Below are 115,343 nucleotides of genomic sequence, written 5' to 3'. Positions count from 1 at the left end.
TTGTGCTGGCAGCCAAGGCCGATGCCGCCTCGTTTGTCGCAAGCGAAGGTGCAATACGCGGTGCCCAACTAGAGTCAGCCTTGCGGCATATTCGCCAGACGAGAGTGGACCTGCGATACACGGACGAACAACTCGCCCGTGCGATCCTGGCTCTGTAAGCGACAACAATCACGGGATGTTTGTGATCAGGCCAACGTCTGCCTGCCTGAAGCTCAATGCCGTGCGGGTAGATTCGCCACACGCGATGGCGGCGGTGAAGCAGCGGCTCGAGCGGCCGCTGCGGTGTCGCTGACTCAGCTCTGCTTGTAGCCGCGCACTTCATCCACGCCACGGTTAGCCAACTGGTCGGCGCGCTCGTTGCCAGGGTGGCCAATGTGCCCGCGCACCCATTTCCAGGTGATGTCGTGACGGTTGCACTGTTCATCGAGCAATTGCCACAGGTCGGCGTTCTTGACCGGCTCCTTGGCCGCTGTCTTCCAGCCACGTTTTTTCCAGTTGACCATCCACTCGTTGATGCCCTTCATCACGTACTGCGAGTCGGTCACCAGCAGTACGTTGCAGCGTCGCTTGAGTTCTTCGAGGCCGCGAATCGCGCCCATCAGTTCCATGCGGTTATTGGTGGTATTGGCTTCGCCGCCCCACAGTTCCTTCTCCACGCCCTTGCACACCAGCAAGGCGCCCCAGCCGCCCGGGCCGGGGTTGCCCTTGCAGGCGCCATCGGTGAAGAGTTCTACGCTATCGGTCATCGGTTATTCGGCCTGAAATCAAAAAGAGGTTTTACGGTTCGCGTTGTTCGCGGTTGACCTTGGCCAACGGCATTGGCACGAGCTTGCCGATCGGCTCGCGGCGCACTTGTTGCACCGGTCGCAGCCCGACCACGATCTTGCGTGCAACCAGCAAATAAAAGCCGCCACCCGACAGCTGCCAGGCCCCTGCGCGGCGTTCCCAACCGGCCAGGCGGCCCTGCCACTTGGCCGTCGCAAGCGGCGGACGATAGCACCCGAAGCGGCGTTTCTCCAGCGCGAAGCCCAGCAGGTTGAGCCAGTCGCCCACCCGTGATGGCGCGATGCAACGCGCCTGACGCAGTCCGTCATGGGCGAACACACGGCGCAGGCCCCAACTGCTCCAGGGGTTGATGCCGACAATCAGTAAATGGCCACCAGGGCGCACGCTGCTCGCCGCTTCGCGCAACAAACCGTGGGGCGACAGGCAGAAATCCAGGCCATGCTGCAACACCACCACATCGGCGGCGTGTTCGCTCAACGGCCAGGCCTGTTCCTCGCAGACGATTTCCACACCTGGCAATGGCGCGCCCAGGCGTACATTGCGTTGCACCTGCGGTGCCGAGGGCGGCGTGTCGGCCGACGGCCCGTAATGCACCAGGTAGCCCCCAAAGAACCGGCCCAGCTCGTCTTCGAGCATGCGCCGCTCTTCTTCCAGCAAAAACTGCCCAATCGGCCCGGACAACCATTCGCGGGCGGCGCTGATCAGGGCCAGCCACTCAGGATCGGCCTGGGCGAACGCTTTATCAGTCATTGCATTCTCCAACTCGCCTAGACGTTCTAAGATGCACCAATGTGTTCAGCTTGGCGAATCGAAGAATGATACAGATCAGTGCCCTACCCGCCTTCACCGACAACTACATCTGGTTGTTACAAGACCCCACGACCCGGCGCTGCGCCGTGGTCGACCCCGGCGATGCCGCGCCAGTACTGGCCTGGCTCAAGCAGAATGCCGAGTGGCGCCTCAGCGACATTCTGGTCACCCATCATCACCATGATCATGTGGGCGGTGTGGAGCAACTGAAAACTGTCACCGGCGCCACGGTCTACGGCCCGGCCAACGAAAAGATCCCGGCGCGGGATGTCGCCTTGCAGGATAACGACCGTATCAGCGTGCTGGGCTGGGACTTCGACGTGTACGCCGTGCCCGGCCACACCCTCGGTCACATCGCCTTTTACCACCAGGGCGTATTGCTGTGTGGCGATACCTTGTTCGCCGCGGGTTGCGGTCGCCTGTTCGAAGGCACACCCGAACAGATGTACAACTCTCTGGAACGCCTGGCCGCCCTGCCCGCCGATACGCAGGTGTACTGCACCCATGAATACACGCAAAGTAACTTGAAATTTGCCCAAGCCGTGGAACCGCACAACGCCGACATCGCCGAACGGGTGGAAAATGTCGCCCAACTTCGCGCCCGTGGCCAGATGACGCTGCCATCCAACCTGGCCCTGGAAAAACGTACTAACCCTTTTCTGCGCACCGCTGAAACATCCGTTAAACAAAAAGCGGACGAACGGAACGGCCGCGACAACCGCTCTGGGGCCGAGGTGTTTGCTAGCTTGAGGGCTTGGAAAGATAAGTTCTAACCAGATGCAATCTGATACGTAATTTCTGAATGGTTGACCGGAACCAAAGCGCTTTCTAGAATCGCCCGACATTTTTGCCCGGAACTTACTTCCAGCCAATGTCGTCATCTATTCGTAAATCCATTTCTTCAGACGCATTGACCCGCCTGGCTCAAGCCGTGGCGGTGGCCGTTTCCGCGACTCTGGCGGGCTGCCAATCGACCAATTACGCTGCACAATCCACCGTGCAACCCAAACCGAATCTTGCTGCCAAGATCAAGCAAAAACCTATTTGGCTATCAGAGAAGCCCAGCCCCGAAGTACCCCAGGACGTCTGGGAACGCATGCGTCGGGGCTTTCAATTGCAGGACGGTGTCGGCGTCAACCCGCGCATCGAGCAACAGCGCCTGTGGTTCGCCAGTAACCCCTCCTTTCTGGAGAATGCCGGCGAACGCGGCAGCCTCTACATTCATTACATCGTCGAGCGCCTTGAAGAACGCAACATGCCCCTGGAGCTGGCGCTGCTGCCAGTGATTGAAAGTGCCTACAACCCAATGGCCTATTCGCGCAGCGATGCGGTGGGCTTGTGGCAGTTCATTCCCTCCACCGGGCGCTACTTCAACCTGCGCCAGACCCGCGCCTACGATGGCCGCCGCGACATCACCGCCTCCACCACCGCCGCCCTGGACTATCTGACGCGTCTGCATGACATGTTCAACGGCGACTGGCTGCTGGCCCTGGCGGCCTATAACGCCGGCGAAGGCACGGTCAGCCGGGCAATCGAGCGCAACGAAAAGCTCGGCCTGCCCACTGACTACTGGAACCTGCCCCTGCCTCAGGAAACCAAGGACTATGTGCCCAAATTCCTGGCCTTGTCCCAGGTGGTACTGGCGCCCGAGGCCTATGGCGTCAACCTGAACCCGATTGCCAACACACCGTACTTCGAAGTAGTTGAAGTCAAGCAAAGCATGGACCTGTCACGGGTTGCCGCGCTGGCCGAGATCGACGAAGACGAACTGTTCCAGCTCAACCCGGCCTTGAAACAACGCACCACTCTGGATGGCCCCCAGCATCTGCTGGTACCAACCTCCAAGGCCCAACTGCTGACCAGCACCCTTTCGACGATGAAGCCGGAAGAATTGCTGAGCATGCGCCCCAAGAAGCCGGTGTTCGACGAAGTCGAGACCAAGGCGGTTGCCGGGCGTACCCGCAGCTACAAGGTACGCAGTGGCGATAACCTCACGCTGATCGCCAAGGCCAACAAGGTTGACGTGCATGACCTGCAGCGCTGGAACAAGCTCAACGGCCAGGCGCTCAAGGTCGGCCAGACCCTGGTGATGCAGGACACGCGTAAAGTCGCGGCGAAAAAACCGGTGCAGTACAAGGTCAAGAAAGGTGACTCGCTGTACATGGTGGCCAAGCGTTTCAATGTCGAGATGCAACATCTCAAGCGTTGGAACCCGCGCACCGGCCAGGCATTGAAGCCAGGGCAGATGCTGGTGGTTTCCGGGCCGCGCTAAGGCCTCAGGCATTCTGGGGAACCCCTGTGGGAGCGGGCTTGCTCGCGAATGCAGTGTGTCAGTCAACAGAGATGTTGATGTGCCACCCTATTCGCGAGCAAGCCCGCTCCCACATGGGCCTATAGCCGATTTCAAGATGCTTTTTCCAACCGGAACAAGCTGTTACTGTACCGATCATAAAGCCCAAGCCGCCTGGATCGGATCTCTGACTTGAAGCGTCCCCTCCTTCTACTAATAAGCCTGGCCTTGAGCTTTGCGGCGAACGCGACGATCACCGAGAGCCACGGTTATGCGCAGTTCGGCACACTCAAGTACCCGGCCAAATTCACCCATTACGATTGGGTAAACACTGCAGCGCCCAAAGGCGGGACGCTGCGGGTGATGGCATTTGGCACCTTCGATACGCTCAACCCCTACACCTTCAAGGGTTCAAGCCCGGTTTCCACCGCCAACTTCCTGCAGTACGGCGTCAACGAGCTCAATGAACCCTTGATGGTGGGCACCGGGCAATACGCGCCGTCGGGCGATGAACCCACCTCCAGTTATGGCCTGATTGCCCAGTCGGTGGAATACAGCGAGGACCGCAGTTGGGTGGTGTTCAACCTGCGCCCCGAAGCACGCTTTCACGACGGCAAGCCGATCACCGCCGATGACGTGGCGTTCTCCTATCGCACCCTACTGACCGAAGGCCATCCGCAGTACCGCACCAATCTGCAAGAAGTGGCACGGGTCGATATCCTCAACCCTCACCGTATCCGCTTTGTGTTCAAGCGCGCCGGCAACCCCTTGCTGATCCTGCGCCTGGGCGAGTTGCCGGTGCTGCCCCAGCACTATTGGAAAAACCGTGATTTCAAGGCCACCACCTTCGAGCCGCCCCTGGGCAGTGGGCCTTATCGCATCACCAAGGTTGCGCCTGGGCGGCAACTGGTGTTTGAACGGGTCAAGGATTACTGGGGCAAAGACCTGCCGGTCAACCAGGGTTTCTATAACTACGACAAGGTTGAAGTGGAATTCTATCGCGACAGCGACGTGGCCTTTGAAGCCTTCAAGGCCGGTGAATTCGATATTTATATCGAGCATCAGGCCAAGAACTGGGCTACCGGTTACAACTTCCCGGCGGTCAACCGCGGCGATGTGATCAAGGCGCAGATCGCCCATCAGATCCCCACCCAGAGCCAGGGCCTGTTCATGAATACCCGGCGACCGGCGTTCAGCCAGGCCAAGGTGCGTGAAGCCCTGGGGTTGATGTTCGATTTTGAATGGACCAACCGCACGCTGTTCAGCAGCGCCTACAAGCGTTCGGTGAGCTATTACCCCAACAGTGAATTCTCGGCCACCGGTCTGCCCGTGGGCCATGAGTGGTTGATGCTCTCGCCCTACCGCGACCAACTGCCGGCCGCGCTGTTTACCCAACCGTTCAGCCTGCCGCACACCGATGGCCGCGGCATCCCCCGCGAAACCCTGCGCCAGGCCCTGGCCCTGCTCAGCGAGGCCGGCTGGAAACTGTCGGGGCAGCGCCTGCTGGACAAGGGCGGGCAACCGCTGCGCCTGGAAATCCTGTTGGTCAACCCGAACCTTGAGCGCATCCTGCAACCTTATGTCGAAAATCTGACCCGCATCGGCATCGACGCCCGCTTGCGCACCGTTGACCGCGCACAGTACAAACAGCGCCTCGATCAATTCGATTTCGACATGATTCTGATGACTCTCAACCAGACCTTGAGCCCCGGTCTTGAGCAGTGGCAGTACTTCCACTCCAGCCAGGCCGCAATCAAGGGCAGCAAGAATTACGCCGGTATCGCCAACCCGGTGGTCGACCACCTGCTGGACCAACTGCTGGCGGCGCAGACCCGCGACGAACAACTGGCTGCCGGCCGCGCCCTGGACCGGGTGCTGCTGTGGCAGCACTACAGCATTCCCAACTGGTACCTCAACTATCATCGCCTGGCGTACCGCAACCGGTTCGCCTTCGTCACCACGCCGCCCTACAGCCTGGGCCTGAGCGCGTGGTGGCTGAAAGCTTCGGAGAAAGCCCAATGATGTCCTTGCGTACTACCCTGCTCGCCAGCCTGTTGCTGTGCACCGCGGCGCACGCCGCGCCGCAACATGCGCTGACCCTCTACAACGAGCCCCCCAAGTACCCCGCCGACTTCAAGCATTTTGACTACGTAAACCCAGACGCACCCAAGGGCGGGACCTTCCGCGAATCGGCCATGGGCGGCTTCGACAGCCTCAACCCCTATATCAGCAAGGGCGTGCCGGCAGACAACCTGCCGCTGATCTACGACACCTTGGCCATGCAAAGCCTGGACGAACCCATCACCGAATACGGCCTGGTGGCTGGCAAAATCGAAAAAGCCCCGGACAACAGCTGGGTGCGCTTCTATCTGCGCCCCGAAGCGCGCTTCCATGATGGCCACCCGATCCGCGCTGAAGACGTGGTGTTCACCTTCCAGACCCTGATCAAGGAAGGCAACCCGCTGTACCGCAACTACTACGCCGACGTCGATGAAGTCGTGGCTGAAGACCCGTTGCGCGTGCTGTTCAAGTTCAAGCGCACCAACAACCGCGAATTGCCGCTGATCCTGGGGCAGTTGCCAGTGCTGCCTAAACACTGGTGGGCGACCCGGGATTTTTCCAAGGGCAATCTGGAAGTCCCCTTGGGCAGCGGGCCTTACCAAGTGGCGGAGGTCAAGCCAGGCCGTATGATTCGCTACGAGCGGGTCAAGGATTATTGGGCCAAGGACCTGCCGGTCAATAAGGGCTTCTACAACTTCGATACCCGCATCACCGATTACTACCGCGACAGCACCGTCTCCCTGGAAGCCTTGAAGGCCGGGCAGTTCGACTACTGGTTGGAGTTCAGCGCCAAGAACTGGGCCAATGCCTACAATATTCCAGCGGTGAAAGAAGGCCGTTTGATCAAGGAAGAAATCCCCAACGGCAACCCCACCGGCATGCAGGGCTTCGTGTTCAACATGCGCAAGCCGATGTTCCAGGACGTGCGGGTGCGCAAGGCCATCAGCCTGTTGCTGGATTTCGAATGGAGCAACAAACAGCTGTTCAACGGTGCCTACACCCGTACCCGCAGCTATTTCGAAAACTCGGAAATGGCCGCCACCGGCCTACCCGGTCCGGACGAGCTGGCGATTCTCGAGCCGCTGCGCGACAAGATCCCTGGCGAAGTCTTCACCCAGGCATTCGAACCGTCCCACACCGACGGCAGCGGCATGATTCGCACCCAACAGCGCGAGGCCTACCAACTGCTGCAAGAAGCGGGCTGGAAGATCGTTGACGACAAAATGGTCGACAATACCGGCAAACCGGTGACCATCGAGTTCCTGCTGGCCCAGACCGAGTTCGAGCGCATCCTGCTGCCGTTCAAGCGCAACCTGGCGGACCTGGGCATCGACCTGGTGATTCGTCGGGTGGACGTCTCGCAGTTCGTCAACCGCCTGCGCTCCCGCGACTTCGACATGCTGGTGGGCAGCTTCCCGCAATCCACCTCGCCGGGTAACGAGCAGCGCGAGTTCTGGAAATCCTCCAGCGCCGACAAGCCCGGCAGCCGCAACTACATGGGCCTCAAGGACCCCGCCGTCGACCAGTTGGTGGAAGAGTTGATCGACGCCGGTTCGCGGCAAAGCCTGATCGCCCACGCCAGGGCGCTGGATCGCGTGCTGCAGTTCGGCTACTACGTGATTCCCAACTGGCACATCAAGACCTTCCGCGTGGCGTACTGGGACCACCTGGGCCACCCCAAGATCTCGCCACGCTACGACGTCGGCACCGCGACCTGGTGGAGCAAACCAGACGTCACCCCTGCCGTCCCCCTGGACACACGCGCCGATGCGGCGAGCGGAGGCGATTGAATGCTGGCCTATATTGTTCGCCGCCTGTTGCTGATCATCCCCACGCTGTTCGGGATCTTGCTGATCAACTTTGTCATCATCCAGGCCGCTCCCGGCGGCCCGGTGGAGCAAATGATCGCCAAACTCGAAGGCTTCGACGGCGCCACCAGCCGCATTGCTGGCGGCGGCGCCGAAGTTGCGGTGGCCGGTTCCAGCTACCGTGGCGCCCAGGGCCTGGACCCGGCGCTGATCAAGGAAATCGAAAAGATGTACGGCTTCGACAAGTCGACGCCGGAACGCTTGTGGATCATGGTCAAGAACTATGCCCAGCTGGACTTCGGTGACAGCTTTTTCCGGGACGCCAAGGTCATCGACCTGATCAAGGAAAAGATGCCGGTGTCCATTTCCCTGGGGTTATGGAGCACCCTGATCATGTACCTGGTGTCCATCCCCCTGGGGATCGCCAAGGCCACGCGCCACGGCAGCCATTTCGATGTGTGGACCAGCTCGGCGATCATCGTCGGCTACGCGATACCGGCGTTCCTGTTTGCGATTCTGCTGATCGTGGTGTTTGCCGGTGGCAGTTATTTCGACTGGTTCCCCTTGCGCGGGCTCACCTCCAACAACTTCGAGGAGTTGAGCTGGGGCGCCAAGATCCTCGATTACTTCTGGCACCTGGCGCTGCCCGTCACTGCCCTGGTGATCGGCAACTTCGCGACCATGACCCTGCTGACCAAGAACAGCTTTCTCGACGAAATCAACAAGCAGTACGTGGTCACCGCCAAAGCCAAGGGCCTGACCAATCGCCGGGTGCTGTATGGCCACGTGTTCCGCAACGCCATGCTGCTGGTGATCGCCGGTTTCCCTTCGGCCTTCATTGGCATCTTCTTTACCGGCTCGTTGTTGGTGGAGGTGATCTTCTCCCTCGACGGCCTGGGCCTGATGAGCTTTGAAGCGGCGATCAACCGTGACTACCCAGTGGTGTTCGGCACGCTGTTTATCTTCACCCTGCTGGGGCTGATCGTGAAACTGATCGGCGACCTCACCTACACCCTGGTCGATCCGCGAATCGACTTTGCCAGCCGGGAGCATTGAGATGAACCTGTCCCCCCTCAATCGCCGCCGGTTCGAGCGGTTCAAGGCCAACAAGCGTGGCTGGTGGTCGCTGTGGCTGTTTCTGGTGCTGTTCGTGCTGAGCCTGGGCGCCGAGTTGATCGCCAACGACAAGCCCCTGGCGGTGCACTTCGACGGCGGCTGGTACTTCCCGGCGCTCAAGCGCTACCCGGAGACTACCTTCGGCGGTGAATTCCCGCTGGAAGCCAACTACAAGAGCCCGTATATCCAGGAACTGCTCAAGGCCAAGGACGCCTGGACCTTGTGGGCGCCGATTCCGTTCAGCTACCAGAGCATCAATTACGACCTGAAAGTCCCGGCCCCGGCGCCGCCGTCCTCGGTCAACCTGCTGGGCACCGATGACCAGGGGCGCGATGTGCTCGCGCGGGTGATCTACGGCTTTCGCGTGTCGGTGCTCTTCGCCCTGACCCTGACCATACTCAGCTCGATCATCGGCGTGATTGCCGGCGCCTTGCAGGGCTTTTATGGCGGCTGGGTCGACCTGGCCGGGCAACGTTTCCTGGAGATCTGGTCCGGCTTGCCGGTGCTCTACCTGCTGATCATCCTGGCCAGCTTCGTGCAATCCAACTTCTGGTGGCTGCTGGGGATCATGCTGCTGTTTTCCTGGATGAGCCTGGTGGATGTGGTGCGCGCCGAGTTCCTGCGCGGGCGCAACCTGGAGTACGTGCGCGCGGCGCGGGCGCTGGGCATGCAGAACGGCGCGATCATGTTTCGTCACATCCTGCCCAATGCGATGGTCTCGACCATGACCTTCCTGCCCTTCATCCTCACCGGCGCCATTGGCACCCTCACCGCCCTGGACTTTCTCGGCTTCGGGCTGCCGGCAGGTTCGCCGTCGCTGGGTGAGCTGGTGGCCCAGGGCAAGTCCAACCTGCAAGCGCCGTGGCTGGGCATGAGTGCCTTTGCGGTGCTGGCGATCATGTTGAGCCTGCTGGTGTTTATCGGCGAGTCCGCTCGCGATGCGTTCGACCCGAGGAAATGAGATGAATCCGGACAATCTGATCGAAATCCGCGACCTCAGTGTCGAATTCGTCACCGGCGAGCACCACCACCGGGTGGTCAACCACGTCAGCTTCGACATCAAGCGCGGCGAAACCCTGGCGCTGGTGGGTGAAAGCGGTTCGGGCAAATCGGTCACCGCCCATTCGATCCTGCGCCTGCTGCCCTACCCGTTGGCCAGGCATCCGTCGGGCACTATCGAGTATTCAGGGCAAGACCTGCTGACGCTTAAAGAGAAGACCCTGCGGCATATACGCGGCAATCGGATTGCGATGATCTTCCAGGAGCCGATGACCTCGTTGAACCCGCTGCACTCCATCGAAAAACAGATCAACGAAGTGCTCGGCCTGCACAAGGGCCTGACCGGCAAGGTCGCCACCCAGCGCACGTTGGAATTGCTGGAGCTGGTGGGTATCCCCGAACCGCACAAACGCCTCAAGGCCCTGCCCCATGAGCTGTCCGGCGGCCAGCGCCAGCGGGTGATGATCGCCATGGCTCTGGCCAACGAGCCGGAGTTGTTGATTGCCGACGAGCCGACCACGGCGCTGGATGTCACCGTGCAGTTGAAGATCCTGGAATTGCTCAAGGAGCTGCAGGCGCGGCTGGGCATGGCGCTGCTGCTGATCAGCCACGACCTCAACCTGGTACGGCGCATCGCCCATCGTGTGTGTGTGATGCAGCAAGGTTGCATCGTTGAACAGGCCGATTGCGAGACACTGTTCCAGTCGCCCCAGCATCCCTACACCCAGGAATTGCTCGCGGCGGAGCCCAGTGGTGGGCCAGCCAACAATGATGTCGGCCCTCCGCTGCTGGAAGTGGACGACCTGAAAGTCTGGTTTCCGATCAAGAAAGGCTTTTTGCGCAATACCGTCGATTACGTCAAGGCTGTGGACGGCATCAACTTCAGCCTGCCCCAGGGCCAAACCCTGGGCATCGTTGGCGAAAGTGGCTCGGGCAAGTCCACCTTGGGCCTGGCAATTTTGCGCCTGATCGGCAGCCAGGGCGGGATTCGCTTCGAAGGCCAGCAACTGGACCGCCTCAGCCAACAGCAGGTGCGCCCGTTGCGCCGGGAAATGCAGGTGGTGTTCCAGGACCCGTTCGGCAGCCTGAGCCCGCGCATGTGCGTCAGCGAGATCGTTGGCGAAGGCCTGCGTATCCACAAGATGGGCACGCCCGCCGAACAGGAAGCGGCGATTATCGCGGCGCTCAAGGAAGTGGGCCTGGACCCCGAATCCCGGCATCGCTACCCCCATGAATTTTCCGGCGGCCAGCGCCAACGCATCGCTATCGCCCGAGCGCTGGTGCTCAAGCCGCGCCTGATCCTGCTGGACGAACCCACCTCGGCCCTGGACCGCACGGTACAGCGCCAGGTGGTAGAGTTGCTGCGCGGTTTGCAGGCCAAGTACAACCTGACCTACCTGTTTATCAGCCATGACCTGGCAGTGGTGAAGGCGCTGAGTCACCAGTTGATGGTGGTCAAGCAAGGCCAGGTGGTGGAGCAAGGCGATGCCCAGGCTATTTTTGCTGACCCGCAACATGCCTATACCCGGCAGTTGCTCAAGGCGGCTTTTTTGGTGCCGGCCTGACGGCACGCGGGTGCAAATGCAGGAGAAATAACGCCATGTCGCTCAGCCCAATCGCCCGTCCCGCAGACACGCCGCGCTTCTGGCGCGACGAACGCCTGCCGTTCATCGAAGCGCGCACCATCGCCGACGGGCGCAAGGTCACCTACACCCGGCACGCCCATGAGCATTTTTCCATCGGTGCGATCACCACCGGCTGCAGCTATTACCACTACGGCGCGCGCACCTTCGAAATCAGCGCCGGCACCGTGGTGCTGATGAACCCAGGCGATGTGCATGCGTGCAACCCCATCCATGACCAGCCCTGGTCCTACCACATGCTGTACCTGGACACGCCCTGGCTGACCGACCTGCAATACCAGCTGGGGTTCAGTACCGACCAGGGCTACCGGCCATTCGACACGCCCCATACCCGCGACACCACGCTGTACCACGGCTTGCTCGACCTGTACCGCACGCTAGTGGATGAACAGGCCGAACTGCTGCAAAAACAGAGCACGCTGGTGAGTTACTTCACCGAGGTGCAACAGCGTCTGAACCCTTCGTTGGCACCGGTACGCGAGGTCAACCACAAACTCGAACGCGCCGCCGACTACATCCGCGCTTACTGCACTCAGGCCTTGAAACTCGAAGACATCTGCCAGGCGGCCGATCTGTCGCCGTCTTACCTGATCCGCGCGTTCAAGCAGTATTACGGCTTGACGCCCCACGCCTTCATGGTCAACCGACGCATCCAGTTTGCCCGCAGCCAACTGCGCAATGGCGCACTGATTGCCGACGTCGCCCTGGCCGCGGGCTTTGCCGACCAGGCGCACTTCCAGCGCACCTTCAAACAACACTTCGCGGCCACGCCGGGGCAATACCGCGAGAACCTCAAGCCATCAGCAAATAACCCACACTGGCCACCAGCAACGCGGCCATTGAGCGGTTGAACAGCCGTACACCTTTGGGGTTGTTCAAGTAGCGGCGTAAAAACGTCCCCGCATACACCCAGCACGCCACCGACAGGTAGCAGATCACCAGGTAAAGCGCGGCAAACAACCACACCTGCGCCGCATCGCCATCAGCCACAAACAACCCCATGCCTGCCACACACGCCAGCCAGGCTTTCGGGTTGAGCCACTGCATGATCGCGCCATACAGCATCGACGGCGCGGTGTCGGTACCGTCAGCGTCCAGCCGACCATCGTCCACGGCGAGTTTCCACGCCATGTACAACAGGAACGCAACTGCGCCCCAGCGGATCAATTGGATCAGTATCGCCCAGCGCACCAGCACTTCATGCAGCCCCAGGCCGATCAGTATCAACAACAAGGTGAAACCTACGGCGGCGCCCAACACATGTTTCTGGCTGGCGACAAAACCGAAACGCGCGCCGGCACTTAAAGCAACCACATTGACGGGGCCGGGCGTGATGGACGTGGCCAGGGCGAAAGCGGCCATGGAGAGGATCAAGCTCATTACAGTTCCTTGTGTGATGCCAACGATGTTGAGATCACGGTAACGCGCCGGGCGATGAGCGTATTGAACAAAATGCCCCTGGGCGCTTCAGAAACGAACGCTGATCTGATGGATGCCCCCACGATCAAACTATGGGAGCTGGCTTCCACATTGGTCATGCATCGCCCAAAGGATCTACGCCTGGCACCGGTCCCCAGTGGGAGCGGGCTTGCCCGCGAAGGCGGCGTGTCAGCCACTGCATCTTTAACTGAACCACCGCTTTCGCAGGCAAGCCAGCTCCCACATTTGGACCGTGGGGCGTCACGGGAGCAAGCGCCCTCGCCACAGGTACAGCGCGTGGCCACTTGGAGGGGATGACACCGCCTCACCCTTGGTATCCTGCCACTCCAACCCACAGGGACCCGTGCGCATGCAAATCAACCCAGCCTTTATCCTTCACCAGACCGAGCACTGGCAGCTCAACCACCACCTGACCTCAAAGCTGCCCGGTTACCTGATGCTGGGCGCCAGGGCGCCGATTGACGCCCTCCCCGACATGCCTGAAGCCGCACTGGCCGAACTGGGCGGCCTGCTCGCCAATATCCAGCGGGTGATGCAAACCCAGCTCCAGCCAAAATGGCTGTATATCAGCCGTTACGGCCATATGCCGGGCTTACCGCTGCATTTTCATTGCATTCCCGTCTATGACTGGGTAGAGCAAGCGTTCTGGCGGGACGAACGCTATCGCTCGCTGAACGCTTTCGGGACGCCCCCCCTCGAACCCATGACCGATGGCGCTGAACTGACCCTGTTCGTATGGCGCGAGTTTGGCGAGAGCCTCACCCCGCCGCCGATTCAAGGGCCAGGGATAGAGCCTGTGATCGAGCAATTGCGCGCTGCATTCAAACGGGACTCATAACCCGCAACCGCTTCACCATCGGTACACACGCCAGCACCAACCCGGACGGCGAGCGGTACACCGCCTGCTCATCGCCCACATACCCGCACGCTCTATAAAAACTCACCGCGTTCAGTGTCGCATCCAGCACAACCTGTTCAATCGCCCGCTGCTGCGCCATACGCTCCAAGTGAGCAAGCATCACTTTGCCAAACCCTCGCCCGCTGAATAGGGGCAATACAAACAAGGCTCCGATTTCATGGCTGGCAAGATCCAGCATGCCAGTGACGACTGGTTTGCCATTGAACCATCCCATGTAGAACTGTTTTTCCATCAGCGCGCCGTAGCCATCACTGGCGCGACCTCGGGTCCAGAGCGCCATTTGTTCAGCGCTATAGGCGCCAATGCATTGGCCGCGAATGGCCTCGCGACGAATCTCAAACGCACGCTCGGCGTCGTCCGGCGTGGCACGTTTTATCTCCAGCATCGCAAGCTCCTTCCGTGACCTCAAACTGCCATTAGCCCATTTGTGCTAATCGACCCTACCTCACGGCAGCGCTATATTCCGCGGCACTTCCAACGTTCTCACCCACACCGCGCATTCCGTGCGCGCGGGTTCGTTGCGCGTTGGAAAAACCAAAACAACCCCAAGGAAGAAGCACCATGAAACTCTACTCCCCTGTCACTCGCTTTGCCCTGCTGGGCGCCTTGATCATCGGCGTCGCCGGTTGCAGCAATATCAAGCCCACCGAAGATCATCTCAAGAAGCTGTCGGAAACCAATCTGGGCGAGCCGGTAAAACGTATCTCCAATGTGCGCAGCGACTCCATGACCACCTACTACGTCGCTAACACAGCCTCCGGCGAGTACAACTGCTCCGTACCCAGTGGTGCCAGCGGCGGCGCGTTCGCGATTGCCAGCTTCGGCCTGATGAAGCCCGCGGCCTACTGCATGCCCAAGGGCGCCAAAGGCAATGGGTTGACGCCGTTCATGCAGTAATATTTTCCTGGCTGAGCGCTCGCAGAGTGCCGCGCAGTTCCGCAGGGCGTACCGGTTTGGACAAAATAGCGATCTGACGATCGTGCAACGCGGCCTGGATTTTCTCCACGTCGTGCCCGGTAAGGATCAGCGCTGGCACCGCCCAGCCGCGTTGCTGGCGTAACTGGTCGATGCATTCGATGCCGGTGGCGTGGTTGCCCAGGTCATAGTCGGCAACGATGATGTCGCAGTCACTGACCAAACCCTGCCCCGTGGACTCGGCCTGCACTTGGCACCCCCAGCGCTCCAGCAGGGCCTGGGTGGCGAGCAGCACGTTGTAGTCATCTTCCACCAGGCACACCTTAAGGCCGGTGAGCAGCCCGGCTTGGCGTGCATCGTCGCGCAAGGCCGGTTGACGCGGCGCGGTGGCCAAGGCTAGGCCATGCAGGCTTACTGAGGTGCCATGGCCGACCCGCGAACGCAGGCTCACCTGCAACCCCATCAATTGCCCCAGGCGCTTGACGATGGACAGCCCAAGGCCCACACCTTCGACGTCCTTGTCACGCAGTTGGCGCACGCGATAAAACTCTTCGAAGACCTTTGACAGATGCTCCTTGGCAATCCCCCGCCCCTGGTCGTGCACCTGCACCACCACGCCGTCATCACGCATGCGCACGCCAATCAGCACCGGTCGTTGCGCCCCGTACTTGAAGCAATTGGAGAGCAGGTTCTGCACCATGGTCGCCAGCATGGCCGGATCAACCAGCACCCAGTGGGCACAGGGGCGCAGGCGCAGCTCCACGCCCGCCCAGCGAGCAGCCTCGGCGTTCTGGCGCACGAGGTCGGCAAGGAAGTCGCCCAGGTGGATCACTTGGTATTTGGGCAACAGGCGCCCGTTGTCGAGGGTGTAGAGGTCGAGAATCGAGCGGAACAATTGCGAGACGTTAAGCAGCGAGCGGTCGATATTGTCCACCAAGCGCTGTTCGTCCTCGCCCAAACGGGCTTCGCGCAGGCAGGCGGTAAACAGGCCAATGGAGTGGATCGGCTGGCGCAGGTCATGGCTGGCCTGGGCGAGAAAACGGGATTTTTCCAGGTTGGCGGCGATCGCCTGCTCGGAGGCCTTGCGCGTGCGCTCCAACAGGATATGGGCATACACCGGGATCACCGTGCTGGTGATCATCAGCATCAGCACCATGAATGGTTGTGCCTGCCACAGCGGCGTGAGTTGGTACACGATCAACAGCGCCAGCAACGCCAGCCCCGTCGCAATTGCCAGGTAGCGCGAACCGTAGCGCATGCCGTTGCCCAGGTTCACCCAGACCATCACCGCATACAGCGGCAATGCCGCCTCACCGCCTACCACCAGGCCGAACGAAGTGCCCGTGTAGTCGTGGATCATGCCAAAGATCCGCCGCGCCGGATAATGCCCGGGCCAGCGTGCGATCACTTGGCGAAGCACGATGGACGCCAGCAGGAACAGCAAGATATACAGGATCACCGGCAGATAGGTGTCCAGCGACTGCCCAGGCAAAAAGCCCAGCACGCCGATGTAAACGATAGCGATGCTGGCCACCACGATGCGCAGGTTAGCCTGATCGAGTTCGGAGTTAGTCTCGGGGCTCATCGTCATATCCTTGACCTATCATCTGAAGGAGCGAGCTTGCTCGCGAAAAACGTCAACGATAACGCGTTTGACCTGGGAGTACGCGGTGCCTGTGCGTGCTTCACGAGCAAGCTCGCTCCTATACCGGCGGTAAATAAATTAGCATGCCTCGACACAACCTTGCCCCAGGAAGGAGCTCGCCATGACCGGCCGAATCATCATCGCCGACGACCACCCCATGTTTCGCGAAGGCATGACGCGCACCGTGCAGCGCCTGCTGCCGGGCGCGGTGGTGCAGGAGGCCGGCGACCTGGCCACGGTGAATGCGTTGCTGTGCGAAGCGGGCGAGGTCGATACCTTGATCCTCGATTTGCGCTTTCCCGGCCTGACCTGCATCAGCCAACTGGCCGAACTGCGCCAGCAACTGAAACGCACCACCTTGGTCCTGGTGTCGATGGTCGATGACCCCGCGCTGATCGAACAGGTCATGGCCTTGGGCGCCGACGGTTTTATCGGCAAGAACATCGCCCCGGACGAGATCGGCCAGGCCCTGCTGGCGATCCGCGAAGGCGAAGTGCTGGTCAAATTCGCCCCTTCAGGCCTGCTGCCCCTCGACACCCACACCCTCACCACCCGCCAGCAGGAAGTGCTGCGCCTGATTGCCCAGGGCAAGACCAACAAGGAAATTGCCAAGGCCCTGAATATCTCGCCGTTTACCGTACGTATCCATGTGTCGTCATTGTTGCGCAGCCTGAATGTCCCCTCGCGCGCTGCAGCTGCGGTGAAGTATTCCGGCGAGTTCTAGGCGATTGCACGGCTCAACGCTGCGCGGGAATACGAATACCGCCCCCACGGCATTGGCTTTTCACACTGCGCGGGCAACCGGCAAAGGCCAGGTCCTTGGTCAGGCACACCCGTACCTCCGACAACACCTTTCCCTTGCAGATCACCGCCATCCCGTGGTTACCCATACGCGGGTTGCTCGCGCGAAACAGCGCCTCGATCTCACTGGCCGGCAATGACGGCGGCGTATTAAACGGTTGCAACTGCTGCGGGATGGCGACCGCACCGAGCGCTACATCGGTCTTCTCCAGATATTCCAACGGTTCGAGCCCACTGCAGGTGCCATGCGTGGCCCACTCATGCTTGAGCAGCGCGCGGGTGGGAAACAGCGCAGCGCCCTTGTCCATTTCTACCTCGCTCAAGCGCGTCTGCGGCGTACAGGACGCCGGCCACCCTCCCCGTGCGTATTGCGGCCACAAACCGTGCAGCACAAAGCCGTAGCCCTTACCCGAGCATTGCTCGTTGCCTGGGTGCGTCAGGCAAAACGTGGGTGACCACGATAACGACAGCACATAGAAATCAAACTCGCCCGACTGCCCTTGGCTGCGTGGCGCCGCCGTTGTCGCGGTGGCGATCAGCAGCCACACCACCATCCAGTATTTCATCCCGGTATTCCTTTAAAAGAGTGAAGCCTTACGCTATTGCCACGACTAGGGATGCTGGGAATAACGGTGTAACACCTTGTCCAGGATGATATCGGTCTTCAGCGCTTCGATGGCCAGCGACGGATGCTCGGCCTCGCCACGAATATGCGCGTTCATGTTCAGGACATGGTGCCATTGAATATGGGTGTGACACGGCACCTCTAACACCTCGGTGGTCTCGCCTTCAAGACGCAGCGGCTGGTCGTCGAACACCGAAAATTGAATACGGCCGCGACTGCCGATCAGTTCGACCCGGTCTTCGCGGCGGTCCGCCACAAAATTCCAGCAGCCCATGCCCAATGCACCGCTGGCAAATGTCCAGCAGGCCGTCACTGCGTCTTCTGCCGCGTAGCGTCCTGCCTGTCGTGCGGAAAAGCCTGAGACCTCGACGATGTCCCCGGCCAGGTACTGGAACAGGTCGAACCCATGGCTGGCCAGGTCGGCAAAGTAGCCGCCACCGGCAATGGCCGGGTCGGTGCGCCAATTGCTGGCGTCGGTGTCTGTAACGGCAGCGGGTTTGCACAAGGTCCAGGTCAGGTGACGCAACTCACCGATACGGCCTTCCTGCAGCCAGGTGCGCACTTGCTGAAAGCGTGGCAATGAACGCCGGTAGTAGGAGACAAACAGATGCAGCCCGGCGCGCTCGAATGTGCGCTGCATCAACGCGCTCTGTTCAGCATTCAGCGACATCGGCTTTTCGACGCAGCAATGCTTGCCCGCCGCCGCCACCCTCAAGGCGTATTCAAGATGGCTGTCGGGTGGCGTGGCGATGTAGACCGCATCCACCTCGGGGTCGTCGATCAAGGCCTGGGCATCGGTATAACAACGGGCAATACCATGGCGCGCCGCGTAATCGCGCACCGCCTCGGCACGCCGCCCCATCACGGCGACCAAGGCCGAACCTGGCGCTTTATAGAAAGCCGGTCCACTCTTCAATTCAGTGACACTGCCACAGCCGATCATGCCCCAGCGTATGGTCTTCATCTAATGTCCTCGGTCGTATTCGTCAATCGGGCAGTATCCACATACCGGCCCTGGCGCGCCATAACCACTTAGCATGACAATTGCATTACACTTTTATGACACTCATTCGGCGCGGGGGCACATTCGATGAAAATTAGGGCAACCGTCATTTGCGAACATGAGGGGCATATCCTCTTCGTGCGCAAGGCCAGATCAAAATGGGCATTGCCCGGCGGGAAAGTCGAAGCGCACGAGCGCCCTGTCGGCGCGGCGGAACGCGAACTGGAAGAAGAAACCGGGTTAAACGTGGACGGCTTGCTGTACCTGCAAGAGCTCAAGGCCCGCGACACCGTCCACCATGTGTTTGAGGCCTCGGTGGTCAATATCGACGAGGCACGGCCGTGCAATGAGATTGTCGATTGCCAGTGGTATGCCTACAGCGCCCTGGACGAGCTGGACACCACAGACGCCACCCGCCACATCGTCAAATCCTTCCTGCGGCGCCTCTGACGCCCTGGACAGCCGCTAACCCACCGCCGCGAACCCGCGGCGCCCGGCCTTTATCTCGGCACGCAACTCACCAATCAGGTTGGCGATGGCACGGATGCTGTCCAGGCCCTCGGGCGATACGCGGGTCAGCAGCAAGTCGACACGACCGGACGCAGGCTCGAACACGCTGATGCGCAGTGAGCCGTCGCTGTTGAGGCAGCACTCACACGCAAGCGGCAGGAAGCCTGAAGCCATGATGCGGTTGAATTCGGTGATGGAAATCATGATCAGCCCCCCGTCCCTGGGTTCTACCCGATTGAGGCGATGCAAGCAGCATAGATAAGGTTTTGCCGGCCACCGGACATTTAATGCAACAGTGTTAACCAGCCCTCATTTCGTCGGGCATAAAAAGTCATGTACTGGGGGCCGAGATTAAATCGCGGGCAAAAAAAATCCCAAGTAGCTGATGGAAACTTGGGATTTAAAAATGCATAAACCGTGGGAGGTGAACGCCCGGCTATAGTAGCGATTGTAAAAACATGTAACAAGAATATTTTAATCCTTTCGTCGGATTGAAAGCATCGTAAGTCATTCAATAACCACATATTTTTTAAGGTGGAAGGCGGCAGTCGTGCTACTTTTTGGTGCAAGTAACGGGCATAAACCCACGTATAAAAAAGGGTTATTAATCCGGTGCCGTACTTTTAAGTAATTGTTCACTTAATTGCTTGCACGTTTCTTGAAGGGCCTCACGACTCGAAGCGGTGGCGCCCACCACAGCCTCCAAGTGACGACACAGCGCCAAACGTTCAGCGGCTTCTTCACGTTGGCGGTCGACCTTGGCGTTGAGCTGAACAAAATAGAACCCCAGTAACACGGCGACAACCAGCACGCCCGCCGCGAAGTAGCGCAAGCTGTTGGACGATGAAGGCGCTGGGGCATTCATGGCCTTATGGCGCCCTGCTCTTTTCATAACGCACATCATCGCCATCGACCGGGCCCACGACAGACCAGCCCAGGCGCTGATAGAACCCATTGGCCCGGATCTCATCACGCCCATCAGTCACCAGGTACGCCGTGTCGTGGCGCTCAAACAGGGCCGCCTCGGCCACCGCCATCAGTTGACGGCCCAGGCCAAGCTTCTCGTGCGATGGCAGCACGAACATCGCGAACACTTCACCTTCATCCAGGTCGACCATGGAAAACCCCGCCGCCTGGCCGTCCACTTCCGCGATCCAGCCACAAGGTGCTGCGCGCAACGTGTCGCTCAATACCAGCGGGGTAATCCCCAGGCCAGCCATCTGTTCAAGGCTCAGGTGGTTTTGCACCACCGAGGTGCGAATCGCGCACAGCGTGTCGACGTCATCAGGTGTTGCCGTTCGAATCAGCACTTGCATACCGGCCTCCATAGAAGAAGTGCGCAATTGTATGCAAATACTCACACGGGGTTTGTCGTGGATTTGTAAAGGCCCTACGGCTGGTGCGGGGCTACGAATTACTTGCGCGCCACCTTGTAGCGCAGGCAATCCTGGTAAAAGCTTTGACGAATTGCCTCGGGCTTGAGCCGTGAGCGACTGTCATAGGTCTGCTCGGTGATGCCCATGGCCATCATGCGCATCCACGATTTGCTGAACTTGAGGGTCTGGATCTTCTGCCGGGCCGCGTACAGCGAAACGCCGGATAACTTGAGTTCCTGGGCCCTGGCGGCCGTGCCTGCGCCCCAACTGCACATGTACTTGTCACCCTCGCGCAATTCCCTGGCCTGCGCGACAGTCGCGCCGCCGGCCAGGGAGCAGGCAATCAGCATCATTCCCACAGAGCGCATTTGCATCCTCACCTAACCACCTGAAAATAAAAGTGATTTTGGCGAGGATTTTGTTACAAAGGGGCCATTAAATTGCCTTACTGCGCAAAGCGACTCGCGGATGCTTTCTATCAAGGCTTGAGTTCGAACAGCGCCGGCATCGGTGGCCACTGCGAAGGCACTTTACGAAAGCGGCTGAACCCGGCTGCTTCAGCCATCTGGCGGGCACGCTTCTCGCCCATGAACGCGCCCAGCCCGGCGCCGCCATGGGACAGCGAACAGGTCATGCAATAGAGGGTGCTCTGCGGGTACATGACGCGTCCGAACAGGTTCATGTTCTCGTGCAGTTCTTCGGACAGGTTGAGCTCCACCATCAGGTAGGTGCCGTCCTCGGCCGTGGCGGCGCGCAAATCCTTGAGCATCTGCTGGGGGTCGGTAGCATCGTGGATCACCACAAAGGTGGTCACGAAGTCGAATTGCTGGCCGCGCAACGCATCGGAGTCGTTCACCTCGAATTGCACCCGGTCACCCACGCCGGCCGCCTCGGCGTTGGCCCGCGCCAACTCGATGGAAGGCAGGTGGAAATCGCAGCCGACAATGCGCGCCTCAGGATAGGCCTTGGCCATGGTGATCGCCGCCAGGCCCGCCCCGCAGCCAAAATCCAGGACACTGCCGCCGGTCTTGAGCTTCTCTTCGACGCCATCCAGGGATGGAATCCAGTGCTGGACCAAGTAATGCTTGTACCAGGGCATGGTCATGCGCTCCATGCCTTTCCAGGTTTCCAGCGGGAACGCCTCTTCAGCGCAGCCACCACCATGGCGGAAGGCTTCGATGACCTTGGGCGCCATGCTCACGAACGGCACGCTCAGCTGAATGATGCCGCCGGCGAAATACGGCGAGTCTTCATCGGCCAGCACCGGCACAAATTCAGCCGGCATCTGGTAGCGGCGGGTTTGCGCGTCGTAGGTCACATAATTGCCGGTGGCCATGCTGCCCAGCCATTCGCGCAAGTAACGCGCGTTGTAGCCAGTCTTGTGCGCCAACTCTTCCAGGGTCACCGCCTGGCCGTCGGCCAATGCCTTGAACAAGCCGAGTTGGTCGCCGATGTAGAGCATGGCACCGCGCAGCGTGTTGCCGTAATCCTCCATGATCCGCGCCGAGAACTGTTGGACCTTGGCTTTATCAACTTCCATAACGTTGGACATCTGTCGCTCCTTGATGAATTTGCAAGTCTGTTAAGGGATCAATGGCCGGCGAGTTTGGCCAGCACGTTGTCAACGATGCGCTCGGACATGCCCAGGTGGGTCCTGGGCTCGAACAGCCGTGCCAGGGCGCCGTCACTCATGACAGCAAGCACCCGCGCATCGGCCTCGATTGCCTCGCGGATCGACACGTGATTGCGCTGGCTGGCCTGGGATACTTCGAAGATGATCTGGTAGGCGCTGCTCTTGCCCAGCTTGCGCGCCATTTCGAACACCACCGCTTCGGTGCAGATGGCATCGCCATACGCCTGGGCGGTGCCTTCCATCTTCTGCACATTCACGGTGAGCCCGTCGATGGTCTCGGTCAGAATCGAGAGCGCCATCAATGCATAGTGGGAAACGTCCGCGACCGCGCACCACTCCAGCCGCGTACCGCGGTAATCGCGCTCATGCTCAAGAATCATCGCGTCCAGCGCGAGCATGACCTGGGCCTTGGCCAGCCGCGCCAACACCACCACCTGCTCGCAGCCTTCGGGGTTGCGTTTGTGCGGCATGGTGCTGCTGCCGATCTGCTGGTCGCTCCAGCCCACTTCCACTTCAGCGATTTCCCAGCGATTGAGCGTACGGATTTCATCGGCTACGCGGGCCAACGAGGCGGTAACCATGGCCAGGGTGCTGACGAACTCCGCAACGCGGTCACGGGACACATGCCAGCCCGTCAGGGGCACTTGCAGCGACAAGCGCTGGGCAAAACGCTCCAGCATCGGCATGGCGTCCGGGCCGAACGCCGCCATGGTGCCGACCCCGCCGAACAGTTGCACCACCAGTACACGCTGGCGGGCTTCGGCCAAGCGCTGCTGGTGGCGCAACAGCTCATCGATCCAGCCAGCGACCTTCAGCCCGAAGGTGGTCGGCAAGGCGGGAATCGAGTGGGTCCTGGCGACCATCAGCGAGTCACGGTGCGCATCGGCCAGGGTCGACAACTTACCCAGCAAAGTCTCCAGGGCCTGGTCCATCGCATCAAGCACATCGCGCATCTCCAGGGACTGGGCGGTGTCCTGTATGTCTTGGGTGGTAGCGCCGTAATGCACGTATTCACGGGCACTGGGGCTGCAATTTTTTTGCAGGGCGCTCAGCAATGGCATCAGCGAATGCCCAGTGGCAACCACACCCTCGGCCAGTTGGCGCACATTGATGCCCGATAGCAACGCGGCCTTTTCGATCTCCAGGGCCGCCTCGCGCGGGATGATGTTGACATCGGCCTGCGCCATGGCCAGCGCGGCTTCCACGTCCAGCCAGCGTTGCAGGCGACAATGACTGCAAAAAATCTTGCGGCTCTGCGGGCCGGCATAACCCGAACCGTGGGTTTTCGAATCGAGGATGTGGCTGTGTTCGTGGCGGCATTGCTCGCCGTCATGATCAAAACCTGGGTGGTCCGAACGTGCGGTGCAAGACGCACGAGCTGTCGTTTCCAAAGTTTGCGCATCCATCACATACCCTCCGTAGCGTACAGGGACTGATTGGTATTGCCTTGGGTTGCCATCAGTGCTTCAGCGCCATCGCCTGAAGCGCGAGGTCGTGCTTTAGTTGCCACCAGATCGACCATTTCGGCCGCCAGCCCTGTGTAGGCCGTCGGGTCAAGCAAGTCATCGAGCATTTGTGGGCTGAAACAACCGCGCAGTCGAGGGTCGCCAAGCAGCGCGTCGCGAAAGCAAACGCCCGCGTCTTGGGCCTGCTGGGCGATGTCGTGCACCAGGTGATGGGCCGTCTGCTTGCCACACCGAGGCGCCAGCGCAAGCATCACGCGCTCCGACAGGATCAGCCCGCCCAACAAGTCCAGGTTGCTGCGCATGCGCGCTTCACGCACCTCCAACCCCGCCAGCAGCAAGCCTTCCATACGAGCGAGCAACGCACCGGCGTAAATGAACAGCTCGGGTAAGGCCGCCCATTCGATGCGCCAGGTGGTGCCGTCACGCTCGTGCATCTGGAAAGCCGCATCGGTCAGCGCAACCATCTGCGCACGCACCAGCCGTGACAGCGCGCTGATCAGGTCCACCGTCGACGGGTTTTGCTTGTGGGGCATGGTGCTACTCCCCACTTGCCCGGCTCGCCGCCCCTCGCGCACTTCGTCGATCTCGGTGCGCTGCAGGTGGTAGATCTCATTGGCGACACGCCCCAACGTCGCCGACGCCTGCACCAGCAGCCACGCCGCTTCCAGGATGCGGTCGCGGGCGCTGTGCCAACTGGTCAACGGCGCCGCCAGGCCGAGGCTTTCCAGGGTGCGGCGCTGCACGTCCAAACCCTGCGGGCCAAGCCCGGCCAGGGTGCCCACGGCGCCGGTCAGGTTGCCGACCATCACCCGGGCGTAGGCTTCGTCAAAGCGTTCAAGGTGTCGATCAATCTCATCGACCCACACCGCCACCTTGTAGCCGAACGTGGTGGGCAATGCGTGTTGGCCATGGGTTCTGGCGACCATCGCCGTGTGCTTATGGCGCAGGGCGAGCGTGAGCAGATGCCCGCGGATCCCGCGCAAACGCTGCACTACCAGGCCCCAGGCATCGCGGATTTGCAGGATGAGGCCGGTGTCGAGGATGTCCTGGGTGGTCACGCCGTAATGCACGTATTCGCCCAGCCCATCGGCGCATAACCCCTGCAAGGCGCGCAGGGTCGGCACCAGGATGTGCCCGGTTTCCAGGCCCTCGCGCCCCAACGCATCGAGGTCCAGCAGTTCCACGCTGGCTACCCGGGCAATCTCCCGGGCGGCCTCGTGGGGGATGAGGCCCATCTGCGCCTGGGTCGCCGCCAGCGCTGTTTCAACATCGAGCCACTTCTGCACCTGATTGGCATCAGAGAAGATTGCAGCAAATTCCGGGGACGAGTAAGCGCCCCCGTGGATACGGGATTCAGTGATATGACTTGGCATGTCGGGTTACTCGGGTTGTCCAGGGAGGGCTACTTCACGCGTTGTACTTCTTCCCAGACTGCATCGTAATAAGCCCGCTCCAGCCGGAAGTGCTCGGCCAGAGACGTCAGGAACGCATTCTGGAACCCCAGGTCCGGAATACGCCGTGAGATCAGTGCCCATTCACGCTTGGCCCGCGGCGGCACCAGGCTGATGTGCACTTCGTAGTACTCCGCGTCATCCTGGCTCAATCCCGCGTTGCGCAGGGCGTTGTACAGCTTGCCGTGGTTACCGGGCACCACCAGTTCGGTGATGTAGAACACCGCCAGGCCCCAGCCGACATCGGGGTTGCGGAAACAGCGTGCGCGGTTGTTGAGGTAGGCGATTTCCTCGGGCATCGTCGAGAGGGCCTCGAAATCGGCATTCAGGCCCACGGCGGCGAGCAGCTTGGCCAACAGCTTCGGGTGGGAACGCTGCTCATCCTCTTCGCCCAACTCGCCGTAGAGATAACGCGCCAGGGCAGCCGCCTCGTCCACGTCAGTCAGGTTGACCAGCAGGTCGGCGGCGTCCCGGTAAAGGCGATAAGTACGGAACCATTGGTGGCGCAAAAACACCTGCAGTTGCTCGTGAGAGGCTTTGCCTTCAAACACATACTGCGACATCGGATGGTTTTCCCGCGACTGCGCGGCAATCTGCTCTTCCAGGCGCTGCTGGAAGCCGGCCTCGGACAAGGGCGATGCCAAGTCGGCTGACGGCATGAAACGCTCTTGCACGCTATAGACGGCATTGGCCAGCCAGCGCCGGGTCGAGGCGGTGGCCACGTCGTCGCTCAACGAGAGGATGTACAGCAATTGCTGGCACTGCGCTGCATTCGCGGCGTCGCCACGTTGGCCGGTCTCGCACAGGGCGCGCAGCATATTGGCGGCAATTTCGATGCGATTGAACGTCGCGTCCGGTTTCAAGGCTTCCGCCAGCAGACGGGCTTCGGCCGTGTGAATATTCTGCAATTGCGCCAGGGAAAAATTACGTGGGCTCATCATGTGCTCCATTATTTTTGTTTTTGGGTCGCAGGTCGTTCAGGCAGACAGGCGTTGGGCCTGCATCTGCTGCCACAGGCTGTCGAAGTAGGCCTTGTTGATTTCGAAGTGGTGCTTGAGTGCGCGCATGAACGTGCGTTGAAAGCCTTCCTCGCTGGCGAACTTGGCAATCAGTGCCCACATTTCTTCGGTGTCGATCTCATCCTGGGTGCCATGCAAGCGGTGGAATTCGCTGGGCTGCGCCGGTACATCCAGGCGCTGCAACAACTCGTAGATGCGCCGATGGTTGACGCAGCTGACAGACTCCACCGCATAGAGCAGCGCAAGGCCCCAGGCGACATCGGTGTGGCGCACACAGCGAATGCGATTATTCAGGTAGGCCTTTTCCAGCGGATGCAGCGCGGGGAAATCGATGGCCAGCGGAATATCGAAATACTCCATCAGATGGGCGAGCATCGCAGGGTGCGAACGCTCCGGTGTCTCAGCGCCTGCTTCGCCGTACAAGTTGCGGTAAAACACCGAGGCGTCTTCGATGGCTTCGAAACGGAAGGCCAACTCGGCCAGCAGGCTGTAGAAGTTGTAGGAACGGGTCCAGTGATGCTCCAGGAAAAAGCGCACATCCTGCACCGGCGGCGTACCTTGGAACAGGTGCACCGACATCGGGTGGTTGACCCGGCTGCGTGCGGCGATTTCAGCGTCGACCTGTTGACGGAACTCGTCCGCCGGCAACGCTTTAAAGCCCGGCACGTCGGCGGCGAACTCATCTTCGACGCGGTAGACCTCGCTGGCCATCCAGCGCCGGGTCGGCTCGGTGCGCGGGTCACCGGGGAGGTGCAGTTGCAGCAGGGCTGACTGATAGTGCGCATAAGCTTGGGCGTCTCCCGCCAGGCCTTGCCGGGTCAGTGCGAGCAGCGCTTCCAGCGCGCGGGTGACTTGGGCGTAGTTGGCGCTGGGTTCCAAGGCATTCACCATCAGCCGCGAGGCGTTGGTGAAGAGATCGGAATCCGAGCGTTGTTGCAGGGCAGCAGTATCCATTGATAACCCCTGAATCTTGTTTTTGTGGTTGGGCGTACTCGGAAAAAAGCCTAAAGGTTCCCGTAGTGGCAAGGTCAACACCTGTAGGAAAATTCTTTCAAAGGCTTGGAGATGGGGGGTTGGCGCCACCAAACAATAGGTATTACACAACTCCGTAGCAGCCAGCGGTAACCACGATGCGAAGCGAGTCGCTCTTGATCTTGCTCTTGATCTGAAGCGCCCCCCCCAAATCACTGGCGGATTACGGGCACACCGAGCCCAAGCGAGGTGCCGAGTGGTGGGGCAAGAGCCCTTTGGTTACTTTGGGCTGGGCCGGCATTCCGGCTCTTTTCCAAAGTGCCCCGCTGTCAGAGCGGAACCCTAAGTGGTCGTGACCGCAGGAATGGATATGTACACGGTATAACAGCGTCGGCTGTCAGGGCGTCATCGCAGGCAAGCCAGCTCCCACAGTTGGACTGCGGGGTGTCAGGTAGATAGGCGTCGACTGGCAGGCCGTCATCGCAGGCAAGCCAGCTCCCACAGTGGGACCGCAGGGCGTCAGTTAGATAAGCGTCGGCCATCAGACCAACGCCCTGCGCTCACGCACAAAGCGCGGCAACTGATCCCCAGGCAGTGCCTTGCTGAAATACCAGCCCTGGATAAACAACTCAGGCCCGTTACTCAAAAAGGCCAATTGCTCAGCCGTCTCAACCCCTTCCACTACCACGCCCAGGTCCAAGGCCTCGCAGAACCGCAACATACCTGTGAGCACCTGGGCGCCTTTAGGGTCATGCTGGGCAACCACAAAACTGCGGTCGATCTTGATGAAATCCACAGGAAACTGGTGCAGATAGCTCAACGCAGAAAACCCAGTGCCAAAATCATCCAGATAGACCTTGGCGCCCATGGCCTGCAACTTCTGGATGGTCTGGCGGGTGGCCGGGATGTCGCTGACCAGCGCGTCTTCGGTAATTTCCACTGAAACTTGCCCACGGGCCTGGCGAAGAATTTCCACCAGGCGGTCGCCATAGGCGGCGTCCTTGAGCGTGGTGCTGGAAATATTGATGGTCATCGGCAGTTCAAAACCCACCTTCTGCCATTTCTGATACTGGCGCACAGCCTGGGATGCCACCCACACGTCTACGTCCGGCATCAGCCTGGCGTGCGCCAGCCATTGCAGGAACTCCCAGGGCGAATGCACCGTGCCCTGGCTGTCCCGGGCGCGCATCAGCGCCTCGCACCCGGTGCACAAACCGGTGCGGGTGGAGATTTGGGGTTGAAACTCAAGGTAGAACTCGTAATCGCTGATCTGTTGAATACGGTTCAACTCAGCGGCCTGACGGGCCAATGTCTGGTGAGTGGCCAGCACCGGATCGAACTCCAGCAGACGGCCTTTCTCCTCGAGACCGCGAAAGGTCATGTCAAGGGATTTGAGGTACACCGTGCCGCCATCGCTGGACTGGCGATGAATCGCCCTGACGTAGGGCGCATACACCAGGGTACCGGCGCCCAACAGAACGATCTGCAACACCACCGCCGCCACATCGCCATGGGTGCTGAGGTACGCGTTGAGCAGCACCGGGGCGGTAAAGGGCACGCTGGCCACCGCCGGTGAGACCCAGCCCAGTTGCACCACCATCAACGCCACCATCGCGTTGAACGCCGGCACCAATAGAAATGGTATGAACAGGCGCGGGTTGAGGATGATCGGCAAACCGAACAACAGCACTTCGCTGACATTGAATAATGACAGCGGCAAACTGGCCACCGCCAGCAAGCGCATGGACTGGCTCTTGGAAAATAGCAGGATCGCCAATAACAGGCATAAGGTTGCGCCCGAGCCACCGATAAACGCAAAACTGCCCAGCAAGCCGTTGTTGAGCAGGTACAGCACCGGCTCCCCCGCCGCCAACGCTGCGCCATTGAGCGCCACCGCCTGATCCAATGCATCGAATAACGGCTGCATGGCATACACGCCGTGAATCCCGAAGAACCACAGCAGCGAATTCATCAGGGTGACAAACAACCCGCTGCCGTAAGGCGTCTGCAACGCATCAAGCACCTGAGGCCCCTGGATTTGCGCCACATGGGGGATCAACAGCAGCAACGACAACACCGCCACCAACGACAAGGCCGTGAGTGCGCCGGGTATCACCATGTTGATGGTGCCCTTGAGGTTATGGCCGACCAGGTCCTGGTTGACCAGGCGTGTCCAGCGAAAGCGATGCAGCCAGGCAATGGCCGGCACGTTGATCAAGGGCGAAGCAATGGCAATAAACAGCAGGAACGTGGCCGAAGCACGCGGGTACTCACGCAGCACGAAGGTTGCGACCACTACATGGGCCAGGCACAGGAAGGCGACCGGCAGTTGTGGCAGACGGTGTTGAATCGCCAACATGTAACCGATGGAGGCCGCCACCAGCAACGGGATCACCGAGCTGATCTGTTTATGCAACCCGGCCAGGAAACTCACCACCTGCGCATCGAACCCCAGCGCCAGGGCGCATTCGGACAGGATCAGGAAACCAGCGGACACCAACAGGCACGGCAGTATCCACAGCAGCCCCTCCCGAATCGCACGCAGCGACTCCGTGCTGGCCAGGACCGCCAGGCGCTGTGTCAGGAAAAGTTTGAACAGGGTGTGCGCCATGGGCCGTCCTCTGCCTGTCACCGACTGCCGCTGAAGATCAGGGCCGGAAACACCCGCTAACGCTACACGGCCTGATAGCCGAAGCGAAAGCCTTTATCCCCGTCCCTGCCCGGCTTTTTTACCAGTGAATGCCGGATTGCTAGACTAAATCCCTACAGATTTATCGAACTTTCTGACTTGAATCATCCCCTAAGGCTGTCTGAGTCGGTATCATCCGCACGGTTTGTGCGTGTTAAAGGATGTTACAACCTGTCTGATAATGGGTACGCACTCAGGGAATCTTGCCTGGAACGACAACAGGCCAAAGGAGAGAACCTCACTATGCAAGACAAACGCTCAAGTCACATGCGTCCTCTGTTTGTCACCATCCTGCTGTGGTTGTGCAGCGTGGTGTTGCTGTTTGTAATCAAGAACCTCATTGAGTTGTTCACTGGGCCTGTGGCTGAAACCTGGGTAGACCTGACCCTGGTGCTGGTCGCTTACCTGATGTTTTTCTTGCTGGCGCCGTTGCAAAACTGGATGCAGCGCAGGTCGCGCAAGCGTGCCCGCCATCACCTCAACGCACGCGCGTCCGATAGCAACTCTCACCCTTCTCATTAAGGTGTCTACCTGTGTCGGCACCCAACGATACGCACCAACTTGCGCTGGACAGATTCCTGCGCGAACAACCGCAGGTCGCTGCCGAGCTGGACAGCCTAAACCCGCTGGTAGCCCAGGCCAGGGGCGAAACCCTGGCGCAGTATCGCGCCGAACGCCTGCATGAGGCTTTCGAAGCACACGCTGAACAGCAAAAATTATTCGCCTGGGAATTGACCCTCAAGCTGACGGCCGATTCGACCGAAGCCTTCGAGGCCCAGCGGCGCGAAGTGCATAAAGAAGTCGCACAGATGGCAGGCATGGACTGGGCGCAGTACTGCCAGTTGCACGGCTTGGCCGTTTGACCTTTGCCCTACAAGCACCAGCGTGCTCGGTTGCGCCCCATGACGTGACGCAACTCGGCGACCGTTATGCTTCGGTGCTGCGGGTCTATCGCCAACGCTGCCTGTAACGCCACCCAGCAATGCCTGGGTAACTGCGCGGGCCGGGGCAGACAGACCGTGGAGGCGCGCTCCCCAACGCGCTTGCCGTGGGCCAGTTCGTACAGGACGCAGGCCACGCCGTACAGGTCGGCAGCGGCGGTCAGCGCACCGCCGGCCAACAGTTCCGGGGCGGCGTAGGCAGGTGTCCAGGCATTGAAACGACTGCGGCTGACACTCGGCAAACCCATTGCGGCGCCTGCTTGAGCCTGGCCCAGGCCGAAATCGAACAAGCGCACGCCCTCCTCGCCCACCATGACATTGGCTGGTTTGACATCACCGTGCAGAACGTCTTGCTGGTGGGTGTAGACCAGCGCATCCAGCAACTGCACGGCGATGGGTCGCAACTCCCGCCAAGGCAAGCCATAGGGGCACTCCAGCAGCAGGCGGTCCAGCGTCACTCCTTGCAGCAACTCCATGGTGAAAAACGCGACTTGACTGTGTGTATCGACCTCAAACGAAAACGCCCGTACCACATGCGCGTGCCTCAGGCTGCGGGTCAACGCAAACTCGCTGTACAACAACACATGCGCGTCGGGGCACTGGGAAATGGGTTCGTCGAGTAGCTTGATCGCGACCTTGGAACAGGGTTCGCCCAATTGCTCGTGCAACAGGTCGCGCGCGCGGTACACCCTGCCCATGCCACCTCTGCCCAAGACACGTTCAAGGTGATAGCGCCCAGACAGTAAACGGCAGGCTTGAGCTGCCGAGTTCATGGCTGCACCACAACCGCAGTCAGGTCATCGCGTATCGGCCGGCGCAACGCCGCTGCAAATAGCCGTTCCACTGCCCGTTGAGGCGTGCCCATGCTCAACGCCCGCCCCAGGTCAACGTGGCTGAGGGCCTGATACAAGCCATCACTGCACAACAAAAATACATCCCCAGGGCGGGTACGCAGTTCCAGTACCTCCAGATGCAACCGCGAACGCGCGCCAACGGCCCGGGTCAAGGCCCTGGCACCCGGGTAAGCCTGGGCTTGCGCCACACTCAACTGACGCTCGTCCATGAGGCGCTGCAGCAGCGAGTGGTCCTTCGACAATTGGTAGAGGCTCTGGTCGCGCCATAAATAGCAGCGACTGTCTCCCGCCCATAGGCAGGCCGCCCGGCCCTTCTCCAACAACAGGGCGACCACGGTACTGCCCATCGTCACTTCACTGGTTGCGCCAGGTTCTGTCCATGCGCGTCGTACTCCTTGGTTGACGTCCTGCAATTTGTTGCGAACCGCCTGAATACGCTGGTCAAGGTTGCCGTCAGCCGACACTGAAGCCAAGTGGCTGACTATCCACTGGCTGGCGACATCCCCGTGCCGATACCCGCCCATGCCGTCCGCCACCGCCCAGCAACCCGTGCTCGGGTTGTCCAGGAATGCATCCTCATTGCGCAACCGCGCCAGGCCTCGCTGCGTGCGCCCGGCGCTGCGCCACGGGGCTTCCATCGGGGTCACAGCTGCTCCGGCAGGCGAAAGGTGCGCCATGTGTCCATGTCAAACGGACCGGGCGTACGCTGGCTGGTGAGCCGGTAATTGGCGCGCAGGCCGGCGAGGTCTGCCTTGAGGATCTGTATATTACGGCCGCTGGCGGGCTCTTTCTGCAGCAGGTCCAGAAACCGGAACAACGACCACGCTCCAGTGTCTTTTTCGATGCCCAAGGGGCGCTGCTCCGCGCCTCTCTCCAAGACGAGGCTGCTGCGCCCATTGTCTGCGTCGGTGGGCCAATGGAACGTCATGGGTACGATCGGACCGTGGCGATACTCCAATTGCTGGTCGCCAAACCGCAGGATCGCTCGGCTGACCGATGGGTCCAGGCTGTAGGGTGCCAAGGTGAATCGCACGGACAACTCCCCCGCGTCTTCGGTAAAAAAGCCGCGGCGGATGACCTGGGTCTTCATCAATTGCTCCAGCAGCGCACGGGAAACCGGCAAACTCTGGCCATCCAGCCCACGCAATCGGTAGCGGCTGCCGTCGGCACTGATAAAAGGCCGCAGGTAGCCCTCATAAAAGCGCGCCATCACCCCGCGTGGCTTGAAGAACTCCTGAAAATCGTGAAGGGCGACCTCACTGCTGGCGTGCGCATTGAATGGGTAACGTCGGCCAATGGCCTTGGCATAAAGGCTATGCACCTCGCTCTGATAACGTTGGTTGACGTGCACATAGGCCTGTTCCAGCAAATGCCGCCAACTGTCATCCGCCATACTTTCGAGCCAGCCGGCAACGGGCAGCGGCAGGCGAGCGGCGGCGTCTCGCAGATGGCCCAATGCATCCTGCTGGCCCTCCATGCGCTGCCTGGCACGCAGGAAGGCGGCCTGCTCGGGTGCGCTGTCCCGGTTCAAGGCCGTCAAATGCAGGTGCACTTCATCCAGCAGACGCAAGGCCTGAGTCAGCTCTACGCCGGGGTTCTGCTGCTCATCCAGCAATTGATGCAAAGGCTCAAAGCGGCGCTGCAAGGCGCGCCGCGGAGCCTCGACAATACCCGCCTGCCCCGCCGTCAACCTCGACTTGGCCATCTCGCCCAGGTCTGCCGACTGCTGGGCCACTTTGTCCAGCAGTCCATGGCTTGGCAACAAACGCGTATTTTCACGCACCTGTTGCAAGAGACGAATCAAAGGCGATTGCGCCGACGTCAGGTTCATCAGTTGCTCGGCATCCTGGCGCAGGTTGTCAGTCTCTTGCAGCCTGACTCGGCCAAGCGCATCGCTCCAGGCATCGGCATACTCGCTGAAATAACGTTGCTGCAGTTCAGCCATCAGGCGCCGCAAGTCCTCGGTCCCCAGGTCGGTACCCTCGCCGAGCACCCAGTTGTCCTGGGTGATGGCGTTTACCAACCGCGGGCCCTGCGCCTCAAAGTACTGCACATAGCGTTTGGTATAGAACCCCGGCACAGGCGGATCGATAGCGGCGAACACCTTACCCTCGGCCAGCCGCAACGGCTCCAGGCTGCGCGCTTGTTCGCGCAATACCCGATAGACCCCATCGGCCAACGATTCGCCCCTCAGCGCTTCACGGGCCTGGGCCACCCGCTCCGCGTTGAGTGACACCACAAAAGGTTGCTCCAGCAGCCGCGCAAGGTGCACATTGAGGCGCTTCTGTGTTGGCATATCCCCGGCAAACCGCACCGACCAAAGGCTTGCAATATGTTCTGCCAGCCAGGTCGTGTCACGGCGTTCGCGCAGATTGAGCATCAGGTAGGCACGCAGGTCGTCGAGCAGCCGCTCCCGGTCCCCGAGGCTGGCAATTACCTGTTCTTCCAACTGGGCGGCTGTCCAGGCCAGAAATGGCTTTTGCAGCGCGTGATCATAGGCTTGATCGACGCTGGGACGGCTCAGTTCGCCCTGATACAGCCCGGTGCGCTCCACCAGGCGTACATCTGCCGGCCCAGGAAAAACCTGCGTCGCCGCCAGTCGCGCGTCCAACAGCGCCAACAGCGCCGTACTTTCATCGTCGGCCGCAAGGGCGAGCGGCGGGTGTGAGGTCAGCGCCGACAATTGCGCCAAGCGTTGGTGGTTGACTGAGTAACTGTGCCCCCATAGCCCGCCGACACCGCCAATAACCAGCGCTGCAGCCACCGCCTGCGCGCCCTGGCGCCAACGCAGACGTTGTTGTTCCTGAGCCTGCAAACCCGCAAGGTCGGCCTCGGCGAAGATCACCTGGCTGAACAGGCCCTGCACAAAGCGCGGGTGCCTGCCATCGGCGCAGGTCAAGAAGAACCCTCGCAAACCGTTGATGGGTTGGTAGCGATGTGCGCAAAACGCCATGTCAACGAACAGGCTGACGCGCTCCCCCATTCGTGCTGCCTGCTGGGGAAACTCCAGCATCTGCCCACGTCGCTCGACATTGCGCTCCTGATGCAGTCGCCCAATCAGCTCACTGTTCAAGCGCTGCAATAATTGCTCGACCGCCTGACGGACCTGTGTTGTGTCAGTACCGTCGGCGCAACCTTGCAGGTGCTGACCCAACACGCTGTCGGCACTCTCTCCAATGGGTGAGTCGAAGAATTCAGCGAATCCCGGCAATCGGTCGGCGTGGGTCAACACCAGGTAAATCGGCACATCCACATGCAACGTCTGTTGGATCTCTTGCAGGCGCGAGTGTACATGGCGTGCGTGATGATCCAGGTCGTATTCGTTGGTGCTCGACAGCATGTCGACCGATAGCGTCACCACCACACCGCTGAGCGGCCGCACTCGACGGCGCCACCGGAGCAGATGCAGCAAGGTGATCCAGCCTGCGGCGTCCACTGAAGAGTCGGGCTGGGTAAGGTAGCGTCCCGGGGTGTCGATCAGCACGCCTTCGTCGCCGAAATACCAGTCACAATGGGCACTGCTACCGATCGGCCGCGTTTGCGCGTGGTCCAGCGCCAGCGGCAAGCCCGCTGCCGCCAGCAGCTGTGTCTTGCCACTGCCCGGCTCACCGATCAACAGGTACCAGGGCAACTCATGACGCCAACGCGCGTTACGCTCTCCATAATGGCGGGATATCTTGAGCAGGTGCACGGCTTTCTTGAACCGACTGCGCAGGTGCCGGCGTTCGTCCTCCACCCCCGTCATCGGCTGTCGGCGCACCTCGCGTTCTGGTCTTTGGCGCCAGGCGGCAAAACCTGGGCCCACAAACGCCATCGCCAGTCCCCATAGCAAGAACACACCGCTGATGGTGACCAACCGAGCAGTCGCCCCGGCCCAGATACGGTGATCATCCACTGCCAGCAGCGGCCCCAAGAACCACACCATTGCCGCGCAGGAAAGCACCAGCAACAGGCTCCACACCCAAACCCTGCCCAGCACGGTGCCCACCCCCTTGAAGAATGCGATCATTCATTGCTCCCAGCGTTTACAAGGGCGTGCGGACCAGATCCGACGCCGAAAGTTGAAGGGGGTGCAGCGCGTTTGTACGCTCGTTGCTCAGCACCCAGGCAAACCCTGTGTACATCGCCAACACACACAACAAGGTGAGGCCGACCCACCAAGTGGCAGGGATGACCCGCACCTGCTTGCGCCGGTCGGTCCGCTGCTGGGCAGGCAGTAGCGCTTGCGCCGCCGGCTCCCCACGTACGTGCCTGATCTGGCGATACAAGGCATCGCGGACAGCCTCAAGTTGCGTCACGCCCCGCTCCATCACCCGGTATTTGCCTTCGAACCCCAGGGACAGGCACAGATACAGCAACTCCAGCATCGCCAGGTGCTTCACCGGGTCGCGCGTGAGGCGCTCCAGCAACTGGAATACTTTTTCGCCGCCAAAGGTTTCGTTATGGAAGCGGCTCAACAGGCTCATCTTCGACCATTCGCTTTGCGCCCCCCACGGTGTCGTCACCACCGCCTCGTCGATCACGCTGCACAACACATAGCGCGCCGACATGACCTGGCTGTTCTCCACGCCGCCCTGCAAGGCGCGGGTTTCGAACTGAGTCACCGCCAACACTAATCGGTCGTTGAGCGTGCCCAGGTTTTCACGGCCGGAGCAGACCCTGATCCCAATAACCTCGAACAATACCGCCAAGGCTGCGGCTACCAGCGGGTTGAACCCTGTCTGAAAGCTATGCGTATCGAGCCTGTGGCCGGCGTAGATCATGCGGTCTTCCAACTGTTCGTAGCGCGGCGGCGATGGGAAATCCGTCAACGGCCCCTGGGCAGGCTCATGAGTCTCCCGGTCGAGCAGGACGGTTTTTTCATCCTGGGTGTATTCACTGTCCATGGCATTCAGTTCCTGATGGCCCAGAAGTCGAGTTCAAGCCCGGTGAATTCACCCCCGACGTGGAAAGCGAAACCACCCGACTGTTCCAGCTGTGCGATATCACGGGGGCTCATATCGAGCACGAAATAGGTCTTGCTGGCATGGAAAGGAATCTGTCGCGGCGCCACTGGCAAAGGCTTGACCTTGATACCGGCCAAGTGCAGGTTGACCAACTCGCGTATGCGCTCAACCGGCGCGACTTTCAGGTGGGCTGGCAGGCGCTGGCGCAATTCCTGCGCCTCACACTGCGCGGTGGCCGCCAGGATGAAGGTGGCGGTGCCAAGCAGTTTCAACTCGCTGACCGGGCATACCAGCACCCCGTACTGGCGAGGCTGCAATGCCAACTTGATCGCCTGTTGCTCCAGCACCACCGACAGTGCCGTACGTACCTGCGCCATCAGCCCGCGAAAACTGGCGCCCTGATCGCCGTGTTGATAGTGAACATCCAACTGCGCGCGTTTACTTTCAGTGGTGAAGGTTGATAGCTCCCCGAGCAGCGACACCAGCGCACGAAACACCGCTTCAGGCCGCACCCGCGTCTGGCTCAGGCAGTGGCGCAGCTCCAGCTCACTACGATTGATCACTTGCAGCATCAGGAAATCGGCGATTTGTGTGCCTTGGGTCGTGCTCTCGCCACGAATGCGCGCCGCGATGGCATCGCCCCGACTGGCAAGCAGGCCAATCACCTCCTTGAGACACGACGCCACGTACCCATGCTCCTGCACGAAGATAAACGTCGGGATGAACGCCGTATCCAGGTTCACACCGCCTTCACCGCTGGCGTCGAGTACCTGGGCCACCTTGAGCTTGATGAAGAGCTGGTCACCCGGCTGTTCACCCAACAGAAGACGTAAGTCCGGGCGCGCGCAGTGGATTCGGCAACGCGTATCCGCCCCCACGTTGGAATCCCCCACTTCCACTTCACAGCTGAGGTAGCGCGCCAACACGTCACTTTGCTCAGGCCGGCGGGCTTCAAGGTGACTGCCGCTGACCAGCGGCAGCGCCAGGTAAACCCCTTGCGCGCCCGAACCCTCTGGCACCTGCACCACCAGCGGCTCCATGGCAGCATTCAAGTCAAACAGGCTGCCGTCCGGCAACACGCCGCTGGCCTGGTTGACCACCAGCTTGCCCAACTTGAGGTACTGCGTATTGAGTTCGAACGTGAGCAAACCCCAGGTGTCACTGCCCAGCAGGCGGGTCTGATTGAGCTGCTGGTGGTAATAACGGTCGTTGTGTTGCAAGTGCTGTGGCCGCAACAGCATGCCTTCCTGCCAGATAACTTTATGAACCTGCATGTTATTGCGCCTCCACACCGGCGAGAGGGTCAGCAACACGTATACCGCCCTGGTCCAGCACCAGCTCGACACGGTTGCGTTGCTGTACCGTCAAGGGCACCAGCAGCCGCCACTGGACATGGGGCAAGTCTCGAAAAGCGGCCAGTACTCCCACAAAACGACTGTCGGGAGCGATGCGCAGTTTGAGCGCCAGCCGGTCACCCGGGCGCAGCTCAACCTCCTCGCTGCCGACCCAGTCCTTTGGCAGCGTGTGCTGCGCATTGCCATACAGGCTGAAGAAGTCGGCATGTTCAAAGGCAACGCCATGGCGCAGTTCGATCAACTGCACCACCACGGGAGAAGGACGACCGTGCAAGTCCGGGTTGACGTGCTCGCTGGCAGTCAGCACCACGTCCAGCTTGGTCAGCGTGGAAAATGGCGAGACGGCGCTGCAACCCGCCAACAGCCCGCACAAGAGCAACAACGAAACAAGGGTGGCTCGATACATGATTATCATCCTGGAAAATCAATGTGCAGGCTGGAGATCAGGCGCACCTGCTCCTCATAAGCCTTGGCGAAGTCGCCGGCCAACGGGCGATCATTCAACTGTTCTTGCGCCACCACACGCTGGTAGTAACGCTGGTAGGCACGCCACCGCCCGCCATCGGAGAAAAACCCGGCAGGCTTGCCCTGGGACGCAAAACACCCCAACAGATGGCTGGGTTCAAAGACAGCACGGGCATTACGCATGGCGCTTCGACAAGCGGCCAGCAACGCAACCTGATGCACCTGCAGTTCCAGGTGCACCTGGGCAATGGCGCGCACCGCGGGCAGTTGACCCAACTCCCGGGTATCGAGCATCGCGGATAAAGCAGCATCGGTGTCGCTATACACTTTCAAGGGATTCTGGCCGGAGCCCTGACTGGCGAACGGCGCCATACCCAGTTCGTTATTCAGTTCTTCACGGGTGCGCAAACCTTGTTGCAGCCCTTCGATCGTCACCCGAAACAAGCGTGCCACCTTGATCGCCAATGCCTCCCGGGCCGGTGTGTCGAGGGCCGTCAGGTCCATACCCAGGACCGCTGCAAATTGCGACCAGAACACCTCGTCGGTCGACAGCGTCGACGCGACAGCGGGTACCGCGGTAACCTCCATCGAAGGGTCTTGCCGCCGCGGCAATACCACGTGCTCGCAATCGGCCCCATAGTGATCTGCCCATACCGCTTGCTCATCGGCGCTCTTGTTCAAGGCCTCCAGATCATCCGACGTGGCCCGCATCTGCCGATCAAGATCCAAACCATGCAACGGGTCCAGCGACAGGAAAGCGTCATCGGGGATCGGCACCGCCGCTGGCGCCAGCAGCTCGTCGGAAGGTCGCGGCGATTCCAGCAATCGCGCACGTATCGTCAACACCCCCAACTCGAATACGTCGCCGTCACTGATCAATCGTGCCTGCCCCTTGCGCAGGCGCTCAGGACTCTTGGCCATCCCGATACCGTTGCGGCTGATATCCGTGAGGAAATAACGTCCTTCACGGTAACCGATCAATCCATGATGGCTGGAGAGTACGCGGCTGGCGTCAGGGATCACCCAGTCACATCCAGGACCACGCCCGATCACGCCGCCTGCACCGTCAAATACTTTGCGGGCCAAAAGTAGGCTCTGGTCGCTTTCGCACGCGCAGACCTCAAACACAAGCTGCAGCTTCATGCCCCCTCCTTTCAGCGGCCACGAATGATCGCCTGCGGGTCACCCAAGGGGTGGTACTCGGCATCATCGAACACATAGTTAGCGTTACAGCCTCCCAGCAAACACATCACCAGCACGACGACGTGCCATGGACGATCAGGCATCAGGTTTCTCCCACAGTAAAAATCAAGTGCACCATTCAGCGTTCCTCCCGGGCATCGCCAAAGGGAATGTTCAAACGGGCAAGACGGTAAAGCAGGGTGCGCCGGGCGACCCCCAGCTCCCGCGCGGTGCGCGTGCGATTGCCATGGTTCTTGTGCAGGCAGTCGAGCAGGAACGTACGCTCCACTCGCTCCATCCGCTGGCGCAGCGTCACGTCATCGGGAGTGGCCGGCTCTGGTGCCGGCGGCAGTGCCAGGTGCTCGGGCCGAATCACGCTGTCGTCACACAACAACACGGCGCGTTCCACCAGGCATTTGAGCTCGCGTACGTTGCCGGGAAAACCATGGCTGGAGAGTTGATCGAGGGCGGTATTCGCCCATTCGACAGGTGGCCTCCCCAGCGCCGCGCACACCTTGCCTGTGAAATGGCGCGCCAGTTGCAGCACATCGCCGTCCCGCTCGCGCAGGGCCGGTAAGGTGATGGGGAACTGAGCCAGTCGGTAATAGAGGTCTTCGCGAAAGCGCCCTTCGGCGACCATCGCCGCGAGGTCGCGGTGGGTCGCGGCAATGATGCGTACGTCGACCTTATGTGCCGCACTGGCACCCAGCGGGCGAACCTCACCCTCCTGTAATACCCGCAGCAACTTGGCTTGCAAGGGCAGCGGCATATCGCCGATCTCATCCAACAGCAACGTACCGCCATGTGCGGCGTCGAACAGCCCCCCGTGATTGCGATCGGCGCCAGTGAACGCACCTTTGCGGTAGCCGAACAGCTCACTTTCAAGCAATCCTTCCGGGAACGCCGCGCAGTTCTGCACGACAAAGGCCTTGGCCTTGCGCGGCCCGGCCGTGTGTATGGCCCGGGCCACCACTTCCTTGCCTGTGCCGGTCTCACCCTGCAACAGCACGGTGTAAGGGGTGTGCAGGACTTTACTGATCAAACGACAGGCCTGCTCCATTGCCGCGCTGGTGCCAATCAGGCCGTATGCGCCAACCAAGGGGTTGTGGCCTGCGGGCTTTGGGCCGACGTTGGGCTGCCTACCGCGCAGTACGCGTAACCGGTTCACGGCGTAGCTGCCCAAATGCCCCAACGAGGGGGCGTAGCCTTGCAGCTGGGCCGGCTGTTGGCGGGCGCACACCAGCACCCCAGTTATCCGCTCACATTGATTGAACAGCGGCACGATTAATAGCGCACGCCATGGTGTCGCCAATGCGGGCAGAAAACCTGTGTCATGGCCGCTGCCTTGCACATCCTCCAGGCTCAACCCAGTGCCTTGGGTCAAGGCGTCGTGCAGCAACTGTTGGGAATGCTGACCAGGCCGTGGAGGCATGACGATGAGCGACGACACTTGGGCTAGATGTTGGGCGATCAGTTCAAGCCGGCCGGTCACTTCATCGAGCAGATACAATTGGCTGACGTCAGATTGGCTCAGCCGGGCCGCCGTGCTGACACATCCGTCAGGTAAAGCGTGTTCATCACGCTCGAACCCCAAGCGTGCGAAACAGGCAGCCAACGCGTCGGCATACCTCAGCGCGTCGGCCCCGCCACCGGGCAGGTTATCGGTCATTGGTTGCACCCGCAGAAATCCACCAGGGCCGATGCTGTTTCCAGCCGTGCTGACAGTGCGCCGATCATGCGTTGCAAATCCCTGTTCATCATGTCCATTCATCCCTAATGAAAATTACGGGTTAGCGTGACTACGCCATCGGCCCGCTCGTGCCCCAGCCAGGTGGTCCAACCCAGGCGGCAAACCGTGTTTTCGCCAATGTGCAGAGCCCTGATCTGACCCTGCGCCAGTACCAGACGCAGGTCGTATTCCAATGGGTCGCGCAGGGTCAGGCGCACCAGCGAACGCAGCGGCTGATAGGCCTTTCCCGTGGGCAGGAAGTCGTGAAAACGCTGCCACCCCAACGCGCGGACATGCACCCTGAACTTGCCACTGCGGTCAGCGACGCGGCGCCCCAGCACCAGGTCCTCGCCAAGCACACTGTTGGCCCGCCCCAGGTCATTGCGCTGGACCGGGCTGATCTCGACCTGGCGTTCAACCCACTGCTCGATAAACAACGCGTCGTGCTTGAAGTAGTAGCGCAGGACCGACTCGATCAACGCCGCCGAGTGCACACGCACACTCAGCAGGCCCAGGTAGGGCAGCAGGCGTTTGCAATCGAGCTGGGAAGCGCCACGGATTGCGGTGCCGCCCAGACCCGTCAAGGCAAACATCTGCTCGGAAAAACCATCATTGGCGCCTGCCCGGAAACACGCCCGATAGCGGTACTTGCGCCAGATCGGGAGCATCAGCCGGTGCAAGCGATGATGGAACATATCCAGGAAATCTCGAGTCGGGTTGCCGCCTGGCTGCTCGGCAAATGCCTGCTCACCATAAAACGCAGGCAGTGGGGACCCGGCGCCAAATAACCCCAGTACATTGAGGCGCAGGCGTGCGCGCAAATGTCCATGCTCCATAAAGAACTCCACTCGGTCGATATCGTGCGCGGCAAAGCCCAAGCCAGGGTTGGCCTGGAACTCCAACTGGTCGTACAACGCGTCCTCATCCAGCAGCGGATGAGCCTCACGCAATCGCTCGATCACCTGCAAAACCGCCTGGAACAACGTGTATTCACGGATACCACGGCAAAGTTGATTCAGAGCAGGGGCTGCTGTCCCATCAGGGATGGCCATAAATACACGTCTCCTTGTGTGCTGATGACACGCAACTCGTGATGGGAATTGAGGCTGGCATAAAGCGCAAAGAACTGATTGAGGACCGAAGCGAATACAAATAAGTCGCCCTGGCCGACAAAGCCTTGGGAATCGACCGTCAGATCGACCCGCACCCCTCGCACGGGCAACCCACGATGCAGGCGATCCGTCGCCTCATGATGGATGGCGCGCAAAGCCGCCAGTCTTTTCTGGCTGACCTTCAGCGCCTGGCGGTCGTAATAACGCGGCAGGTCGTAGGTTGCGAGAATCGCCTTCAAGGCGTTGATGTCGGTCAACGACAAGTAGTTGAGCGACATATTGCTGATGAGATTCCACAGGAAATCCTGGTCCAGGGGCGGTGCGTAGCTCGCCGTTGGCGCGGTGATATTGCGAAACGTCAACGACTCCGGTGTGTGTTCGCCGGGCTGGTTGATATCGCCTGCACGTAATTGCCGTGGCAGGTTGCAATTGGTACAGGTCAGTTCGACCGACAGGGTTTCCTGGCCCTGTTTGCGGCGATTGCCGAACCCCATCCAGGTGTCGAGTCCACCATGTTGAACCGACGAACGTTGGCGAATGCTGTAGCTGGGCGGTGCCGCCACAGGCTCGCTGTGGCAGTCATGTTCAAACGACTCGAACCGCACGTAGGTTTGATAGCCCAAGCCACCGGGGCGCCAGCCGGTGACCCGGTCCACTGAATACACGCTGGCATTGCCCGGCGTGTATTCCCCAGGTACCAAAAGGTACTCGTCCTGTTTACCGTCCAGGCGAATGGGAATTGCATCCTGAGTAAACAGGTTGACGATGGGCGTGCAATACAGCTTTACGTTATCCAAGGTAGGACGCAGGGGCTCGCGGCCCTGACTGCGGAGCTCGAAACGCATCACCAGGCCGTGCGCCTGCCGGAGCAACTCGTGAGACAACGTGTGCAACACCTCCAAGCCTTCGACATCGACAAACAGGTACTTCTCGGGAAACGCGAAGTACTCCTGCAGGTGCCGATAGCCCTCCAGCGTGTTCTGCGGATAAGGAATCAGCGCCTGTTCCTGGGAAAACCCCACTGGCCGGACCTGGTTGGCATTGAGCCGCAGCGTCAGGGGTTGGTCATCGCCGGCGCTGATCGGCAGGCCATCGTGATCCACGAGCTGCAGGCTGATTCCCGCCAGATGGCGCAATAGGCCTAGGTACAGGCCCTGACTGATGTAGTGGTCGCCGGCCAGGTGCAGTCGCAGCGAATCGAATTCCAACTCACTGAAGCTGCCGTCGACACTCATGCACAGGCGCAAATCCAACCAGGCCCCTTCACCCTGGCATTTGTATTCCAGGTCAGTGAGTTGCAATGGCATGACATCGGTGGGATAGCATGTACGGAACTGGCAACGCTCACCGTGGATGGGAGCGCTTTGCACGGCGGTATCCCGAGCCACCCGAACGCTTGGGCCGGCGCGTTTCAACGGGTCGAATTGCAAGATGCTGAAGGCCGGTATCGGGCGCATGTAATGGGGCCAGAGCAAGTGCATCAACGAGTGCGTCAACTCCGGCAGTTCGTCATCCAGCTTCTGACGCAAGCGCCCGGTCAGGAATGCAAAGCCCTCCAGCAAGCGCTCGACATCCGGGTCCTGGCCCGCTTCGCCGAGAAACGGCGCCAGGGCGGGATTACGTTCGGAAAAACGTCGCCCCAGTTGGCGCAACGCACTGAGTTCGCTTTGAAAATAACGGTTAAGCGTCATTGGCACAGACCTCAACCCGCCCGGTATCCGTGAGGCGCGCGTGGAACACTACAGGATGCAGTACGCCCTCAATCATCCGCTCAGCCTCAATGGCGAATGCCAGGGACAAGGAGTCACGCACAACCGGCAACAGCCTGACACGTACGTTCGTCAGCCGCGGCTCATAGGCCTGGATAAAACGTTCGATATGCAGCCGCGACTGGCTCAAGGACTCATGCAAGCTGAGCCGCATGTCATTGAGGTCAGGCAAGCCATAATCAGGCAGCGTCTGGACACTGCCCGCACGAGTGCTGAGCATTTTCCCCAAATGTGCGGCGATGGACGCCACGGTGGCACCCGGGTTAGACGCCCCCTGCTCGAGGCGTTCGAAAAGGCTGTTGTGCTCAAGCATGCCCTGGCTTCTGCTCATTCTTTATCGAGCTTCCCGACCAGGGACAACGTGAAGTCTGCCCCCATGTATTTGAAATGCGGGCGTACCGTAACGTTGACCCGGTACCAGCCAGGCTCGCCCTCGACATCGCTGACGACAATGCGCGCAGCGCGCAAGGGGCGCCGCCCGCGCACCTCGGCACTGGGATTTTCCTGGTCCGCCACGTATTGGCGAACCCATTTGTTGAGCTCCAACTCCAGGTCCGTCCGCTCTTTCCACGCGCCCAACTGCTCCCGTTGCAGCACTTTGAGGTAATGAGCCAGGCGGTTGACCACCATCATGTAGGGCAATTGGGTGCCCAAGCGGTAATTCAGCTCTGCCGCCTTGCCCTCCTCACTGATGCCGAACGATTTGGGCTTCTGCACGGAGCTGGCGGAAAAAAACGCTGCGTTATCGCTGCCCTTGCGCATGGTCAAGGCGATGAAACCTTCTTGTGCCAGCTCGTACTCACGTCGGTCCGAAATCAGCACCTCCGTAGGAATCTTGGTTTCAATCTCGCCCATGCTCTGGAAGTGATGTAGCGGCAGGTCTTCGACCGCCCCGCCGCTTTGCGGGCCAATAATGTTGGGGCACCAGCGAAAGCGCGCGAAGCTGTCGGTCAGGCGAGTGGCAAAGGCATAGGCGGTATTGCCCCACAAGTAATGCTCGTGGCTGTTAACCACGTTCTCCTGGTAGGCGAAGGTCTTGACCGGGCACTCAAGGGGGTCATACGGGGTGCGCAGCAAAAAGCGCGGCACGGTGAGGCCAATATATCGTGCGTCTTCGCTCTGCCGGAAACTTTGCCATTTGGCAAACTGCGGGCCTTCGAAATGGTCCCGCAGATCCTTCAGGTCGGGCAACCCGGTGAAGCTTTCCAAGCCGAAGAAACTTGGCCCCGCTGCAGCGATAAAGGGCGCGTGGGCCATGCCGGCGACGCTGGATGCGTATTGCATCAGTTTCACATCGGGCGCACTGGGCGAAAGAAAGTAATTGGCAATGATCGCGCCCACCGGCTGACCGCCGAACTGACCGTATTCGGCGCTATAGACGTGCTTGTATAACCCGGACTGGGTAATTTCCGAGGAATCTTCGAAATCATCCAACAGGTCCTCGCGCGAAACATTCAACAGTTCGATCTTGATGTTCTCGCGAAAATTGGTGCGATCGACCAGCAACTGCAAGCCTCGCCACGAAGCCTCCAACGCCTGGAAGCCCGGATGGTGAAGGATCTCATCCATTTGTTCGCTGAGCTTGGTGTCGATCTCGGCGATCATCCGGTCGACCAGGCGTTTCTTTACGGGTTCGTCACAATTATGTGGCTTGACCAGCTCTGCGATAAACGCCGACACGCCGCGCTTGGCGATGCCATAAGCCTCGTCGTCGGCGCTGAGCAATGTCTGGGAAATGATGTTATCGAGGATGCTACCGCTTTCGATAACCTGTACGGGTTGCGTGCCGTGTTGAATGGTGGTCATGGTGTCAGTGTCCTTTTACTGAAAACGTCAGGCTTGAGGCCTATCCAGGCCCAGTTCGGCGAGCACTCGTGCGCGAGAGTCACCATTGGCCAACGCCCGCTCGATAGCGTTGCGAAAGCTGGGCGTATTGCCCAGCGGTCCCTTGAGCGCCACTAATGCCTCACGCAATGCCATCAACTTTTGCAATTGCGGGATCTGCTCCACCAGGTTCGCGGGGTTGAAGTCCTTCATGGTGTTGATTCGCACCTGAACCGGCAGTTCTTCCACGTCGGCTGCATCCTGGAGGCGGTTGGGAACGCTCAGCGTCAGGCTCAATGCTTGCTTGGCCAACACCTCGTCAAAGGTGTGCTTGTCGATACCGATGGGCTTGCGATCTTCGAGTTTGCGTGGGTCCGCGCGCTGGGAAAAATCCCCCAGCACCAGCAGCTTCAACGGCAGTTCGACATCTTCCTGAGCGCTACCGACCGCGGGTTTGAAGGTAATATTGATACGTTCCTTGGGGGCTACCGAACCGTCTTTGGCCATGGTGCTTCTCCTTTTGATGAGGCGCTATTCAAGTACTGCTTCCAGGTCGAAATGGCATAACCGGCGATGCAGGGTGTCTTTTCCGTCTTGTACGGCTTGGTTTTGTGGCAACAGGTCGTAGCAGCGATACAGCAGTTGACCCACTTGCATGGCCAGCTCCGGCTCCCAACTTTCCAGGCCCGTGCGCTGTAATTGCAGGTCGAGTTGTTCCAGCTGGATCCTGGCCAGGTCATGCTTGCCGGCCGCCACACACAACCTGGCCAGCGCCAGGTGCCAGTGAAAACGCGCTCGATCACCGCTCGCCGCCCGCAGCCCTTGCTTGAGCACACTCACCGCGGCCTTGAGCCCGTCTTTGCGCAGGCAGGGCATCACCGCCTGCAACGCGGCTTCCCAGGGCTGAGCAGCGCTGTCGACGACGACATTGGAGGGCTCAGGCTTGTGCAGGTGACGCATGACGTGAAATGCGATCCACTCACCTGTCGCGGAGTCGGCAAAGGGCGTGCCGTCCTCGAACCGATACTCAGGCAGGTTCGGCAGGCGATGCAGCAGCAGAGCAAATTGCATTTCCAGTTCGGTCATGGCGAGGTCTGCGTGCAAGGCCTCCAGGCACTCCCAGACCATGCGCAAACCATCGAACCAGAACATTGCACCGGCCAGGCTGACCTCGAGTTCAAGCAACAGATCGGCGTAATGGCCTTGGCTGAAGCGGTCTTGATAGCGCTTGCGCTTGTCGGTAGCCAATGGGCGCAGCGCCGTGACGCGCTCATTATTGGCGTCGGGATAATTGACGAGCATCAGCCAGGCCAAGGTTCGGCCCAGGCGCAAGGCGCGCGGGTCGGCCGCATCCTGACGCAACCACCAGGTACATAAAGGCCGAGCCTGCTCCTGCAATGCGCGCAGCCGTTTGTGCGCGTCTTTTTCGTTATTGAGCGGTTGCTCGGGGGCCGGCAGCGGGCTTGGCGCAGGTTTGACCCGGGCAATGACGCCCGCGACGTCGCCAGGTTCGGCAGCAGCCTGGGCCAAGCGCGCCGACAGCTGCCGGCGAACCGGCAACAGCAGCGGCGCCTCGCTGCCAAGCTGTTCACCCCATATCTGATCGAGACATTCGAGGTGTTCCAACAGCGCCTGGAATAAAGGCCGTTGATCACTGAGCGGCAGGTTGTGCGCGCACGCTTGCTCAAGGCGCAACACCAACCAGCCAAACGCCGCAACGCGGGTACGCAGCTTAACTGGATAGACCTGCGTCCAATGGTGCTCGCAGAGTTCGCGCAGCACACCGAGACCAGCCAGCAACCCAGCGAATGAATCACGCTGATACAGGGCCCAGGTCAACCAGGCGGCAACGCGCAGATCCTTGGAATGCTCACGCAAAATGCACTCGCTGATCTCGCTGATCTTCTGCCAATCCGGCAGCCCCGCACCATGAATGGAATGAGCCTTGCCCAACTCGGTTTCCAGCACCTCAAACTCGCTTGAAAAACGCATGTCGCTACCAACAAAACTGCTTGGCGAACACGCTGTCCGGGCAAGTTCCTGGCAATAGGCATATAGCTGTTCTGAATAAACTATTTTGGGCTGCACACAACCATCCAAGGCAAAATAGGCAAAATTAACGTCGCTGTTAAAAACCTTTTAACTTCCGTTCAAACCACATCGAAGTGAACGAACCTTAGCCACGAAAAAAACAATCAGCAAGTAACGGAACGGAACTTAAGAAACATCCTACGCAGCTTGAAAATAAAGACATGCGCATTTATTTGCGCAGTCTATCCAACTAGAAAACACTCTCAAGCGCCCACAGCCTTGCATTTACAAAAACACATGACATGAGCAACTAAGTGCGCATAGGCGTGCAACTAATAGCGCTAAAAACTCACCCACAGCCCTACAACAAATTCTCAATAACGGCCACTGAGTCTTCTTCGCCCTTATTTCATTGAGCCTCACAATTTCAGGCACGCTTCTTGTTAAAGGCACTTGACCGCTCAGCGCTCTCGCTGCCCGGCAATACCTACTCAATCAGGCAAGGAAACCCGTCATGCCCACACCCGCGTACCTCTCCATCACTGGTGTCAAACAAGGTTTGATTACGGCAGGCACATTTACCCAGGACTCGGTAGGCAACATTTATCAGGAAGGCCATGAGGACCAGATTCTGGTGCAGGCGTTTGCTCATCAGGTGATCATTCCCCGCGACCCGCAATCGGGCCAGCCGACCGGTCAGCGCGTGCATAAACCCCTGATGATCAGCAAGGTTTTCGATAAATCCTCACCCTTGCTGTTCAGCGCCCTGACCACCGGCGAAGAAGTGTCCTGCCGCCTGGAGTGGCTGCGCACCTCCTCGGCCGGAACCCAGGAGCACTACTTCACGATTGAACTGGAAGGCGCCACCATCGTTGACATCCAATCTCGCATGCCCAACTGCCAAGACCCAGACAACGCCCACTTTACCCACCTGGAGGATGTGCACTTCACCTATCGCAAGATTATCTGGACTCACGAAGTGGCCGGGACGTCCGGCTCGGATGACTGGCGCAGCCCAGTGACGGGTTAACGCGAGCAGTAAAGACGGTAACCACGATGCGAAGCGAGCCGCTGTTGATCTTGATCTGCTTTTGATCTTGATCTCAGGCGCCCCGTTAAACCACGCTGGCCGAACGCAGGCTTGAATTCGTGGCTAACCCGGCAGGACGCCGGGTTAGCCGCCCCGCGCCATGGATGGCGCGTGGCGGCGGCCCACGGACTCAAGCCTGCGTTCGGGCACACCGAGCCCAAGCGAGGTGCCGAGTGGTGGGGCAAGAGCGCTTTGCTTACTTTCGCGCTTTTCGAAAGTGAGCCGCCGTTGGGCGGAACCCTAGGTGGCCGTTACCGCAGAAATGGATATGTACACAATCCAACTGTGTTGACTGCCAGGCCGCCTTCGCTAGCAAGCCCGCTCCCACAGTTGGATTGTGGGGTGTCAGGTAGATAGGTATTGCTTGTCAGGGCGTTATCGCAGGCAAGCCAGCTCCCACAGTTGGATCCTGGGGTGTCAGGTAGATAGGTATTGCTTGTCAGGGCGTTATCGCAGGCAAGCCAGCTCCCACAGGTTCAGCGTCGCGACACACAGGCCCCATCACAACCGGACAAACCAGCTCAATCGCAGTATGGTTGCCCTCTAACCACTCCCCAGGAAACCCCGGTAATGCTGTTTGTCGTCATGCTCGGGGGAAAGCACCCGCGAGCCAGGATCGAAGTACACGATGTGGTATTCGCAGTGGCCGATACCCTGCAAGCCACCTACCCACAATTACGCGACGCCTGGTTTGGCAGCCCCAAAGGCGTACACATCGATTCATGGATGGCCGTCGATGGCGTCGACGGCTGGAAGGTTGAACTGAGCCACCTGGCGCCCCACGGCGATGCGCCGCGCCTGTACTTCATCAACCTCGGCGGCTACGAGGCCAATAGCTTTGGCGAAGCCCACCACTACCTGCTGGTGGTCGCCCGTAACAAACAGGAGGCCATGCGCAAAGGTAAGCAGCAGATGCTCAGCCACTGGTCCCAGGCCCACACCGACACGGTGCTGGATATCGACGATTGCCTGCCCATCGACCTGGTGGACGGCCGCTATATCCACCTGGTGCAAGCAGCGCACCGAGCGATCGTGCAGCGCAACGACTATCTCGTACTGCCTTGAACCGGCATGACCTAAACAGCGGCGACTGAAAACCCAGTGGAACTTTGCCGAGAAATAACCGCCTGAATCCGGTACGCTCACCGTTTTTTACTCTAGGAGTTACTCACCATGGCCAAAGCCACCGCCCGTCACATCCTCGTTGCCTCTGAAGACAAGTGCAACGAACTCAAGGCCCAAATCGAAGGCGGCGCTGATTTCGCAGAAGTCGCTAAAGCCAACTCCAGCTGCCCATCCAGCCGTCAGGGCGGTGACCTCGGTTCGTTCGGCCCAGGCCAGATGGTCAAGGAATTCGACACCGTGGTCTTCAGTGCCCCGGTCAACACCGTGCAAGGCCCGGTGAAGACCCAGTTCGGCTATCACCTGCTGGAAGTCACCAGCCGCCAGGATTGATTCAATCTGCGCTGATGCTATAAACAACGGCCCGCCCTTTGGTGGGCCGTTGTGCATCTGATGACTGGCGATGCCCAGGCCGTTAGCGTACAAATCCTTATTATTCTTTACCCGGCGCTCAAGGCTGATAATGCGATTGGCTTTTTCATCTCTGCTCTGCTCCACCCTGGCCTTTCTAATGGCCAGCACTGCGGTGATCGCAGCCCCGCAAACCTACCTGACGGTGTACGGCGAGCCCGCCAAGTACGCCGAAGGTTTCAGCCATTTCGACTATGCCAACCCCAACGCCCCCAAGGGCGGCAGCCTGCGGCGCTCAGCGCTGGAGGTGGGGCGGTTTGACCATGTGCTGCCCTATATCGACAAAGGGATCGGCGTGTCCCAGGTCGACGGCTGGGTGTATGCACCCTTGGCGTTGCGCTCGCTGGATGAGCCTTACACCGTCTATGGCCTGGTGGCGCAAAAGATGGAACGGGCCGACGACGGCCTGTCGCTGCGCTTCTACCTGAACCCTAAGGCGCGCTTTGCCGATGGCACGCCCATTACCGCGCAAGACGTGCGCTACAGCTTTGACGTGTTGATGACCCAAGGCAGCCTGCGCTATCGCACTTTATTTGCAGACGTCAAACACGTCGAAATCGAAGGCGAACGACAGGTGCGCTTTGATTTTTCCAGCAACGAAAACCGCACCCTCCCTCTGGATCTTGCCACTTTGCCGGTGTTCCCCGAGCACTGGTGGAAGACCCGCGACTTTGCCAACGGCGGCGGCTACGAAGCGCCACTGGGCAGCGGCCCTTACAAGGTCAGCAAGATCGACTCCGGCAGTACCATCACCTTCACCCGCGACCCCGACTGGTGGGGCAAGGACTTGCCGGTCAGCCGCGGCTTGTACAACTTCGATCACCTGAGCCTGGAGTACTTCGGCGACACCGAAGTAGCGCGCCAAGTGCTACGCGGCGGCGCCTATGATTTCAACCGTGAATTCTCCGCCACCGGTTACTCCATCGGCTACAACGGCCCGGCCCTGGACGATGGCCGTCTGCAGCGCGCGCACCTGGCCAAGGAGATGCCGCAGCCGGCCCAGGGCTATGTGTTCAATGTGCAAAAACCGATGTTCAAGGATCGCCGCGTGCGCCAGGCCCTGGCGATGCTGTGGGACTTTGAATGGGCCAACCGCCAGATGATGCGCAACCTGTACATCCGCCAGCAGAGCTATTTCTCCAATAGCCCGCTGGCCGCCAGCCAGTTACCGACCCCGGAAGAACTGGCGATCCTCGAACCCCTGCGCGGTCAGGTTCCCGACGAGGTGTTTACCCAGGTGTTCAAGGCCCCGGTCACCGATGGCAGTGGCATGATCCGCGACAAACAGCTGCAAGCCTTGGCCCTGCTGGAAGACGCCGGCTGGAAACCTGTGGGCGACAAACTCGTCAATGCCCAGGGCGAGCCACTGGAATTCACCTTCCTCAACGTCCAGAACGGCCTTGAGCGCCTGTTGCTGCCCTACAAACGTAACCTGGCGCAGATCGGCATCACCCTGAATATCCGCCGCATCGACTCCTCGCAATACGTCAACCGACTGATGGCCCGCGACTACGACATGATCGTCACGGGTTTCCCGGTCACCACCTCGCCCGGCATGGAGCTGTACAACTATTTCGGCTCTGCCGCCGCGTTCGATTCGGGCGCCAACAACTACATCGTGCTCAAGGACCCGGCCGTCGATACCCTGATCCATGGCCTGGTCAAGGCTGACACCCAGGCGAAGATGCTCACCTATGCCCACGCCCTGGACCGTGTGCTGCAATGGAATTACCTGTGGATCCCCAACTATTACCCACCGGGCACCTCCGCCGCATGGTGGAACCGTTTCGGGCGCCCGGCCATCGAGGCGAAGAACGACGAAGCCCTGGAAACCTGGTGGGAAGTCAGCCCCACCCCGCTGACGAACGAACAAATGCAGGCTGAGTTGAAAAAACGCGGAGAGGCCCACTGATGTTTGCCTATATCGTACGGCGCCTGCTGCTGATCATCCCGACGCTGGTGATCATCCTGTTGGTGAACTTCGTGATCGTGCAGGCCGCGCCCGGCGGGCCGGTGGAGCAAGCTATCGCCCACTTGCAAGGCATTGGCGGCGGTGGTGTAGCCGGCGCATCCGGCGAAGGCATCAGCGGCTCGCGAGCCAGCCGCGGTCTGGACCCAAAGCTGATCAAGGACATCGAGAAACAATACGGCTTCGACAAATCCGCGCCGGAACGCCTGTGGTTGATGCTCAAGAATTACGCCCAACTGGACTTCGGCAACAGCTTCTTTCGCGGCGCGACGGTAACTGACCTGATCCTGGAAAAGATGCCCGTCACCATTTCCCTCGGCCTGTGGGCCACGCTGATCACCTACCTGGTGTCGATCCCGCTGGGCATACGCAAGGCCGTGCGCCATGGCAGCAGCTTTGATATGTGGAGCAGCACGGCCATCGTCATCGGTTACGCGATGCCGGCATTCCTGTTCGCGATGTTCCTGATCGTGGTGTTCGCTGGCGGTACCTCGCTGAACTGGTTCCCGGTACGCGGGCTGGTCTCGGAAAATTTCGCCGAACTGAGCGCCGTGGGCAAAATCGCCGACTACTTCTGGCACCTGGTATTGCCGGTAACCGCGTTGGTGATCGGCGGGTTCGCCACCTTGACCATCCTCACCAAGAACTCGTTCCTCAATGAAATTACCCGCCAGTACGTGGTCACCGCCCGCGCCAAGGGTTTGAGCGAACGCCGGGTGTTGTACGGTCACGTGTTCCGCAATGCGATGTTGCTGGTGATCTCGGGGATTCCCCAAGCGTTTATCAGCGTGTTCTTTGCCGGTTCGCTGCTGATCGAGGTGATCTTCTCCCTCGATGGCCTGGGCCGCATGAGCTACGAGGCGGCCGTGTCCCGCGACTACCCGGTGGTGTTCGGCTCGCTGTTTATCTTCACCCTGTTCGGCCTCTTGATAAAACTCATCGGTGACCTCTGCTACACCCTGGTGGACCCGCGTATCGACTTCGCCGCGAGGAACGCCTGATGCTCAACCTCTCCCCGGTGGCCCGCCGACGCTTCGAGCGCTTCAAGAAAAACCGCCGTGGCTGGTGGTCGCTGTGGCTGTTTATCGGCCTGTTTATCCTGACCCTGGGCGGCGAGTTGATCGCCAATGACAAGCCGCTGGTGCTCAGTTTCAAGAACGAGCTGTATTTTCCGGTGTTCAAGCGCTACACCGAGCAGCAGTTCGGTGGGCAGTTGCCGTTCCAGGCGGACTACCGCAGTGACTACGTGCAAAAGCTGATCAAGCAGGAGGGCGGCTGGATGCTGTTTCCGCCAATTCCTTTCAGCGATGACACGCCCAACTACGAACTCACCCGCCCTGCCCCGAGCCCGCCGTCGGCGGTGAACTGGCTGGGCACCGATGACCAGTCCCGCGATGTGTTGGCCCGGGTGATCTTTGGTGCACGGGTGTCGATCCTGTTTGCCCTGGCCCTGACCGCCATCAGCGCCGTCATTGGCATTGCCGCCGGGGCGTTGCAGGGATACTACGGTGGCTGGGTAGACTTGCTCGGCCAGCGCATCCTGGAGGTGTGGTCTGGCCTGCCGGTGCTGTACCTGCTGATTATCCTGTCGGGGTTTGTGGAGCCGAATTTCTGGTGGTTGCTGGGGATCATGGCGCTGTTTTCCTGGCTGGCCCTGGTGGACGTGGTGCGCGCCGAGTTCCTGCGCGGGCGCAACCTGGAATACGTCAAGGCCGCGCGCGCCCTGGGCCTGGGCGACGGCAAGATCATTCGTCGGCACATCCTGCCCAACGCCATGACCGCGACCCTCAGCTATTTGCCGTTCATTTTGACCGGGGCGATATCCACCTTGAGCGCCCTGGATTTCCTTGGCTTCGGCATGCCCGCCGGCAGCGCGTCCCTGGGCGAGCTGATCGGCCAGGGCAAGCAGAACCTGCAAGCGCCGTGGCTGGGCTTGACGGCGTTTTTCACCCTGGCGCTGATTCTGTCGTTGCTGGTGTTTATCGGCGAGGCACTGCGTGATGCCTTCGACCCCCGCTCATGAGTGACCGCGTATGAACCTGATCGAAATCCGCGACCTGTGCGTCGCCTTCAACGGCCAGACCGTCGTGCGCAACCTGAGCCTGGACGTGCGCCCTGGCGAGTGCCTGGCGCTGGTGGGCGAGTCGGGCTCGGGCAAGTCGGTGACGGCCCATTCGATCCTGCAACTGCTGCCACAAGCCGGCACCGAGACCCTGGGTTCGATCAAGTATCGCGGCCAGGAACTGATCGGCGCCTCACCGAGTACCTTGCAAAAATTGCGCGGCAACCGCATTGCCATGATCTTCCAGGAGCCGATGACCTCCCTGAACCCCCTGCACAGCATCGAAAAGCAGATCGGCGAAACCCTGCTGCTGCACAAGGGCCTGGGCGGCAAGGCGGCGCAGGCGCGCATCCTCGAACTGCTGGAACTGGTGGGCATCCAGAAACCCCAGGAACGGCTCAAGGCCTACCCCCATCAATTGTCCGGCGGCCAGCGCCAGCGGGTGATGATCGCCATGGCCCTGGCCTGCGAGCCCGAACTGCTGATTGCCGACGAGCCCACCACGGCGCTGGACGTGACGGTGCAGCGCAAGATCCTGCTGCTGCTCAAGTCCTTGCAACAACGCCTGGGCATGTCGCTGCTGCTGATCAGCCATGACCTCAACCTGGTACGCAGTATCGCCCAGCGGGTCTGCGTGATGCGTGCCGGCGAAATCGTCGAGCAGGCCGACTGCCAGGCCTTGTTCACCGCCCCCCAGCATCCCTACAGCCGCCTGCTGCTGGATGCCGAGCCCTCGGGCGACGTGCTGTGCAGCGAGCCGCGTGACACGGTACTGGAAGTGGATGACCTGAGCGTGCAATTCCCTCTCGGTGGCGGACTGTTCCGGGCCAAGACCTACCTGCGCGCAGTGGACGGCATCAGCCTCAGCGTGCAGCGCGGCAAGACCCTGGGGATTGTCGGCGAGTCCGGCTCCGGCAAGTCCACCCTGGGCCAGGCGATCCTGCGCTTGCTCGACTCCAGCGGCAGCATCCGCTTTCAGGGTGAAGCTCTGGACCCGCTCAACCATCAGCAGATGCGCCCATGGCGCAAGCAGATGCAGGTGGTGTTCCAGGACCCCTATGGCAGCCTCAGCCCGCGCATGTCGGTGCAGCAGATCATCAGCGAGGGCCTGGAAGTGCATGCCCCGTGCAGCCTGGCCGACCGCGATGCGCAAGTGGTCCAGGTGCTCAAGGACGTGGGCCTCGACCCTGCCAGCCGACATCGCTACCCCCATGAGTTTTCCGGTGGCCAGCGCCAACGCATCGCCATTGCCCGCGCCCTGGTACTCAAGCCAGCGCTGATGCTGCTCGACGAACCCACCTCGGCCCTGGACCGTACGGTGCAGAAACAAGTGGTGGCGCTGCTGCGCGAACTGCAGGACAAATACGGCCTGACCTACCTGTTTATCAGCCATGACCTGGCGGTGGTGCGCGCCATGGCCCATGACATGATCGTGGTCAAGGATGGCAAGGTGGTGGAGCGTGGCGCGAGCCATGAGGTGTTCGAATCGCCCCAACACCCGTACACCAAAGAACTGCTGGCAGCAGCGCACATCCCTTTGTAGGGGTGAGATTGTTCCCACGCTCTGCGTGGGAACACAACCCGAGACGCTCCGCGTCGTGCCCTGGCCCTACGCCAAGTGACGCAGAGCGTCACGGTAGGCATTCCCACACAGAGCGTGGGAACGATCATTAACAGGATTCTGTACCCATGAGCACTAGCCTCAAGGACTACCAACAGGTTCGCGGCCTGGCCATCCAGTCGCTGTTCGAGATCATCGAGCAGTCCAGCGAGGGCACGGTCATCGTCGACCGCGATGCAAATATCGTGTGGATGAACGAGCGTTACGCCAAGCGCTTTGGCCTCAAGAGCGCCGACCAAGCCATTGGCCAGCCTTGCGAGCAGGTGATTTCCAACAGCCTGCTGCGCCAGGTGGTGCGCAACGACCGGCCGATCCTGCTGGATATCCAGGACACTCCCAAAGGCCCACTGGTGGTGATGCGCCTGCCGATCCACGACGAGGCCGGGGCGGTGATCGGCGCGATCGGGTTTGCGCTGTTCGATGAACTGCGCAACCTGTCGCCGTTGATCGAGCGTTACCTGAGCATGCAGCAGGAGCTGGCCTCCACGCGCTCGCTGCTGCGTTCGCGGCAAAGCAAATACAACTTTGCGCACTTTATCGGCACCAGCGCCGCCAGCCTTGAGGTCAAGCGCCGGGCGCGGCGCAGTGCGAGTGCCGAGTCGCCGGTATTGCTGCTCGGGGAAACCGGCACCGGCAAGGAGTTGCTCGCCCAGGCCATCCACGGCGCATCGCCCCGGGCGCACAAAGCCTTTGTGAGCATCAACAGCGCGGCGATTCCCCATGACCTGCTTGAAGCCGAATTCTTCGGCACCGCACCCGGCGCCTTTACCGGTGCCGACCGCAAGGGTCGCCCCGGCAAATTCCAGATCGCCCAGGGCGGCACGCTGTTTCTCGATGAAATCGGCGACATGCCGCTGCCACTGCAAAGCAAATTGCTGCGGGTGTTGCAGGAAAAGGAATTCGAACCGGTGGGCTCCAACGAGATGCTGCACAGTGATGTGCGGGTGATTGCCGCGACGTCCATGGACCTGGAGGCAGCGATCAAGCGTGGCGAGTTTCGTGCCGATCTGTATTACCGCCTCAATGTGCTGCCGATCCAGGTGCCGCCGTTGCGTGAGCGGCTGGAGGATATTCCGGCATTGAGCGAGGCGATCCTTGAGGAGTTGCGCAGCCAGCACGAACTGGACCGCGATGCCCTGGCGCTGTTGGCCCAACATGCCTGGCCGGGCAATATCCGCGAGCTGCGCAATGTGCTGGAGCGTGCGGCGCTGTTGAGTGATGACCTGATGCTCAATGCCAGCGACCTTCGCGCAGCGATTGGCACGTTCAGCCCGGTACAGCGAGGCGCGGTGGCGGCGGTCGAGGGTGAAACCTTTGCGGCGGCGCGGCAGCGGTTTGATCGCCAGGTGATTGCGGGCGCGCTCAAGGCCAGTGACGGAAATGTTGTAGAGGCGGCCAAGCGGTTGGGGCTTGGGCGGTCGACATTGTATAAAAAAATGCTGGCGCTTGGACTAACCTAGTCTCAAAAAAGAGACTCTATTCCCAATATCAAGACATTCTTATGTGTAAGCTGGGTTGCCTGGGATAGCGGTCTAACAGTGCCCTACAAGCCAGCTGAACCACCACTATCGCAGGCAAGCCAGCTCCCACAAGGATCTCCACTCGTCTCCAGATTGAGACTACCGTCTCGAAAATCACTCTGAATCCACAGTAAATCTATATATATCAACAAGTTATAAATCTGGCACACATCTCGCTATAGCTTCCTCCCACAGCCTCACCCACAACAATAACAATCCGATGGAGACACACCATGAGTGTGATCATTGCCCTGGCCGCGCTCGCGCTGCTGATGCTGGCCGCCTACCGTGGCTATAGCGTTATCCTGTTTGCCCCCATCGCCGCCCTTGGCGCGGTGCTGCTCACCGACCCGTCCGCCGTCGCCCCTGCCTTTACCGGGGTGTTCATGGAAAAGATGGTCGGTTTTATCAAGCTGTATTTCCCGGTATTCCTGCTCGGTGCGGTGTTCGGCAAGCTCATTGAGCTGTCGGGGTTTTCGCGCTCGATCGTCGCCGCCGCGATCCGCTTGCTCGGCACGCGCCAGGCGATGCTGGTGATTGTGCTGGTCTGCGCCCTGCTCACCTACGGTGGCGTGTCGCTGTTCGTGGTGGTGTTTGCGGTGTACCCGTTCGCCGCCGAGATGTTCCGCCAGAGCAATATCCCCAAGCGCCTGATCCCGGCGACCATCGCCCTCGGCGCCTTCTCGTTCACCATGGACGCCCTACCCGGTACGCCGCAGATCCAGAACATCATCCCCAGTACCTTCTTCAACACCACCGCCTGGGCGGCACCGTGGCTAGGGCTAATCGGCACGATCTTCGTGTTTTGCGCCGGTATGCTCTACCTCGCACGCCAGCGCAACAAGGCCCAGCGCGCCGGTGAAGGTTATGGCACCGAGTTGCGCAATGAGCCCGAAACCGCCGACAACCTGAGCTTGCCCAACCCGTGGCTCGCGTTGTCGCCGCTGATCCTGGTGGGGGTGATGAACCTGTTGTTCACCCACTGGATCCCGCAGTGGTACGGCAAGACCCACAGCCTCAGCCTGCCGGGCATGAGCACGCCGGTGACCACGGAAATCGCCAAGCTCACCGCGATCTGGGCGGTGCAGGCGGCGTTGCTGGTGGGGATTATCGTGGTGCTGGTATTCGGCTTCTCGGCGATCAGGAGCAAGCTGGCCGAAGGCAGTAAAAGTGCGGTCAGCGGTGCGCTGCTAGCGGCAATGAACACCGCCTCGGAATACGGCTTTGGCGCAGTAATCGCCTCGCTGCCAGGCTTTCTGGTACTGGCGGACTGGCTCAAGGGCATCCCCAACCCGCTGGTCAACGAAGCGATCACCGTGACCTTGCTGGCCGGTATCACCGGCTCCGCTTCCGGCGGCATGAGCATCGCCCTCGCCGCGATGTCCGAGAGCTTTATTGCAGCCGCCCACGCGGCCAATATCCCCCTTGAGGTGCTGCACCGGGTCGCGGCCATGGCCAGCGGCGGCATGGATACCCTGCCCCACAACGGCGCGGTGATCACCCTGCTGGCCGTCACCGGGCTGACCCACCGCGAAGCCTACAAGGACATTTTTGGCATCACGATCATCAAGACCCTTGCGGTGTTCGTGGTGATCGGCACTTTCTACGCCACCGGCATTGTGTGAGGTTTTCATGACAACTTTGAATGGCAAGACCGCCCTGGTCACCGGCTCCACCAGCGGCATCGGCTTAGGGATTGCCCTGAGCCTGGCCAAGGCCGGCGCCAACCTGATTCTCAACGGCTTCGGCGACGCCAGCGCGGTGATCGCCCAGGTACAGGCGTTTGGCGGCAAGGTCGGGCATCACCCGGCAGACGTCAGCGACCCCGCGCAAATCGCCGACATGCTCGCCTACGCCGAGCGCGAGTTCGGTGGCGTGGACATCTTGGTCAACAATGCCGGTATCCAGCATGTGGCAGCGGTAGAAGACTTCCCTGTGGAGCGCTGGGATTCGATCATCGCCATCAACCTGTCCTCGGTGTTCCACAGCACACGCCTCAGTTTGCCGGGCATGAAGGCCAAGGGCTGGGGGCGCATCGTCAATATCGCCTCGGTGCATGGGCAAGTCGGCTCAGTGGGCAAGGCGGCGTATGTGGCGGCCAAACATGGGGTGATCGGCCTCACCAAGGTGGTGGGCCTGGAAACCGCCACCAGCAATGTCACCTGCAACGCCATCTGCCCGGGCTGGGTGCTGACGCCGCTGGTGCAGAAGCAGATTGATGATCGCGTGGCTACCGGGGTCGACCCACAGCAAGCGCAGCAGGATCTCCTGGCGGAGAAACAGCCGTCGCTGGAATTCGTGACGCCGTCGCAGCTCGGGGAGCTGGTGTTGTTCTTGTGCAGTGAAGCCGGTGCCCAGGTGCGCGGCGCGGCCTGGAACATCGATGGTGGCTGGCTGGCCCAGTAAACCCGTGATGATCGTTCCCACGCTCTGCGTGGGCACGCAGACCGGGGCGCTCCGCGCCCCAAAAGCGGACGCAGAGCGTCCAGTCAGGCATTCCCACGCGAAGCGTGGGAACGAGAAGAGGCAGCTTATGTCCGACATCCTCTGGCAACCCTCCCCGGAACGCATCGCCAACACGCGCATGGATCAGTTCCGCCGCTTCATCAACCAACGCCACGGCGTGCAGCTCCACGACTACCCCGCCCTGCACCAATGGAGCATCGACCAACGCCCGGACTTCTGGCAGGCGATTGTCGCGTTCTTTGACGTGCAGTTTCGCAGCCCGCCCAGCGTCACCCTGATCGAAGACGTGGAGATGCCCAGCGCCCAATGGTTTCCCGGCGCCACCCTGAACTTTGCCGAACACCTGTTGCGCCGCCGCGACGATCATCCTGCTGTGGTGGCTGTCAGCGAAGACGGCCGACGTGAACAATTGAGCTATGCGCAGCTGGCGGAACACGTGGCCGGCCTGCAAAAAAGCCTGCGGGCGGCAGGGGTCGGCCTGGGTGACCGGGTGGCCGCGTGCATGCCCAACACCTGGCAAACCCTGGTCGGCATGCTCGCCACCACCAGCCTCGGTGCGATCTGGTCGTGCTCCTCGCCAGATTTCGGCACCCAGGGCGTCATCGACCGCTTCGGCCAGATCGAGCCCAAGGTGCTGATCACCTGCGCAGGCTACCGCTATGCCGGCAAGCGCATCGACCAGAGCGCCAAGCTCAATGAGATCCTTGAACGCCTGCCCTCCCTGCAACAGCTGATCATCGTGCCTTACGCCAAGCCCGAGGCGCAGACTGGGGACTACGCCACCCACGCCCACGTCGCGCTGTGGGACGACTTCTACCAAGCCGGCGGCGAACCGGAATTTGTCGCGGTGCCGTTCGATCACCCGCTGTATATCCTCTATTCCAGCGGCACCACCGGCATCCCCAAGTGCATCATCCACGGCACTGGCGGCGTATTGCTGACGCACCTCAAGGAACACGGCCTGCATGCCGACCTGAACCGCGAGGACTGCCTGTTCTACTACACCACCTGCGGCTGGATGATGTGGAACTGGCTGGTGTCGGTGCTGGCGATCGGCGCCACCGCGGTGCTGTACGATGGCTCGCCGTTCCATCCCCGCCCCGAACGCTTGATCGACCTGATCGATGCGGAAAAAATCAGCGTGTTCGGCACCAGCCCCAAATTCCTCACCACCCTGGAAAAATCCGGGTTGCAGCCGCGCCTGAGCCACGACCTGGGCAGCCTCAAGGGTCTGATTTCGACCGGCTCGCCGTTGTCGCCCCAGAGTTACGACTACGTGTACCGCGAGATCAAGGCTGAGCTGTGCCTGTCCTCGATGTCCGGTGGCACCGACATTGTCTCCTGCTTTGTGATCGGCAACCCGGTGCTGCCGGTACGGCGCGGTGAAATGCAGTGCAAGAGCCTGGCCATGGCCATCGAAGTGTGGGACGACCAGGGCCGGCCCCTGATCGGGGAGAAAGGCGAACTGGTGTGCACCCGGCACTTCCCTGCCATGCCCATCGGGCTGTGGAATGACCCGCAACAGCAAAAACTGCGCGCCTCGTATTTCAGCCAGTTCCCCGGCGTGTGGGCACAGGGTGACTATGCCGAGCAACGCGCCAACGGCAGCCTGTTGATCCACGGGCGTTCCGATGCGGTGCTCAACCCCGGCGGCGTGCGCATTGGCACCGCCGAGATTTATCGCCAGGTGGAAAAGGTCCCGCAGGTGCTGGAAAGCCTCGCCATCGGTCAACGCTGGCAGGACGACGTGCGCGTGGTGCTGTTTGTGCGCCTGGATGATGGAATTGAACTGGACGAGGCGCTGCAACAGCAGATCCGCCAGGTGATTCGCGCCAACACCACACCGCGGCACGTGCCGGCGAAGATCCTCGCTGTCACGGATATCCCCCGCACCATCAGCGGCAAAATCGTCGAATTGGCGGTGCGCAATGTGGTGCATGGCGAGCCGGTGAAAAACACCGATGCCCTGGCCAACCCCCAGGCACTGGAGCAATTTCGCCACAGAGCTGAGCTGGCCGATTAGATGAAAGGTTTCAGCGCTGACACAGCGTTTTGAAGAAAAACCCTCAAGGCATGCTATTTTTCCGGGGTAGCCACCCGTTGTCGTTCCTTGGGACAATGGGTGTTGTCATTTTTCAAAGCGTCAGGCTCAGGGCTTTTTATGAATGGAACATCCACCGGTAGCGAAGCCGCTGCATTGATCAGGCGGCTGGACTGGGCGCAAAGCCCCCTCGGTGAGGCCAGTGAGTGGCCGCAAAGCCTGCGCACTGCTGTCGATATCGTCGTGCATTCACCCATGCCAATGGTGCTGCTGTGGGGCCCACACCTCATACAACTCTATAACGATGGCTTTGCCCACCTGATAGGCGGCAAGCACCCCGGCGCTCTGGGCCAGCCGGCGCACCACACTTGGCCCGAACTGGAAAGCTTCGCCGCGCCGGTCTACGACGCCGTGCTCGGCGGCCAGGTGCGCACCTTCAGCGAGCAACGCTTTGTGCTGCAACGCGAGGGCCGCGACACCGAGATATGGCTCGACCTGACCTACAGCCCGGTGCGCGATGAAAGCTGCCGGGTGGCCGGCATCCTGGTCACGGCCATTGAAACCAATGAGCGGCGCAGCAAAACCCTCGAACTGCAACAGCGCTCCGAAGCCAGCCTCAAGGCCCAGCACAACACCGAACAGCGCCTGCAACTGGCACTGGCGGCCACCGACGCGGTAGGCACCTGGGACTGGGATATCGGCGAAGACCGTTTCATCGCCGACGCCCATTTCGCCTACCTGCATGGCGTCGACCCCAACGATTCGAGCCTGCTGCCCATCAGCGCCTACCTGCATGGTGTGCACCCTGAGGACCGGGGAACGGTGACGCGCAGCATCAAGCATTGCATTACCCATGGCACCGAATACGCCGAGGAGTATCGCTTGCTGCAAGCCGACGGCCAGGTGCGCTGGGTGTTCGCCCGTGGCCGCTGCTACAAGGATCAACAGGGCCGGCCTGCGCGTTTCCTCGGCGCCGCGCTGGACCTCACCGAGCGTAAAAACACCGAGCAAGCCCTGCGCCAGAGCCAGACTGAGCTGCAACTGATCATCAACGCCATGCCGGTGTTGATCGGCTACGTTGACCACGACCAGCGCTTTCGCCTCAACAACAGCGCTTACCTGGACTGGTACGGCAAGACGCCCCAGGAGCTGTACGGCAAAACCATCCGCGAAGTACTTGGCGACGAGGTGTATGCCGGGCGCGCAGACAAGATTGCCGCCGCGCTCAAGGGCAAGGCGTGCAGCTTCATGACGGTGACGCCTCATCGCGATGGCCGCCCGCGCCATGCACTGATGAAGTACCTGCCGCGCTTTAGCAGTGACGGCTCAGTGAATGGTTTCTACATCTTTGTGATCGACGAGACCGAACGCAAGCTCACCGAAGAAGCCCTGCGCCACCTCAACGAGAACCTTGAAGAACGCGTGGCCCAGCGCACCCAGGCGCTGGCCGAAGCCAACCAGCGCCTGCAAAACGAGATGTTCGAGCGCGAGCGTGCCGAAGATGCCCTGCGCCATGCGCAGAAGATGGAAGCGGTCGGCCAGCTCACCGGCGGTATCGCCCATGACTTCAACAACATGCTCACCGGCATCATCGGCAGCCTCGACCTGATGCAGCGTTACATTGCCGCCGGACGCAGCGACGATATCGGCCGTTTTGCCGATGCCGCCGTGTCCTCCGCCCATCGCGCCGCCGCCCTCACCCACCGGCTGCTGGCGTTCTCGCGACGCCAGTCGCTGGACCGTCGCCCCACCGACCCCAACCAACTGGTGGCGTCCCTGGAAGACCTGTTCCGGCGCACCAAGGGCGCGCATATCGAACTCAAGGTAAAACTGGGCAAGGACACCTGGCCGGTGAACACCGATGCCAGCCAATTGGAAAACGCCCTGCTCAACCTGGTGATCAACGCCCGCGACGCCATGCCCGACGGCGGCGAGCTGCTGATCGAAACCGCCAACAGTTACCTGGACGGCACCGACATCACCACCCTGGAACCGGTCAAGGCTGGCGACTATGTGATGCTTGGCGTGAGCGACAACGGCAGCGGCATGGCGCCGAAAATCCTCGCCAAGGCGTTCGACCCGTTCTTCACCACCAAACCCATCGGCCAAGGCACTGGCCTTGGGTTGTCGATGATCTACGGTTTTGCCCAGCAATCCGGCGGCCACGTGACCATCCAGAGCGAACCGGGCCAGGGCACCTGCGTGCGCCTGTACCTGCCGCGTTTGTATGGCACCGCACTGGAAAGCAGCCTGCCTACCAGCCTGACCGAAGCCCCCGTGGCCCTGGCCGGTGAAGCGGTGGTGGTGGTCGAGGACGACCCGGCGGTGCGTATGCTGGTGGTCAATGTACTCGACGAACTGGGCTATACCGCTCACCAGGCGGCGGATGCGCGTGCGGCGCTGCCGTTGCTGGAATCGGATTTGCGCGTGGACTTGCTGGTGACCGACGTTGGCTTGCCCGGCATGAACGGCCGGCAACTGGCGGAAATCGCCCGCCAGCATCGCCCCGGCCTGCGCGTGCTGTTCATGACCGGTTATGCCGAGAAAGCCGCCGAACGCCAGGGGTTCCTGGAGGACGGCATGGACATGGTCGCCAAGCCTTTTTCCATTGACCTGTTGGCCAACAAAATCCGTAGCATGATCGGCGTCGAGGCCTGAGTTCAGGCATAATCGCGCGCCGTCGCACAGCTGGTAGAGCCCCATGAAAGCCCAAGCCCGTCATATCCTGGTGAAAACCAGCGAAGAAGCCGAACAACTCAAGCAGCGTATTGCCAAAGGCGAAGCCTTTGATGTGCTGGCCAAGAAGTACTCCACCTGCCCGTCGGGCAAACGCGGTGGTGACCTGGGCGAAGTGCGGCCCGGGCAGATGGTGGGGGCGATTGATGCGGTGATCTTCAAGAAACCGGTGAAGGTGGTGCACGGGCCGATCAAGAGCAAGTTTGGCTATCACCTGGTGCAGGTGTTTTACCGCGATTGAGTGGATGGCTTCAGTCCGATCGTTCCCACGCGTGGGAACGATCAGTGATCATCTCGGTATCAGCGCCCCCGGCACCTGAATCACCCGGCTCGCCAACCGATGCCCCGCCAGTGCGGCGTCTTGGGGCGAACCACCGTTGAGCCGACTGGCCAGATACGCCGCACTGAACGAATCCCCCGCCGCCGTGGTGTCCACCACCTTCTCCACTTTCAACGCCGGCACCGCAAAGCGCTCGCCCGCGCAACGAATCAAGCACGCATCCGCTCCCCGCTTGAGCACCACTTCTGCAATCGAGGGATACGCCGCAAACACCTGCTCGCTATCCTCATAGCCGAACAACGCGCGTTCGTCATCCTCGGTGAGCAAGGCAATGTCCACTGCGGCCAACACCCTGCGATACGCCTCACGGGCCGTTTGCACATCGGCCCACAGCCGGGGCCGGTAGTTGTTATCGAACACCACCTTGGCGCCACGCTGGCGGGCTTCGATCAGCGCCTGCAGTAAGCGCTCACGCCCGATGTCTCCCAGCACCGCCAGGGTAATGCCACTGAAATACACCACGTCATAGCCCGGCAATGCCGCCAGGACCGGCTCGGCGGCAGGCGTGGTGAAGCAGTCGCGCACGGCCGCTTCGTTGCGCCAGTAGAGGAATTTACGTTCGCCCTGGGCATCAGTCTGGATGCAATACAAGCCCGGCAGGCGCCCAGGCAGACGCTGGACCCTGCCCAGGCCAAGGCCTTCGGCGTGCCAATGCTCGCACATGGCATCGCTGAAGCTGTCATCGCCCAGGGCGGTGACGTAGTCAACGCTGCCGGCATCGCCCAGCTCGCGACGCAGGTACACCGCAGTGTTCAGGGTGTCGCCGCCGAAGCTCTGGTGCAGGCTGCCGTCGGCGCGGTGTTGCAGTTCGATCATGCATTCGCCGATGAGGGCGATGCGGGGGTGGGTGTTCATGGCTTTGCTCTCTGGTGTGGCTGATGGCCCCTTCGCGAGCAAGCCCGCTCCCACAGTTGACCCTCTTTCAACTGAAGGAATGCAGTCGAATGTGGGAGCGGGCTTGCTCGCGAAGGACGCGGTCTAGAAGCAGGTACGCAGAGACTCGACCACCTGCAACTGCTCATCCACCAGGCACCCCACCTGCCATTTATCAAAGGTCAGGCAAGGGTGGGACGTACCAAAGGAAATGATGTCGCCAATACGCAATTCCACCTCCGGTGCCACAGTCATGAACGCATGCTGGTCCATTACCGCCGTGACCTTGCACCCGCTCACATCATCACCTTGCGCCGGCACGATCCCGGCCTTGTAGCGCTTGAGTGGCACCGGCAAACCGGCGTCGTAGGCCACGTCGCGCTTGCCCAGGGCAACCACCGCAAAACCAGGCTCCGGCAACGACTGCACATGCGCCCAGACTTCCATTGCCGGGCGCAGGCCCTCGTTGAGGTCGCTGCGGCGTTCGAGTACACAGCACTGCGCCTCTTTGTAGATGCCATGGTCGTGGGCCACGTAACTGCCTGGGCGCAACACGCTGAGGAAACGGCCGGCGGCGTTCTGCGTTTCGAACGACTCGGCGATCAGGTCGTACCAGGCCGAGCCCGATGCGGTGATGATCGGCGTGGGCAGGTCGAACAGGCCGCTGTCTTGCAGCTCGACCGCCAGGCTCACCAGGCTGGCGGCGAAGGCGCGGATACCACTGATGGCGTGCTCGCCGTGGATCACGCCTTCGTAACCCTCGATACCGGTGAGGGCCAAGGCCGGCTGGGCCTGGACCGCCTTGGCCAGGTCGCGCACTTGCTGCTCGCTGCGACAGCCGCACCGGCCACCGACCACGCCATACTCGATCATCACATTGAGGCGCTGACCACGGGCGGCGAAGAACAGGCCCAGGTCGGCAACGTTGTCCGGGTGATCGACCATGCAATGAAAGTCAAAATCCTTGTCGGCCAGCAGGTCCGCGATCAAGGCCATGTTCGCTGCGCCCACCAGTTGGTTGGCCATCAGCACGCGACGCACGCCGCTGGCGTAGGCGGCGCGGGTCTGCACGGCGGTAGCCAGGGTGATGCCCCAGGCACCGGCGGCGATCTGGCGCTGGAACAGCGCGGGCATCATGCTGGTCTTGCCGTGGGGCGCCAGCTCGGCGCCGCTGCTGCGGACAAAGTCCTGCATCCAGCGGATGTTATGTTCCAGGGCGTCACGGTGCAGCACCAGGGCCGGCAGGCTGACATCGCGAACCAAATGGGCACCGACGGCAGCGGCACCTTTTTCAACGGCGTTGAGGGCAGACATGGAAAACTCCTATTCGTTGATGCGCCGGGCCAGGCTGTTGGCACTGTCGATCAGTACCCGGCGATAGTCGTGGTAGTTTTTACTCGCATCAGCCCGGGGGGCGACGATGCACAGAGTCGCGATGCTGATGCCCTGGGCATCGCGCACCGGGGCGGCAAAACAATGGGTGAAGGTGTCGGCCACACTGTCGAAGGAGAAGAACCCATCCAGGCTGGCCTGGCGGATCTGCGCCAGGAAGGTGTCCAGCGGCAGGCGCAGGCCGTCCGGCAGGATGAAATCGTCGGGGTCGATCAGGTCGACGATCTGCTGATCGCTCAAATGCCCCAGCAACAAGCGCCCCGAGGCGGTCCAGGGAATGGGGGCGTTTTCACCGATATCCGAAGAAATACGGAAATGCCGCTGGCCCTCGCGCATCAGCGCTACCGTGTATTTGCGCCCGTTGAGCAGGCACATCTGTGCGGTTTCGTGGGTCTGGCTGACGATCTCCTGCAAGGCGTGGTCGGCCTCGCGGGTCAGGTCAAAGTGACGCAAGTGTGCCTGGCCAAGGAAATACAGCTGACGCCCCAGGTACACGTGGCCTTCCTTGCCCACGGTTTCCAGGATGCGCCGCTCCAGCAACGACGCCACCAGTTCGTAGACCGTGGATTTGGGGCTGCCGATGCCGCTGGCAATATCATTCGGGCGCAGGGGCTGGCCGATTTCCTTGAGAAAATCGAGGATATCGAACGCACGGTCCAGGCCTTTGGCGCGGCGTTTGATGGTATCTTCGGTCATGGCAGTACTCGGTCCCGTTCCAGATGATCGTTCCCACGCTCTGCGTGGGCATGCATGCGGTGACGCTCTGCGTCACAAGCGCGGACGCAGAGCGTCCAAGGCGGTATTCCCACGCAGAGTGTGGGAATGATCAGTTAGGCCTTTTTCTTGTAGGCCACGCAATCAATCTCGACCTTGCAATCGACCATCATATTGGCCTGCACACAGGCACGCGCCGGGGCGTGTTCCGGGGTGAAGTATTCGCCGAACACCTTGTTGAAGCTCCAGAAGTCCCGTGGGTCTTCCAACCATACGCCCACCCGAACCACATCCTTGAGCTCGTAGCCGGCCTCTTCGAGGATCGCCACCACGTTGCGCATCGTCTGGCGGGTTTGCTCGATGATGCCGCCGTTGATGATTTCACCGTCCACCGCAGGTACCTGGCCCGACACGTACAGCCAGCCATCGGCTTCCACAGCGCGGGCGAACGGGCGTGGCTGGCCGCCACCTGCGGTGCTGCCGGTGCCGTAACGAGTAATGCTCATATAGTTGCTCCTTGTTAAAAACGAATGTTCTTGAGAAATTCCGCCAGTCGCGGCGACTGCGGCCGCTCGAATATATCTTTCGCGCTGCCCTGCTCTTCAATGCGGCCCTGGTTCATGAACACTATCTGGTCCGAAACTTCATAGGCAAAGCGCATCTCGTGGGTGACCAACAACATGGTCATGCCCTCCTCCGCCAGCCCCTTGATCACGCTGAGCACTTCGCCCACCAACTCCGGGTCGAGGGCCGAGGTGACTTCATCGAACAGCATCAGGCTGGGGTTCATGGCAATGGCCCGGGCAATGGCCACACGTTGTTGCTGGCCGCCGGACAATTGGCCGGGAAAGTGATTGCGGCGTTCCAGCAGGCCGACGCGGTCCAACCATTTTTCGGCCAGGGCTACCGCTTCATCCTTGCCCATCTTCTTGACCTTGAGCAAGCCGAGGGTAACGTTCTGCAGCGCAGTCAGGTGCGGGAACAGGTTGAATTGCTGGAACGCCATGCCGGTCATTGCGCGGTGCTGGGCGATCACCCGCTCCGGGTGGCGTACGCGCTTGCCGCCAACATCGCTGTAACCAATGGACTCGCCATCCAGGGTGATCTGCCCGCCCTGGAACTCCTCCAGCAGGTTCACGCAGCGCAGCAAGGTGGTCTTGCCCGAGCCGCTGGAGCCGATCAACGTCACCACATTGCCGCGCTGCATGGACAGGTCGACGCCCTTGAGCACTTCCACCTGGCCGTATTGTTTACGCAGGCCACGAATGTCCAGCAGCGCTGGGTTGGTTTGAGCTTGGTTCATGGCAAGGCCACCCGTTTTTCAATGTAGCGCCCGAATAATTCGATGGCGTAGTTGATGACAAAGAACAGAAAACCGGCGAACAGGTAGAACTCCAGGGTCATGAAGGTGCGCGCGATCACCTGCTGGGTACTTAGCAGCAATTCGGCCACGCCGATCACCGACAGCAAGGTGGAAGCCTTGACAATTTCCGTGGAGGAATTGACCCAGGTCGGCAAAATCTGCCGCAGCGCCTGGGGCAACAGCACGTAGCCCAGGGACTGATAAAACGTCAGGCCAATCGCCTTACCCGCTTCCATTTGCCCACGGGGAATGGCTTGCAGCGCGCCGCGCACGATTTCCGATACATGGGAGCCACAGAACAAGGTGAGCCCGACCGCACCGGCCTGGAACGCACTGATTTGCCAGCCAAGGGCCGGCAGCATGTAGAAACACGCCAACACCAGTACAAACACCGGCGTGCCACGGATCAAATCGACATACAGACGGAACGGCGCGCGCATCCAGAATTTGCCGTAGGTGAGGATCAACCCGGCGACGATGCCGATCAGGGTGCCAAAGACAATCGCCAGCGCCGAGACCGCCACGCTGGCCTGGAAGCCAGCCCAAAGGGTCTCGCGGGCGATCCACAATTCATGCAGCCAACTGGGGGATTCGTACATGGGACCCTTCCTTAACGACGGATAGCCAAACGCTGTTCCAGGTAACGGAGCAGCATGGCAATCAGGTAACAGGCAGCCACGTAGAGCGCGGTCGTGACCAGCCAGGTTTCAATCACCCGATAGCTTTCGACGTTGATCTTGCGGGCGTAATAGGTCAGCTCCGGCACCGCGATCGCAGCGGCCAGGGAGGTGTCCTTGAACAGCGAGATAAAGTTGTTCGACAGCGCCGGCAGCACGTTGCGCAGCATCACCGGCACGGTGATGTAAGCGCGAATCCGCCACTCCCCCAGGCCGATGGCCAGGCCGGCTTCCCGCAAGCCCTTGGGAATATTCACCAGGCCTGCGCGGAATACCTCGGTGAGATAGGCGCCGGCATACAGCGACAGGGTGATGATGAACGAGGGAATCTTATCCAGGCGAATACCCAGGGAGGGCAAGGCGAAGTAGATCAACAGGATCAACACCAGGATTGGGGTGTTGCGCACCACCGTCACATACACCGAGGCAAGAATACGCAACGCACGGTGCCTGGAGAGCATGGCAAACGCCATCAACAGGCCGATCACGCAGCCGATGGCGATCGACAGCAACGCCAACTGCAACCCCAGGCCGAGCCCCGCCAGCAAGGTGTCGAAATCACGCCAGACGGCGGCAAAGTTCAACTGATAGTTCATGGTCAGCAGCACCTGAAGGGGGCGTGTTCAGGCACGCCCCTATGGTTGCGGGTCACTTGAATTCCACGGGAAAACCAATCGCCGGTTCTGGCAGATCCACGCCAAACCACTGCTTGAACGAGGCTTTATAGGTGGGGAACTCGACACCGGTCATGGCTTCGTGCAGCGCGGTATTGACGAAGTTCAACCAGTCCTGGTCGCCGCGCTTGACCGCGCAGGCGTAGGTTTGCGGGCTCCAGGCGTAGGTGGGGCTGCGGTAGCGGCCAGGGTTCTGCACCATCAGGTATTTGACCGAGGACTGATCGGTGGCGGCGGCATCGGCGCGGCCTGAGTTCACGGCCTGGTACATCAAGTCGACACTGTCGTACTGGTCGACCTTGGCCTTGGGCAGCGCCTGGTGCACCAACTCTTCGGCGTATACGTTTTGCAGCACTGCAACGGTAACGTCATCACCTGCGGCTTGGAGATCTTCGATTTCCTTGTACTTGCTGTTGTTGGGCAGCAGCAGGCCGACGCCTTCCCGATAGTACGGCAGGGTGAAGGCCACCTGCTGCGCACGGCTGGCGGTGACGGTGATGAACTGGCAGCTCATGTCGACCTTGTCGGTGAGCAGGTTGGGAATACGTGCATCGGACGACTGCACCACAAACTCCACCTTGCTCGGGTCATTGAACAAGCCTTTGGCCACGATGCGGCCGATGTCGATATCAAATCCCTGCAACTTGCCATCCGCTCCCTGGAAGTGCCACGGCGCATTGGTACTGCCTGTACCTACGATCAAGTGCCCACGCTTGAGCACATCATCGAGCTTGCTGTCCGCCGCCTGCACCAGGCTGGCGAAGGAAGCCGATGCAGCGACGAGAAAAACACACGCTTTGAATACGGAAGGTCGGTGATGCATGACAAGCACTCCAGGGATTGTGTATTCCGCTATACCGGAACTTGGTATGTAACAACGGAATAGACAGCAGAAAGTGTGCCACAGACGCTGGAGGAAACCCATGGGGGTAATAAATGCGTTAGGGATCAGCGTGATAGCGATTGCAGAGATAAAAAAGCGTTGCGCCGCCGTCGTATGGCTGTGCTACGCAACGCCCCACAACGGTGTTACAGCGCACCCAGACGGGTCGAGTGCAAGTGACGCGCACCTGTGAAGGTTGACAGTAGACGGTGACGACCCTCCGGCTTAGCGTGAGCAAAAACCAACACGGCAGGCAGGAGGATCAACATGGGAGTCGCCACGCGCAGAATTTCCAGCGCCCAAGGGTTCAATCGGGTACTGAACACACCGCGCCCGGTGTTTATTCTTTTTTTTTCAGAGCACTGCCCCGCTTGCGCGCAGGCATGCCACTTATTCGAACAGACCGCGTGGAAGCATCCCTGGATAGTCAGCCTGTCACTCGACTGCGCCCATACGCCGAGGCACCCTGACGTGACGGGCACCCCGACGCTGCTGATCTACCTGAAGGGGGCCGTGGTAGAACGGCTCAAAGGCTTCGGCCCCGTTGAAGAACAAGAGCAGTGCGTAAAAGACATCTTCAGCCGTTATGACCTGAGCAAGGGCGCAAGTGCACTTGCGTCACCCGGCGCTCTTCCACTTCAGCCACGGTCAAACGCCAGCCTTCATGCTCCAGGCTATCGCCCACCGCCGGCAGGCGGTCGAGCAGGCTCATCACCAACCCCGCCAAGGTTTGATAGTCCTCGGTAGCCGCAGCCTTGAAGCCCGTTCGCTGACGCAGCAGGTTGAGGTTCAAGGCACCATTGGCACGGAAACCATCGCCGTCCTCGACTATGTCCGGCCCTTCGATTTCGCTGGCATCGGGCAATTCACCGGCGATGGATTCCAGAATATCCGTCATGCTCAATACACCCATGAAGTCGCCGAATTCGTTGATCACGAAAGCGATGTGGGTGGACTCCTGGCGCATCTGCTCCAGGGCGTTGAGGATCGAAAAGCTTTCCAGCAGGTTGATCGCCCGACGCGCCAAGTGCGCAAGGTTCGGCTCGTTGCCAGCCAGGTATTCCTTGAGCAGCTCTTTCTTGTGCACAAAGCCCAAAGGCTCATCCACTGCACCGTTACGGATCAACGGCAGACGCGAGTAGGACGAGTGCATCAGTTTCAGACGCGTCGTCTCGGGGTCGTCCGCCAGGTCGATACAGTCAACCTTGGCCCTTGGGGTCATCAGGGTGCGAATCGGCCGCTCGGCCAGTTGCAGCACACCGCTGATCATCACCCGTTCGCGCCGGTCAAACAGCGGACCCTGCGCAGCATCCGGCTCGCCCAGCAGGTCGGCGACCTCTTCACCCACCTCTTCCACCGCCAGGCTGCGGCCGCCCAACAAGCGCATCACCGCATGGGCGGTACGCTCACGCACCGGCAACACGCCCTGCGCCGATTTCTTGCGACGGGCTCGGGCGATCTGGTTGAACACCTCGATCAGAATCGAGAAGCCAATGGCCGCGTACAGGTAGCCTTTGGGAATATGGAAACCCAGGCCTTCGGCGGTCAGGGCGAAACCGATCATCATCAGGAAGCCCAGGCACAGCATGATCACGGTGGGGTGCGCATTGACGAAACGGGTCAGCGGCTTGCTCGCCACGATCATCAGGCCGATGGACACGATCACGGCGATCATCATCACCGCCAGCTCGTCGACCATGCCCACGGCGGTAATCACCGCATCGAGGGAGAACACCGCATCCAGCACCACGATTTGCGCGACGATCGGCCAGAACATCGCGTAAGCCACATTGCCCTTGTGCTGCGCCACATGGCCTTCAAGGCGCTCATGCAATTCCATGGTGGCCTTGAACAGCAGGAATATACCGCCGAACAGCATGATCAGGTCACGGCCCGAGAAGCTCTTGTCGAACACCTCGAACAGCGGCTGGGTCAGGGTCACCAACCAGGAAATACTCGCCAACAGGCCCAGGCGCATCAGCAGCGCCAGGGATAAACCGATCAAACGTGCACGGTCACGCTGCTCCGGTGGCAGCTTGTCCGCCAGGATCGCGATAAACACCAGGTTGTCGATACCCAGCACCAGTTCCAGCACAATCAAGGTCGCAAGGCCGAGCCAGGCCGTAGGATCCGCTAACCATTCCATTTATAAATTCTCTGTCTTTAAAGTGTTCAGAACGCCGGGCACGGCAAAGTGCGGTCATACGACCGAGACAAGGTTAGTTGACGGAATACGGGGTGCTTCAGCGGGAACAGCGACAGCGGTTGTCTTGGGGAAAGACGACTGGGAGGCTCCGAGAGGGTGTTCATGCAAGTCCTGAAATGACAAAAGGACTTGAATCCTACATTTGAAATACAAATTTCCTACAGCGCAAAACTATTACAAAACCTGTAGCCCCTATCAGAAGCACACCAATACTTGTGGGAGCTGGCTTGCCTGCGATGCAGACACCTGGGTGTTGATCGTTCCCACGCTCTGCGTGGGAATGCCGCCTTTGACGCTCCGCGTCCCACCCGCGCAAGGGTGACGCGGAGCGTCACAGGATGCGTTCCCACGCTGGAGCGTGGGAACAATCTGTATCAGGTTTTACGAGTGGCATCGTCCAGCGCCAGGATGGTGTGGGCGTTGGTGACGGTGGTCGCCAGCGTATTGATCACTCCCGAGCGCAACGCCCCCAAGGTCGCCGCCGCCTTGGTGTTCTCACTGGCAATCGCCACCACGTCCGGGATGCGAAACAGCTCCTGCACCGTCAACCCGATCACCCGCCCCTGGATGGCGTTGACCGCCGGCTGGCCGTGAATGTCGATAAAGTCATAGCCCATCATGTCGCCCACAGTGCCAGACAGGCGCGCCTGGGCGATTTCCTGGGGCGAGAACCAGCCCATGCGCACCATGTTGCTGTTCTCGCTCATGTCGCCGATGCCGATCAAGGCAATGTCAGCGCGGCGTGCGCGGTCAAGGGTGGAGCGCACCGTGTCGTTGTTGATCAGCACCCCGCGCAGCTCGGGGTTGGCCACCAGCGCTGGGGCGTAGAGGCTTTCACTTTCGCCCCCAAAGCGCAGGGCCAGACGCCGGCAGATGTGGTCAGGGTTCATGTATTCACCGGCCTTGAGCGAACCGCCGATGGCACACACGAAGGTGCAGTTGCGGGTCACCGGCAGAAACACGTTATCGGCCACCGCGCCGACGTTACGCCCCATGCCCACGGCAACGATCATCCCATCACTCAGGGTCTTGTTGAGGTAGTTGGCCACCAGGCTGGCGACCGCCGAGCGCTGGGTGTCGGGGTCGCTGTGGTCGACCGCGATCAAGGCGCGGTCGAGCTTGAAGCGCTCCACCAGTGCCCGTTCCAGCTCGTTGTTCATTGCCGGGTGCTGCAGCACGCGCACCTCGACAATCCCTTCATCGCGCGCACGCTTGAGCAGGCGGCTGACTTTTGCCCGCGACAGGTCAAAACGCTTGGCAATGGCCTCCTGAGTGACGTTCTCAAGGTAATAGAGCATCGCCACTTCGGTCATCTGATCGATATCACTGGCCATGCGCTGGGTACTGTCACTCATGGGGACGGGCTTCCGTTTCGGCGTCAAAGGCGCATTCTCCCGACTCTTGCCCTGCGCCGTCCACTACTGATGCCCATCGCGCTCGATCGCATTGATGCGCTCGACCTTGGCCCCGGACCGCGCCGCTTCGAACTCCGAGGCCAAAAACGCACTGACGATGCTTTTGGCCAACTCCGCACCGATGACCCGCGCACCGATGGAGAGGATTTGCGCATCGTTGCTCTTGCGCGCCCGCTCCGCAGAGTAGGTGTCATGGGCCTGGGCCGCACGGATGCCCAGAACTTTGTTGGCCGAGATGGCCATGCCTATGCCGGTGCCGCATACCAGCACGCCGAGGCGCTGTTGCCCGGCATTGATTGCGGTGGCCACGGCCAGAGCGATGTCCGGGTACAGCACCGGCGCCGTTGAATGCGTACCGAAGTCGGTGACCGGGTACCCCAACGCCTCGATATGGCGCTTCAACAACTCTTTGAGCTCAAAACCCGCTTCATCACATCCGATAGCCACCGGGAAAGGTGTGTTCATGGCGCCAAACTCCACTGATCAAATGATCACTTAGTGAAATATCTCTCACTCATTTCGCAAGCATTCACCCCTTACTGTCAAGCGAGATTTAACTGACCTGCCAGTCAAAGCCCTATACTAAGGCAATAACCGCGTCAAAGATGAGAATCACACCTTTTAAGTGAAAGAGATTGACTGATCAGAATTTCATTTGATACACATATGATCACAGCGAAACATGGCTGTGCGACCTAATAAGAATTCACAGCACGAGGACACGCCGATGGCCACGCCATTACTGCTCCAGGCTGAACATGTCGCCAAGGCTTACGCCGGGGTGCCAGCCCTGCGCGACGGGCGCCTTTCTCTGCGCGCCGGCAGCGTCCACGCCCTGTGTGGTGGCAACGGCGCCGGCAAGTCGACTTTCCTGAGCATCCTGATGGGCATCACCCAGCGTGACGCCGGCAGCATTGTGCTCAACGGCGCACCGGTGCAGTTCAATCGTCCGAGTGAAGCCTTGGCCGCGGGGATCGCAATGATCACCCAGGAGCTCGAACCCATCCCCTACATGACCGTCGCCGAAAACATCTGGCTGGGCCGCGAACCGCGCCGCGCCGGTTGCATCGTCGACAGCAAGGCCCTCAACCGCCGCACCCGCGAACTGCTCGAAAGCCTGGAGTTCGACGTCGACGCCACCAGCCCCATGCACCGCTTGAGCGTGGCGCAGATGCAATTGGTGGAAATCGCCAAGGCGTTCAGCCATGACTGCCAGGTGATGATCATGGACGAGCCCACCTCGGCCATCGGCGAGCGCGAGGCCGAAACCCTGTTCAAGGCGATTCGCCGCCTTACCGCACGCGGTGCCGGCATCGTGTACGTGTCCCATCGACTGAGCGAACTGGCGCAGATCGCCGATGACTACAGCATCTTCCGTGATGGCGCCTTTGTGGAAAGCGGGCGCATGGCCGATATCGACCGCGACCACCTGGTGCGCGGCATTGTCGGCCAGGAACTGACGCGCATCGACCACAAGGTGGGCCGCGAATGCGCGGCCAGCACCTGCCTGCAGGTCGACCACCTGAGCCGCAACGGTGAGTTCCACGACATCAGCCTGCAACTGCGCCGTGGCGAGATCCTCGGCATTTATGGGTTGATGGGCTCCGGGCGCAGTGAATTCCTCAATTGCATCTACGGCCTGACCGTGGCGGATGCCGGCAGCGTTACCTTGCAAGGCAAGCCCATGCCCATCGGGCAGCCCAAGGCGACCATCGACGCCGGCATGTCGCTGGTCACCGAAGACCGCAAGGACAGCGGCCTGGTGCTGACCGGCAGCATCCTGTCGAACATTGCACTGTCGGCCTATAAGCGCTTGTCGAGTTGGTCGCTGATCAACGCACGCAAAGAGGCGCAACTGGCCGAGGAGATGGTCAAGCGCCTGCAGATCAAGACCAGTTCCCTGGAGCTGCCGGTGGCGTCCATGAGCGGCGGCAACCAGCAAAAGGTGGTGCTCGCCAAATGCCTGTCCACGGAACCGGTGTGCCTGCTCTGCGATGAACCCACCCGCGGCATCGACGAAGGCGCCAAACAGGAGATCTACCACCTGCTCGACCAGTTTGTGCGGGCCGGTGGCGCAGCCATTGTGGTGTCGTCAGAAGCACCGGAACTGCTGCACTTGAGCGACCGCATCGCCGTCTTCAAAGGTGGCCGGCTGGTCACTATCAGCACCGACACCGCCCTTTCCCAGGAAGCCTTGTTGAGTCTTGCCTCATGAATGCCAAAACCATCGTTGCCCCCGTTACCGCCGCGCCGCGCAACCGCCTGCGCCTGTCCCTCGACCGCTTCGGCCTGCCGCTGGTGTTTATCCTGCTGTGCGTGGTGATGGCGTTTTCCAGTGAGTACTTCATGACCTGGCGCAACTGGATGGACATCCTGCGCCAGACCTCCATCAACGGCATTCTCGCCGTGGGTATGACCTATGTGATCCTGACCAAGGGTATCGACCTGTCGGTGGGGTCGATCCTGGCGTTCGCCGGGTTGTGCAGCGCCATGGTCGCCACCCAGGGTTATGGCCTGTTGGCGGCGGTCAGCGCAGGGATGTTTGCCGGCGCGATGCTCGGGGTGGTCAATGGTTTCATGATCGCCAACCTGTCGATCCCGCCGTTCGTGGCCACCCTCGGCATGCTCAGCATCGCGCGGGGCATGACCTTTATTCTCAACGACGGCAGCCCGATCACCGACCTGCCCGACGCCTACCTGGCCCTGGGCATCGGCAAGGTCGGCCCGGTGGGCGTGCCGATCATCATCTTCGCCGTGGTCGCGCTTATTTTCTGGATGGTGCTGCGCTACACCACCTACGGCCGTTATGTGTATGCGGTGGGCGGCAATGAAAAAAGCGCACGCACCTCCGGCATTGGCGTGCGCAAGGTGATGTTCTCGGTGTACGTGGTCTCGGGCCTGCTCGCCGGGTTGGCCGGCGTGGTGCTGTCGGCACGCACTACCTCTGCCCTGCCCCAGGCCGGGGTTTCCTATGAGCTGGACGCGATTGCCGCGGTGGTGATCGGCGGCACCAGCCTGTCGGGCGGTACCGGCAGCATTGTCGGCACCTTGTTCGGGGCCCTGTTGATCGGCGTGATCAACAACGGCCTGAACCTGCTCGGCGTGTCCTCCTATTACCAGCAGGTCGCCAAGGGCCTGATCATTGTGTTCGCAGTACTGATCGACGTGTGGCGCAAGAAGAAACGCTGAAGAACGCCCCATAACAATAACCGGAGTTCTACTTATGAAACTGGGTACCACCCTGGCCGCCGCGGCGGCCCTCTCCCTGCTCGCCAGCAGTATCGCCCTGGCCGCCGACGGCAAGACCTACAAGATCGGCGCAGCCGTCTATGGCCTCAAGGGGCAGTTCATGCAGAACTGGGTTCGTGAGCTCAAGGAGCATCCGGCCGTCAAGGATGGCACCGTGCAGTTGACCGTGTTCGACGGCAACTACGACGCCCTGACCCAGAACAACCAGATCGAAAATATGGTGACCCAACGCTACGACGCGATTCTGTTCGTGCCGATTGATACCAAGGCCGGCGTCGGCACCGTCAAGGCCGCCATGAGCAACGACGTGGTGGTCATCGCCTCCAATACGAAAGTAGCCGATGCCAGCGTGCCGTATGTGGGTAACGACGATGTGGAAGGCGGCCGCCTGCAGGCCCAGGCGATGGTCGACAAGCTCAACGGCAAGGGCAACGTGGTAATCATCCAGGGCCCGATTGGCCAGTCGGCGCAGATCGACCGGGAAAAAGGCGAGCTGGAAGTGCTGGGCAAACACCCGGACATCAAGATCATCGAAAAGAAAACCGCCAACTGGGACCGCGCCCAGGCCATGACCCTCACCGAAGACTGGCTCAACGCCCACCCCAAGGGCATCAATGGCGTGATCGCTCAGAACGACGACATGGCCCTGGGCGCCGTGCAGGCCTTGAAGTCCCATGGCCTCACCGCCAAGGATGTGCCCGTTACCTCTATCGACGGCATGCCGGATGCGATCCAGGCGGCGAAAAAGGACGAAGTCACCACCTTCCTCCAGGATGCCCAGGCCCAATCCCAAGGCGCACTGGACGTGGCCCTGCGCGCCCTGGCAGGCGAGGACTACAAGCCGCAATCGGTGATCTGGGAGCGCTACGCCAAGGACGTGAAATGGGCCGACGGCACAGCCAAGAACTACATCCTGCCCTGGGTGCCGGTGACCAATGCCAATGCGGATGCGCTGTACAAGCAAGTCAGCGGCGGTAAGTAGTTTGATCGTTCCCACGCTCCGCGTGGGAACGCATCCCGTGACGCTGCGCGTCACTTAACATCGGAACGCAGAGCGTTCCACGCGGCATTCCCCCGCAGAGCGTGGGAACGAGGAGTCATTCATGTCTGGTTTCTGGAACCAAGCCTTCGACCTCAGCGGCCGTTGCGCGGTGATCACCGGTGGCGCCGCCGGCATCGGCCTGGCCTGCGCCACCTTGCTGGCGGAACGCGGCGCAAGGGTGGCGCTGCTGGACCGCGATCCGGCCGTGGTCGAGGTGGCCGCCAGCCTGGGTGCCGGGCACCTGGGCATTGCCGTCGACCTCGGGAAGATCGACCAGATACAACCGACCGTCGACAAGGTGTTCGCACATTTCCAGCGCCTGGATTACCTGATCAACAGCGCAGGCGTGGTGCTGCTGGACAAGGCCATCGACGTCAGCGCAAGCGCCTGGGACACCACCCTGGACATCAACCTCAAGGCCAGCTTTTTCATGGCTCAGGCCTGCGCCAGGCACATGATCGCCCAGGGCAGCGGGCGCATCGTCAACCTGGCGTCCCAGGCCGCCGTGATTGGCCTGGACCGTCACGTCGCCTACTGCGCCAGCAAAGCCGCCATCGTCGGCATGACCAAAGTATTGGCCATGGAGTGGGCGCCGCAGGTGAACGTCAATGCTATCTCCCCCACCATCGTCGAAACCGCCCTGGGTAAAAAAGCCTGGGCCGGCGAGGTGGGTGAGCGGGCCAAATTGCAGATCCCGGCAGGTCGCTTTGCCCAGCCGGAAGAAATCGCCGGGCTGGCGCTGTACCTGCTCAGCGATGCCGCGCAGATGATCACCGGCGCCAACATGGTGATCGACGGCGGTTACAGCATTCAGTAATTCATCGTTATGTCGTGAGGTTTTGTCATGTCCACTGTCACCGAACGCACACCTGAACAACTCGCCCCGAGCATCCCGAAAACCATGCAGGCTGTGGTCTGCCACGGCCCGGAAGACTACCGCCTGGAAACCGTCGACGTGCCCACCCCCGGCCCCGACGAGATCCTGACCAAAGTCGAGCTGTGCGGCATTTGCATGGGCGATATCAAGACCTATCGCGGCGCGCCGTCGTTCTGGGGCGATGCCGAACAACCGCGCTACGTGAAGCCACCGATGATCCCCGGGCATGAGTTCGTGTGCCGCGTGGTCGCCCTTGGCCCAGGCGCCGAGAAGCGCGGCGTGGCCGTGGGCGACCGGGTGATCTCCGAGCAGATCGTGCCGTGCTGGGGCTGCCGCTTTTGCAACCACGGCCAGTACTGGATGTGCCAGAAGCACGACCTGTATGGCTTCCAGAACAATGTGCAGGGCGCCATGGCCCAATACATGATCTTCACCAAGGAAGGCATCATCCACAAAGTACCGGAATCCATCGCCCCCGATGAAGCGATCCTGATCGAGCCGCTGGCCTGCTCGCTGCACGCGGCGGAACGCGCCAATGTCGACCATGACGACATCGTGGTGGTCGCCGGCGCTGGCACCCTGGGCCTGGGCATCATCGGCGCGGTGCGGTTGCGCAACCCGAAAAAACTCATTGTGCTGGACATGAAACCCGAACGCGCCGCCCTCGCCCTGCGCCTGGGCGCCGATGAAGTGTGGAACCCGGCCGAGGTGGATGTGCTGGCGAAAATCCGCGAAATCACCGATGGCTACGGCTGCGACATTTATATCGAAGCCACCGGGCACCACAAGGCGGTGAACCAGGGCCTGGCGATGCTGCGCAAGCTGGGACGCTTTGTCGAATTCAGCGTGTTCAATGACGAGGCCACGGTGGACTGGTCGATCATTGGCGATCGCAAGGAGCTGGATATCCTCGGCTCACACCTGGGACCGTATATGTACCCAAGGGCCATCGACTTTATCGGCAACCGCAAGATCGACATGCGCGACGTGGTGACCCACAAGTTTGCGCTGGCGGATTTCAAGGAAGCGTTTGCAGTGATGGAGCGCGGCGATAAATCGCTCAAGGTTGTGCTCGAACCCTGATCTGAGTAACAACACAAAACCCTGTGGGAGCTGGCTTGCCTGCGATGACGGTGCATCAGTAAAAAATCCCCAGCTGACACACCGCCATCGCAGGCAAGCCAGCTCCCACAGTGGAATAGTGCCGCCCCTTAGAACAAGAACACAGGAACCCGCGTTATGAATCGAGTCATCAACGATCCCGACCAAGTGGTCGAAGACATGCTGCGCGGCATCCTGGTCGCGCACCCCGAGCTGCGCCAGTACGAAAGCAACCCACGGGTCATCGTCAAGGCCAAGCCCTCAGCCCAGGGCCGCGTTGGCATTGTCACCGGCGGCGGCTCCGGGCATGAGCCGGCGTTCCTCGGTTATGTAGGCCCAGGCCTGGTGGATGCGGTGGCCGTCGGCGAGATTTTTTCCTCGCCCACCGCCAAAAGCTTTTTCGACGCCTTCCGCGCTGCCGACCATGGTGCTGGCGTTGCCTGCCTGTATGGCAACTACGCAGGCGACAACATGAACGTGAAGCTGGCGATGAAAATGGCCGCCAGCAAAGACATGCGCATCCGCACGGTGGTCGCCAACGACGACGTGGCGTCCGCGCCCAAGGCCGACATTGCCAAGCGTCGCGGTGTAGCCGGGGAGATCTTCATGTGGAAGATCGGCGGTGCCGCCGCTGCCCAGCATTACGACCTGGACGGCGTGATTCGGGTGGCGCAGAAAACCGTCGACCACTGCCGCTCGATTGGTATCGGCCTTACGCCCTGCACCATCGCCGCGGTGGGCAAGCCGAACTTCCAGATTCCCGACGGGCAGATGGAATTAGGTATTGGCCATCATGGCGAGCCGGGCATCGAAGTCATCCCGATTGAACCGGCCGCCGCCATGGCCAAGCGCATGCTGGCGCCGATCCTCGCCGACCGCGATTTCAGCCAGGACGACAGCGTGGTGGTGCTGGTCTCAGGCCTGGGCGCCACCCCGGTGATGGAGTTGTATATTTTCTACGCCGAGGTGGAAAAACAGCTCAAGGCCAAAGGTTTGAAGATTCACCGTTGCTACGTGGGCAACTACTTCACTTCCCTGGAGATGATGGGCGTGACCTTGACCCTGCTCGGCCTCGACGCCGAGCTGAAAACCCTGATCGACCAACCCTGCCGCTCCATCGGCATGACCCAGGCGGAGTGAACCATGAGCCAGCATTTTTCCACCCATGATGGCAGCGCCATCGTCGCCGACCTGGTCAGCGTGATCGTGGCCAACCGGGAGTACCTCAGCGAAGTCGACGGCGCTATAGGCGATGGCGACCATGGCATCAACATGGCCAAGGGCTTTGCCCATTGCGGCCGCACGATCGAAGGCCGCCAACTGACCCTGGCCGAAGCTCTGGATGAACTGACCCTGAGCCTGATGGAAGGCATCGGCGGCTCCATGGGGCCCTTGTATGGCAGCCTGTTTATCGGCATGGCCGACGAAGTGCGCGGCAGTGAAGACATCGACGCCGCCACCTTCGCCCGCCTGCTGCGCGGCGGCTTGACCTCGCTGCAGGACATCACCGAAGCGGGCGTGGGCGACAAGTGCTTGATGGATACATTGATTCCGGCGGTAGAAGCCTTTGAACGGGCGCAGGCGTCGGGGCGTTCTTTCAGCGATGCACTCGATGCGATGAAAACGGCCGCCTCCCAAGGGCGGGATTCGACCAAGGACCTGGTGGCCAAGATTGGCCGGGCCAGTCGTTTGGGTGAGCGCTCCCTCGGCGTTCTGGATGCCGGGGCCGTGTCGTGCTGCCTGATCCTTACGCAGTTGGCGGACTCGATTAAACCCCGTTTAACCTGACATGACCGAAAACCAATGTGGGAGCGGGCTTGCTCGCGAATGCGGTATATCAGTCAGTAGATTTGCTGGCTGACACTCCGCATTCGCGAGCAAGCCCGCTCCCACAAGGGATTACCTGGTTTTCAGTACTGGCTTACCAGAACCGCTGCTGGGTCAAGCGGCTCCACCAGGTCAACAGCACCCGGTCCACCGAACCGCTGGCCGCCAGGCCCACGCGCTCTTGCAGGCTCTTACGCTCGGCATAGTGCAAGTGGAACACTTCGGCGGTCTTGGCCTTGGTAGCCAGGTATTCGTCGCTGGTTTGCAGCTCATCGACCAGTTGCTTGTCGAGGGCAGCGACGCCCAACCACACTTCACCGGTGGCCACCTCGTCAATCGCCAACTGCGGGCGGTAACGCGAGACGAAGTTCTTGAACAGCTGATGGGTGATGTCCAGGTCTTCCTGGAACTTCTCCCGGCCCTTCTCGGTGTTCTCGCCGAACACTGTGAGCGTGCGCTTGTATTCACCGGCGGTCAGCACTTCAAAGTCGATGTCGTGCTTTTTAAGCAGGCGATTGACGTTGGGCAACTGCGCCACCACGCCAATGGAACCGAGGATGGCGAAGGGTGCACTGATGATCTTCTCGCCGATGCAGGCCATCATGTAGCCGCCGCTGGCCGCCACTTTGTCGATGCACACGGTCAACGGCACGCCGGCCTGGCGGATACGCGCCAGTTGCGAAGAGGCCAGGCCATAGCTGTGCACCATGCCGCCGCCGCTTTCCAGGCGCAGCACCACTTCATCCTTGGGCGTGGCCAGGCTCAGCAGTGCGGTGATTTCATGGCGCAGGCTTTCGGTGGCCGAGGCCTTGATGTCACCGTCGAAATCCAGCACGAACACCCTCGGCTTGGGCTCGGGCTTCTTCTTGTCTTTTTTCTTTTCAGCTTTGCTTTCGGACTTGCGCAGGGCCTTGAGCTGGTCCTTGTCGAGCAGGCTCGACTCCAGGCGCTCGCGCAGGCCCTTGTAGAAATCATTCAGCTTGCTGACCTGCAATTGGCCGGCGGACTTACGACGACCTTTGCTGCGCAGTGCTGCAAAGCTGATCAGTACCACCAGAATAGCGACCACCAGGGTGACGGTCTTCGCCAGAAAGCTCGCGTATTCGGCCAAAAAATCCATATGTCTCCTTAAAAAATGCACTGCGCCGGGCGCGGATGGCCCCAGCATACCGACGCCACTGCGAAGGAGCCAGTGATCAAACCGCCAGCAGGCGGGCTCCAACGCGCTTTTAAAACAAGCGTATGTTTTTTCATTGACAGCTCGCAGGCATCCTCATAACCTCGCCAGACTTTCAACGTACCGGGAAAACGGACGTGGGCAGCATTTATCTGATTCGACATGGCCAGGCCTCCTTCGGTGCAGACGACTATGACGTCCTCTCGCCCGTTGGCGTGGAACAAGCGCAAGTGCTCGGTCGCCACCTGGCAGACCTGGGCATTGCGTTTGACCGCTGCATCGCCGGCGACCTGCGTCGCCAGCAGCACACTGCCAGCGCCACGTTCGATCAGTACAGCGCCTTGGGCTTGCCGGTTCCGGCGCTGGAAACAGATAGCGCATTCAACGAGTTCGACGGCGAAGCGATCATTCGCGGCCTGTTGCCCGACCTGCTCAGCAGTGAACCGGATGCCGTGCACATCCTGCGCAACGGCCCGCAGAACCGCAGCGAGTTCCAACGCATTTTCGCCCTGATCATCGAGCGCTGGCTGGCCGGCACCTATGACCCACCAGGGCTGGAAAGCTGGCTGGGGTTTGTCGAGCGGGTCCAGGGTGGCTTGCAGCGCATCCTGGAAGCCGCGAACCACACCGACAAAATCGCCGTATTCACCTCCGGCGGCACCATCACCGCCCTGCTCCACCTGATTACCCGAATGCCTGCCGCCCAGGCCTTCGAAATGAACTGGCAAATTGTTAACACCTCGCTCAACCAACTCAAGTTCCGTGGTCGCGAGGTGGCACTGGCTTCCTTCAACAGTCACGCCCACTTGCAACTGTTGAAGGCGCCGCAGCTCATCACTTTCCGATGAACTGTGGCCAACCGTGACCCCAAGGTCACTGGACTCTACCCTTAAGGATCGAAACCATGACTGACGTAGCTAAAGCCGTAGAAGCAATGAAAGCCAAATTCAACCCAAGCGCTGCCGAAGGCTTGGACCTGGTGTTCGGTTTCCGTATCGACGACACCAAGAATTTCTCGCTGGTGGTCAAGGACAAGACCTGCGAACTCAAAGAAGGCGAAAACCCTGACGCTCAGGTCACCCTGGTGATGGACAGCGAGACCCTGGAAGGCATCGTCGACGGCTCCACCGACGGCATGCAGGCGTTCATGGGCGGCAAGCTGCGCACCGAAGGCGACATGATGCTGGCGATGAAGCTGAGCGAGCTGTTCCCTTCCTGATTCACGGGTAACCCTGAATCTCTGTGGGAGCGGGCTTGCTCGCGAATGCGCAGTGTCAGCTAAATGCATCAGGCACTGAACCACCGCATTCGCGAGCAAGCCCGCTCCCACATTTGGTTTGTGGATTGCTCAGGGTTTTGGTTGTAACAGTAACGCCACCAACGCGCTCCACCCGGTCTGGTGTGAAGCCCCCAGCCCTCGCCCTGTCTCTCCATGAAAATACTCATGGAACAACACCAGGTCACGACTGGCCGGGTCCTCCTGCAACTGTGCATAGCCCGCCATCGACGGCCGCACCCCGTTTTCATCTCTTAGAAACAACCGCGTCAGCCGCTCGCTGAGGCTGTCAGCCACCTCCTCCAGAGACGCCAGATACCCACTGCCCGCCGGGTACTCCACGGAAAAGTTATCGGCGTAGTAGCGGTGAAACTCGCGCAACGATTCAATCAGCATGTAATTGACCGGCATCCACAGTGGCCCGCGCCAATTGGAGTTGCCACCGTACAAGCGTGAGTCGGACTCACCGGGCTGGTAACTGGCACACAAGGTGTCGCCATTCATCTTCAACGCCAGGGGCTGCTCGGCGAACGCCTTGGACAGGGCGCGCACGCCAAAGGCCGACAAGAACTCCTGATCATCCAGCATGCGCCGCAGCAAATCCTTGGTGCGTTCACCGCGCAGCAGCGCCAGCAACAGGCGGTTGCCCTGCCCCGGTTCGGTCCAGCGCGAAACCAGCTTGGCCAGGTCCGGCCGATGATGCATAAAGCCCAGCAGGCGCTCGCGCAAGCCTTCCAGGCCTTCATGCTCGCGCTGCTCCAGCACCAGCACCGCGAACAGCGGCATTAACCCGACGATGGAGCGCAGGCGCACCGGCTCGCTCTGGCCATCAGGGCGGTGCAGCACGTCATAGAAAAACTGGTCCTGCTCATCCCACAAGCCTTCGGCGCTGTCATCGACGCGGTTAATAGCGCCGGCGATGTAGAGGAAATGCTCGAAAAACTTCACAGCAATATCCACGTACACCCCATTACGCTTGGCCAACTCCAGGCCGATGCGCATCAGGTCTAAGGCATAGGCCGCCACCCAGGCGGTGCCGTCGGCCTGGTCCAACTGGTAACCCGTCGGCAACGGGGCCGAGCGGTCGAACAAGGCGATATTGTCCAGGCCCAGAAAACCGCCCTGGAACAGGTTGCGGCCCTCGGCGTCCTTGCGGTTGACCCACCAAGAAAAATTCAACAGCAGCTTGTGAAAGATCCGCTCCAGGAAATCCATATCGCCCACGCCGGTCAGCGCCTTGTCCTGCTGATATACGCGCCAGCTGGCCCAGGCATGCACGGGCGGGTTGGCGTCGTCAAAGCGCCATTCGTAGGCCGGCAATTGGCCGTTGGGGTGCATGAAGCGGTCCTTTACCAGCAACAACAACTGTTGCTTGGCGTAACCAGGGTCGATCAGCGCGATGGCCACCGCCTGGAAGCCTTGATCCCAGGAGGCGTACCACGGGTATTCCCAGGTGTCTGGCATCGACAGGATGTCGAAGTTGCACAGGTGCCGCCAATGAGTATTGCGGATATGCAGGCGCTCGGGCGGTGGCGCGGGCTGGGCCGGGTCGCCGTCAAGCCACTGGTTCACGTCGAAATAGTACAGCTGCTTGGACCACAGCAGGCCGGCCAGGGCCTGGCGTTGTACAGTGCGCGCATCGTCATCGGCAAGGCCCTGTTGCAACACCGAGTAGAAGTCATCGGCCTCCTGGCGGCGCTGTTCGAACAGTTTGCGCGCATTGACATCGGGCGCGCCCACCGGCGCAAAACGCAGGTAAAGGGTTTTGCTTTCCTGGCCTGCCAGTTCAAGGGTGAAATGCGCGGCCACCTTGGTACCGGCGTCCCGGCGAACGGCCGACTCAACCGCGCCCACCACGTAATCGTTAATGCCATCCTTGAATGGCCCCGGCGCCGGTTGCCCGTCCAGTTTGGGCCGATTGGTTTGGTTTTCGCAGAACAGCCACTGCAACCCGTCCTGGCCCCAGGCACTGAGGTGGCGATCATCGAGTTCATGATGACGCGCCAGAACCCGCTCGCCGTTCAGCCTCAAGCTGGGCTTGGGTGCATCGAAGGTCCAGCTCCAGTCATTGCGCGCCCAGAGCTGGGGCAGTACCTGGAGCCGTGTGGGTTGGTCCGAACGGTTATGCACGGTGACGCGCATGAAAATATCGTCGGGTTGATGCTTGGCGTATTCGACACTGACATCGCAGTAATGGTTATCTGCAAACACACCGGTATCAAGGATTTCATACTCGGCATCATCCAGCCCACGACGGGCGTTTTCGGCGATCAGGTCGGCGTAGGGAAACGCCGCATGGGGGTATTTGTAGAGCATGCGCATGTAGGCATGGCTCGGTACGCCATCGACGAAAAAGTACAGCTCCTTGACGTCTTCACCGTGGTTGCCTTCGGCGTTGTCGAGGCCGAACAGACGCTCCTTGAGGATTGCATCGCGCTCGTTCCACAGCGCCAGGCCCAGGCACCAGCGTTGGGCCTTGTCACTGAAACCGGCCAACCCGTCCTCGCCCCATCGATAGGCGCGGCTGCGAGCGTGTTCATGAGGGAAGTAGGCCCAGGCGTCACCGTCGGCGCTGTAGTCTTCGCGCACCGTGCCCCACTGGCGTTCACTCAGGTACGGCCCCCACTCGCGCCAACGTTCGGCGTGTTGCGTTGCCAGGCGCTGGCCTTCAATGGTGCCCAGCAGGTTGGTTACGGGTTTGGCCGTCATCGGGTCCTCCTTCACCTACACAGTGAGGCGCAGTGTAGAGCGCAATGACGCCCGCATGCACATGAAGACTTGGACGCAAGGTCAACTCATTCATTTGCAGAATGAAGTCCAGAGGAATCTTCGTTTGCAAGCCGGCCGGCCGCTCAACAAAATCGGGCAAAGGCCACGATCATCGCTCCAGTCATCAGGAATTTTTCTATGCACGCCACCGCCCATGTCAGCCCCGACGAGATCCGCAAGGGCTTTTCCAAGGCCATGTCCGACATGTATCGAGATGAAGTGCCCTTGTACGGCGCGCTGCTTGAGCTGGTGGCCCAGACCAATGCCCGCGTGCTCGACAGCGAACCGGGCCTGGCGCATCAACTGCAACGTACCGGCGAAATCCAGCGCCTGGACATGGAACGCCACGGCGCCATCCGCCTGGGCACCGCTGCGGAACTGGCAACCATCAGCCGTTTATTCGCGGTGATGGGCATGCAACCGGTGGGCTACTACGACCTCACCCCCGCTGGCGTGCCTGTTCACTCCACCGCCTTTCGCGCCGTGCATGAACATGCGCTGCAAACCAGCCCGTTTCGCGTGTTCACCTCATTGCTGCGCCTGGAACTGATCGAAAACCCCGACCTGCGTGCCTTCGCCGAAAGCGCCCTGGCCAAACGCTCGATCTTTACCGCCGAGGCGTTGGCATTGATCGACCAGGCAGAGACCCAAGGCGGCTTGAATGCCAGCGATGCCGAGGCCTTTATCCGCCAGGCCCTGGAGACGTTCCGCTGGCACCACACTGCCACGGTCACCGGCGCCCAATATCAGCAACTGAGCGACCAGCACCGCCTGATCGCCGACGTCGTCGCGTTCAAAGGCCCGCACATCAACCACCTGACGCCACGCACCCTGGACATCGACCAGGTGCAGGCGGCGATGCCTGGCAAAGGCATCACCCCCAAAGCCGTGATCGAAGGCCCACCTCGGCGCCAGTGCCCGATCCTGCTACGCCAGACCAGCTTCAAGGCCTTGGACGAACCCATCGCCTTCACCGATGCCCACGGCAGCCACAGCGCGCGCTTCGGCGAAATCGAACAACGCGGCGTCGCGCTTACGCCTAAAGGCCGCGCCCTGTACGACCAACTGCTGAACGCCGCCCGCGACGAACTCGGCACATTCCCCAATGAAGCCAACGCCGAACGCTATGTGCAATTGATGGAACAGCACTTCCATGCCTTCCCCGATAACTACCCGCAAATGCGCGAGCAGGGCTTGGCGTATTTTCGCTACTTCGTCACCGACAAGGGCTTGGCGGCACGCGGCCAGGTAGACCAGCCACGCACGTTGCAGACGCTGGTCAACGCCGGTCATGTGGCGGTGGAACCGCTGGTGTACGAGGATTTTCTGCCGGTCAGTGCGGCGGGAATCTTCCAGTCAAACCTGGGGGATGGGGCGCAGGGTCACTACGCGGGCAACTCCAACCGGGCAGCCTTCGAGCAGGCGCTGGGGCGCAGCACGATTGATGAGCTGCAGTTGTATGAGCAGACGCAGCAGCGTTCCATGGATATATGTGTTGAAACGCTGTTGAAATGACTGGATGCAAGACCGAACGCCAAGCGCCACGGCCTTGACGGTAACCACGATGCGAAGCGAGTCGCTCTTGATCTGCTTGTGATCTTGATCTGCTTGTGATCTTGATCTGCTTTTGATCTTGATGTTAGGCGCCCCGTCAAACCACGCTGGCCGGAATTCGACAGGGATTTGGGGGGTAAACCGGCAGGGATGCCGGTTTAGCCGCCCCGCGCCATGGATGGCGCGTGGCGGCGGCCCCCCAAATCACTGGCGGATTACGGGCACACCGAGCCCAAGCGAGGTGCCGAGTGGTGGGGCAAGAGCGTTTTGCTTACTTTTGCGCTTTTCAAAAGTGAGCCGCTGTAAAAGCGGAACCCTAAGTGGCCGTTACCGCAGGAATGGATATGTACCCGGTCCAACTGTGTTGACTGTCAGGCCGTCATCGCAGGCAAGCCAGCTCCCACAGTTTGATTGTGGGGTGTCAGGTGGATAGGCGTCGGCTGGGAGGCCGTCTTCGCAGGCAAGCCAGCTCCCACATTTGGATTGTGGGGTGTCAGGTGGATAGGCGTCGGCTGGGAGGCCGTCATCGCAGGCAAGCCAGCTCCCACAGGCAGCATTTGCAGCCGACCGATTCGGCCCTGTGTTGCATGAATTCTGAGGATGCCCACCCGGCTCAAACAACGCAATCCTTGCGCCGCAACAAGCCCCAGAGCCGAGTGGACGGGGCGCATCATAAGGAGTGAAACGGCATTTGTCCTCCAGACAATTCTGAACAAATGTGCACATTCCAAGTGTGTGGCGAGGGATTGCCTAACCCAGCCGCCCCACAATTTCGTCTTTGACCAATAGCCGTTTCTTCTTCAGCTTTTCCACATCCTCATCGCTGGCACTGGCTTTTTCCGCTTTTAGCACCTCAGCGTCGGCGTCGTCGTATTGAGTGAGCAGCGCATCCAACCGTTTGTCCTGCGCCCTGCGTTCGTGAACAACTTCCTTGCTCAACCCCAAGTCCTGATACAGGTCGTGTTTCACTGGCATGGCGTACCTCCACAGATTGATCGATGGTCTACGCCCTTGAAGCTAGCCCATTCCAACAGCTCTTGTCATGTTTGAGGCCAACAACGTCCCGTTCGTCGCGGCGCAAGCGATGGGATCAAACCTTTGCCCCGCCCCGCCCTCCACTGTAGATCGCCACCCCAGGGAGAACGGTTTTATGAATCACGTTGCCACTGCTGCCGACACCCAATGCATCAACACCCTACGCACCCTGGCCATGGATGCCGTGCAGAAGGCCAATTCGGGGCACCCGGGTACGCCCATGGGCCTGGCGCCGGTGGGTTATACGTTGTGGAGTCGCTTCCTGCGTTATCACCCCGAGCATCCTGACTGGCCCAACCGTGACCGTTTTGTGCTGTCGGTAGGGCATGCCTCGATGCTGCTGTATTCGCTGTTGCACCTGGCCGGCGTGGTGGAAATCGATGCCCATGGCCAGCGCTCGGGCGAGCCGGCCGTCAGCCTGGACGACATCAAGCAGTTCCGGCAGATCGGCTCCAAGACCCCAGGCCATCCCGAGTACCGCATGACCACGGGCGTGGAAACTACCACCGGGCCGCTGGGCCAGGGCTGCGCCAACAGCGTGGGCATGGCTATGGCCGAGCGTTGGCTGGGCCAGCGCTTCAACCGCGACGGCCAGGTGCTGTTTGACTACGACGTCTACACCCTGTGCGGTGATGGCGACATGATGGAGGGCATCAGCAGCGAAGCCGCGTCCCTGGCCGGGCACTTGAAGCTCGATAACCTGTGCTGGATCTATGACAACAACACCATCAGCATCGAGGGCCACACTGAGCTGGCGTTCAGTGAAGACGTAATCCAACGCTTCCAGGCTTATGGCTGGCACACCGTGCATGTCACCGACGCCAATGACTTGCAGGCCTTGAGCGTGGCGCTGGCAACCTTCAAGGCCAACACCGGCGCCCCCACCTTGATCGTGGTGGACAGCGTGATCGGCTACGGCTCACCGCACAAACACAACACCGCTGCGGCCCATGGCGAGCCACTGGGAGAGGACGAGATTCGCCTGACCAAGGCCGCCTATGGCTGGCCGCAGGATTCAAGTTTTCTCGTGCCCGAAGAGGCCCGCACACTGTTGCGCGATGCCCTTTACGAACGCGCCGAGCCGCTGTACGCCGAGTGGAACCAGACCCTCGCCGCCCTCGACCCGCAACGGGCCGATGAGCTGCAACGCATGCGCGCCGGGGAGATGCCCGAGCAATGGCAAGCACACCTGCCCTGCTTTGCCGCCGATGCCAAAGGCGTCGCCAGCCGTGCTTCGGGCGGCGAGGTATTGAATGCCTTCGCCCAACAAATTCCATGGCTGCTGGGCGGTTCGGCAGACCTGTCGCCCTCGACCAAGACCAACCTCACCTTCGACGGTGCCGGGCGTTTCAGCGCGGGTGACTACAGCGGGCGCAACCTGCACTTCGGTATCCGCGAACACGCCATGGGCGCAATTGCCAACGGCATGGCGCTTTCCTACCTGCGCCCGTACACCTCGACCTTCCTGGTGTTCAGCGACTACATGAAACCGCCAATCCGCCTGGCGGCGATCATGGAATTGCCGGTGATCTTCGTGTTTACCCATGACTCCATCGGCGTAGGCGAAGACGGGCCCACCCACCAGCCCATCGAACACCTGACCCAACTGCGTGCCACGCCGGGGCTGTTGACGCTACGGCCGGGCGATGCGAATGAAACCCTTGAGCTGTGGAAGGTGGCGCTGGCACAAACCCATCGGCCCAGCTGTATGGTGTTATCGCGCCAGGCATTGCCGACCCTCGACCGCAACCACTTTGCCGCAGCTTCCGGCGCGGCCAAAGGTGCGTATGTGTTGGCCGAGGCGGATCAACCGGAGGTCATCTTGATCGCCACCGGCAGCGAAGTGGGCCTGGCGGTGGCCGCCTATGAGCAGCTCAAAGACCAAGGCATTGGCGCTCGCGTGGTGTCGATGCCCAGTTGGGAGCTGTTTGAAGACCAGGATCAAGCCTACCGCGACAGCGTCCTGCCGCCTGCGGTAAAAGCCCGTGTAGTGGTGGAGCAGGCAGGGCCCTTGGGGTGGGACCGCTACGTCGGGCAGACCGGCGCCAAAGTGGTGATGAACAGCTTCGGCGCCTCGGCACCACTGGCCAAGTTGCAGGAGAAGTTCGGGTTTACCGTGGAGAATGTGGTGAAGCTGGCCAAAGAGCAGATCTTGTAGGAGCGAGCTTGCTCGCGAAGAACTCACAGGCGCCGCGTTTATTCAGGACGCACGCGTTATCGTTGACGTTTTTCGCGAGCAAGCTCGCTCCTACAGTTGGTTATTAGATCAGTTCTCTGGCCAGGAAGGGTGCGGTGCGGCTGTGTTTGCTCTTGGCAACCTTGTGGGGCGTGCCGCACGCCACTACCGTTCCGCCCAGGTCCCCTGCCCCCGGGCCGATATCAATCACCCAGTCACTCTGGGCCACCACGCGCATTTCATGCTCCACCACAACCACCGTATGCCCCGCCTCCACCAAGTGATTCAACTGGCTGAGCAAACGATCGACGTCCTTGGGGTGCAAGCCGGTGGTCGGTTCGTCCAAGACATACAAGGTGGCGCCCCGGGCGTTACGTTGCAGTTCAGTAGCGAGCTTGATGCGTTGGGCTTCGCCGCCGGAAAGCTCGGTAGCCGGCTGCCCCAGGCGCAGATAACCCAGGCCGATATCGCGCAGCACGACTAACGAGCGCAGGATGCCCGGTTGCTCGGCGAACACCTGCACCGCCTGCTCCACCGTCAGCCCCAGCACCTGGGCGATATTCAAGCCCTGCCATTTGATCGCCAGGGTGTCGGGGTTATAGCGCGCGCCGTGGCAGGTCGGGCATGGCGCGTACACGCTGGGCATGAACAGCAACTCGACGCTGACAAAACCTTCACCCTCACAGTTCGGGCAACGGCCCTTGGCGACATTGAAGGAGAACTGCCCGGCATCGTAATTGCGCTTTTTGGCCGCTGGCGTGGCGGCGAACAGTTTGCGCACGTTGTCGAACAGCCCGGTGTAGGTCGCCAGGTTGGAGCGCGGCGTGCGGCCGATGGGCTTCTGGTCCACCTGCACCAGGCGCTGGATGTGCTCCAGCCCGGCGCTGATGCGCCCGCCACTGGCTTGCGGTGCAGCATCTTCCAGGCTCGGTTCGTCGTCGCTTTCCAACACACGCCCCAGGCCCGTGCCCACCAGCTCCAGCAGCGCCTGGCTGACCAGGCTGGACTTGCCCGAGCCGGAAATACCGGTCACCGCGGTGAAACAGCCCAGCGGGAAATCCACGTTCAAATCTTTGAGGTTATTTCGCGTCACGCCTGTGAGCTTCAGCCACCCGGCCGGCTCGCGGCTTGGCGCATTGGCCGGGCGAGGTGGGGCAAACAGGTATTCACGGGTCTGCGAGGCCTCGACATCCGCCAACCCTGCGGGCGGCCCGCTGTACAGCACTTGCCCGCCATGCTCGCCGGCAGCCGGGCCCACGTCGATCAGCCAGTCGGCGCGGCGCATGGTTTCCAGGTCATGTTCCACCACAAACAGCGAATTGCCCGCGGCCTTCAAACGATCAAGCGCGGTGAACAATGCTTCGCCATCCGCCGGGTGCAGGCCCGCCGAAGGCTCATCGAGCACATAAATAACACCGAACAACTGCGAGCCCAATTGGGTAGCCAAGCGCAGGCGCTGCAGTTCCCCGGACGACAGGGTCGGCGTGCTGCGCTCCAGGGACAGATAGCCCAGGCCCAGTTCGATCAAGGTGTTGACCCGTTCGAGCAGGTCCTGGGCGATGCGTTGGGCCGCCAGGCGTTTTTCCACCGACAGCTTCATCCTGTCCTGTCCCGCGGCCACCGGCCGCAGCAACTCGGCCAATTGCGCCAAAGACAGCTGCGACAGCTCACCGATATCCACCCCGGCAAACTTCACCGACAACGCCGCCTGGGTCAGGCGCTTGCCCTCGCACAATGGGCAGGCACTGCCTTGCATGAACTGCGACACGCGCTTTTTCATCAGCGCGCTTTGGGTGTGGGCGAAGGTGTGCAGGATATAGCGCCGAGCGCCGCTGAAGGTGCCTTGGTAGCTGGGTTCGAGCTTGCGTTTCAACGCCTCGCGGGTCTGCTGCGGGGTGAAGCCGGCGTACACCGGTACGGTGGGGGTTTCTTCGGTGAACAGAATCCAGTCGCGCTGCTTTTTCGGCAAGTCGCGCCATGGGATGTCCACGTCATAGCCCAGGGTCACAAGGATGTCGCGCAGGTTCTGGCCCTGCCACGCCAACGGCCAGGACGCCACTGCACGTTGGCGGATGGTCAATGACGGATCGGGCACCATCAGCGCCTCGGTCACTTCATACACACGGCCCAGGCCATGGCATTGCGGGCACGCGCCCTGGGGCAGGTTCGGCGAGAAGTCCTCGGCGTACAACATGGCCTGCCCTTTCGGATAACGGCCGGCGCGGGAATAGAGCATGCGGATCAAGCTCGACAAGGTGGTGACACTGCCCACCGACGAGCGCGCACTGGGTGTACCGCGTTGCTGTTGCAGGGCCACGGCAGGCGGCAAGCCTTCGATGCTGTCTACGTCCGGCACGCCGACCTGGTCGATCAAGCGCCGCGCATAGGGCGCCACCGATTCGAAATAGCGGCGCTGGGCCTCGGCATACACTGTGGAAAACGCCAGGGACGATTTGCCGGAGCCAGACACGCCGGTAAACACCACCAGGGCGTCCCGGGGAATATCCACATCGACATTGCGCAAGTTATGTTCACGGGCGCCACGCACCCTGACAAAGCCCGCTTGCCGGGCGGTGAGCGGTGGGATGTTGCGCTGTGATGTCATGGGCAACCTTGTCTTGCGCTTAGCACCCTGCGCACGCGTTGGGTCAGGGCATCGGGGCTGTAGGGTTTGCTCAGCAGGTGGATATCGGCGCTGAGCAGATGATTGGAAGACAGAATGTCGCGGGTATGGCCTGAGGTAAACAGCACCGGCACCGGCGGGTTCTGCGCGCGGGCCCAGGTGGCCAGGTCGGTGCTCTTGACCCGACCGGGCATCACCACATCGGTGAAGATCAGGTCCGGCGACACGCCGCGCTGCAACACTTGCATCGCGCGGTCGCCATCCTCGGCAATCAGTACGGTATAGCCCGACTGCTGCAGCAACTCGACCACCGTCAGGCGTACGCCTTCATTGTCCTCGACCACCAGGATGGTTTCCTGGCCGCCGCCTTGCAGGTCCGCATCACTGTAGTCGTCGAAGCATTCAGGCTCCAGGCAGTGGGGGAAATACATCTGCACCACCGAGCCCTTGCCCTCCTCACTCCACATGTCCACGTGCCCGCCACTTTGGCGCACAAAACCGAACACCATGCTCAGGCCCAGGCCGGTGCCGTGGCCTTCGCGCTTGGTGGTAAAAAAGGGTTCGAATGCGCGCTTGAGGGTCGCCTCGGACATGCCCACGCCGGTGTCGGCCACTGCCAGGCGCACGTACTCGCCGGGCTTGATGCTTTTACCGATGCAATCGTCCGGGTTGAGGATGACGTTTTCTCCGGTGATACGAATCACACCCTCGCCCTGCATGGCATCGCGGGCGTTGATCGCCAGGTTGAGCAGCGCGTTTTCCAGCTGGTTGCGGTCGACATTGATGCACCAGGAGTCCTGGGGCAGTTGCACGTCGATATGAATGGTTTCCCCCAACGCCCGTTGCAACAGCTCGCCCAGGCCGGCGTAGATGCGCTGCGGGTTGTACACCGCCGGAGACAAGGGCTGGCGACGCGCAAAGGCCAGCAGTTGCGACGACAGCTTGGCCCCTCGCTCCACGGCGGCGATGGCCGCGGTGACGCGACGTTGCACCTGGGGGTTGTCCGGTTCATGCCTGGCGAGCAAATGCAGGTTGCCGGCGATCACTTGCAGCAAGTTATTGAAGTCATGGGCCACGCCACCGGTCAGGCCGCCAATCGCTTCCAGCTTCTGTGACTGGCGCAACTGGTCTTCTGCGGCCGACCGCGCCTGCACTTCAGCGGCTACGCGTTGCTCCAGATTATGGGTGAGCTCCTGGCGCACCCGCTCGGACTTCACCAGTTCGGTGGTTTCCACCACGATCGCCAGCACCCCGGCCGGCTGTTGGTTGTCACCGGCCACGGGGCTGTAATAGAGGTCCAGCCATACGCTTTCCGGTTGGCCGTGACGCGATAGCACCAGCTCCTTGTTATTGAACGACAAGGTGCCGCCCGCCAGGCACGTATCCACCACATGCCGATTGAACTCGGCCACCTCCGGCCAGCCCAGTTCGACCGGAGTGCCCAAGAGGTAGGGATGGCGCCCGCCGGCAAATGCCGAATAGCTGTCGTTGTAGATCATGTACCCTGCCCGCCCCCACAGCATCACCATCGGCACGGGTGAGGCGAGCATCATTTGCACGGTGCAAGCCAGGCTCGTGGACCACTGATCCAAGGGGCCAAGGTCGGTACTTGACCAGTCAAACGTGCGAATCCGCTGGGCCATTTCGCCGGCCCAGCCTTCACAGCCATGGGGGTTGGATAAAAATTGCATGATTGGGCTCTGTGCAGGGACAAGACAGTCGCAAGTTTTGGAGCGCGCCAGCGGTGGATGGTTTCATCCTGAACACAGAGGAATGCATAAACCCCTGGAACTCAATGAAAATCCCGGCTGCGCACCACCATTCCATCCAGCAGCGGCGTCAAATCGGTGAGGCGCCCCGCGATCAAATGCCGCACCTCACCCACCGCCTCCCAACGGCCGTCCACCTTGAGCAAACGCGAGCCCACCAGCGCCTGGCGCTGACGCTCGGCCAGGTCGCGCCAGACCACCACATTGAGGTTGCCGAACTCATCTTCCAGGGTGACAAAGGTCACGCCGCTCGCCGTGCCTGGGCGCTGGCGGCCAGTGACCAGCCCGGCGATGCTCACGTTGCGCCCATGTTCCACCGCCAGCAACTCCTGGGAACTGCGGCAGCGGCGCCGGCGTAACTCGGCGCGCAACAACGCCAGGGGATGGGGCCCCAGGGTGGTACCGAGGGTGGCGTAATCGGCGTGCAAATCTTCGCCTACCGTGGGCTCGGGCAATGCCACCCGCGTCTCATCGGGGCTCGGCAGGCCGGCAAACAAGCCCAGTTGCTGATGCACACCGGCTACGTCCCAGCGCGCCTGATGGCGGTTGCCGGCCAGGGCGCGCAAGGCCCCGGCATCCGCCAGCAGCGCCTGGGCACGCGTATCCAGGCCGGCGCGCGCGTCCAGGTCAGCGATGTCGTTGAACCGCCGCTGCTGCCTCGCCGCTTCGATACGCCGCCCGTCTTCCTCGCGAAACCCCGAGATCATGCGCAAGCCCAAGCGAATCGCCGGTTGCTGGCCGTCGATGGGCTCCAGGCTGCACTCCCAGTCACTGGCCTGCACATCCACCGGGCGGATCTGCAAGCGATGGCGCCGGGCGTCCTGCAGGATCTGGTCCGGGCTGTAGAAGCCCATGGGCCAGCTGTTGATCAGGGCGCAGGCGAAGGCCGCTGGCTCATGGCATTTGAGCCAGCAACTGGCATAGGTCAGCAAGGCGAAACTGGCGGCGTGGGACTCAGGGAAACCATAGCTGCCAAAGCCCTTGATCTGCTCGAAAATCTGCGCGGCAAAGGCTTCGGTGTAGCCGTTCTTCAGCATGCCGGTGCGCAGGCGTTGCTGATGCGGCTCCAGGCCACCGTGGCGTTTCCAGGCGGCCATGGAGCGGCGCAACTGGTCGGCCTCGCCGGGGCTGTAGTCGGCGGCGACCATGGCGATCTGCATCACCTGTTCCTGGAACAGCGGGATGCCCAGGGTGCGTTCCAGCACGGCTTTCAATTGCGGCGACGGATAGGTCGTGGGCTCTTCATTATTCCGTCGACGCAAGTACGGATGCACCATGCCGCCCTGGATCGGCCCAGGCCGTACGATGGCGACCTCGATCACCAGGTCATAAAACGTCTGCGGCTTGAGCCGGGGCAACATCGACATCTGTGCCCGCGACTCGATCTGGAATACACCGATGGTGTCGGCCTTGCTGATCATGGCGTAGGTGGCCGGGTCTTCTTTGGGAATCGTGGCCAGGCTCAAGTCCCGGTGGCGATGCCGGCGCAGCAAATCGAAACAGCGGCGGATCGCGCTGAGCATCCCCAGGGCGAGGATGTCCACCTTGAGCAAGCCGACGGCGTCGAGGTCGTCCTTGTCCCACTGGATAATGGTGCGCTCGGCCATGGCCGCATTTTCCACCGGCACCAGGGTGTCCAGCGGGTATTCGCTGATCACAAAGCCGCCAGGGTGCTGGGACAGGTGCCGCGGAAAACCGATCAGTTGCTGGGTCAACGTCAAGACACGCCGCAGCAGTGGGCTGTCCGGGTCGAAGCCGCTTTCACGCAGGCGCTCCAACGGCGGCGCCTCATCGCTCCAGCGCCCGCAGCAATCGGCCAAGGCGTTGATCTGGTCCGGCGGCAGCCCGAGGGCCTTGGCCACATCACGTACCGCGCCCGTGGCGTGGTAACTGCTGACCACCGCCGTCAAGGCTGCACGGGTGCGGCCATAGCGCTGGAACACGTATTGCAGCACCTCTTCGCGGCGTTCGTGCTCAAAATCCACGTCGATGTCCGGCGGCTCGTTGCGCTCCTTGGACAGGAAGCGCTCGAACAGCAGGTTGGTCAGGCTCGGGTTGATTTCGGTGATGCCCAAGGCAAAACACACCGCCGAGTTAGCCGCCGAACCACGGCCTTGGCACAAAATCGAACGGCTGCGGGCGAAACGCACGATGTCATGCACCGTAAGAAAATAGCTTTCGTAACCCAGCTCGCTGATCAGCTGCAGTTCACGATGGATTTGCTGCAAGGTCTTGTCGTCGATGCCTTCGGGCCAGCGCTGGGCGATGCCTTCTTCGGTGAGGGTGCGCAGCCAGGATTGGGCGTCATGCCCCGCGGGTACCAGCTCGCGTGGATAGTGATAGCGCAACTGGCCGAGGTCGAAGGTGCAGCGCCGCGCGATGGCGAGGGTTTCATCCAGTAAGGCCTGGGGATACAGCGCCGCCAGCGCATCGAGGCTACGCAGGTGGCGTTCGCCATTGGGGTGCAGGCGCGTGCCGGCTTCGGCCACCGGCACGTGGTGGCGGATGGCGGTCATGGTGTCTTGCAGGGCCCGGCGGCCCCGCGCATGCATATGCACATCGCCGCAGGCCACGGCAGGGATTTGCAGACTGTGGGCCAGTTGCAAGCGCTGTTGCAGATGGCGCGCATCGTCCTGGCCGCAATGCAGATGCACCGCCAGCCACAGGCGCTGGTCGAAGGTGCGGCGCAGCCAGTCGAGGCTGGCCTGGGTGTCGCTGTCTTGCGCTACCCACAACGCCAAAAGACCGGGCAACGGTTGCTCGAAATCTTCCTGTAGCAGGCGATAGCGGCCCTTTTCAGCCCGCCGCCGGGCCAGGGTGATCAGCCGGCACAGGTGCTGGTAACCGCTCAGGCTCTCTACCAGCAGCACCAGTTTCGGGCCGTTTTCGATGTGCATTTCGCTGCCGATAATCAACGGCAAGTCTACGGCTTTGGCGGCTTGCCAAGCGCGCACGATGCCCGACAGCGTGCATTCATCGGTAATCGCCAGGGCGCTGTAGCCTTGGCGCTTGGCGCGCTCGAAAAGCTCCAGCGCACTGGAGGCGCCACGCTGGAAACTGAAATTGGACAGGCAGTGCAGCTCGGCGTAACTCATGCACCCTCCTACAGTAGGTGGCGGCCCAAGGGTTTTCATGCAAACCACCCTTGCAACCACAGCCCATCGCCTTGCCCCACCGTGCGATAGGCCCACCCCTGCTGGCCGGCGCGGGTCTGGACCAGATAATAGTCGCGGCGCACATCGGCGCCATCCCACCAGCCGGATTCAATGCGCTCCGGGCCCATCAGGATCTGTACGCCGTGTTCGGCCAGCAAGGTCGGTTGCGGCAATAACCAGCCTGGGCGGCGGACCTTGTTCAAGCTCGGGCACGCCTGGTGGTCGGTCGTGGCCTGCCAGGCGCATTCGGGGCGATGGTCGGCCTGAAAACGCAGGCCCTGCACCGCCTCATCCCCCAGGCGTGCACGCAGGCGTTCGCGCAACTGTTCCCACGGCAGGGTTTGTTGCGGGCGGTCGTCGAACAGGTCCTGGCGTTGCGGCACGAACACCGGCAAGTCCTCGGCCACCAGGCGCACCCCCCGCACCGGCGCGGTGACCTGTACCTGCTCCAGGCGCCCACGGGCCAGTTCGAACAACATCGAAGGCTCGCGCTCGGCACTGAGCAGGCCCACCTTGATCACGCTGTCGTGTGCCTGGGCGTGTTCCAGGTGCAGGTCAAAGCGCTGCACGCCACTGTCACGCCCGCACAGGAACGCCGACAGATCGCCGGTCAAGCGCCGCAAGGGGAACAACAGCGCCTGGTGGGATTGCACGTCGAAATTCAACTCGATGCGTGCATCGAACTGGTCGGGCGGTTGATAGAACTCCAGGGCCAATGGCCGCTGCCCGCTCAGGGCGTCGAGGTGCTTGAGCAGGCTGGCATCAAAGCGTCGCGCCAGGGTGTGCCGGGGCAAGGCCTGCACCTGGGCCAGGCTGCGCAGGCCCATGCGCGACAAGGCGGTGGCGGCCTGGGGTTCAAGGCCCGCGCGGTCGATAGGCAACGATGCCAGGGCCTGCATCAGGGCGCGGTCATCGGCCACGGCCAGGCCGTCGTAGCCGTTTGCCAATATCCGCGCCGCCGCCGGGTTGGGCGCAGCGACGATGCGATGGCGAAAGCCAAGTTCGGTCAGCTCTTTGCGCAAACGCGCCTCGAGGTGCGGCCAGGGCCCGAACAGGCCCAGGCTCGATTCGATCTCGAACAACAAAGCCCGTGGGTAATACAGGCTGACCTGGGAGCTGAAACGATAGGCCCAGGCGGCCAGAAACTGCTGCAGGCGCTCGATCTCCAACGGGTCGTATTCGACACAGGCAAAGTGCTTGACCAGGGCATGGGCCGCCGTCAACGATTGCCCGGGGCGCAGGCCCAAGGCGCGGGCGGCGGCGTTGACGGTTTGCAATACACGCCGCTGCGGCGTGCCGGCCAGCAGCGCCAGCGGCTGCTCGGGTTCGGGGTGCACACGCTGTGCCCCGTCCAGCGCCAATTGCGGGAAGACAATACACACCCAACGCATGGCAACCTCAATGCCCCGCCAGGGCAATCGGCGCCGGATGGGCCAGCCCGCCACGGCACTTGAGCACCCGCACTTGCGCGGGCCTGGCCTCGACCGCCAAGCGCAGGGCGGCGGGCGAGGCATTGATCGCCTCGCTCAAGGAGCGCCAGGCAAACGCCAGGGTCTGCCCGGTTTCCGCCGCTACCTGCAAACGCCGCAAGGCACGATCATCGGCCTTGCGCGGCCAACACAACACCGCCCCGCAACTGCCCGAACGCAGGCATTGCTCCACCGCCCACAGCGCGTCACGCTCCTCGGCCCGGATGATGGACAACTGGCGCACATCCACCCCGGCGTTCTGCCACGCATGGGGATAGGGGGTATAGGGCGGCGCCACCAGCACAATGCGCTCGCCCAGGGCCGACAAGCGCGCCAGTGTGGGCAGCACCAGTTGCAACTCGCCCACCCCGTCCTGGGCCATCAGGATTTCACTCAAGGCCGATTCCGGCCAGCCGCCACTGGGCAGCACCGCATCCAGCGCCGCCAGCCCTGTGGGATGTACGCTGGCCGGTGGCGCGGCGGGCCGGCCCTTCCAGACTCGCCCGCCATTGAACAGCGAGTCCAGGGCAACCACGGCGCCCATCAGCCTTGCCTCACCAGGCCGCAGAACACGCCTTCGATGGCCAGGTCCTGCTCGGGCCCGACCACGATGGGTTGATACGCCGGGTTGCGCGGCAACAGGCGAACCCTGTCGCCGTGGCGCTCGAATCGCTTGATGGTGACGTCGCCGTCCAGGCGCGCCACCACAATCTGCCCGTTCAAGGCTTCGGCAGTGCGGCGTACGCCCACCAGGTCGCCATCGAGAATGCCATCTTCACTCATCGAATCGCCCTGCACTCGCAGCAGGTAGTCGGGGGTTTTGGCGAAGGTGGCGGGGTCCAGTTGCAAGCGGCTGTGCACCTCGGCATCGGCACCAATCGGCCGACCGGCCGCCACACGGCCGAGCACCGGTACATCCAGCCACTCGGGACGCGCAGGTTGATTGAGCAAGCGAATGCCACGGGCCTGGTTGGGGTTGACCTCGATAAAGCCGGCTTCGGTCAGCGCCACCACATGCTTGCGGGCGACGCTGCGCGAGGCGAAGCCGAACGCCTCGGCGATCTCGGCGAGGCTGGGAGGCTGGCCTTGTTGCGCGATGCGCTCGCGAATGAAGGTCAGGATGGCGGTGCGGCGGGGAGTCAGGTTTGTCATGGAGTACATTTGTACTCCTGTGGGAAATTTCTGACAATAACCGTCAGTCTGCTCGTTGCCACATACCTGTGGGAGCGGGCTTGCTCGCGAAGGCGATGTCTTCGCTAGCACATGTGAAAACTGACCCACCGCTTTCGCGAGCAAGCCCGCTCCCACAGTTTGATTGCGGGGTGTCAGGTAGATCTGGGACGGCTGCCAGGCCGTCGCGGGAGCAAGCTCCCTCACCACAGATTTAGCGTCGTGCCGAAGTTGTGTAAATACCTATGCACATGAAGGCATACCTCACCACCCCTCTTTCAACATCCGCAGCTCCAGATGCTGCAACAACATGATCGTCTTGCCATCCACAATCTCCCCGCTCTGCACCATCGCCAGTGCCTGCTCAAAGCCCAGCTCCAGCACCTCGATATCCTCGCCCTCTTCTTCCAGGCCACCGCCCGCCCCCACTCGGTCGCCTGGCTGGTATTCACCGATAAAAAAGTGAATCCGCTCGGTCACCGATCCCGGGCTCATGAACGCCGCGTAGATTTTCTCCACATGCCCCACGCGATAGCCGGTCTCTTCCTCGGCCTCCAGGCGGATGCGTTCTTCGGCGCTGGCGTTATCGAGCAAACCGGCCGCCGCTTCAATCAGGTAGCCGGGGTAATCGTTGACGAACGTGGGCATGCGGAACTGGCGAATCAGCAAGACTGTGCGTTGCTCACGGTTGTACAACAGGATGGTCGCACCATTGCCCCGGTCATACACCTCGCGGGTCTGGGCTTGCCAACTGCCGTCGCGACGGCGCAGGTCGAAGCTGTATTTCTTCAGCAGGTACCAGTTGTCCGAGAGGGTTTCTTCGGCGGTGATGCGCACGGGGCTATCGTTCATGGTCGAGCCTTGGTAGGTGGAAACAGATTCAGGTGGTGGCCTGGGTGGGCGGCTGTTTGATATGCGACCACGCGGCGGCCACTTCTTCAGCACTGCCTGCTTTGATCCGGGCAAGATTGCGTGGGTAATCCACGCCAGGATTTTCACTGAAACGCGTGGCGGTGAATTGGCCATTGCTGGCGCGCAGGATATAGCCGGTATCGGTGCACTGCCGGGAAGCCAGGAACAACACGCCCGGCGTCACCCAATCCGGCTTGAGTTCGTCCGGCTCTTGGGTCACGCCCCACATGCGCGTCTTGGCCACCGGCGAGATCGCGTTGACGAGCACCCCCGCCTCAGCGCCTTCGTGACTCAAGGCATTCATGATCCCCACTTGCGCCATCTTGCCAGCGCTGTAGGCCACCAGCCCGGTCTGTTCGTATTGCGCATACATGGCGCGGTCGGAGGTGGTGAGGATGATGCGCGGCGCACAAGAGCGCAGCAGATGTGGCCAGGCATGTTTGCACAACCACAGCGGTGCGTAGAGGTTGATGTCCATGGCGCGCTGCAGGAACGCAGCATCGAGTTCTGCGATGGGCTGGTAGCCCACCCAGCCGGCGTTGTGAATCAAAATATCGAGTTGGCCGAAGGTTTCGAGGGTATAGCTGATCAACTGCCGACACCCCTCGTCCGTGGACAAGTCACCGCCATGGCCCGCTACCATCAACCCTTCGGCGCGCAACGCCTCGGCGGCCTGTTGCACCACCGACGCATCAGTGCCGGCGCCCACGTTGTCGGCGCCAATATCACTGATGACAACACGGGCCCCAGCCTGCGCCAGTGCTCGTGCATAACTGAGTCCCAAGCCACGCGCACCTCCGGTGACGATTGCGGTTTTACCAGTGAAATCCATGTGTTTTTCCTCCTGTTCAGCCCCTCACCCTAACAACCCGCACGAGGATTGTTCAATGCTGTAACACTTTCATCCGTCACAGCCGTCGCATTAATGCCTACCCGCCCAGGCCATCTGGTAAAACCCGTGCTTCATCTTTGTTCTGGAACCTTCATGTCTTCTGCTTCTATGCCCCGCCGGGGCCTGCGCTGGTTTGTCTGGCTGTGCATGGCCGTGTTGATTGTCGGCCTGCCGGTCGGTTGCGCCGTATTGCAACACAAGGAGCGCGAACTTGTGTTTCGCATCGAGCCGGGAACCGCCGGCTGGTACACCGGCCTGCCCAAGGCGGTGCAGGAATTCGAACTCAAGCCCGCCAGTTTCAAAGCAGGGCAGAACATTCATGGCTGGTGGTACCCGGCAGCCAACAAAGACGCGCCCGCCATCCTCTACCTGCACGGGGTACGCTGGAACCTCACGGGCCAATTGTTTCGCATCGAGCAATTGCATGCCCTGGGCTTTTCGGTCCTGGCCATCGACTATCGCGGCTTTGGCCAAAGCCAGGGCGACTTGCCCTCGGAAGCCACGGTGTACGAGGACGCTCGCATTGCCTGGGAGCGTTTCCAGACCCTGCAACCAGACCCCGGCAAGCGCCTGATCTACGGGCACTCCCTGGGTGGCGCGGTCGCCATCGACCTCGCTGCCGAGTTGGGCAAGCAGGTGCCATTGCCGGTGCGTGGGCTGGTGATCGAGTCCACGTTCACCTCCCTGGCGGATGTCGCCACGGCCGTTGCCAACACCTCATTGCCGGTGCGCTGGTTGCTGTCGCAGAAGTTCGATTCCATCGACAAGATTGCCGACATCCACATGCCGCTGCTGGTGGTCCACGGCCTCGACGACCGCTACGTGCCGCCGCGCTTCAGCCAGCAGTTATTCGAAGCCGCCCAGCAACCCAAACACCTGTTGCTGGTGCCCGGTGCCAGCCATAACAACAGCATGAACCTCGCCGGACGCAGCTATGGCCAGGCGCTGGAAAACCTGATGCGCACGAAGATGCCGGCTCAGGTGGTGACACACTCCACAGGCCGCGATAACGCCTCATAAATACGCTTTTCGGCACTGGGTTCGCGCTTGGCTGTCAAGCGTAAACCCTGGCCATGTTGGCCCGAAACACAAGTTGATCAAATAATGACCTTCGCTGAAATCGCCAACGCTGCCGGGCCTTCGCAAAGTTATCCACAGAGATACCCACGGTTTTCGTGGACAACTCTTTTTATATTTTTACGGTTTTTTTGCTCAAGCCGTGCTTCCAGGAAAGGTACCGGGCAACAGGATTTCGCGATTCACTTCGCGTATATCCTTATAGCCACAGAGCGCCATCGACACATCCAGTTCGCGGGCGATGATATCGAGGGCCTTGGTCACCCCCGCCTCGCCCATCGCCCCCAGCCCATACAAGTGCGGGCGGCCAATCATGGTGCCCTTGGCGCCCAGCGCCATGGCCTTGAGCACGTCCTGGCCGGAACGAATACCGCCGTCGAGCCACACTTCAATGCGGTTGCCCACGGCCTCGACAATCGCCGGCAATTGGCTGATGCTCGACGGCGCGCCATCAAGCTGCCGGCCACCGTGGTTACTCACCACCAACGCATCGGCACCGCAATCGGCCGCCAAGCGCGCATCCTCCACATCGAGAATGCCCTTGATTATTAGCTTGCCGCCCCAGCACCGCTTGATCCACGCCACATCGTCCCAGCTCAGGCGCGGGTCAAATTGCTGGGCGGTCCACGACGACAGCGAACTCATGTCGGCCACCCCCTTCACATGCCCGACGATATTGCCGAAACCACGCCGCTGGGTACCCAGCATGCCCATCACCCAGCGCGGCTTGGTCATCATGTTGAGAATGTTCGGCAGGGTCAGCTTGGGCGGCGCGGACAAACCATTGATCAAGTCCTTGTGGCGCTGCCCCAGAATCTGCAAATCCAGGGTCAGCACCAATGCATCCACCCCGGCCGCCTTGGCGCGCTCGATCAACTGCTCGATAAAACTGCGGTCGCGCATCACATACAACTGGAACCAGAACGGCTGGCCGACATGCTCGGCGATGTCTTCCAGCGAACAGATACTCATGGTCGACAAGGTGTAGCGCAGCCCGAACGCAGCAGCGGCACGGGCAGTGAGGATTTCGCCATCGGCATGCTGCATGCCCGCCAGGCCAGTCGGCGCCAGCGCCACGGGCATGGCCATGTCCTGGCCAATCATACTGGCGCGGATCGAACGCTCGTCGATATTGCGCGCCACCCGTTGACGGAACTTGATACGCGCAAAATCAGTTTCGTTGGCGCGGTAGGTGCTCTCAGTCCAGGAGCCGGAATCGGCGTAGTCGTAGAACATGCGGGGGACACGTTTTTGCGCCAGCTTGCGTAAGTCTTCGATGGTTGTGATCAACGGCATCGGGTCACCTCTCCCTGAACTGAACACAGAGAGTAACCGGCAGGAGCGTGGGCAACCAGCCGTTGCGTTTAGATGGACTGACGATTAATCTCGCACAAACCCGCAATAAAGCGCACAAACATGCATAACACTCATCAAGCCATCGACCTGCCTTCCCTGCGCAAACAAAAGATCTTGTTGCTGCTGGAACGCGACGGCAAGGTCACCGCATCTGAGTTGGTCGAGCATTTCGCCGTGTCCCAGGACACCATCCGCCGCGACCTTGGCGAACTCGCTGCCGCCGGCCTGTTGCAACGCGTACACGGCGGCGCCCTGCCCCGGCCCAAGGACACCGGCAAGGATTTCTTTACCCGTGTCGGCGAGACCAACGAGGTCAAGCGCCACCTCGCCCGCGTGGCGGCGGAGCGGGTTGAAGACGGCCAGATCGTGCTGTTCGATTCTGGCTCCACCACCTTGCAGATCGCGCAGTGCTTGCCCCATGCACTGCACCTGACTGTGGTCACGCCATCCCCCATGATCGCCATCGCCCTGGCCGACCATCCGTATATAAAAGTGATCCTGGCCGGCGGCCAACTCAACCCCGCTACGCTCTCCACCGGCGGCCATGAAGCGGTGCGCCTGATCCAGAGCGTCAAGGCCGACCTGTTGTTCACCGGAGTGTGCGCATTGCACCCGCAAGTGGGCATCACCTCGCTGCATTTTGGTGAAGTCGCCGTCAAGCAAGCCTTGCTCGACAGCGCGTCCCACGTCATCGCCGTGACCACCTCAGACAAACTCGGCGCGGTGGAACCCTTTGTGGTGGCGCCATGCAGCCGTATTCATACGCTGATTACCGAGTGGGATGCACCGGATGTGCAGGCATATGAACAGTTGGGGGTGCAGGTGCAGCGGGTGGACGTGCAGTGATACAAACCACGATGCGAAGCGAGCCGCTCTTGATCTTGATCTGCTTTTGATCTGCTTTTGATCTGCTTTTGATCTTGATCTTAGGCGCCCCGTTAAACCACGCTGGCCGGAATTCGACAGGGATTTGGGGGGTAAACCGGCAGGGATGCCGGTTTAGCCGCCCCGCGCCATGGATGGCGCGTGGCGGCGGCCCCCCAAATCACTGGCGGATTACGGGCACACCGAGCCCAAGCGAGGTGCCGAGTGGTGGGGCGAGGACCTTTTGGTTACTTTTGGGTCCTTCCAAAAGTGACCCGCTGTAAAAGCGGAACCCTAAGTGGCCGTTACCGCAGGAATGGATATGCACTCGGTATAACTGTATCGACTGTCAGGCCGCTATCGCAGGCAAGCCAGCTCCCACAGTTTAATCGCGGGGTGTCAGGTGGATAAGCGTCGGCTGGCAGAGCGTCAGGCAGCGCTGCGGATCTTGTGCAAAGCGTCTGCCACCCATTGACCAAAAGCATCCACCGGCCCTTGCAGGTTGCCGAGAAAATGCGGATAGATCAGCCACAAATCCATCACCGGCTTGAAGTCCTTGAGGGGCATCGCCGCCAACTGCTCGCGATGAGCACTGCGCTCCAGCAACGGACGTGGCACCAGGCCAAGGCCGAGACCGTCGGCCACCAGGCCCAGTTGCAGTTCAGTGCCAAAGGTTTCCAGGTTTACCCGCAGCGCCAGGCCCTGGTCAGACAAGGTGCGCTGCAACCCCGCACGGAACCCGCAGCCGTCCGGGTTGAGGATCCAACCGCTCTGGTACACGTTCGCCAGCTTGCAAGGTTTCTTCGGCAATTGCGCCTTGGCACAGACCACCACCAACTCCATCTTGCCGATGGACTCACCGATCAAGTTGTCCGGGAAGATCTTGCCCGCGGGGAACAACGCCACCGCCGCATCCAGTTCGCCGCGTTCGATCTTGCCGACCAATTGGCTGCCCCAGCCGGTGGCAACCTGGGCACGCAAGTCGGCGTATTCGCTGCGCAGGTGCTTGAGTGCGTCCAGCAGCACCACATCGCCAATGGTCTGCGGTACGCCCAAGCGCAGCACGCCGGTGGGCGGCGCATCGGTGGCCACCAGTTCGCGCAGGGCATCCATCTCGCGCAGGATCAACCGGCATTGCTCATAGACACGCGTACCGATCAGCGTTGGCTTGAGGGGCTTGGTGTTGCGGTCGAACAGTTCCACTCCCAGAGCCTGCTCGAAGTTCTGCACGCGGCGGGTGATGGCTGGCTGGGTCAGCTGCAACGACGCGGCGGCATGGCTGATGGACTGGCAACGAATCACTTCGACAAAGGCATCGATATCGTCAATTTTCATTTGGGCCGCACATACAGATCAGTCATTAAGATGTGCGTGAAGCATAGTGGCCGCACACAGGTCTGGATAGCCCAGCCAGTGATCAATAACGTCTAACCCTATTCAAACCGGTTCTAAATTACCTCCGGCTATAAGCTAATCATTAAAAAATAGCATATTAAAAACAAACATTATGCTTAGATAAAAATACACCAACAGCCCGATGGAATGGTCATGACCCAGGCCCGACACCCCGAGAGACTCAGAGCCTTCATAGGCGCCCTGGCGGAATTGATCGACGGCAACCCGCGTGAAGGCGACCTGCTGCACCGTGGCGGCAAGTTGCTGGCGCAATTGGTCAGCCACGATGATTGGCTGCCCGACGAATTCGCCCAGCCCGACCCCGAGCGCTACCAGCAAATCTTGCTACATGCCGATTCGCGCCAGCGATTCAGCGTGGTCAGCTTTGTGTGGGGGCCAGGGCAACGCACACCGATTCATGACCACCGGGTGTGGGGGCTGATCGGTATGTTGCGCGGCGCGGAGGTTTCCCAGGGGTTTGCCCGGGCACCGGGCGGCAGCCTGGTAGCGCAAGGCGAACCCGTGCAATTGCTGCCGGGCCAGGTCGAGGCGGTGTCGCCCAAAGTCGGCGATATCCATCAGGTCAGCAATGCTCACGGCGACCAAGTGTCCATCAGCATCCACGTATACGGCGCCAATATCGGCGCGGTGCGCCGGGCGGTGTATCAACCCGACGGCAGCGAGAAACTGTTTATCTCCGGTTATTCCAACGCCTATCTCCCGAACATCTGGGACCTGTCCAAAGAAAAGAGCCCTGCCCTATGACCACCCTATCGACCCGCAGCTTTGCGCAGATTCGCCAGGCCCTGTTGGCACGCGAAGAAGTCGCGCTGATCGACGTACGCGAAGAAGCGCCCTTTGCCGAGGCCCACCCTCTGTTCGCCGCGAATATCCCTTTGTCCAAGCTTGAACTGGAGGTGTACGCGCGCATTCCACGCCGCGATACCCAGGTCACCCTGTACGACAACGGCGAAGGGCTGGCCCAGCGCGCCGCCGAACACCTGGTTGCACTGGGCTACACCCAGGTCAGCCTGCTGGAGGATGGGCTGGACGGTTGGCGTCGGGCCGGTGGCGAGCTGTTTATCGACGTCAATGTACCCAGCAAGGCGTTTGGCGAGCTGGTGGAGAACCAGCGTCACACGCCGTCCCTGGCCGCCGAAGAGGTCCAGGCCCTGCTCGACAGCCAGGCCGATGTGGTGGTGCTCGATGCGCGCCGTTTCGACGAATACCAGACCATGAGCATCCCCACCGGCATCAGCGTGCCGGGGGCCGAGTTGGTGTTGCGCGCCCGTGAGCTGGCGCCCGATCCAGCCACGCGCATCATCGTCAATTGCGCCGGGCGCACCCGCAGCATTATCGGCACCCAGTCGTTGATCAACGCCGGCCTCCCCAACCCGGTGGCAGCCCTGCGCAACGGCACCATCGGCTGGACCTTGGCCGGGCAGACCCTCGCCCATGGCCAGGCGCGCCGCTTTGCGCCGACCTCGGAAAACCATCGCCAGCTCGCCGCCCAAAAGGCACGTGGTGTTGCCGATAAAGCCGGGGTCAAGCGTGCGACGCTCAATGACCTGCACCGCTGGCAACAGGACGCGACCCGCACCACCTACCTGTTCGATGTGCGCACCGTAGAAGAATTCGAAGCCGGCCACCTGCCGGGCGCCCGCGCCACCCCGGGCGGGCAACTGGTGCAGGAAACCGATCACGTCGCCAGTGTGCGCGGTGCGCGCCTGGTACTGGTGGACGACGACGGCGTGCGCGCCAATATGTCCGCGTCATGGCTGGCCCAGTTGGGCTGGCAGGTCTCCGTGCTGGACGACCTGCAAGCCACGCACTTCAGCGAACGCGGTGCATGGGTCGCACCCGTGCCGCCACCGCTCCAGGCCGAACTGATCAGCCCCCACACCCTTGCCGACTGGCTCGGCCATGGCGACACGCAGGTGCTGGACTTCACGGCCAGCGCCAACTACGTGAAACGTCATATCCCCGGCGCCCGGTGGGTGCTGCGCGCGCAACTACCCGAGGCCCTGGGCAAGGTACCGAGCGCCCAGCGCTATGTGTTGACCTGCGGCAGCAGCCAACTGGCGCGCCTGGCCGTGCCGGAAGTCGAGGCCCTCACCGGCAAGCCGGTCTTTTTGCTGCAGGACGGCACGGCCGGCTGGATCCAAGCGCAACTGCCCCTTGAGTCAGGCGAAAGCCACCTGGCGTCCCCGCGTATCGACCGCTACCGCCGCCCTTACGAAGGCACCGACAACCCTCGGGAAGCCATGCAGGCTTACCTGGATTGGGAGTTCGGCCTCGTGGAACAACTGGCCCGCGACGGCACCCATGGCTTCTACGTGATCTGATTCAGCGCTGCACCGTTTCGCCCAACCGACCCCTTCTCCAGGCGGAGGTACTTTCCTTTACCTAACGCCTGGAGTTTTTCCCATGCTGTACGCCATTCCATTCAAACGCCTGTTGCTGGGCGCTGCCCTCGCCCTCGGCCTGCTTTCCACCGTCCAGGCTGGCGACCTGCAACCGCTGCGCGTGGCCAACCAGAAATCCACGATCAAGGCGCTGCTGGAAGCCTCGGGCGAAAGCCAGAACGTGCCCTACGAGATCAAATGGTCGGAATTCCCCTCGGCCTCGCCCCTGGGCGAAGCGCTGAATGCCGGTGCTGTGGATGTCGGCGCCCTGGGCGATGCCCCTTATGTGTTCGCCCTCGGCGCCGGTGCCTCGATCAAGGTGATCAGCATCATCCATGCCGAAGGCCGTAACACCACGGCGCTGCTGGTGCCCAAGGATTCACCGATCAAGACCGCGGCCGACCTCAAGGGCAAGAAGATCGTCACCGGGCGCGGCTCCATCGGGCACTACCTGGCGATCAAGGCCCTGAACGATGCCGGGCTGACCACCCAGGATGTGCAGTTCATCTTCCTGCTGCCCGCCGAGTCCCGGTTGGTACTCGACAACGGCACCGCCGATGCCTGGGCGACGTGGGACCCTTACACCACCGTGGTCACCTCACAGAGCAATGCTCGCGTGCTGGTGAGCGGCAAGCATCTGCTGAGCAATCATCTGTACTTCGCCGCTACCGGCCAGGCCATTGCCGACAAACGTGTGCAACTGGACGACTTTGTCGCCCGCATTGATCGCGCCTACGCCTGGGCCAATACCCATCCCGAGCAATACGCCGCTGCCCAGGCCAAGATCACTGGCCTGCCACTGGCCGTGCATATCGAAGTGGCCAAGGACACCCATCTTTCCCCGGTCACGATTGACGATACGGTGATCCATGGCCTGCAAGCCACCGCCGACACCTATGTAAAAGAAGGCCTGCTGAGCAAACACATCGACGTCTCCCAGGGCTTCGATTCCAGCTTCAACGCCAAGCGTATCCCCCTCGAACAAGCCTCGCGCTAAGGAGCAGAACATGAGCAAGCCACGTCAATTGAAACTCGGTGCCATGGTGCACGGTGTCGGCCACGGTTGGGGCGAATGGCGCCACCCGCAGGCACAACCCGACGCCAGCACCAATTTCGGCTTCTACAAGCAGCAGACCGCATTGGCCGAAGCCGCCCGGTTCGACTTCGTGTTCATCGCCGACAGCCTGCATATCCACCCCAAGTCCAGCCCCCATTACCTCAACCGTTTCGAGCCGCTGACGATCCTCTCGGCCTTGGCCGCGCTGACCACTCACATCGGCCTGGTCGCCACCGTGACCGTCAGCTACACCGAGCCTTACCAGGTAGCACGCCAGTTCGCCTCCCTGGACCACATCAGCGGCGGCCGCGCTGGCTGGAACGTAGTCACCTCGTGGCTGAGCGGCACCGCCGATAATTTCGGCAAGGCCGAACACCCGCCCCACGCCGTGCGTTACCGCATCGCCAAGGAGCATTTGAATGTGGTCAAGGGCCTATGGGATTCCTGGGAGGACGACGCCTTTGCCTATAACAAACACAGCGGCGAATTCTTCACCCCAGGCAAGTTGCATGCGCTTAACCACAAGGGCGAATTCTTCTCGGTCAAAGGCCCGCTGAACATCGCGCGTTCGCGCCAGGGCCAACCGGTGATTTTCCAGGCGGGCACTTCGCAGGATGGGCGTAACTTTGCCGCTGAAAACGCCGATGCGATTTTTGTGCACGTGGAAACTATCGACGAGGCCAAGGCCTACAGCGCCGACTTGAAACGCCGCGCCAAGGGCTTTGGCCGCGACCCGGACAGCCTGTCGATCCTGCCGGGCATCCGCCCGATTGTCGGGCGCGATGCCGCCGAAGTGGAAAGCCGCTACCAGCAAGCCGTGGCGCTGGTCACTGTGGAGGACGCCATCGTCGCCCTCGGCCGACCGTTCAACGACCATGATTTCAGCCAGTACCCGCTGGATGCGCCCTTTCCCGAACTGGGCGACCTGGGCGCCAACAGCCAGAAAGGTGGCTCCGAGCGTATCAAGCAACTGGCCCGTGACGAAGGCCTGACCCTGCGCGAAGTAGCCCTGCGTTTCTCACGCCCCCTGCGCGACTTTGTCGGTACCCCGCAACAGGTCGCGGATGCGATCCAAACCTGGTTCGAGAGCGGTGCCAGCGATGGTTTCATTATCAATTCGGTACTGCCGGATGGCTTGCAGTATTTCACTGAGTGGGTGGTGCCGGTGCTTCAACAGCGGGGGTTGTTCCGTACCGAGTACAGCGGCCACACCCTACGGGACAATCTCGGCCTGGAAGTGCCAGCGAACCGCTACAGCGTGATCGAACCCCACGAGAAAGCGCTGGCCTGAACACATTCCACTGTGGGAGCGGGCTTGCCCGCGAAGGCGGTGTGTCAGTCACTGAATATTCAACT

Annotated in this window: 101 protein-coding genes and 1 pseudogene (1 of these 102 cut by a window edge); 46 read left to right on the top strand and 56 right to left on the bottom strand. The window is 61.1% G+C overall.

Annotated features, from left to right (window positions below; translation table 11 throughout):
* On the top strand, positions 1-158 hold the 3' portion of the coding sequence (locus BT199_RS11250) for a DUF2388 domain-containing protein (RefSeq protein ID WP_003190695.1). Its footprint begins 148 nt before the window's first position; 158 of the gene's 306 nt are visible here — the last part of the coding sequence; its start codon lies beyond the left edge, outside the window; its stop codon occupies positions 156-158.
* Between the two features lie 135 nt (positions 159-293).
* Here BT199_RS11250 and rnhA read toward each other — a convergent pair whose 3' ends face one another.
* Positions 294-746 carry a ribonuclease HI gene (gene rnhA, locus BT199_RS11245; RefSeq protein WP_003173571.1) on the bottom strand — a complete coding sequence of 151 codons (453 nt, stop codon included), beginning with the start codon at positions 744-746 and terminating at the stop codon, positions 294-296.
* Positions 747-777: 31 nt separating this feature from the next.
* Positions 778-1,536, bottom strand: a complete 759-nt coding sequence (locus BT199_RS11240; RefSeq protein WP_003190694.1) for a class I SAM-dependent methyltransferase — start codon at positions 1,534-1,536, stop codon at positions 778-780.
* Between the two features lie 65 nt (positions 1,537-1,601).
* On the opposite strand from BT199_RS11240, the gene gloB reads away from it, so the two are divergent.
* From gloB to BT199_RS11200, 8 genes are all read left to right on the top strand, one after another.
* Complete coding sequence (gene gloB / locus BT199_RS11235) at positions 1,602-2,369, top strand: hydroxyacylglutathione hydrolase (RefSeq protein ID WP_020301566.1); 768 nt, start codon at positions 1,602-1,604, stop codon at positions 2,367-2,369.
* Between the two features lie 98 nt (positions 2,370-2,467).
* Complete coding sequence (locus BT199_RS11230) at positions 2,468-3,868, top strand: transglycosylase SLT domain-containing protein (protein ID WP_020301567.1); 1,401 nt, start codon at positions 2,468-2,470, stop codon at positions 3,866-3,868.
* Between the two features lie 210 nt (positions 3,869-4,078).
* Entirely contained in the window at positions 4,079-5,908 is a 1,830-nt protein-coding gene (locus BT199_RS11225; protein ID WP_072434485.1) for an extracellular solute-binding protein, read from the top strand.
* Positions 5,905-7,737: an extracellular solute-binding protein gene (locus tag BT199_RS11220; protein ID WP_072434484.1), complete on the top strand. Its 1,833-nt coding sequence runs from the start codon at positions 5,905-5,907 to the stop codon at positions 7,735-7,737. The genes BT199_RS11225 and BT199_RS11220 overlap by 4 nt, the downstream gene beginning before the upstream one ends.
* The gene (locus BT199_RS11215) at positions 7,738-8,811 is read left to right on the top strand and encodes a microcin C ABC transporter permease YejB (protein WP_072434483.1); all 1,074 of its coding nucleotides are present in this window, start codon (positions 7,738-7,740) and stop codon (positions 8,809-8,811) included.
* A gap of 1 nt (position 8,812) precedes the next feature.
* Positions 8,813-9,832 (top strand): ABC transporter permease, encoded by a 1,020-nt coding sequence (locus tag BT199_RS11210; protein WP_072434482.1) that lies wholly within the window; start codon positions 8,813-8,815, stop codon positions 9,830-9,832.
* 1 nt (position 9,833) lies between these two features.
* A complete protein-coding gene (locus tag BT199_RS11205) occupies positions 9,834-11,435 on the top strand; it encodes an ABC transporter ATP-binding protein (protein ID WP_014718252.1) in 1,602 nt (533 codons plus the stop codon).
* 35 nt (positions 11,436-11,470) lie between these two features.
* Positions 11,471-12,364 (top strand): AraC family transcriptional regulator, encoded by an 894-nt coding sequence (locus tag BT199_RS11200; protein WP_032903836.1) that lies wholly within the window; start codon positions 11,471-11,473, stop codon positions 12,362-12,364.
* Here the strand turns inward: BT199_RS11200 and BT199_RS11195 are convergent.
* Entirely contained in the window at positions 12,306-12,893 is a 588-nt protein-coding gene (locus tag BT199_RS11195) for a LysE family translocator (RefSeq protein WP_072434481.1), read from the bottom strand. The genes BT199_RS11200 and BT199_RS11195 overlap by 59 nt on opposite strands.
* Positions 12,894-13,302: 409 nt before the next feature.
* Here BT199_RS11195 and BT199_RS11190 point away from each other — a divergent pair, with 409 nt between their 5' ends.
* Positions 13,303-13,791, top strand: a complete 489-nt coding sequence (locus tag BT199_RS11190; protein WP_058410579.1) for a hypothetical protein — start codon at positions 13,303-13,305, stop codon at positions 13,789-13,791.
* Here the strand turns inward: BT199_RS11190 and BT199_RS11185 are convergent.
* On the bottom strand, positions 13,775-14,257 hold the full coding sequence (locus BT199_RS11185) for a GNAT family N-acetyltransferase (protein WP_014718249.1): 483 nt from the start codon (positions 14,255-14,257) through the stop codon (positions 13,775-13,777). The two genes, BT199_RS11190 and BT199_RS11185, sit on opposite strands and share 17 nt — an antisense overlap.
* 176 nt (positions 14,258-14,433) lie before the next feature.
* On the opposite strand from BT199_RS11185, the gene BT199_RS11180 reads away from it, so the two are divergent.
* Positions 14,434-14,769 carry a hypothetical protein gene (locus BT199_RS11180; RefSeq protein WP_014718248.1) on the top strand — a complete coding sequence of 112 codons (336 nt, stop codon included), beginning with the start codon at positions 14,434-14,436 and terminating at the stop codon, positions 14,767-14,769.
* Here the strand turns inward: BT199_RS11180 and BT199_RS11175 are convergent.
* On the bottom strand, positions 14,759-16,372 hold the full coding sequence (locus tag BT199_RS11175) for an ATP-binding response regulator (RefSeq protein ID WP_032903839.1): 1,614 nt from the start codon (positions 16,370-16,372) through the stop codon (positions 14,759-14,761). The genes BT199_RS11180 and BT199_RS11175 overlap by 11 nt on opposite strands.
* A gap of 181 nt (positions 16,373-16,553) precedes the next feature.
* Between BT199_RS11175 and BT199_RS11170 the strand changes: the two genes are divergently transcribed.
* Positions 16,554-17,156, top strand: coding sequence for a LuxR C-terminal-related transcriptional regulator (locus BT199_RS11170; protein WP_014718246.1), 603 nt, complete (start codon positions 16,554-16,556; stop codon positions 17,154-17,156).
* A 13-nt stretch (positions 17,157-17,169) separates the two neighbouring features.
* Here BT199_RS11170 and BT199_RS11165 read toward each other — a convergent pair whose 3' ends face one another.
* The gene (locus tag BT199_RS11165; RefSeq protein ID WP_038449954.1) at positions 17,170-17,799 is read right to left on the bottom strand and encodes a ribonuclease T2 family protein; all 630 of its coding nucleotides are present in this window, start codon (positions 17,797-17,799) and stop codon (positions 17,170-17,172) included.
* Between the two features lie 45 nt (positions 17,800-17,844).
* Positions 17,845-18,822 carry a Gfo/Idh/MocA family protein gene (locus BT199_RS11160; protein ID WP_014718244.1) on the bottom strand — a complete coding sequence of 326 codons (978 nt, stop codon included), beginning with the start codon at positions 18,820-18,822 and terminating at the stop codon, positions 17,845-17,847.
* Between the two features lie 126 nt (positions 18,823-18,948).
* Between BT199_RS11160 and BT199_RS11155 the strand changes: the two genes are divergently transcribed.
* Positions 18,949-19,311: an NUDIX hydrolase gene (locus BT199_RS11155; RefSeq protein WP_014718243.1), complete on the top strand. Its 363-nt coding sequence runs from the start codon at positions 18,949-18,951 to the stop codon at positions 19,309-19,311.
* Between the two features lie 15 nt (positions 19,312-19,326).
* Here BT199_RS11155 and BT199_RS11150 read toward each other — a convergent pair whose 3' ends face one another.
* The 10 genes from BT199_RS11150 to BT199_RS11100 form a co-directional block, all read right to left on the bottom strand.
* Complete coding sequence (locus tag BT199_RS11150; protein WP_014718242.1) at positions 19,327-19,575, bottom strand: DUF1652 domain-containing protein; 249 nt, start codon at positions 19,573-19,575, stop codon at positions 19,327-19,329.
* A gap of 400 nt (positions 19,576-19,975) precedes the next feature.
* On the bottom strand, positions 19,976-20,236 hold the full coding sequence (locus tag BT199_RS11145) for a hypothetical protein (protein ID WP_019820299.1): 261 nt from the start codon (positions 20,234-20,236) through the stop codon (positions 19,976-19,978).
* A 4-nt stretch (positions 20,237-20,240) separates the two neighbouring features.
* Positions 20,241-20,687, bottom strand: coding sequence for a GNAT family N-acetyltransferase (locus BT199_RS11140; RefSeq protein ID WP_072434480.1), 447 nt, complete (start codon positions 20,685-20,687; stop codon positions 20,241-20,243).
* A gap of 98 nt (positions 20,688-20,785) precedes the next feature.
* Positions 20,786-21,115, bottom strand: a complete 330-nt coding sequence (locus BT199_RS11135; RefSeq protein WP_003191756.1) for a hypothetical protein — start codon at positions 21,113-21,115, stop codon at positions 20,786-20,788.
* A 110-nt stretch (positions 21,116-21,225) separates the two neighbouring features.
* A complete protein-coding gene (locus tag BT199_RS11130) occupies positions 21,226-22,299 on the bottom strand; it encodes a class I SAM-dependent methyltransferase (protein ID WP_014718237.1) in 1,074 nt (357 codons plus the stop codon).
* A gap of 38 nt (positions 22,300-22,337) precedes the next feature.
* Positions 22,338-23,786, bottom strand: a complete 1,449-nt coding sequence (locus tag BT199_RS11125) for a class-II fumarase/aspartase family protein (RefSeq protein ID WP_014718236.1) — start codon at positions 23,784-23,786, stop codon at positions 22,338-22,340.
* Positions 23,786-25,219 (bottom strand): adenylosuccinate lyase, encoded by a 1,434-nt coding sequence (gene purB / locus BT199_RS11120; protein WP_072434479.1) that lies wholly within the window; start codon positions 25,217-25,219, stop codon positions 23,786-23,788. Before purB ends, BT199_RS11125 begins: the two co-directional genes overlap by 1 nt.
* Positions 25,220-25,248: 29 nt before the next feature.
* Complete coding sequence (locus BT199_RS11115; RefSeq protein WP_032903843.1) at positions 25,249-26,235, bottom strand: HOASN domain-containing protein; 987 nt, start codon at positions 26,233-26,235, stop codon at positions 25,249-25,251.
* 39 nt (positions 26,236-26,274) lie between these two features.
* On the bottom strand, positions 26,275-27,270 hold the full coding sequence (locus tag BT199_RS11110; RefSeq protein WP_032903844.1) for an HOASN domain-containing protein: 996 nt from the start codon (positions 27,268-27,270) through the stop codon (positions 26,275-26,277).
* Between the two features lie 559 nt (positions 27,271-27,829).
* Positions 27,830-29,899 (bottom strand): EAL domain-containing protein, encoded by a 2,070-nt coding sequence (locus BT199_RS11100; RefSeq protein WP_014718232.1) that lies wholly within the window; start codon positions 29,897-29,899, stop codon positions 27,830-27,832.
* A gap of 345 nt (positions 29,900-30,244) precedes the next feature.
* Here BT199_RS11100 and BT199_RS11095 point away from each other — a divergent pair, with 345 nt between their 5' ends.
* Together BT199_RS11095 and BT199_RS11090 are read left to right on the top strand one after the other, a co-directional pair.
* The gene (locus BT199_RS11095) at positions 30,245-30,499 is read left to right on the top strand and encodes a hypothetical protein (RefSeq protein ID WP_224797013.1); all 255 of its coding nucleotides are present in this window, start codon (positions 30,245-30,247) and stop codon (positions 30,497-30,499) included.
* An 11-nt stretch (positions 30,500-30,510) separates the two neighbouring features.
* Positions 30,511-30,840, top strand: a complete 330-nt coding sequence (locus tag BT199_RS11090; protein WP_014718230.1) for a DUF6388 family protein — start codon at positions 30,511-30,513, stop codon at positions 30,838-30,840.
* Between the two features lie 8 nt (positions 30,841-30,848).
* Here the strand turns inward: BT199_RS11090 and BT199_RS11085 are convergent, their stop codons facing one another.
* From BT199_RS11085 to tssA, 15 genes are all read right to left on the bottom strand, one after another.
* A complete protein-coding gene (locus BT199_RS11085; RefSeq protein ID WP_072434478.1) occupies positions 30,849-31,691 on the bottom strand; it encodes a serine/threonine-protein kinase in 843 nt (280 codons plus the stop codon).
* On the bottom strand, positions 31,688-32,410 hold the full coding sequence (locus BT199_RS11080) for a PP2C family protein-serine/threonine phosphatase (RefSeq protein WP_069868951.1): 723 nt from the start codon (positions 32,408-32,410) through the stop codon (positions 31,688-31,690). The genes BT199_RS11085 and BT199_RS11080 overlap by 4 nt, the downstream gene beginning before the upstream one ends.
* Positions 32,411-32,415: 5 nt before the next feature.
* Positions 32,416-35,781 (bottom strand): type VI secretion system membrane subunit TssM, encoded by a 3,366-nt coding sequence (gene tssM / locus BT199_RS11075; RefSeq protein WP_072434477.1) that lies wholly within the window; start codon positions 35,779-35,781, stop codon positions 32,416-32,418.
* Positions 35,782-35,797: 16 nt separating this feature from the next.
* Positions 35,798-36,658: a type IVB secretion system protein IcmH/DotU gene (icmH, locus tag BT199_RS11070; RefSeq protein WP_072434476.1), complete on the bottom strand. Its 861-nt coding sequence runs from the start codon at positions 36,656-36,658 to the stop codon at positions 35,798-35,800.
* A 5-nt stretch (positions 36,659-36,663) separates the two neighbouring features.
* Positions 36,664-37,992, bottom strand: coding sequence for a type VI secretion system baseplate subunit TssK (gene tssK / locus BT199_RS11065; protein WP_072434475.1), 1,329 nt, complete (start codon positions 37,990-37,992; stop codon positions 36,664-36,666).
* Between the two features lies 1 nt (position 37,993).
* The gene (gene tssJ, locus BT199_RS11060) at positions 37,994-38,479 is read right to left on the bottom strand and encodes a type VI secretion system lipoprotein TssJ (protein ID WP_072434474.1); all 486 of its coding nucleotides are present in this window, start codon (positions 38,477-38,479) and stop codon (positions 37,994-37,996) included.
* Between the two features lie 5 nt (positions 38,480-38,484).
* Complete coding sequence (tagH, locus tag BT199_RS11055; protein ID WP_072434473.1) at positions 38,485-39,681, bottom strand: type VI secretion system-associated FHA domain protein TagH; 1,197 nt, start codon at positions 39,679-39,681, stop codon at positions 38,485-38,487.
* Positions 39,682-39,692: 11 nt separating this feature from the next.
* Positions 39,693-39,824, bottom strand: coding sequence for a hypothetical protein (locus BT199_RS11050; RefSeq protein ID WP_032896909.1), 132 nt, complete (start codon positions 39,822-39,824; stop codon positions 39,693-39,695).
* A 35-nt stretch (positions 39,825-39,859) separates the two neighbouring features.
* Positions 39,860-41,389, bottom strand: coding sequence for a sigma-54 interaction domain-containing protein (locus BT199_RS11045; RefSeq protein ID WP_072434472.1), 1,530 nt, complete (start codon positions 41,387-41,389; stop codon positions 39,860-39,862).
* A gap of 104 nt (positions 41,390-41,493) precedes the next feature.
* Positions 41,494-42,501: a type VI secretion system baseplate subunit TssG gene (gene tssG / locus BT199_RS11040; protein WP_072434670.1), complete on the bottom strand. Its 1,008-nt coding sequence runs from the start codon at positions 42,499-42,501 to the stop codon at positions 41,494-41,496.
* Complete coding sequence (tssF, locus tag BT199_RS11035) at positions 42,465-44,252, bottom strand: type VI secretion system baseplate subunit TssF (RefSeq protein ID WP_072434471.1); 1,788 nt, start codon at positions 44,250-44,252, stop codon at positions 42,465-42,467. The genes tssG and tssF overlap by 37 nt, the downstream gene beginning before the upstream one ends.
* The gene (gene tssE / locus BT199_RS11030) at positions 44,242-44,643 is read right to left on the bottom strand and encodes a type VI secretion system baseplate subunit TssE (RefSeq protein WP_014718218.1); all 402 of its coding nucleotides are present in this window, start codon (positions 44,641-44,643) and stop codon (positions 44,242-44,244) included. Before tssE ends, tssF begins: the two co-directional genes overlap by 11 nt.
* 14 nt (positions 44,644-44,657) lie before the next feature.
* Positions 44,658-46,136, bottom strand: coding sequence for a type VI secretion system contractile sheath large subunit (tssC, locus tag BT199_RS11025; protein WP_072434470.1), 1,479 nt, complete (start codon positions 46,134-46,136; stop codon positions 44,658-44,660).
* A 27-nt stretch (positions 46,137-46,163) separates the two neighbouring features.
* A complete protein-coding gene (tssB, locus tag BT199_RS11020; RefSeq protein ID WP_014718216.1) occupies positions 46,164-46,661 on the bottom strand; it encodes a type VI secretion system contractile sheath small subunit in 498 nt (165 codons plus the stop codon).
* Positions 46,662-46,685: 24 nt separating this feature from the next.
* Entirely contained in the window at positions 46,686-48,230 is a 1,545-nt protein-coding gene (gene tssA / locus BT199_RS11015) for a type VI secretion system protein TssA (RefSeq protein ID WP_175556211.1), read from the bottom strand.
* A 469-nt stretch (positions 48,231-48,699) separates the two neighbouring features.
* Between tssA and BT199_RS11010 the strand changes: the two genes are divergently transcribed.
* The 13 genes from BT199_RS11010 (at position 48,700) to BT199_RS10945 (ending at position 65,464) form a co-directional block, all read left to right on the top strand.
* Positions 48,700-49,215 (top strand): Hcp family type VI secretion system effector, encoded by a 516-nt coding sequence (locus BT199_RS11010; protein ID WP_014718214.1) that lies wholly within the window; start codon positions 48,700-48,702, stop codon positions 49,213-49,215.
* A 630-nt stretch (positions 49,216-49,845) separates the two neighbouring features.
* The gene (locus BT199_RS11000; RefSeq protein ID WP_038449936.1) at positions 49,846-50,340 is read left to right on the top strand and encodes a DUF1543 domain-containing protein; all 495 of its coding nucleotides are present in this window, start codon (positions 49,846-49,848) and stop codon (positions 50,338-50,340) included.
* A gap of 108 nt (positions 50,341-50,448) precedes the next feature.
* Positions 50,449-50,730, top strand: a complete 282-nt coding sequence (locus tag BT199_RS10995) for a peptidylprolyl isomerase (protein WP_014718212.1) — start codon at positions 50,449-50,451, stop codon at positions 50,728-50,730.
* Positions 50,731-50,860: 130 nt separating this feature from the next.
* Positions 50,861-52,720 carry an extracellular solute-binding protein gene (locus tag BT199_RS10990; RefSeq protein WP_014718211.1) on the top strand — a complete coding sequence of 620 codons (1,860 nt, stop codon included), beginning with the start codon at positions 50,861-50,863 and terminating at the stop codon, positions 52,718-52,720.
* On the top strand, positions 52,720-53,778 hold the full coding sequence (locus BT199_RS10985) for a microcin C ABC transporter permease YejB (RefSeq protein WP_038449934.1): 1,059 nt from the start codon (positions 52,720-52,722) through the stop codon (positions 53,776-53,778). The genes BT199_RS10990 and BT199_RS10985 overlap by 1 nt, the downstream gene beginning before the upstream one ends.
* Positions 53,778-54,800, top strand: coding sequence for an ABC transporter permease (locus BT199_RS10980; RefSeq protein WP_014718210.1), 1,023 nt, complete (start codon positions 53,778-53,780; stop codon positions 54,798-54,800). The genes BT199_RS10985 and BT199_RS10980 overlap by 1 nt, the downstream gene beginning before the upstream one ends.
* Positions 54,801-54,810: 10 nt before the next feature.
* Entirely contained in the window at positions 54,811-56,382 is a 1,572-nt protein-coding gene (locus tag BT199_RS10975; RefSeq protein WP_072434468.1) for an ABC transporter ATP-binding protein, read from the top strand.
* A gap of 146 nt (positions 56,383-56,528) precedes the next feature.
* Positions 56,529-57,920: a sigma-54 interaction domain-containing protein gene (locus tag BT199_RS10970; protein ID WP_014718208.1), complete on the top strand. Its 1,392-nt coding sequence runs from the start codon at positions 56,529-56,531 to the stop codon at positions 57,918-57,920.
* Between the two features lie 293 nt (positions 57,921-58,213).
* Positions 58,214-59,605: a GntP family permease gene (locus BT199_RS10965; RefSeq protein WP_038449931.1), complete on the top strand. Its 1,392-nt coding sequence runs from the start codon at positions 58,214-58,216 to the stop codon at positions 59,603-59,605.
* A gap of 7 nt (positions 59,606-59,612) precedes the next feature.
* Positions 59,613-60,386 carry a 3-hydroxybutyrate dehydrogenase gene (locus BT199_RS10960; protein WP_003191811.1) on the top strand — a complete coding sequence of 258 codons (774 nt, stop codon included), beginning with the start codon at positions 59,613-59,615 and terminating at the stop codon, positions 60,384-60,386.
* A gap of 127 nt (positions 60,387-60,513) precedes the next feature.
* A complete protein-coding gene (locus BT199_RS10955) occupies positions 60,514-62,469 on the top strand; it encodes an acetoacetate--CoA ligase (RefSeq protein ID WP_072434467.1) in 1,956 nt (651 codons plus the stop codon).
* A 138-nt stretch (positions 62,470-62,607) separates the two neighbouring features.
* Positions 62,608-65,145, top strand: coding sequence for a PAS domain-containing hybrid sensor histidine kinase/response regulator (locus BT199_RS10950; protein ID WP_014718204.1), 2,538 nt, complete (start codon positions 62,608-62,610; stop codon positions 65,143-65,145).
* 43 nt (positions 65,146-65,188) lie between these two features.
* Complete coding sequence (locus BT199_RS10945; protein ID WP_003174397.1) at positions 65,189-65,464, top strand: peptidylprolyl isomerase; 276 nt, start codon at positions 65,189-65,191, stop codon at positions 65,462-65,464.
* A 48-nt stretch (positions 65,465-65,512) separates the two neighbouring features.
* Here BT199_RS10945 and BT199_RS10940 read toward each other — a convergent pair whose 3' ends face one another.
* The 8 genes from BT199_RS10940 to BT199_RS10905 all read right to left on the bottom strand — a co-directional run bounded on the left by BT199_RS10940 (position 65,513) and on the right by BT199_RS10905 (position 72,079).
* Positions 65,513-66,418, bottom strand: coding sequence for a sugar kinase (locus tag BT199_RS10940; protein WP_014718203.1), 906 nt, complete (start codon positions 66,416-66,418; stop codon positions 65,513-65,515).
* 123 nt (positions 66,419-66,541) lie between these two features.
* On the bottom strand, positions 66,542-67,750 hold the full coding sequence (locus BT199_RS10935; RefSeq protein ID WP_072434466.1) for an amino acid deaminase: 1,209 nt from the start codon (positions 67,748-67,750) through the stop codon (positions 66,542-66,544).
* 9 nt (positions 67,751-67,759) lie between these two features.
* Positions 67,760-68,524: an IclR family transcriptional regulator gene (locus tag BT199_RS10930; protein ID WP_014718201.1), complete on the bottom strand. Its 765-nt coding sequence runs from the start codon at positions 68,522-68,524 to the stop codon at positions 67,760-67,762.
* A gap of 134 nt (positions 68,525-68,658) precedes the next feature.
* Complete coding sequence (locus BT199_RS10925) at positions 68,659-69,048, bottom strand: RidA family protein (RefSeq protein WP_003191822.1); 390 nt, start codon at positions 69,046-69,048, stop codon at positions 68,659-68,661.
* 14 nt (positions 69,049-69,062) lie between these two features.
* Complete coding sequence (locus BT199_RS10920) at positions 69,063-69,845, bottom strand: amino acid ABC transporter ATP-binding protein (protein WP_020301585.1); 783 nt, start codon at positions 69,843-69,845, stop codon at positions 69,063-69,065.
* The gene (locus BT199_RS10915) at positions 69,842-70,504 is read right to left on the bottom strand and encodes an amino acid ABC transporter permease (RefSeq protein ID WP_014718199.1); all 663 of its coding nucleotides are present in this window, start codon (positions 70,502-70,504) and stop codon (positions 69,842-69,844) included. Before BT199_RS10915 ends, BT199_RS10920 begins: the two co-directional genes overlap by 4 nt.
* An 11-nt stretch (positions 70,505-70,515) precedes the next feature.
* Positions 70,516-71,178 (bottom strand): amino acid ABC transporter permease, encoded by a 663-nt coding sequence (locus tag BT199_RS10910; RefSeq protein ID WP_019817612.1) that lies wholly within the window; start codon positions 71,176-71,178, stop codon positions 70,516-70,518.
* Between the two features lie 52 nt (positions 71,179-71,230).
* The gene (locus BT199_RS10905) at positions 71,231-72,079 is read right to left on the bottom strand and encodes a transporter substrate-binding domain-containing protein (RefSeq protein ID WP_019817613.1); all 849 of its coding nucleotides are present in this window, start codon (positions 72,077-72,079) and stop codon (positions 71,231-71,233) included.
* Between the two features lie 327 nt (positions 72,080-72,406).
* On the opposite strand from BT199_RS10905, the pseudogene BT199_RS10900 reads away from it, so the two are divergent.
* A pseudogene (locus BT199_RS10900) lies at positions 72,407-72,679 on the top strand (thioredoxin family protein); the annotation flags it as partial.
* A gap of 37 nt (positions 72,680-72,716) precedes the next feature.
* Here the strand turns inward: BT199_RS10900 and BT199_RS10895 are convergent.
* The 3 genes from BT199_RS10895 to rpiB form a co-directional block, all read right to left on the bottom strand.
* A complete protein-coding gene (locus tag BT199_RS10895; RefSeq protein WP_014718196.1) occupies positions 72,717-74,285 on the bottom strand; it encodes a TerC family protein in 1,569 nt (522 codons plus the stop codon).
* Between the two features lie 434 nt (positions 74,286-74,719).
* Positions 74,720-75,700, bottom strand: a complete 981-nt coding sequence (locus tag BT199_RS10890; protein ID WP_034125745.1) for a sugar-binding transcriptional regulator — start codon at positions 75,698-75,700, stop codon at positions 74,720-74,722.
* A gap of 63 nt (positions 75,701-75,763) precedes the next feature.
* Complete coding sequence (gene rpiB, locus BT199_RS10885) at positions 75,764-76,225, bottom strand: ribose 5-phosphate isomerase B (RefSeq protein WP_019817614.1); 462 nt, start codon at positions 76,223-76,225, stop codon at positions 75,764-75,766.
* A gap of 262 nt (positions 76,226-76,487) precedes the next feature.
* Between rpiB and BT199_RS10880 the strand changes: the two genes are divergently transcribed.
* The 7 genes from BT199_RS10880 to dhaL all read left to right on the top strand — a co-directional run bounded on the left by BT199_RS10880 (position 76,488) and on the right by dhaL (position 83,817).
* The gene (locus tag BT199_RS10880) at positions 76,488-77,975 is read left to right on the top strand and encodes a sugar ABC transporter ATP-binding protein (protein ID WP_060767524.1); all 1,488 of its coding nucleotides are present in this window, start codon (positions 76,488-76,490) and stop codon (positions 77,973-77,975) included.
* Positions 77,972-78,949 (top strand): ABC transporter permease, encoded by a 978-nt coding sequence (locus tag BT199_RS10875; RefSeq protein WP_014718193.1) that lies wholly within the window; start codon positions 77,972-77,974, stop codon positions 78,947-78,949. The genes BT199_RS10880 and BT199_RS10875 overlap by 4 nt, the downstream gene beginning before the upstream one ends.
* A gap of 34 nt (positions 78,950-78,983) precedes the next feature.
* Positions 78,984-79,991, top strand: a complete 1,008-nt coding sequence (locus tag BT199_RS10870) for a substrate-binding domain-containing protein (protein ID WP_014718192.1) — start codon at positions 78,984-78,986, stop codon at positions 79,989-79,991.
* Between the two features lie 121 nt (positions 79,992-80,112).
* Complete coding sequence (locus BT199_RS10865; RefSeq protein WP_072434464.1) at positions 80,113-80,868, top strand: SDR family oxidoreductase; 756 nt, start codon at positions 80,113-80,115, stop codon at positions 80,866-80,868.
* Between the two features lie 27 nt (positions 80,869-80,895).
* Positions 80,896-82,011, top strand: coding sequence for an erythritol/L-threitol dehydrogenase (locus BT199_RS10860; RefSeq protein ID WP_019817618.1), 1,116 nt, complete (start codon positions 80,896-80,898; stop codon positions 82,009-82,011).
* A 156-nt stretch (positions 82,012-82,167) separates the two neighbouring features.
* The gene (locus tag BT199_RS10855; RefSeq protein WP_072434463.1) at positions 82,168-83,169 is read left to right on the top strand and encodes a dihydroxyacetone kinase subunit DhaK; all 1,002 of its coding nucleotides are present in this window, start codon (positions 82,168-82,170) and stop codon (positions 83,167-83,169) included.
* 3 nt (positions 83,170-83,172) lie between these two features.
* On the top strand, positions 83,173-83,817 hold the full coding sequence (gene dhaL, locus BT199_RS10850; RefSeq protein WP_019817619.1) for a dihydroxyacetone kinase subunit DhaL: 645 nt from the start codon (positions 83,173-83,175) through the stop codon (positions 83,815-83,817).
* Between the two features lie 133 nt (positions 83,818-83,950).
* Here the strand turns inward: dhaL and sohB are convergent, their stop codons facing one another.
* Positions 83,951-84,976, bottom strand: coding sequence for a protease SohB (sohB, locus tag BT199_RS10845; protein ID WP_014718187.1), 1,026 nt, complete (start codon positions 84,974-84,976; stop codon positions 83,951-83,953).
* Positions 84,977-85,170: 194 nt separating this feature from the next.
* Between sohB and BT199_RS10840 the strand changes: the two genes are divergently transcribed.
* Both BT199_RS10840 and BT199_RS10835 read left to right on the top strand, forming a co-directional pair.
* The gene (locus BT199_RS10840) at positions 85,171-85,881 is read left to right on the top strand and encodes a histidine phosphatase family protein (RefSeq protein WP_014718186.1); all 711 of its coding nucleotides are present in this window, start codon (positions 85,171-85,173) and stop codon (positions 85,879-85,881) included.
* A 56-nt stretch (positions 85,882-85,937) separates the two neighbouring features.
* Positions 85,938-86,252 (top strand): SCP2 sterol-binding domain-containing protein, encoded by a 315-nt coding sequence (locus BT199_RS10835; RefSeq protein ID WP_014718185.1) that lies wholly within the window; start codon positions 85,938-85,940, stop codon positions 86,250-86,252.
* Between the two features lie 129 nt (positions 86,253-86,381).
* Here BT199_RS10835 and BT199_RS10830 read toward each other — a convergent pair whose 3' ends face one another.
* On the bottom strand, positions 86,382-89,018 hold the full coding sequence (locus tag BT199_RS10830) for an MGH1-like glycoside hydrolase domain-containing protein (RefSeq protein WP_072434462.1): 2,637 nt from the start codon (positions 89,016-89,018) through the stop codon (positions 86,382-86,384).
* Positions 89,019-89,216: 198 nt separating this feature from the next.
* On the opposite strand from BT199_RS10830, the gene BT199_RS10825 reads away from it, so the two are divergent.
* The gene (locus BT199_RS10825) at positions 89,217-90,593 is read left to right on the top strand and encodes a 2-oxoadipate dioxygenase/decarboxylase HglS (protein ID WP_019817621.1); all 1,377 of its coding nucleotides are present in this window, start codon (positions 89,217-89,219) and stop codon (positions 90,591-90,593) included.
* A 789-nt stretch (positions 90,594-91,382) separates the two neighbouring features.
* On the opposite strand, the gene BT199_RS10815 is transcribed toward BT199_RS10825, so the two are convergent.
* On the bottom strand, positions 91,383-91,607 hold the full coding sequence (locus BT199_RS10815; RefSeq protein ID WP_014718181.1) for a DUF465 domain-containing protein: 225 nt from the start codon (positions 91,605-91,607) through the stop codon (positions 91,383-91,385).
* A gap of 175 nt (positions 91,608-91,782) precedes the next feature.
* Between BT199_RS10815 and tkt the strand changes: the two genes are divergently transcribed.
* Positions 91,783-93,825, top strand: coding sequence for a transketolase (gene tkt, locus BT199_RS10810; RefSeq protein WP_072434461.1), 2,043 nt, complete (start codon positions 91,783-91,785; stop codon positions 93,823-93,825).
* 103 nt (positions 93,826-93,928) lie between these two features.
* On the opposite strand, the gene uvrA is transcribed toward tkt, so the two are convergent.
* The 8 genes from uvrA to BT199_RS10770 all read right to left on the bottom strand — a co-directional run bounded on the left by uvrA (position 93,929) and on the right by BT199_RS10770 (position 105,773).
* Complete coding sequence (gene uvrA / locus BT199_RS10805; RefSeq protein WP_072434460.1) at positions 93,929-96,448, bottom strand: excinuclease ABC subunit UvrA; 2,520 nt, start codon at positions 96,446-96,448, stop codon at positions 93,929-93,931.
* Positions 96,445-98,157: an ATP-binding protein gene (locus tag BT199_RS10800; RefSeq protein WP_003191866.1), complete on the bottom strand. Its 1,713-nt coding sequence runs from the start codon at positions 98,155-98,157 to the stop codon at positions 96,445-96,447. The genes uvrA and BT199_RS10800 overlap by 4 nt, the downstream gene beginning before the upstream one ends.
* Before the next feature lie 101 nt (positions 98,158-98,258).
* Positions 98,259-101,330, bottom strand: coding sequence for an error-prone DNA polymerase (locus BT199_RS10795; protein WP_038449907.1), 3,072 nt, complete (start codon positions 101,328-101,330; stop codon positions 98,259-98,261).
* Between the two features lie 35 nt (positions 101,331-101,365).
* Positions 101,366-102,781 carry a Y-family DNA polymerase gene (locus BT199_RS10790; protein WP_038449905.1) on the bottom strand — a complete coding sequence of 472 codons (1,416 nt, stop codon included), beginning with the start codon at positions 102,779-102,781 and terminating at the stop codon, positions 101,366-101,368.
* Between the two features lie 7 nt (positions 102,782-102,788).
* Positions 102,789-103,403, bottom strand: coding sequence for a translesion DNA synthesis-associated protein ImuA (gene imuA / locus BT199_RS10785; RefSeq protein WP_003191873.1), 615 nt, complete (start codon positions 103,401-103,403; stop codon positions 102,789-102,791).
* Positions 103,403-104,020, bottom strand: a complete 618-nt coding sequence (gene lexA / locus BT199_RS10780; RefSeq protein ID WP_072434459.1) for a transcriptional repressor LexA — start codon at positions 104,018-104,020, stop codon at positions 103,403-103,405. Before lexA ends, imuA begins: the two co-directional genes overlap by 1 nt.
* Positions 104,021-104,293: 273 nt before the next feature.
* A complete protein-coding gene (locus BT199_RS10775) occupies positions 104,294-104,881 on the bottom strand; it encodes an NUDIX domain-containing protein (protein WP_020302080.1) in 588 nt (195 codons plus the stop codon).
* 28 nt (positions 104,882-104,909) lie between these two features.
* Positions 104,910-105,773 carry an SDR family NAD(P)-dependent oxidoreductase gene (locus BT199_RS10770; RefSeq protein WP_060767276.1) on the bottom strand — a complete coding sequence of 288 codons (864 nt, stop codon included), beginning with the start codon at positions 105,771-105,773 and terminating at the stop codon, positions 104,910-104,912.
* A gap of 153 nt (positions 105,774-105,926) precedes the next feature.
* Between BT199_RS10770 and BT199_RS10765 the strand changes: the two genes are divergently transcribed.
* Complete coding sequence (locus BT199_RS10765; protein WP_032903886.1) at positions 105,927-106,853, top strand: alpha/beta hydrolase; 927 nt, start codon at positions 105,927-105,929, stop codon at positions 106,851-106,853.
* 192 nt (positions 106,854-107,045) lie between these two features.
* On the opposite strand, the gene BT199_RS10760 is transcribed toward BT199_RS10765, so the two are convergent.
* Positions 107,046-108,206, bottom strand: a complete 1,161-nt coding sequence (locus BT199_RS10760) for an alpha-hydroxy acid oxidase (RefSeq protein ID WP_014718172.1) — start codon at positions 108,204-108,206, stop codon at positions 107,046-107,048.
* A gap of 120 nt (positions 108,207-108,326) precedes the next feature.
* Here BT199_RS10760 and BT199_RS10755 point away from each other — a divergent pair, with 120 nt between their 5' ends.
* Positions 108,327-109,112, top strand: a complete 786-nt coding sequence (locus BT199_RS10755) for a DeoR/GlpR family DNA-binding transcription regulator (RefSeq protein ID WP_072434458.1) — start codon at positions 108,327-108,329, stop codon at positions 109,110-109,112.
* A 447-nt stretch (positions 109,113-109,559) separates the two neighbouring features.
* On the opposite strand, the gene BT199_RS10745 is transcribed toward BT199_RS10755, so the two are convergent.
* Entirely contained in the window at positions 109,560-110,465 is a 906-nt protein-coding gene (locus BT199_RS10745; protein ID WP_020302883.1) for a LysR family transcriptional regulator, read from the bottom strand.
* Positions 110,466-110,678: 213 nt separating this feature from the next.
* On the opposite strand from BT199_RS10745, the gene BT199_RS10740 reads away from it, so the two are divergent.
* The 4 genes from BT199_RS10740 (at position 110,679) to BT199_RS10725 (ending at position 115,278) form a co-directional block, all read left to right on the top strand.
* On the top strand, positions 110,679-111,290 hold the full coding sequence (locus tag BT199_RS10740) for a cysteine dioxygenase family protein (protein ID WP_072434457.1): 612 nt from the start codon (positions 110,679-110,681) through the stop codon (positions 111,288-111,290).
* Entirely contained in the window at positions 111,287-112,870 is a 1,584-nt protein-coding gene (locus tag BT199_RS10735) for a rhodanese-related sulfurtransferase (protein WP_072434456.1), read from the top strand. The genes BT199_RS10740 and BT199_RS10735 overlap by 4 nt, the downstream gene beginning before the upstream one ends.
* A gap of 82 nt (positions 112,871-112,952) precedes the next feature.
* Positions 112,953-113,927, top strand: coding sequence for an ABC transporter substrate-binding protein (locus tag BT199_RS10730; RefSeq protein WP_020302880.1), 975 nt, complete (start codon positions 112,953-112,955; stop codon positions 113,925-113,927).
* Positions 113,928-113,937: 10 nt separating this feature from the next.
* Entirely contained in the window at positions 113,938-115,278 is a 1,341-nt protein-coding gene (locus BT199_RS10725) for an LLM class flavin-dependent oxidoreductase (RefSeq protein WP_014718167.1), read from the top strand.
* Positions 115,279-115,343: the final 65 nt, after the last annotated feature.

Source organism: Pseudomonas sp. NFR02, from assembly GCF_900119375.1.
GTDB classification, from domain to species: Bacteria; Pseudomonadota; Gammaproteobacteria; order Pseudomonadales; family Pseudomonadaceae; genus Aquipseudomonas; species Aquipseudomonas paracarnis.
The sequence above is the reverse complement of the archived record's forward strand: the minus strand, read 5'-3'. Positions and strand labels throughout refer to the sequence as shown.

Excerpts from the sequence above, each read along its gene's own strand:
- BT199_RS10860 (WP_019817618.1), top strand. The coding sequence starts at position 80,896 with ATGTCCACTGTCACCGAACGCACACCTGAACAACTCGCCCCGAGCATC.
- BT199_RS11010 (WP_014718214.1), top strand. The coding sequence starts at position 48,700 with ATGCCCACACCCGCGTACCTCTCCATCACTGGTGTCAAACAAGGTTTG.
- BT199_RS11190 (WP_058410579.1), top strand. The coding sequence starts at position 13,303 with ATGCAAATCAACCCAGCCTTTATCCTTCACCAGACCGAGCACTGGCAG.
- BT199_RS10760 (WP_014718172.1), bottom strand. The coding sequence starts at position 108,206 with ATGCCGTTGATCACAACCATCGAAGACTTACGCAAGCTGGCGCAAAAA.
- tssF (WP_072434471.1), bottom strand. The coding sequence starts at position 44,252 with ATGACGCTTAACCGTTATTTTCAAAGCGAACTCAGTGCGTTGCGCCAA.
- BT199_RS11135 (WP_003191756.1), bottom strand. The coding sequence starts at position 21,115 with ATGCGCTCTGTGGGAATGATGCTGATTGCCTGCTCCCTGGCCGGCGGC.
- BT199_RS11095 (WP_224797013.1), top strand. The coding sequence starts at position 30,245 with ATGCGTCCTCTGTTTGTCACCATCCTGCTGTGGTTGTGCAGCGTGGTG.
- icmH (WP_072434476.1), bottom strand. The coding sequence starts at position 36,658 with ATGGACAGTGAATACACCCAGGATGAAAAAACCGTCCTGCTCGACCGG.
- gloB (WP_020301566.1), top strand. The coding sequence starts at position 1,602 with ATGATACAGATCAGTGCCCTACCCGCCTTCACCGACAACTACATCTGG.
- BT199_RS10970 (WP_014718208.1), top strand. The coding sequence starts at position 56,529 with ATGAGCACTAGCCTCAAGGACTACCAACAGGTTCGCGGCCTGGCCATC.
- BT199_RS11080 (WP_069868951.1), bottom strand. The coding sequence starts at position 32,410 with ATGGAAGCCCCGTGGCGCAGCGCCGGGCGCACGCAGCGAGGCCTGGCG.
- BT199_RS10735 (WP_072434456.1), top strand. The coding sequence starts at position 111,287 with ATGACCACCCTATCGACCCGCAGCTTTGCGCAGATTCGCCAGGCCCTG.
- BT199_RS10790 (WP_038449905.1), bottom strand. The coding sequence starts at position 102,781 with ATGCGTTGGGTGTGTATTGTCTTCCCGCAATTGGCGCTGGACGGGGCA.
- BT199_RS11180 (WP_014718248.1), top strand. The coding sequence starts at position 14,434 with ATGAAACTCTACTCCCCTGTCACTCGCTTTGCCCTGCTGGGCGCCTTG.
- BT199_RS10945 (WP_003174397.1), top strand. The coding sequence starts at position 65,189 with ATGAAAGCCCAAGCCCGTCATATCCTGGTGAAAACCAGCGAAGAAGCC.
- BT199_RS11115 (WP_032903843.1), bottom strand. The coding sequence starts at position 26,235 with ATGAGCCCACGTAATTTTTCCCTGGCGCAATTGCAGAATATTCACACG.
- BT199_RS10940 (WP_014718203.1), bottom strand. The coding sequence starts at position 66,418 with ATGAACACCCACCCCCGCATCGCCCTCATCGGCGAATGCATGATCGAA.
- BT199_RS10795 (WP_038449907.1), bottom strand. The coding sequence starts at position 101,330 with ATGAGTTACGCCGAGCTGCACTGCCTGTCCAATTTCAGTTTCCAGCGT.
- BT199_RS11110 (WP_032903844.1), bottom strand. The coding sequence starts at position 27,270 with ATGGATACTGCTGCCCTGCAACAACGCTCGGATTCCGATCTCTTCACC.
- purB (WP_072434479.1), bottom strand. The coding sequence starts at position 25,219 with ATGCCAAGTCATATCACTGAATCCCGTATCCACGGGGGCGCTTACTCG.
- tssB (WP_014718216.1), bottom strand. The coding sequence starts at position 46,661 with ATGGCCAAAGACGGTTCGGTAGCCCCCAAGGAACGTATCAATATTACC.
- BT199_RS10725 (WP_014718167.1), top strand. The coding sequence starts at position 113,938 with ATGAGCAAGCCACGTCAATTGAAACTCGGTGCCATGGTGCACGGTGTC.
- BT199_RS10875 (WP_014718193.1), top strand. The coding sequence starts at position 77,972 with ATGAATGCCAAAACCATCGTTGCCCCCGTTACCGCCGCGCCGCGCAAC.
- tkt (WP_072434461.1), top strand. The coding sequence starts at position 91,783 with ATGAATCACGTTGCCACTGCTGCCGACACCCAATGCATCAACACCCTA.
- rnhA (WP_003173571.1), bottom strand. The coding sequence starts at position 746 with ATGACCGATAGCGTAGAACTCTTCACCGATGGCGCCTGCAAGGGCAAC.
- BT199_RS10955 (WP_072434467.1), top strand. The coding sequence starts at position 60,514 with ATGTCCGACATCCTCTGGCAACCCTCCCCGGAACGCATCGCCAACACG.
- BT199_RS10730 (WP_020302880.1), top strand. The coding sequence starts at position 112,953 with ATGCTGTACGCCATTCCATTCAAACGCCTGTTGCTGGGCGCTGCCCTC.
- BT199_RS10895 (WP_014718196.1), bottom strand. The coding sequence starts at position 74,285 with ATGGAATGGTTAGCGGATCCTACGGCCTGGCTCGGCCTTGCGACCTTG.
- BT199_RS11230 (WP_020301567.1), top strand. The coding sequence starts at position 2,468 with ATGTCGTCATCTATTCGTAAATCCATTTCTTCAGACGCATTGACCCGC.
- BT199_RS11215 (WP_072434483.1), top strand. The coding sequence starts at position 7,738 with ATGCTGGCCTATATTGTTCGCCGCCTGTTGCTGATCATCCCCACGCTG.
- BT199_RS10800 (WP_003191866.1), bottom strand. The coding sequence starts at position 98,157 with ATGCAATTTTTATCCAACCCCCATGGCTGTGAAGGCTGGGCCGGCGAA.
- BT199_RS11150 (WP_014718242.1), bottom strand. The coding sequence starts at position 19,575 with ATGATTTCCATCACCGAATTCAACCGCATCATGGCTTCAGGCTTCCTG.
- tssE (WP_014718218.1), bottom strand. The coding sequence starts at position 44,643 with ATGCTTGAGCACAACAGCCTTTTCGAACGCCTCGAGCAGGGGGCGTCT.
- BT199_RS11140 (WP_072434480.1), bottom strand. The coding sequence starts at position 20,687 with ATGCAAGTGCTGATTCGAACGGCAACACCTGATGACGTCGACACGCTG.
- BT199_RS10855 (WP_072434463.1), top strand. The coding sequence starts at position 82,168 with ATGAATCGAGTCATCAACGATCCCGACCAAGTGGTCGAAGACATGCTG.
- tagH (WP_072434473.1), bottom strand. The coding sequence starts at position 39,681 with ATGAAGCTGCAGCTTGTGTTTGAGGTCTGCGCGTGCGAAAGCGACCAG.
- BT199_RS10865 (WP_072434464.1), top strand. The coding sequence starts at position 80,113 with ATGTCTGGTTTCTGGAACCAAGCCTTCGACCTCAGCGGCCGTTGCGCG.
- rpiB (WP_019817614.1), bottom strand. The coding sequence starts at position 76,225 with ATGAACACACCTTTCCCGGTGGCTATCGGATGTGATGAAGCGGGTTTT.
- BT199_RS10980 (WP_014718210.1), top strand. The coding sequence starts at position 53,778 with ATGCTCAACCTCTCCCCGGTGGCCCGCCGACGCTTCGAGCGCTTCAAG.
- BT199_RS10825 (WP_019817621.1), top strand. The coding sequence starts at position 89,217 with ATGCACGCCACCGCCCATGTCAGCCCCGACGAGATCCGCAAGGGCTTT.
- BT199_RS11210 (WP_072434482.1), top strand. The coding sequence starts at position 8,813 with ATGAACCTGTCCCCCCTCAATCGCCGCCGGTTCGAGCGGTTCAAGGCC.
- dhaL (WP_019817619.1), top strand. The coding sequence starts at position 83,173 with ATGAGCCAGCATTTTTCCACCCATGATGGCAGCGCCATCGTCGCCGAC.
- imuA (WP_003191873.1), bottom strand. The coding sequence starts at position 103,403 with ATGGGCGCCGTGGTTGCCCTGGACTCGCTGTTCAATGGCGGGCGAGTC.
- uvrA (WP_072434460.1), bottom strand. The coding sequence starts at position 96,448 with ATGACATCACAGCGCAACATCCCACCGCTCACCGCCCGGCAAGCGGGC.
- BT199_RS11195 (WP_072434481.1), bottom strand. The coding sequence starts at position 12,893 with ATGAGCTTGATCCTCTCCATGGCCGCTTTCGCCCTGGCCACGTCCATC.
- BT199_RS10815 (WP_014718181.1), bottom strand. The coding sequence starts at position 91,607 with ATGCCAGTGAAACACGACCTGTATCAGGACTTGGGGTTGAGCAAGGAA.
- BT199_RS10990 (WP_014718211.1), top strand. The coding sequence starts at position 50,861 with ATGCGATTGGCTTTTTCATCTCTGCTCTGCTCCACCCTGGCCTTTCTA.
- BT199_RS11155 (WP_014718243.1), top strand. The coding sequence starts at position 18,949 with ATGAAAATTAGGGCAACCGTCATTTGCGAACATGAGGGGCATATCCTC.
- BT199_RS10935 (WP_072434466.1), bottom strand. The coding sequence starts at position 67,750 with ATGTCTGCCCTCAACGCCGTTGAAAAAGGTGCCGCTGCCGTCGGTGCC.
- BT199_RS11125 (WP_014718236.1), bottom strand. The coding sequence starts at position 23,786 with ATGGATGCGCAAACTTTGGAAACGACAGCTCGTGCGTCTTGCACCGCA.
- BT199_RS11100 (WP_014718232.1), bottom strand. The coding sequence starts at position 29,899 with ATGGCGCACACCCTGTTCAAACTTTTCCTGACACAGCGCCTGGCGGTC.
- BT199_RS10985 (WP_038449934.1), top strand. The coding sequence starts at position 52,720 with ATGTTTGCCTATATCGTACGGCGCCTGCTGCTGATCATCCCGACGCTG.
- BT199_RS11000 (WP_038449936.1), top strand. The coding sequence starts at position 49,846 with ATGCTGTTTGTCGTCATGCTCGGGGGAAAGCACCCGCGAGCCAGGATC.
- BT199_RS10755 (WP_072434458.1), top strand. The coding sequence starts at position 108,327 with ATGCATAACACTCATCAAGCCATCGACCTGCCTTCCCTGCGCAAACAA.
- tssC (WP_072434470.1), bottom strand. The coding sequence starts at position 46,136 with ATGACCACCATTCAACACGGCACGCAACCCGTACAGGTTATCGAAAGC.
- BT199_RS10920 (WP_020301585.1), bottom strand. The coding sequence starts at position 69,845 with ATGAACCAAGCTCAAACCAACCCAGCGCTGCTGGACATTCGTGGCCTG.
- BT199_RS11145 (WP_019820299.1), bottom strand. The coding sequence starts at position 20,236 with ATGAATGCCCCAGCGCCTTCATCGTCCAACAGCTTGCGCTACTTCGCG.
- BT199_RS11185 (WP_014718249.1), bottom strand. The coding sequence starts at position 14,257 with ATGCTGGAGATAAAACGTGCCACGCCGGACGACGCCGAGCGTGCGTTT.
- BT199_RS10830 (WP_072434462.1), bottom strand. The coding sequence starts at position 89,018 with ATGACGGCCAAACCCGTAACCAACCTGCTGGGCACCATTGAAGGCCAG.
- BT199_RS10745 (WP_020302883.1), bottom strand. The coding sequence starts at position 110,465 with ATGAAAATTGACGATATCGATGCCTTTGTCGAAGTGATTCGTTGCCAG.
- tssG (WP_072434670.1), bottom strand. The coding sequence starts at position 42,501 with ATGGCCATCCCTGATGGGACAGCAGCCCCTGCTCTGAATCAACTTTGC.
- BT199_RS10870 (WP_014718192.1), top strand. The coding sequence starts at position 78,984 with ATGAAACTGGGTACCACCCTGGCCGCCGCGGCGGCCCTCTCCCTGCTC.
- BT199_RS11085 (WP_072434478.1), bottom strand. The coding sequence starts at position 31,691 with ATGAACTCGGCAGCTCAAGCCTGCCGTTTACTGTCTGGGCGCTATCAC.
- BT199_RS11170 (WP_014718246.1), top strand. The coding sequence starts at position 16,554 with ATGACCGGCCGAATCATCATCGCCGACGACCACCCCATGTTTCGCGAA.
- BT199_RS10880 (WP_060767524.1), top strand. The coding sequence starts at position 76,488 with ATGGCCACGCCATTACTGCTCCAGGCTGAACATGTCGCCAAGGCTTAC.
- tssK (WP_072434475.1), bottom strand. The coding sequence starts at position 37,992 with ATGCAGGTTCATAAAGTTATCTGGCAGGAAGGCATGCTGTTGCGGCCA.
- BT199_RS11045 (WP_072434472.1), bottom strand. The coding sequence starts at position 41,389 with ATGACCGATAACCTGCCCGGTGGCGGGGCCGACGCGCTGAGGTATGCC.
- BT199_RS11220 (WP_072434484.1), top strand. The coding sequence starts at position 5,905 with ATGATGTCCTTGCGTACTACCCTGCTCGCCAGCCTGTTGCTGTGCACC.
- BT199_RS10835 (WP_014718185.1), top strand. The coding sequence starts at position 85,938 with ATGACTGACGTAGCTAAAGCCGTAGAAGCAATGAAAGCCAAATTCAAC.
- BT199_RS10890 (WP_034125745.1), bottom strand. The coding sequence starts at position 75,700 with ATGAGTGACAGTACCCAGCGCATGGCCAGTGATATCGATCAGATGACC.
- BT199_RS10915 (WP_014718199.1), bottom strand. The coding sequence starts at position 70,504 with ATGTACGAATCCCCCAGTTGGCTGCATGAATTGTGGATCGCCCGCGAG.
- BT199_RS10950 (WP_014718204.1), top strand. The coding sequence starts at position 62,608 with ATGAATGGAACATCCACCGGTAGCGAAGCCGCTGCATTGATCAGGCGG.
- BT199_RS10960 (WP_003191811.1), top strand. The coding sequence starts at position 59,613 with ATGACAACTTTGAATGGCAAGACCGCCCTGGTCACCGGCTCCACCAGC.
- BT199_RS10975 (WP_072434468.1), top strand. The coding sequence starts at position 54,811 with ATGAACCTGATCGAAATCCGCGACCTGTGCGTCGCCTTCAACGGCCAG.
- BT199_RS11160 (WP_014718244.1), bottom strand. The coding sequence starts at position 18,822 with ATGAAGACCATACGCTGGGGCATGATCGGCTGTGGCAGTGTCACTGAA.
- BT199_RS10965 (WP_038449931.1), top strand. The coding sequence starts at position 58,214 with ATGAGTGTGATCATTGCCCTGGCCGCGCTCGCGCTGCTGATGCTGGCC.
- BT199_RS10770 (WP_060767276.1), bottom strand. The coding sequence starts at position 105,773 with ATGGATTTCACTGGTAAAACCGCAATCGTCACCGGAGGTGCGCGTGGC.
- BT199_RS11165 (WP_038449954.1), bottom strand. The coding sequence starts at position 17,799 with ATGAAATACTGGATGGTGGTGTGGCTGCTGATCGCCACCGCGACAACG.
- sohB (WP_014718187.1), bottom strand. The coding sequence starts at position 84,976 with ATGGATTTTTTGGCCGAATACGCGAGCTTTCTGGCGAAGACCGTCACC.
- BT199_RS11130 (WP_014718237.1), bottom strand. The coding sequence starts at position 22,299 with ATGTCCAACGTTATGGAAGTTGATAAAGCCAAGGTCCAACAGTTCTCG.
- BT199_RS10925 (WP_003191822.1), bottom strand. The coding sequence starts at position 69,048 with ATGAGCATTACTCGTTACGGCACCGGCAGCACCGCAGGTGGCGGCCAG.
- BT199_RS10765 (WP_032903886.1), top strand. The coding sequence starts at position 105,927 with ATGTCTTCTGCTTCTATGCCCCGCCGGGGCCTGCGCTGGTTTGTCTGG.
- BT199_RS10775 (WP_020302080.1), bottom strand. The coding sequence starts at position 104,881 with ATGAACGATAGCCCCGTGCGCATCACCGCCGAAGAAACCCTCTCGGAC.
- BT199_RS11205 (WP_014718252.1), top strand. The coding sequence starts at position 9,834 with ATGAATCCGGACAATCTGATCGAAATCCGCGACCTCAGTGTCGAATTC.
- BT199_RS11200 (WP_032903836.1), top strand. The coding sequence starts at position 11,471 with ATGTCGCTCAGCCCAATCGCCCGTCCCGCAGACACGCCGCGCTTCTGG.
- BT199_RS10930 (WP_014718201.1), bottom strand. The coding sequence starts at position 68,524 with ATGACCGAAGATACCATCAAACGCCGCGCCAAAGGCCTGGACCGTGCG.
- BT199_RS11050 (WP_032896909.1), bottom strand. The coding sequence starts at position 39,824 with ATGCCTGATCGTCCATGGCACGTCGTCGTGCTGGTGATGTGTTTGCTG.
- BT199_RS11240 (WP_003190694.1), bottom strand. The coding sequence starts at position 1,536 with ATGACTGATAAAGCGTTCGCCCAGGCCGATCCTGAGTGGCTGGCCCTG.
- lexA (WP_072434459.1), bottom strand. The coding sequence starts at position 104,020 with ATGTACTCCATGACAAACCTGACTCCCCGCCGCACCGCCATCCTGACC.
- BT199_RS10740 (WP_072434457.1), top strand. The coding sequence starts at position 110,679 with ATGACCCAGGCCCGACACCCCGAGAGACTCAGAGCCTTCATAGGCGCC.
- BT199_RS10995 (WP_014718212.1), top strand. The coding sequence starts at position 50,449 with ATGGCCAAAGCCACCGCCCGTCACATCCTCGTTGCCTCTGAAGACAAG.
- BT199_RS10905 (WP_019817613.1), bottom strand. The coding sequence starts at position 72,079 with ATGCATCACCGACCTTCCGTATTCAAAGCGTGTGTTTTTCTCGTCGCT.
- tssJ (WP_072434474.1), bottom strand. The coding sequence starts at position 38,479 with ATGTATCGAGCCACCCTTGTTTCGTTGTTGCTCTTGTGCGGGCTGTTG.
- tssM (WP_072434477.1), bottom strand. The coding sequence starts at position 35,781 with ATGATCGCATTCTTCAAGGGGGTGGGCACCGTGCTGGGCAGGGTTTGG.
- BT199_RS11175 (WP_032903839.1), bottom strand. The coding sequence starts at position 16,372 with ATGAGCCCCGAGACTAACTCCGAACTCGATCAGGCTAACCTGCGCATC.
- BT199_RS10910 (WP_019817612.1), bottom strand. The coding sequence starts at position 71,178 with ATGAACTATCAGTTGAACTTTGCCGCCGTCTGGCGTGATTTCGACACC.